This window comes from Nonomuraea sp. NPDC049607 (assembly GCF_040675375.1).
Taxonomy (GTDB): Bacteria; Actinomycetota; Actinomycetes; order Streptosporangiales; family Streptosporangiaceae; genus Nonomuraea.
This window is the reverse complement of the sequence record NZ_JBFAOV010000015.1, coordinates 115,343-227,275: the sequence shown is the minus strand read 5'-3', so window position 1 is coordinate 227,275 and position 111,933 is coordinate 115,343. Positions and strand designations below refer to the sequence as shown.

At 71.8% G+C, this 111,933-nt stretch carries 108 protein-coding genes, 1 tRNA gene and 1 riboswitch (2 of these 110 only partly in view); of the genes, 44 read left to right on the top strand and 65 right to left on the bottom strand.

What is annotated here, in order from left to right; genetic code table 11:
* The 6 genes from AB0J97_RS28245 to AB0J97_RS28220 form a co-directional block, all read right to left on the bottom strand.
* Positions 1–330 carry the start of an iron ABC transporter permease gene (locus AB0J97_RS28245; protein WP_357700861.1) on the bottom strand. Its footprint begins 717 nt before the window's first position, so 330 of the gene's 1,047 nt are visible here — the first part of the coding sequence; it begins with the start codon at positions 328–330; the stop codon falls past the left edge of the window.
* Positions 331–332: 2 nt separating this feature from the next.
* A complete protein-coding gene (locus tag AB0J97_RS28240; protein ID WP_364093718.1) occupies positions 333–1,310 on the bottom strand; it encodes an ABC transporter substrate-binding protein in 978 nt (325 codons plus the stop codon).
* A gap of 71 nt (positions 1,311–1,381) precedes the next feature.
* A riboswitch (cobalamin riboswitch) is annotated at positions 1,382–1,489 on the bottom strand.
* Between the two features lie 36 nt (positions 1,490–1,525).
* Positions 1,526–2,383, bottom strand: coding sequence for a Gfo/Idh/MocA family oxidoreductase (locus AB0J97_RS28235; protein WP_364093714.1), 858 nt, complete (start codon positions 2,381–2,383; stop codon positions 1,526–1,528).
* Positions 2,384–2,466: 83 nt separating this feature from the next.
* Positions 2,467–3,660: a cytochrome P450 gene (locus AB0J97_RS28230; protein ID WP_364093711.1), complete on the bottom strand. Its 1,194-nt coding sequence runs from the start codon at positions 3,658–3,660 to the stop codon at positions 2,467–2,469.
* Positions 3,657–4,613: a phosphotriesterase-related protein gene (locus tag AB0J97_RS28225; protein ID WP_364093708.1), complete on the bottom strand. Its 957-nt coding sequence runs from the start codon at positions 4,611–4,613 to the stop codon at positions 3,657–3,659. Before AB0J97_RS28225 ends, AB0J97_RS28230 begins: the two co-directional genes overlap by 4 nt.
* Entirely contained in the window at positions 4,598–5,365 is a 768-nt protein-coding gene (locus AB0J97_RS28220) for a phytanoyl-CoA dioxygenase family protein (RefSeq protein WP_357700871.1), read from the bottom strand. Before AB0J97_RS28220 ends, AB0J97_RS28225 begins: the two co-directional genes overlap by 16 nt.
* A gap of 59 nt (positions 5,366–5,424) precedes the next feature.
* Between AB0J97_RS28220 and AB0J97_RS28215 the strand changes: the two genes are divergently transcribed.
* Both AB0J97_RS28215 and AB0J97_RS28210 read left to right on the top strand, forming a co-directional pair.
* Complete coding sequence (locus AB0J97_RS28215; RefSeq protein WP_364093704.1) at positions 5,425–6,351, top strand: TIGR03621 family F420-dependent LLM class oxidoreductase; 927 nt, start codon at positions 5,425–5,427, stop codon at positions 6,349–6,351.
* Complete coding sequence (locus tag AB0J97_RS28210; protein WP_357700875.1) at positions 6,344–6,928, top strand: histidine phosphatase family protein; 585 nt, start codon at positions 6,344–6,346, stop codon at positions 6,926–6,928. The genes AB0J97_RS28215 and AB0J97_RS28210 overlap by 8 nt, the downstream gene beginning before the upstream one ends.
* Before the next feature lie 96 nt (positions 6,929–7,024).
* Here AB0J97_RS28210 and AB0J97_RS28205 read toward each other — a convergent pair whose 3' ends face one another.
* The 5 genes from AB0J97_RS28205 to AB0J97_RS28185 form a co-directional block, all read right to left on the bottom strand.
* A complete protein-coding gene (locus AB0J97_RS28205) occupies positions 7,025–7,780 on the bottom strand; it encodes a maleylpyruvate isomerase family mycothiol-dependent enzyme (RefSeq protein WP_364093699.1) in 756 nt (251 codons plus the stop codon).
* Between the two features lie 20 nt (positions 7,781–7,800).
* A complete protein-coding gene (locus AB0J97_RS28200; RefSeq protein WP_364093697.1) occupies positions 7,801–8,559 on the bottom strand; it encodes a hypothetical protein in 759 nt (252 codons plus the stop codon).
* A 43-nt stretch (positions 8,560–8,602) separates the two neighbouring features.
* Positions 8,603–8,854 carry a hypothetical protein gene (locus AB0J97_RS28195; RefSeq protein WP_357700881.1) on the bottom strand — a complete coding sequence of 84 codons (252 nt, stop codon included), beginning with the start codon at positions 8,852–8,854 and terminating at the stop codon, positions 8,603–8,605.
* A gap of 88 nt (positions 8,855–8,942) precedes the next feature.
* The gene (locus tag AB0J97_RS28190; protein WP_352323675.1) at positions 8,943–9,179 is read right to left on the bottom strand and encodes a DUF397 domain-containing protein; all 237 of its coding nucleotides are present in this window, start codon (positions 9,177–9,179) and stop codon (positions 8,943–8,945) included.
* Complete coding sequence (locus AB0J97_RS28185) at positions 9,180–10,001, bottom strand: helix-turn-helix transcriptional regulator (protein WP_352323686.1); 822 nt, start codon at positions 9,999–10,001, stop codon at positions 9,180–9,182.
* Between the two features lie 232 nt (positions 10,002–10,233).
* Between AB0J97_RS28185 and AB0J97_RS28180 the strand changes: the two genes are divergently transcribed.
* Both AB0J97_RS28180 and AB0J97_RS28175 read left to right on the top strand, forming a co-directional pair.
* The gene (locus AB0J97_RS28180) at positions 10,234–10,728 is read left to right on the top strand and encodes an ATP-binding protein (protein WP_357700883.1); all 495 of its coding nucleotides are present in this window, start codon (positions 10,234–10,236) and stop codon (positions 10,726–10,728) included.
* A gap of 77 nt (positions 10,729–10,805) precedes the next feature.
* Complete coding sequence (locus tag AB0J97_RS28175; protein WP_364093690.1) at positions 10,806–13,223, top strand: helicase-associated domain-containing protein; 2,418 nt, start codon at positions 10,806–10,808, stop codon at positions 13,221–13,223.
* On the opposite strand, the gene AB0J97_RS28170 is transcribed toward AB0J97_RS28175, so the two are convergent.
* The gene (locus tag AB0J97_RS28170; protein WP_364093686.1) at positions 13,217–14,236 is read right to left on the bottom strand and encodes an ABC transporter substrate-binding protein; all 1,020 of its coding nucleotides are present in this window, start codon (positions 14,234–14,236) and stop codon (positions 13,217–13,219) included. The genes AB0J97_RS28175 and AB0J97_RS28170 overlap by 7 nt on opposite strands.
* 85 nt (positions 14,237–14,321) lie before the next feature.
* Here AB0J97_RS28170 and AB0J97_RS28165 point away from each other — a divergent pair, with 85 nt between their 5' ends.
* From AB0J97_RS28165 to AB0J97_RS28155, 3 genes are read left to right on the top strand one after another with little or no spacing between them, the layout of a single operon-like run.
* A complete protein-coding gene (locus tag AB0J97_RS28165) occupies positions 14,322–15,395 on the top strand; it encodes an iron chelate uptake ABC transporter family permease subunit (RefSeq protein ID WP_364093683.1) in 1,074 nt (357 codons plus the stop codon).
* Complete coding sequence (locus tag AB0J97_RS28160) at positions 15,392–16,399, top strand: iron chelate uptake ABC transporter family permease subunit (protein ID WP_364093680.1); 1,008 nt, start codon at positions 15,392–15,394, stop codon at positions 16,397–16,399. The genes AB0J97_RS28165 and AB0J97_RS28160 overlap by 4 nt, the downstream gene beginning before the upstream one ends.
* Positions 16,399–17,208: an ABC transporter ATP-binding protein gene (locus AB0J97_RS28155; RefSeq protein WP_357700892.1), complete on the top strand. Its 810-nt coding sequence runs from the start codon at positions 16,399–16,401 to the stop codon at positions 17,206–17,208. The genes AB0J97_RS28160 and AB0J97_RS28155 overlap by 1 nt, the downstream gene beginning before the upstream one ends.
* Here AB0J97_RS28155 and AB0J97_RS28150 read toward each other — a convergent pair.
* Positions 17,205–17,843, bottom strand: coding sequence for a helix-turn-helix domain-containing protein (locus AB0J97_RS28150; RefSeq protein ID WP_364093676.1), 639 nt, complete (start codon positions 17,841–17,843; stop codon positions 17,205–17,207). The genes AB0J97_RS28155 and AB0J97_RS28150 overlap by 4 nt on opposite strands.
* A gap of 37 nt (positions 17,844–17,880) precedes the next feature.
* On the opposite strand from AB0J97_RS28150, the gene AB0J97_RS28145 reads away from it, so the two are divergent.
* Positions 17,881–18,198 carry a rhodanese-like domain-containing protein gene (locus tag AB0J97_RS28145; RefSeq protein ID WP_364093673.1) on the top strand — a complete coding sequence of 106 codons (318 nt, stop codon included), beginning with the start codon at positions 17,881–17,883 and terminating at the stop codon, positions 18,196–18,198.
* Positions 18,199–18,217: 19 nt separating this feature from the next.
* On the opposite strand, the gene AB0J97_RS28140 is transcribed toward AB0J97_RS28145, so the two are convergent.
* Positions 18,218–19,471: an ArgE/DapE family deacylase gene (locus AB0J97_RS28140; RefSeq protein WP_364093670.1), complete on the bottom strand. Its 1,254-nt coding sequence runs from the start codon at positions 19,469–19,471 to the stop codon at positions 18,218–18,220.
* A gap of 55 nt (positions 19,472–19,526) precedes the next feature.
* Between AB0J97_RS28140 and AB0J97_RS28135 the strand changes: the two genes are divergently transcribed.
* Positions 19,527–20,453, top strand: coding sequence for an endonuclease/exonuclease/phosphatase family protein (locus AB0J97_RS28135; RefSeq protein WP_364093667.1), 927 nt, complete (start codon positions 19,527–19,529; stop codon positions 20,451–20,453).
* Between the two features lie 86 nt (positions 20,454–20,539).
* The gene (locus tag AB0J97_RS28130) at positions 20,540–20,860 is read left to right on the top strand and encodes a co-chaperone GroES (protein WP_357700902.1); all 321 of its coding nucleotides are present in this window, start codon (positions 20,540–20,542) and stop codon (positions 20,858–20,860) included.
* Here the strand turns inward: AB0J97_RS28130 and AB0J97_RS28125 are convergent.
* Both AB0J97_RS28125 and AB0J97_RS28120 read right to left on the bottom strand, forming a co-directional pair.
* Positions 20,855–21,784, bottom strand: a complete 930-nt coding sequence (locus tag AB0J97_RS28125) for a hypothetical protein (RefSeq protein ID WP_364093664.1) — start codon at positions 21,782–21,784, stop codon at positions 20,855–20,857. The genes AB0J97_RS28130 and AB0J97_RS28125 overlap by 6 nt on opposite strands.
* Positions 21,785–21,857: 73 nt before the next feature.
* Entirely contained in the window at positions 21,858–22,313 is a 456-nt protein-coding gene (locus AB0J97_RS28120; protein WP_364093661.1) for a TIGR02611 family protein, read from the bottom strand.
* 148 nt (positions 22,314–22,461) lie between these two features.
* Here AB0J97_RS28120 and AB0J97_RS28115 point away from each other — a divergent pair, with 148 nt between their 5' ends.
* The 3 genes from AB0J97_RS28115 (at position 22,462) to AB0J97_RS28105 (ending at position 25,399) form a co-directional block, all read left to right on the top strand.
* A complete protein-coding gene (locus tag AB0J97_RS28115) occupies positions 22,462–23,367 on the top strand; it encodes an aryldialkylphosphatase (RefSeq protein ID WP_364093657.1) in 906 nt (301 codons plus the stop codon).
* A 107-nt stretch (positions 23,368–23,474) separates the two neighbouring features.
* On the top strand, positions 23,475–24,611 hold the full coding sequence (locus AB0J97_RS28110) for a histidine kinase (protein ID WP_364093654.1): 1,137 nt from the start codon (positions 23,475–23,477) through the stop codon (positions 24,609–24,611).
* Positions 24,612–24,709: 98 nt separating this feature from the next.
* Entirely contained in the window at positions 24,710–25,399 is a 690-nt protein-coding gene (locus AB0J97_RS28105; RefSeq protein ID WP_364093651.1) for a response regulator transcription factor, read from the top strand.
* 23 nt (positions 25,400–25,422) lie between these two features.
* Here AB0J97_RS28105 and secY read toward each other — a convergent pair whose 3' ends face one another.
* Positions 25,423–26,712 (bottom strand): preprotein translocase subunit SecY, encoded by a 1,290-nt coding sequence (secY, locus tag AB0J97_RS28100; protein ID WP_357700914.1) that lies wholly within the window; start codon positions 26,710–26,712, stop codon positions 25,423–25,425.
* Positions 26,713–26,797: 85 nt separating this feature from the next.
* Here secY and AB0J97_RS28095 point away from each other — a divergent pair, with 85 nt between their 5' ends.
* Positions 26,798–27,394, top strand: coding sequence for an AAA family ATPase (locus tag AB0J97_RS28095; RefSeq protein ID WP_364093648.1), 597 nt, complete (start codon positions 26,798–26,800; stop codon positions 27,392–27,394).
* Here AB0J97_RS28095 and AB0J97_RS28090 read toward each other — a convergent pair.
* Complete coding sequence (locus tag AB0J97_RS28090) at positions 27,336–27,956, bottom strand: TetR/AcrR family transcriptional regulator (RefSeq protein ID WP_364093645.1); 621 nt, start codon at positions 27,954–27,956, stop codon at positions 27,336–27,338. The two genes, AB0J97_RS28095 and AB0J97_RS28090, sit on opposite strands and share 59 nt — an antisense overlap.
* A 52-nt stretch (positions 27,957–28,008) precedes the next feature.
* On the opposite strand from AB0J97_RS28090, the gene AB0J97_RS28085 reads away from it, so the two are divergent.
* Positions 28,009–30,282, top strand: a complete 2,274-nt coding sequence (locus AB0J97_RS28085) for an excinuclease ABC subunit UvrA (RefSeq protein ID WP_364093642.1) — start codon at positions 28,009–28,011, stop codon at positions 30,280–30,282.
* On the opposite strand, the gene AB0J97_RS28080 is transcribed toward AB0J97_RS28085, so the two are convergent.
* Positions 30,191–30,970 (bottom strand): putative hydro-lyase, encoded by a 780-nt coding sequence (locus AB0J97_RS28080; protein ID WP_357700922.1) that lies wholly within the window; start codon positions 30,968–30,970, stop codon positions 30,191–30,193. The genes AB0J97_RS28085 and AB0J97_RS28080 overlap by 92 nt on opposite strands.
* A gap of 76 nt (positions 30,971–31,046) precedes the next feature.
* Here AB0J97_RS28080 and AB0J97_RS28075 point away from each other — a divergent pair, with 76 nt between their 5' ends.
* Both AB0J97_RS28075 and AB0J97_RS28070 read left to right on the top strand, forming a co-directional pair.
* Positions 31,047–32,678, top strand: coding sequence for a sodium:solute symporter family protein (locus AB0J97_RS28075; RefSeq protein WP_364093639.1), 1,632 nt, complete (start codon positions 31,047–31,049; stop codon positions 32,676–32,678).
* Positions 32,675–32,836: a hypothetical protein gene (locus AB0J97_RS28070; RefSeq protein ID WP_357700926.1), complete on the top strand. Its 162-nt coding sequence runs from the start codon at positions 32,675–32,677 to the stop codon at positions 32,834–32,836. Before AB0J97_RS28075 ends, AB0J97_RS28070 begins: the two co-directional genes overlap by 4 nt.
* A 225-nt stretch (positions 32,837–33,061) precedes the next feature.
* On the opposite strand, the gene AB0J97_RS28065 is transcribed toward AB0J97_RS28070, so the two are convergent.
* Both AB0J97_RS28065 and AB0J97_RS28060 read right to left on the bottom strand, forming a co-directional pair.
* Positions 33,062–33,301, bottom strand: a complete 240-nt coding sequence (locus AB0J97_RS28065) for a hypothetical protein (protein WP_364093636.1) — start codon at positions 33,299–33,301, stop codon at positions 33,062–33,064.
* Positions 33,301–33,516, bottom strand: a complete 216-nt coding sequence (locus tag AB0J97_RS28060) for a DUF6158 family protein (protein ID WP_260477503.1) — start codon at positions 33,514–33,516, stop codon at positions 33,301–33,303. Before AB0J97_RS28060 ends, AB0J97_RS28065 begins: the two co-directional genes overlap by 1 nt.
* 105 nt (positions 33,517–33,621) lie before the next feature.
* On the opposite strand from AB0J97_RS28060, the gene AB0J97_RS28055 reads away from it, so the two are divergent.
* On the top strand, positions 33,622–34,554 hold the full coding sequence (locus AB0J97_RS28055) for a LysR family transcriptional regulator (RefSeq protein WP_357700930.1): 933 nt from the start codon (positions 33,622–33,624) through the stop codon (positions 34,552–34,554).
* 290 nt (positions 34,555–34,844) lie between these two features.
* On the opposite strand, the gene AB0J97_RS28050 is transcribed toward AB0J97_RS28055, so the two are convergent.
* On the bottom strand, positions 34,845–35,372 hold the full coding sequence (locus AB0J97_RS28050) for a histidine phosphatase family protein (protein WP_357700932.1): 528 nt from the start codon (positions 35,370–35,372) through the stop codon (positions 34,845–34,847).
* A gap of 237 nt (positions 35,373–35,609) precedes the next feature.
* Between AB0J97_RS28050 and AB0J97_RS28045 the strand changes: the two genes are divergently transcribed.
* Positions 35,610–35,686 (top strand) — tRNA-Ile (locus tag AB0J97_RS28045).
* A gap of 72 nt (positions 35,687–35,758) precedes the next feature.
* On the opposite strand, the gene AB0J97_RS28040 is transcribed toward AB0J97_RS28045, so the two are convergent.
* Positions 35,759–36,364 (bottom strand): hypothetical protein, encoded by a 606-nt coding sequence (locus tag AB0J97_RS28040; RefSeq protein ID WP_364093631.1) that lies wholly within the window; start codon positions 36,362–36,364, stop codon positions 35,759–35,761.
* A gap of 930 nt (positions 36,365–37,294) precedes the next feature.
* Between AB0J97_RS28040 and AB0J97_RS28035 the strand changes: the two genes are divergently transcribed.
* The gene (locus AB0J97_RS28035) at positions 37,295–37,561 is read left to right on the top strand and encodes a MerR family transcriptional regulator (protein ID WP_357703728.1); all 267 of its coding nucleotides are present in this window, start codon (positions 37,295–37,297) and stop codon (positions 37,559–37,561) included.
* Here the strand turns inward: AB0J97_RS28035 and AB0J97_RS28030 are convergent.
* The gene (locus AB0J97_RS28030) at positions 37,521–38,114 is read right to left on the bottom strand and encodes a transposase (RefSeq protein WP_364093628.1); all 594 of its coding nucleotides are present in this window, start codon (positions 38,112–38,114) and stop codon (positions 37,521–37,523) included. The genes AB0J97_RS28035 and AB0J97_RS28030 overlap by 41 nt on opposite strands.
* A gap of 378 nt (positions 38,115–38,492) precedes the next feature.
* On the opposite strand from AB0J97_RS28030, the gene AB0J97_RS28025 reads away from it, so the two are divergent.
* On the top strand, positions 38,493–38,957 hold the full coding sequence (locus AB0J97_RS28025) for a GNAT family N-acetyltransferase (RefSeq protein WP_364093625.1): 465 nt from the start codon (positions 38,493–38,495) through the stop codon (positions 38,955–38,957).
* Positions 38,958–39,608: 651 nt separating this feature from the next.
* Here the strand turns inward: AB0J97_RS28025 and AB0J97_RS28020 are convergent.
* Positions 39,609–40,283 (bottom strand): helix-turn-helix domain-containing protein, encoded by a 675-nt coding sequence (locus AB0J97_RS28020; protein ID WP_364093621.1) that lies wholly within the window; start codon positions 40,281–40,283, stop codon positions 39,609–39,611.
* A gap of 184 nt (positions 40,284–40,467) precedes the next feature.
* Between AB0J97_RS28020 and AB0J97_RS28015 the strand changes: the two genes are divergently transcribed.
* The 3 genes from AB0J97_RS28015 to AB0J97_RS28005 all read left to right on the top strand — a co-directional run bounded on the left by AB0J97_RS28015 (position 40,468) and on the right by AB0J97_RS28005 (position 44,100).
* Complete coding sequence (locus tag AB0J97_RS28015; RefSeq protein ID WP_364093618.1) at positions 40,468–41,748, top strand: serine hydrolase domain-containing protein; 1,281 nt, start codon at positions 40,468–40,470, stop codon at positions 41,746–41,748.
* A 731-nt stretch (positions 41,749–42,479) separates the two neighbouring features.
* Positions 42,480–43,079 (top strand): PadR family transcriptional regulator, encoded by a 600-nt coding sequence (locus AB0J97_RS28010; protein ID WP_364093613.1) that lies wholly within the window; start codon positions 42,480–42,482, stop codon positions 43,077–43,079.
* 142 nt (positions 43,080–43,221) lie between these two features.
* Positions 43,222–44,100 carry an alpha/beta hydrolase gene (locus AB0J97_RS28005; RefSeq protein ID WP_364093610.1) on the top strand — a complete coding sequence of 293 codons (879 nt, stop codon included), beginning with the start codon at positions 43,222–43,224 and terminating at the stop codon, positions 44,098–44,100.
* A 222-nt stretch (positions 44,101–44,322) separates the two neighbouring features.
* Here AB0J97_RS28005 and AB0J97_RS28000 read toward each other — a convergent pair whose 3' ends face one another.
* The 7 genes from AB0J97_RS28000 to AB0J97_RS27970 all read right to left on the bottom strand — a co-directional run bounded on the left by AB0J97_RS28000 (position 44,323) and on the right by AB0J97_RS27970 (position 54,534).
* Positions 44,323–45,576 (bottom strand): hypothetical protein, encoded by a 1,254-nt coding sequence (locus AB0J97_RS28000; protein ID WP_364093608.1) that lies wholly within the window; start codon positions 45,574–45,576, stop codon positions 44,323–44,325.
* Positions 45,577–45,753: 177 nt separating this feature from the next.
* A complete protein-coding gene (locus AB0J97_RS27995) occupies positions 45,754–49,071 on the bottom strand; it encodes a GH116 family glycosyl-hydrolase (RefSeq protein ID WP_364093605.1) in 3,318 nt (1,105 codons plus the stop codon).
* A gap of 30 nt (positions 49,072–49,101) precedes the next feature.
* Positions 49,102–50,073, bottom strand: coding sequence for an ABC transporter substrate-binding protein (locus AB0J97_RS27990; RefSeq protein WP_364093602.1), 972 nt, complete (start codon positions 50,071–50,073; stop codon positions 49,102–49,104).
* Between the two features lie 53 nt (positions 50,074–50,126).
* Positions 50,127–51,140: an ABC transporter permease gene (locus AB0J97_RS27985; RefSeq protein ID WP_364093599.1), complete on the bottom strand. Its 1,014-nt coding sequence runs from the start codon at positions 51,138–51,140 to the stop codon at positions 50,127–50,129.
* Positions 51,137–51,913, bottom strand: coding sequence for an ATP-binding cassette domain-containing protein (locus AB0J97_RS27980; protein ID WP_364093596.1), 777 nt, complete (start codon positions 51,911–51,913; stop codon positions 51,137–51,139). Before AB0J97_RS27980 ends, AB0J97_RS27985 begins: the two co-directional genes overlap by 4 nt.
* A 113-nt stretch (positions 51,914–52,026) precedes the next feature.
* Positions 52,027–52,692 carry an FCD domain-containing protein gene (locus tag AB0J97_RS27975; RefSeq protein WP_364093593.1) on the bottom strand — a complete coding sequence of 222 codons (666 nt, stop codon included), beginning with the start codon at positions 52,690–52,692 and terminating at the stop codon, positions 52,027–52,029.
* 282 nt (positions 52,693–52,974) lie between these two features.
* Positions 52,975–54,534 (bottom strand): hypothetical protein, encoded by a 1,560-nt coding sequence (locus tag AB0J97_RS27970; RefSeq protein WP_364093590.1) that lies wholly within the window; start codon positions 54,532–54,534, stop codon positions 52,975–52,977.
* A gap of 139 nt (positions 54,535–54,673) precedes the next feature.
* Here AB0J97_RS27970 and AB0J97_RS27965 point away from each other — a divergent pair, with 139 nt between their 5' ends.
* Both AB0J97_RS27965 and AB0J97_RS27960 read left to right on the top strand, forming a co-directional pair.
* The gene (locus AB0J97_RS27965) at positions 54,674–55,336 is read left to right on the top strand and encodes a response regulator transcription factor (RefSeq protein WP_364093587.1); all 663 of its coding nucleotides are present in this window, start codon (positions 54,674–54,676) and stop codon (positions 55,334–55,336) included.
* The gene (locus AB0J97_RS27960; protein ID WP_364093584.1) at positions 55,333–56,427 is read left to right on the top strand and encodes a HAMP domain-containing sensor histidine kinase; all 1,095 of its coding nucleotides are present in this window, start codon (positions 55,333–55,335) and stop codon (positions 56,425–56,427) included. Before AB0J97_RS27965 ends, AB0J97_RS27960 begins: the two co-directional genes overlap by 4 nt.
* 84 nt (positions 56,428–56,511) lie before the next feature.
* On the opposite strand, the gene AB0J97_RS27955 is transcribed toward AB0J97_RS27960, so the two are convergent.
* The 7 genes from AB0J97_RS27955 to AB0J97_RS27925 all read right to left on the bottom strand — a co-directional run bounded on the left by AB0J97_RS27955 (position 56,512) and on the right by AB0J97_RS27925 (position 63,347).
* Complete coding sequence (locus AB0J97_RS27955) at positions 56,512–58,149, bottom strand: hypothetical protein (protein ID WP_364093581.1); 1,638 nt, start codon at positions 58,147–58,149, stop codon at positions 56,512–56,514.
* A gap of 2 nt (positions 58,150–58,151) precedes the next feature.
* Positions 58,152–59,054 carry a hypothetical protein gene (locus AB0J97_RS27950; protein ID WP_364093578.1) on the bottom strand — a complete coding sequence of 301 codons (903 nt, stop codon included), beginning with the start codon at positions 59,052–59,054 and terminating at the stop codon, positions 58,152–58,154.
* 45 nt (positions 59,055–59,099) lie between these two features.
* The gene (locus AB0J97_RS27945; RefSeq protein ID WP_364093575.1) at positions 59,100–60,017 is read right to left on the bottom strand and encodes a hypothetical protein; all 918 of its coding nucleotides are present in this window, start codon (positions 60,015–60,017) and stop codon (positions 59,100–59,102) included.
* A 131-nt stretch (positions 60,018–60,148) separates the two neighbouring features.
* A complete protein-coding gene (locus tag AB0J97_RS27940; RefSeq protein ID WP_364093571.1) occupies positions 60,149–60,481 on the bottom strand; it encodes a hypothetical protein in 333 nt (110 codons plus the stop codon).
* A 60-nt stretch (positions 60,482–60,541) separates the two neighbouring features.
* Positions 60,542–61,672: an ATP-binding protein gene (locus AB0J97_RS27935; protein WP_364093568.1), complete on the bottom strand. Its 1,131-nt coding sequence runs from the start codon at positions 61,670–61,672 to the stop codon at positions 60,542–60,544.
* A complete protein-coding gene (locus AB0J97_RS27930) occupies positions 61,669–62,727 on the bottom strand; it encodes a hypothetical protein (RefSeq protein WP_364093565.1) in 1,059 nt (352 codons plus the stop codon). Before AB0J97_RS27930 ends, AB0J97_RS27935 begins: the two co-directional genes overlap by 4 nt.
* Positions 62,724–63,347 (bottom strand): response regulator transcription factor, encoded by a 624-nt coding sequence (locus AB0J97_RS27925; protein ID WP_357703505.1) that lies wholly within the window; start codon positions 63,345–63,347, stop codon positions 62,724–62,726. Before AB0J97_RS27925 ends, AB0J97_RS27930 begins: the two co-directional genes overlap by 4 nt.
* Positions 63,348–63,772: 425 nt before the next feature.
* Here AB0J97_RS27925 and AB0J97_RS27920 point away from each other — a divergent pair, with 425 nt between their 5' ends.
* The gene (locus AB0J97_RS27920; RefSeq protein WP_357703507.1) at positions 63,773–64,258 is read left to right on the top strand and encodes a hypothetical protein; all 486 of its coding nucleotides are present in this window, start codon (positions 63,773–63,775) and stop codon (positions 64,256–64,258) included.
* A 79-nt stretch (positions 64,259–64,337) separates the two neighbouring features.
* On the opposite strand, the gene AB0J97_RS27915 is transcribed toward AB0J97_RS27920, so the two are convergent.
* The 4 genes from AB0J97_RS27915 to AB0J97_RS27900 form a co-directional block, all read right to left on the bottom strand.
* Entirely contained in the window at positions 64,338–64,781 is a 444-nt protein-coding gene (locus AB0J97_RS27915) for a hypothetical protein (RefSeq protein WP_364093561.1), read from the bottom strand.
* Between the two features lie 24 nt (positions 64,782–64,805).
* The gene (locus AB0J97_RS27910) at positions 64,806–65,438 is read right to left on the bottom strand and encodes an NUDIX domain-containing protein (protein ID WP_364093558.1); all 633 of its coding nucleotides are present in this window, start codon (positions 65,436–65,438) and stop codon (positions 64,806–64,808) included.
* 8 nt (positions 65,439–65,446) lie between these two features.
* Positions 65,447–66,067 carry a 3'-5' exonuclease gene (locus AB0J97_RS27905; RefSeq protein WP_364093556.1) on the bottom strand — a complete coding sequence of 207 codons (621 nt, stop codon included), beginning with the start codon at positions 66,065–66,067 and terminating at the stop codon, positions 65,447–65,449.
* Between the two features lie 61 nt (positions 66,068–66,128).
* Positions 66,129–66,755 (bottom strand): helix-turn-helix domain-containing protein, encoded by a 627-nt coding sequence (locus AB0J97_RS27900; protein WP_364093552.1) that lies wholly within the window; start codon positions 66,753–66,755, stop codon positions 66,129–66,131.
* A gap of 55 nt (positions 66,756–66,810) precedes the next feature.
* On the opposite strand from AB0J97_RS27900, the gene AB0J97_RS27895 reads away from it, so the two are divergent.
* Positions 66,811–67,830, top strand: a complete 1,020-nt coding sequence (locus AB0J97_RS27895) for an aldo/keto reductase (protein WP_364093549.1) — start codon at positions 66,811–66,813, stop codon at positions 67,828–67,830.
* 306 nt (positions 67,831–68,136) lie between these two features.
* On the top strand, positions 68,137–69,066 hold the full coding sequence (locus tag AB0J97_RS27890; RefSeq protein ID WP_364093546.1) for a hypothetical protein: 930 nt from the start codon (positions 68,137–68,139) through the stop codon (positions 69,064–69,066).
* Positions 69,067–69,167: 101 nt separating this feature from the next.
* Here AB0J97_RS27890 and AB0J97_RS27885 read toward each other — a convergent pair whose 3' ends face one another.
* The 4 genes from AB0J97_RS27885 to AB0J97_RS27870 are packed head-to-tail and all read right to left on the bottom strand — an operon-like array spanning position 69,168 to position 72,604.
* Entirely contained in the window at positions 69,168–70,064 is an 897-nt protein-coding gene (locus tag AB0J97_RS27885) for a hypothetical protein (RefSeq protein ID WP_364093543.1), read from the bottom strand.
* A complete protein-coding gene (locus tag AB0J97_RS27880; RefSeq protein WP_364093540.1) occupies positions 70,061–71,095 on the bottom strand; it encodes a hypothetical protein in 1,035 nt (344 codons plus the stop codon). The genes AB0J97_RS27885 and AB0J97_RS27880 overlap by 4 nt, the downstream gene beginning before the upstream one ends.
* Positions 71,088–71,705, bottom strand: coding sequence for an RNA polymerase sigma factor (locus tag AB0J97_RS27875; protein ID WP_357703531.1), 618 nt, complete (start codon positions 71,703–71,705; stop codon positions 71,088–71,090). Before AB0J97_RS27875 ends, AB0J97_RS27880 begins: the two co-directional genes overlap by 8 nt.
* A gap of 59 nt (positions 71,706–71,764) precedes the next feature.
* Positions 71,765–72,604: an alpha/beta hydrolase gene (locus AB0J97_RS27870; RefSeq protein WP_364093537.1), complete on the bottom strand. Its 840-nt coding sequence runs from the start codon at positions 72,602–72,604 to the stop codon at positions 71,765–71,767.
* A gap of 69 nt (positions 72,605–72,673) precedes the next feature.
* On the opposite strand from AB0J97_RS27870, the gene AB0J97_RS27865 reads away from it, so the two are divergent.
* Positions 72,674–73,648 (top strand): DUF5937 family protein, encoded by a 975-nt coding sequence (locus AB0J97_RS27865; RefSeq protein WP_364093533.1) that lies wholly within the window; start codon positions 72,674–72,676, stop codon positions 73,646–73,648.
* A 93-nt stretch (positions 73,649–73,741) separates the two neighbouring features.
* Here the strand turns inward: AB0J97_RS27865 and AB0J97_RS27860 are convergent, their stop codons facing one another.
* Positions 73,742–74,269 carry an EF-hand domain-containing protein gene (locus AB0J97_RS27860; RefSeq protein ID WP_364093530.1) on the bottom strand — a complete coding sequence of 176 codons (528 nt, stop codon included), beginning with the start codon at positions 74,267–74,269 and terminating at the stop codon, positions 73,742–73,744.
* A 281-nt stretch (positions 74,270–74,550) separates the two neighbouring features.
* Between AB0J97_RS27860 and AB0J97_RS27855 the strand changes: the two genes are divergently transcribed.
* Genes AB0J97_RS27855 through AB0J97_RS27830 form a run of 6 tightly spaced genes read left to right on the top strand, consistent with a single transcriptional unit; the run spans position 74,551 to position 81,607 of the window.
* Positions 74,551–76,191, top strand: coding sequence for an extracellular solute-binding protein (locus AB0J97_RS27855; RefSeq protein WP_364093526.1), 1,641 nt, complete (start codon positions 74,551–74,553; stop codon positions 76,189–76,191).
* Positions 76,191–77,375 (top strand): putative glycoside hydrolase, encoded by a 1,185-nt coding sequence (locus tag AB0J97_RS27850; RefSeq protein WP_364093523.1) that lies wholly within the window; start codon positions 76,191–76,193, stop codon positions 77,373–77,375. Before AB0J97_RS27855 ends, AB0J97_RS27850 begins: the two co-directional genes overlap by 1 nt.
* A gap of 10 nt (positions 77,376–77,385) precedes the next feature.
* Positions 77,386–79,158 carry a family 20 glycosylhydrolase gene (locus AB0J97_RS27845; protein ID WP_364093521.1) on the top strand — a complete coding sequence of 591 codons (1,773 nt, stop codon included), beginning with the start codon at positions 77,386–77,388 and terminating at the stop codon, positions 79,156–79,158.
* A gap of 12 nt (positions 79,159–79,170) precedes the next feature.
* A complete protein-coding gene (locus tag AB0J97_RS27840; protein ID WP_364093518.1) occupies positions 79,171–80,103 on the top strand; it encodes an ABC transporter permease subunit in 933 nt (310 codons plus the stop codon).
* Positions 80,100–81,038: a carbohydrate ABC transporter permease gene (locus AB0J97_RS27835; protein WP_364093515.1), complete on the top strand. Its 939-nt coding sequence runs from the start codon at positions 80,100–80,102 to the stop codon at positions 81,036–81,038. The genes AB0J97_RS27840 and AB0J97_RS27835 overlap by 4 nt, the downstream gene beginning before the upstream one ends.
* Positions 81,035–81,607, top strand: a complete 573-nt coding sequence (locus AB0J97_RS27830; RefSeq protein WP_364093512.1) for an SGNH/GDSL hydrolase family protein — start codon at positions 81,035–81,037, stop codon at positions 81,605–81,607. Before AB0J97_RS27835 ends, AB0J97_RS27830 begins: the two co-directional genes overlap by 4 nt.
* On the opposite strand, the gene AB0J97_RS27825 is transcribed toward AB0J97_RS27830, so the two are convergent.
* The 7 genes from AB0J97_RS27825 to AB0J97_RS27795 form a co-directional block, all read right to left on the bottom strand.
* Positions 81,597–83,372: an acetylxylan esterase gene (locus AB0J97_RS27825; protein WP_364093509.1), complete on the bottom strand. Its 1,776-nt coding sequence runs from the start codon at positions 83,370–83,372 to the stop codon at positions 81,597–81,599. The two genes, AB0J97_RS27830 and AB0J97_RS27825, sit on opposite strands and share 11 nt — an antisense overlap.
* Positions 83,369–84,361, bottom strand: coding sequence for a LacI family DNA-binding transcriptional regulator (locus AB0J97_RS27820; protein ID WP_364093506.1), 993 nt, complete (start codon positions 84,359–84,361; stop codon positions 83,369–83,371). The genes AB0J97_RS27825 and AB0J97_RS27820 overlap by 4 nt, the downstream gene beginning before the upstream one ends.
* Before the next feature lie 83 nt (positions 84,362–84,444).
* A complete protein-coding gene (locus AB0J97_RS27815) occupies positions 84,445–85,605 on the bottom strand; it encodes a Gfo/Idh/MocA family oxidoreductase (RefSeq protein ID WP_364093503.1) in 1,161 nt (386 codons plus the stop codon).
* Positions 85,598–86,392: a glucosamine-6-phosphate deaminase gene (locus tag AB0J97_RS27810; RefSeq protein ID WP_364093500.1), complete on the bottom strand. Its 795-nt coding sequence runs from the start codon at positions 86,390–86,392 to the stop codon at positions 85,598–85,600. Before AB0J97_RS27810 ends, AB0J97_RS27815 begins: the two co-directional genes overlap by 8 nt.
* The gene (locus AB0J97_RS27805; RefSeq protein ID WP_364093497.1) at positions 86,389–87,630 is read right to left on the bottom strand and encodes a mannitol dehydrogenase family protein; all 1,242 of its coding nucleotides are present in this window, start codon (positions 87,628–87,630) and stop codon (positions 86,389–86,391) included. Before AB0J97_RS27805 ends, AB0J97_RS27810 begins: the two co-directional genes overlap by 4 nt.
* The gene (locus tag AB0J97_RS27800; protein WP_364093494.1) at positions 87,630–89,090 is read right to left on the bottom strand and encodes an altronate dehydratase family protein; all 1,461 of its coding nucleotides are present in this window, start codon (positions 89,088–89,090) and stop codon (positions 87,630–87,632) included. Before AB0J97_RS27800 ends, AB0J97_RS27805 begins: the two co-directional genes overlap by 1 nt.
* An 81-nt stretch (positions 89,091–89,171) precedes the next feature.
* Positions 89,172–90,365, bottom strand: coding sequence for an amidohydrolase family protein (locus AB0J97_RS27795; protein ID WP_364093491.1), 1,194 nt, complete (start codon positions 90,363–90,365; stop codon positions 89,172–89,174).
* Between the two features lie 202 nt (positions 90,366–90,567).
* Between AB0J97_RS27795 and AB0J97_RS27790 the strand changes: the two genes are divergently transcribed.
* The gene (locus tag AB0J97_RS27790) at positions 90,568–91,770 is read left to right on the top strand and encodes a Gfo/Idh/MocA family oxidoreductase (protein WP_364093488.1); all 1,203 of its coding nucleotides are present in this window, start codon (positions 90,568–90,570) and stop codon (positions 91,768–91,770) included.
* Between the two features lie 72 nt (positions 91,771–91,842).
* A complete protein-coding gene (locus AB0J97_RS27785; RefSeq protein ID WP_364093485.1) occupies positions 91,843–92,094 on the top strand; it encodes a hypothetical protein in 252 nt (83 codons plus the stop codon).
* A gap of 56 nt (positions 92,095–92,150) precedes the next feature.
* Here the strand turns inward: AB0J97_RS27785 and AB0J97_RS27780 are convergent, their stop codons facing one another.
* The 6 genes from AB0J97_RS27780 to AB0J97_RS27755 are packed head-to-tail and all read right to left on the bottom strand — an operon-like array spanning position 92,151 to position 98,657.
* Positions 92,151–93,503, bottom strand: a complete 1,353-nt coding sequence (locus tag AB0J97_RS27780; RefSeq protein WP_364093482.1) for a carboxylesterase family protein — start codon at positions 93,501–93,503, stop codon at positions 92,151–92,153.
* Entirely contained in the window at positions 93,500–94,822 is a 1,323-nt protein-coding gene (locus AB0J97_RS27775; RefSeq protein WP_364093479.1) for a M28 family peptidase, read from the bottom strand. Before AB0J97_RS27775 ends, AB0J97_RS27780 begins: the two co-directional genes overlap by 4 nt.
* Positions 94,819–95,619: a carbohydrate ABC transporter permease gene (locus AB0J97_RS27770; RefSeq protein WP_357703550.1), complete on the bottom strand. Its 801-nt coding sequence runs from the start codon at positions 95,617–95,619 to the stop codon at positions 94,819–94,821. The genes AB0J97_RS27775 and AB0J97_RS27770 overlap by 4 nt, the downstream gene beginning before the upstream one ends.
* Complete coding sequence (locus AB0J97_RS27765; RefSeq protein ID WP_364093475.1) at positions 95,616–96,533, bottom strand: sugar ABC transporter permease; 918 nt, start codon at positions 96,531–96,533, stop codon at positions 95,616–95,618. The genes AB0J97_RS27770 and AB0J97_RS27765 overlap by 4 nt, the downstream gene beginning before the upstream one ends.
* 2 nt (positions 96,534–96,535) lie before the next feature.
* Positions 96,536–97,789, bottom strand: a complete 1,254-nt coding sequence (locus tag AB0J97_RS27760; protein ID WP_364093472.1) for an extracellular solute-binding protein — start codon at positions 97,787–97,789, stop codon at positions 96,536–96,538.
* Between the two features lie 10 nt (positions 97,790–97,799).
* Positions 97,800–98,657, bottom strand: a complete 858-nt coding sequence (locus AB0J97_RS27755) for an alpha/beta hydrolase (protein WP_364093469.1) — start codon at positions 98,655–98,657, stop codon at positions 97,800–97,802.
* 66 nt (positions 98,658–98,723) lie between these two features.
* Here AB0J97_RS27755 and AB0J97_RS27750 point away from each other — a divergent pair, with 66 nt between their 5' ends.
* A complete protein-coding gene (locus tag AB0J97_RS27750) occupies positions 98,724–99,410 on the top strand; it encodes a TetR/AcrR family transcriptional regulator (RefSeq protein ID WP_357703558.1) in 687 nt (228 codons plus the stop codon).
* Here the strand turns inward: AB0J97_RS27750 and AB0J97_RS27745 are convergent.
* The 3 genes from AB0J97_RS27745 to AB0J97_RS27735 all read right to left on the bottom strand — a co-directional run bounded on the left by AB0J97_RS27745 (position 99,380) and on the right by AB0J97_RS27735 (position 103,937).
* Positions 99,380–101,254 (bottom strand): hypothetical protein, encoded by a 1,875-nt coding sequence (locus AB0J97_RS27745; protein ID WP_364093466.1) that lies wholly within the window; start codon positions 101,252–101,254, stop codon positions 99,380–99,382. The genes AB0J97_RS27750 and AB0J97_RS27745 overlap by 31 nt on opposite strands.
* A 20-nt stretch (positions 101,255–101,274) precedes the next feature.
* Positions 101,275–102,858, bottom strand: a complete 1,584-nt coding sequence (locus AB0J97_RS27740) for a hypothetical protein (RefSeq protein ID WP_357703563.1) — start codon at positions 102,856–102,858, stop codon at positions 101,275–101,277.
* Positions 102,859–102,926: 68 nt separating this feature from the next.
* On the bottom strand, positions 102,927–103,937 hold the full coding sequence (locus AB0J97_RS27735) for a LacI family DNA-binding transcriptional regulator (RefSeq protein WP_357703565.1): 1,011 nt from the start codon (positions 103,935–103,937) through the stop codon (positions 102,927–102,929).
* Positions 103,938–104,095: 158 nt separating this feature from the next.
* Between AB0J97_RS27735 and AB0J97_RS27730 the strand changes: the two genes are divergently transcribed.
* Genes AB0J97_RS27730 through AB0J97_RS27710 form a run of 5 tightly spaced genes read left to right on the top strand, consistent with a single transcriptional unit; the run spans position 104,096 to position 110,643 of the window.
* Positions 104,096–105,385 (top strand): ABC transporter substrate-binding protein, encoded by a 1,290-nt coding sequence (locus tag AB0J97_RS27730; protein ID WP_357703567.1) that lies wholly within the window; start codon positions 104,096–104,098, stop codon positions 105,383–105,385.
* Entirely contained in the window at positions 105,379–106,233 is an 855-nt protein-coding gene (locus AB0J97_RS27725; protein WP_357703570.1) for a sugar ABC transporter permease, read from the top strand. The genes AB0J97_RS27730 and AB0J97_RS27725 overlap by 7 nt, the downstream gene beginning before the upstream one ends.
* Positions 106,230–107,048 (top strand): carbohydrate ABC transporter permease, encoded by an 819-nt coding sequence (locus tag AB0J97_RS27720; RefSeq protein WP_357703572.1) that lies wholly within the window; start codon positions 106,230–106,232, stop codon positions 107,046–107,048. Before AB0J97_RS27725 ends, AB0J97_RS27720 begins: the two co-directional genes overlap by 4 nt.
* Positions 107,045–108,034, top strand: coding sequence for a serine hydrolase domain-containing protein (locus tag AB0J97_RS27715; protein WP_357703575.1), 990 nt, complete (start codon positions 107,045–107,047; stop codon positions 108,032–108,034). Before AB0J97_RS27720 ends, AB0J97_RS27715 begins: the two co-directional genes overlap by 4 nt.
* Positions 108,031–110,643 carry a family 78 glycoside hydrolase catalytic domain gene (locus tag AB0J97_RS27710; RefSeq protein WP_364093458.1) on the top strand — a complete coding sequence of 871 codons (2,613 nt, stop codon included), beginning with the start codon at positions 108,031–108,033 and terminating at the stop codon, positions 110,641–110,643. The genes AB0J97_RS27715 and AB0J97_RS27710 overlap by 4 nt, the downstream gene beginning before the upstream one ends.
* Before the next feature lie 29 nt (positions 110,644–110,672).
* Here the strand turns inward: AB0J97_RS27710 and AB0J97_RS27705 are convergent, their stop codons facing one another.
* Positions 110,673–111,933, bottom strand: partial view of a Dyp-type peroxidase gene (locus tag AB0J97_RS27705; protein WP_364093456.1) — the 3' portion only. Its footprint extends 74 nt past the window's final position; only the last 1,261 of its 1,335 coding nucleotides appear in the window; the start codon falls outside the window, past its right edge; the stop codon is at positions 110,673–110,675.

Genomic DNA, 111,933 nt, shown 5'->3' with positions numbered 1-111,933 from the left:
GGAGGCGGCCCCCAGCAGGTACGGGTCGGCCAGCGGGTTGCGGAACACGCCCTGGTACCCGGCGCCGGCCATGGCCAGCAGGCCGCCCACGACCGCGGCGACGAGCACCCTGGGCAGGCGCAGCTCGTACAGCAGGCCCTGCTCGACCGGCGCGAGGCCCGAGTCGGCCGAGACGAACGGCAGCCAGTCCACCACCTGGAGGACCACCTGCCACGGCGAGATGTCCGCCGCGCCGCCGAGCAGCCCGGCGACCATCGTGAGGGCCAGCACGACCAGGGCGCCCGCCACCCACACAGGCCGCGCCCTGGACGGCTGCGCCTTGCCTGTCACCGTCAGCCCGTGCCGCCGGCCTTGGCCACGGCCGCGCCGATCGCCTCGGCCAGGTCCACGACGCGCGGGCCCCAGCGGGAGGCGAGGTCGTCGTCGAGCTGGATCACCTGGTCGTTCTTGACGGCCGACAGGTTCTTCCAGCCGGGCCGCTTGGCCAGCGTCTCCTTGCTCTGCTGGCAGCACTTGACGTCGGCCAGGAAGATCAGCGCGGGATCGGCCTGGGCGACGAACTCGGCCGACAGCTTGGGGTAGCCGCCCGCCGCGTCCGGGGCCTGGTCGGCGATGTTGGTCAGGCCGAACATGGCGTAGACCTGGCCGATGAACGTCCCGGACGTGGCGGCGTACGGCGTCTGGTCGAGCTCGTGGTAGTAGGTGAGCTTCTTGTCCTTGGGGGCGTCGGCGGCCAGTTTGTCCATGGCGGTCTTCATGCCGGTGACGACCTCGTCGGCCTTGGCCTTGTTGCCGGTGGCCGCGCCGATCTCGGCGATCTCCTCGTACGCCTCCTCCAGCTTGGTCGCGGCCGGTTCGAGCAGGACGGGGACGTTCACCTTGGCCAGCTCGGCGACGATCTTGTCCTGGTCGTTGGACAGGATCACCAGGTCGGGCTTCTTGGCGATGATGGCCTCGACGTTCGGCTTGAAGCCGGACAGGTCGCTCTTGGGGGCCTCGGGCGGGTAGTTCGACTGGTCGTCCACCGCGACGACCTGGGGGCCGGCGCCGACCGCGAACAGCGTCTCGGTGTGGGTGGCCGAGAGCGAGACGATGCGTTCGGGCTTCTTGGCGAGGGTGACCTTGCCGTTGCCGGCCTCGACGGTGACCGGGAAGTCCCCGGTGCTCGCCGCCGCGGTCGCGGCAGGGGGGGCGGTGGGGGAATCGGTGGGGGAATTCGAGGGGGCGACATTGGCGCCGGTCTGGCCACATCCGGCCAGGACGAGCGTTCCCAGCAGCGCGCCCGCGAAGGCCGTGCGTACGGGCCTCACGAGTAGTCCTTTCACACTGTCGGAACCGAGAGACCCGCGATGAGCGACGGATCACCCTTTTCCACGAGGGTTGATGACGTCGGCGCAGAGGCAGGCGACCTGGCTATGACAGTTGCGGGACAGCGCCGGATTCGCACCGGACTTCGCTGCAGCACTGCGCGTCGGACAAACGTTATCAATGCCGCAGATGTCCTCGGCGTCAAGGGTGCGCGGACTCAGCGGGCGAGCTGCTCCTCCGCCGCGGCGATGATCTCCTGGAGCCGCAGGCCGTGCGCCGCGTCGAGCGGGTGGCCGCCGCCGCGCCGGACGGTCTGGGCGAACTCCTCCGCCACGGCCTCGAAGGGGTCCTCGTCGCCGGGCAGCAGGACGGCGTTGCCGGTCCTGCCGTACACCTCGACGGTCGAGGGCGGCAGGTCGCCGACGGCCGCCATGCACAGGGACGCCTCGCTGACCGCGCCGCCCTCGTGCTCCAGCAGCAGGCCGGTCCAGCCGAGCGGGTTGCCGTGCGCGCGCACGCCGACGACCCGGCCGAGCGCGGCGTCGAGCAGGTCGATCACGTGCGGGCCCACGTCCAGCAGGGCGCCGCGCTCCAGCCGCCACGGGGTGGCGAACGGGTTGTCGCCGAGCAGCGCGCCGGAGATGTTGGCGGCGTGCCCGCCGAACGGCCGGATCTCGGCGCAGCGGGCCAGGAACGTGCGCGTCGGGGTCGCGTAACGCATGGTGAGCATCATCTGCGAGGGCACGCCCGTCTCCGCCACGGCCTCGGCCACGCGCATGGCGCCCTCGACCGAGTCGGCCAGCGGCTTCTCCAGCAGCAGCGCCTTGCCCGCGTGGGCGGCGCGGACGGCCAGCTCGGCCTGCACGCCGGGCGGCACGCAGAACGCCACGGCCTCGCAGGCGTCGAACAGCTCCTCGACGCGCTCGAACACGGGGGCGCCGAGCCTGGCGGCCTGGTCGGGGCGGCGGGCCCAGACGCCGGCGAGCCGGGTGTGCGGGCCTCTGGCCAGCATCGGCGCGTGTGCCATCTCCGCCCAGGGCCCCGCCCCGATCAACCCGACCGCGACCGGCTCCATCCATCCCCCTAAGTCCGCTTTCTCCCGACCTTAGATCCCTTTCCTCGTTCCCCTCCCACCGGCCCCCTGCGGCCGGGCCCGGGTCACCACTCCACCTCCAGCGCGCTCAGCCCGCGGCCCACCAGCGACCTGCGGTGGACGACGGGCGCGTCCGGGGCGAGCCGCAGGCCGGGCAGGCGGCGCCCGAGGACGTCGAGCGCGGTGCGCAGCTGGAGGCGGCCGAGCGCCGCCCCGACGCAGAAGTGGATGCCGTACCCGAAGACCAGGTGGTCGGCGGCGTTGGGGCGGTCGATCACGAACCGTTCGGGGTCGGGGAAGACGGTCTCGTCGTGCCCGGCGGAGTCGGTGGACAGCAGGACCAGCGAGCCCGCCGGGATCGTCACACCGTGCAGCGCGACGTCCTGGACGGTGTGGCGGAACGAGCCCAGCGAGGCGCCGTCGATCCGCATGCACTCCTCGACCGCCCCCGGGATCAGCGCCGGGGGCACCGGCCAGGCGTCCTCGCGCAGCAGCCGCAGGACGCTGTTGCCGAGCTGGTTCGGGACGGTGTCGTTGCCGCCGAGCAGGATCGTGGAGATCAGCTCGACGACCTCCCGGTGGGACAGCTCGTCGCCGATCAGCGAGGTCATCAGGGACGTGAAGTCGTCCCGGGGGTCCTTGGCGCGGGCGGCCACCAGGCGGTCGACGTAGTCGAGGTAGGCCAGGAAGCTGTCGGCCAGCTCCAGCTGGCGGGCGGGCGGCTGCGGCGACAGGAACAGCATGAACCAGTCCTTGACGTGCGCCTGCACGAACGCCTCGTCGGCCTCGGGCACGCCGATGAACCGGGCGGTCAGCTTGATCGACGGCTCGTGGCCGATCTCGCCGACGAAGTCGGCCCGGCCCCGGGGGGCGACCCGGTCGAGGACGTCCTCGTTCAGCCGCCGGAAGCGCTCCTCCATGGCGGCGACGGCGCGCGGCGTGAAGGCCCGGGAGACCGAGCGGCGCAGGCGGGTGTGGTCGGGCGGGTCCACGTTGGCCACGAAGCTGGACAGGAACGAGCCGTGCTCGCCCAGCTTGGCGCGGGTCCGCGGGGTGAGGCTGCGGGAGATCGTCAGCGACCCCTCGGAGGAGAAGCGGGCCGGGTCGCCGTACGCGGCGCGCACGTCGGCGTGGCGGGTCAGCACGTACGCGCCCAGGTGCTCGCTGCGGAACACCGGCTGTCCGGCGCGCAGGCGGCGCAGGAAGTCGTACGGCGCGGCGACGTGCCAGTCGGAGGCGACGTCGAAGTCCTCGGTCATCGCAGGATCCTCCGGGGGTTGTCGACGAGCATCTGGTGGAGCTGGTCGCCGGTGACGCCGCGTGTGCGCAGTTCGGGCACGACGTCGCGGGAGATGTGCAGGAGGTGGTAGTTCGGGTGGCGCCGCCGTACGACGTCGGGGTCGAACCGGTCGTTGAAACAGTACGAGTCATGACCCAGCACCATCCGTCCGGCGTGGCCGCGTTCGCACATCGCCGCCACCACCGCCACCCGGTCCTCGAACGGACTGATCGTCTCGATGCCGAACCGGTCCATGCCCAGGTAGGAGCCGCCCGCCACCAGTTCCTCCAGGTACGCCAGGTCCGTCGAGTCGCCCGCGTGCCCGATCACCACCCGTTCCAGGTCCACGCCGAGCGAGCCGAGCAGCCGCTGCTGTTCCAGCCCGCCCCTGGAGGCGCTGTGCGAGTGCGTGGTGATCGGCGCGCCGGTGGCCAGGTGGGCCTCGGCCACGGCCCGGAACACCCGCTCGCAGCCCTTGGTCATCCCGAGGTGGTCGGAGGCGCACTTGAGCATGGCCGCCTTGACCCCGGTCCGCCCGATCCCCTCCTCGATGTCGCGGACGAAGAACTCGGCCAGCCGGTCCGGGCCGCCGAACAACGACCCGGGCCCCCGGTTCCCGAAGTACGGGGGCAGCGCGTCGTAGGTGTAGAGCCCGGTGGCGGCCACGATGTTGACCTCGGTCAGCTCGGCCACCCGCTGGACGGCCGGGACGTACCGGCCGAGCCCGACGACGGTCAGGTCGACGATCGTGTCGACGCCCTCGGCCTTGAGCGCGTCGAGCTTGGCCGCCGCCTCACGGGCGCGTTTCTCCAGGTCCCAGCCCTCGGGGACGTCCGGCCAGTTCCACAGGATCTCCGGGCTGAGCCCGAACACGTGCTCGTGCATGAGCGTCGCCCCGAGGTCGGCGACCGGCCCTCTCACGGTCTCAGGCACGGGAACCTCTCGTGCTCGAAGGGCCGGTTGACCTCCAGGCCGAGCCCGTCGGTCTGCCGGTACGGCAGCCCGGTGTAGAGGGCGTCGGCGTCGAAGTAGGTGACGGTGAACGACAGGCGGGCGGCGTCGCGGCGGTTGGCGGGCGCGCCGTGCACGGTGAGCGCGTGGTGCACGGTGGCGTCCCCGGCCCTGAGGTCGAGCGGCGGCGACAGCTCCAGCTCGCCGATCCAGGGATGCTGGCTGAGCTGGTCGTCCCCGGCGCGGGTGAAGCTGCGCCCGAGCAGGCCGCAGCGGTGTGAGCCGCTGTAGAAGCGCAGCGATCCCATGTCGGCGGGCACGTCGGCCAGCGCCAGCCACACGGTCAGCATGGCCGAGCGGTCCATGGGCATCCACGGGAAGTCCTGGTGGAACTCGGTGGCGCCGTGCTCGCCCGGCTCCTTGACCAGCAGGTTGGTGACCTGGACGCGCACGGCCCGCACGCCGCCGAGCAGCCGTACGGCGTTGCGTCCCATGGCGGGGCTGGTGCTCAGCGCGCCGAACAGCTCGTCCTCGGCGGCGACGTCGCGCGACTGGCCGAAGGCCCGGTCGACCGGGGTGTCCCCGGCCCTGCTGCGGCCCCGCAGGCGTTCGCGGGCCCGTTCGCGCAGGTCGGCGACCGTGCCGGGGTCGACCAGCCGGTCCAGGCGGACCCAGCCGTGCGCGCCGAAGAACGCCACCTCGTCGTCCGTCGCCTGGCGTACCGGGATCTCCATGGCCACCAGTGTGCCATTCCAAGCAAGCGCTTGTTAAGATCCGGCGCGAGGAGGTTGCCGTGCGACGGTTCAGGTTCGGCGCGGTGCTGCGCGAGGCGCGGTCCGGCAAGGCGTGGGCAGAGAAGGCCAGGCGGCTGGAGGCGTCCGGCTTCGACGTGCTGCTGGTCCCCGACCATCTGGTCGGCCCCCGGTTCGCGCCCGTCGCGGCGCTGACGGCGGCGGCCTGCGCCACCACCCGGCTGCGCGTCGGCACGCTGGTGTTCGCCAACGACTTCCGGCACCCGGCCGTGCTGGCCAAGGAGGCCGCCACCCTCGACGTGCTCTCCGGCGGACGGCTGGAGCTGGGCCTCGGCACCGGCTGGATGGCCGGCGAGTACGCGGGCGCCGGGCTGCGGCTGGACCCGCCCGGCGTCCGCCTCGACCGGCTGCGCGAGGCCCTGGAGGTGATCAAGGGGCTGTGGGCCGGCGGTCCGCTGACCTACGAGGGCGAGCACTACCGGCTGACCGGGCTGGAGCAGGCGCCCACGCCGATGCAGCGCCCCCACCCGCCGATCCTGCTGGGCGGCGGCGGCCCCCGCATGCTGCGCCTGGCCGCCGAGCACGCCGACATCGTCAACCTCGGCACCCGCGTCAAGCCGGACGGCACCGGCCCCGACCCGCGCGACGCGGGCCTGGAGGCGTTCCTCGCCAAGCTGGCGCTGCTGCGCCGCGGCCCCCGTCACCACCTGCTGGAGGTCGGCACCAGCGTGATGCAGGTGGGCGAGCGCAAGCCGGAGGAGTCGTGGAGCGCCGCCGACAGCTCCGGGCTCGGCGAGACGCCGCAGGTGCTGCTCGGCACCCGCCGCGACATCGTGGACAAGCTCCGCCACTGGCGCGACGAGCACGGCGTGTCCTACTTCGTGCTGCACCACGAGCGCGACCTGCCCGCCTTCACCCCCATCGTCGAGGAGCTGGCGGGCCTGCCGGATGATGGACCACATGGATGAGATGTTGTTGCTGAGGCACGGAGCCACCGAATGGAGCACGGTCGGCAAGCACACCGGCCGTACCGACCTGCCCTTGACGCCTGACGGGGAGGCCCAGGCCAGGGCGCTGGCGCCGCTGGTCAAGGAGGGCACGTTCGGGCTGGCGCTGGTCTCCCCCGCGCAGCGGGCCCGCCGTACGGCGGAGCTGGCCGGTTTGACGGACTACGAGGTCGACCCCGACCTGTGGGAGTGGGACTACGGCGGCTACGAGGGCATCACCTCGGTGGAGATCAGGAAGACCCGGCCGGGTTGGTACCTGTGGCGTGACGGTGTGATCCCCGGCGACGCCGAGCATCCGGGCGAGAGCGCCGCCGAGGTGGCCGCGCGCGCCGACCGGGTGATCGAGCGGGCCCGGCGGGCCGAGGGGCGGGTCGTGCTGGTGGCGCACGGCCATTTCCTGCGCGTGCTGGCCGCCCGCTGGCTCGGCCTCGACGCGGCGGACGGCCGGCTGCTGAGGCTCGACACCGGCACCTACTCCCGGCTCGGCTTCGAGCACTCCGAGCCGGTGCTGCTGAGCTGGAACTCCCCGGCCGCCTGACGGCCCGCCCCATCGGTCGCGGCTCGAAGTCGCCTGTCGCCTGACGGCCCGTCCCGTCGGTCGCGGCTCGAAGTCGCCGGTCGTCCGGCGGACCCGTCAGTCGCAGCCGAGGGTGGCGGCGGCGTGGATCAGCGCGCGGGCGAGGCCGGGGTCGCCCTCCACCGCGCAGGTGAAGGCGTCCGGGGGCCGGCGGCCGGCCACGAGCCGGCAGAAGTCCACCGCGTCCGCCGACACGAGCGCCGCGACCCGGCCGGGGGCGCGCGAGAGCGGGACGGTCCACGTGCCGCCCCCGGGGCCGGTCAGCACGACGGTGACCCGGACGTCGCGGCGCGGCCCCTTCAGCGCCCGCGGCAGCAGCGCCAGGCCGAACCCGGCGGCCAGGCGCACGTGCCCGTCGTGCGGCGGCACGGGCGGGCGGCCGGTCGCGGCCCTGATGTCGTCGGCGTGCGTCCAGGTCTCGAACGTGCGCTGGATCAGGGCCTGGCGCAGCGGCGCGCGGGCCGGACGCACCCCCGCCAGCCCCACCTCGACCCCGAGCAGCACCTCCCCCGCCACCGAGAGGCGTTCGACCAGCGACCCGGCCTGCTCCCGCCAGCGCCGGTGGTCCCCGGACGCGCCCGGCAGGCCCATGACGAACGCCACGGCGCCGTCGTTGGCGGCCAGATGGCCGACCAGGTCGCGGACCGTCCCGTGCCGGGCGATCGGCGCGTCCCACTGGGCCGGGCTCAGCCCGGCGAGCAGGTCGCCCATGAGCGCCACCTGCTCGGCGTACGGCACCGCCACGGACGCGACGGCCGGGCACGCGGCGAGGTGGTCCCCCTCGCCCGCGCCGTAGAGGTACGGGTCCGTCATGGCTGCCTCCGCGGCCGACGTTAACCCGGCCGCGGCCCCCGCGCCAGGCGGCTGCCGGGAAACGGCGCGAGCAGGGTCTCGCGCCAGGGGCCTTCGAGGTAGCCGCGGGCCCGCCTGCCCCAGTCGAGCAGCCGGGGATCGGGCCGGACCTCGTCGTCGAGCCCGAGGGCCGCGTCGCGGGCCCGCTGGGCGGCCAGGTGATCGTCCAGGGAGACGGCCCACATGGTGACGGCCTCGGTGTCGCAGAACAGCACCTCGTACAGGCCGGTCAGGGTGTGGCCGTGCTCGGCCAGCAGCGGGGCGCGCTCGGTGCGGACGGCCTCCAGGTAGTCCAGCGCGGCGCCGGGGCGTACCCGGGCGCTCTCGAACAGGTAGAACTCGGCGGCGGGGGCCTCGCCGAGCGGCGGGCAGCCGGGGGCGGCGCCGAGCGGCCTGGAGAAGGCGGAGAAGCGCAGGTCGTCGATGTCGGACAGGAACAGGCGCTCGTCCACGCCCTGGTAGATGTTCATCATCTGGCGCCAGCCGCCGTCCCACCCGCCGTGGCAGTCCCACAGCGTGACGGCCTTGAACTGGGGGTGCCCGGTGATGCCCACGGCGTAGAAGGCGCCGACGAGGTCGATCTCGCGCGACCTGATGGACATGCCGGAGGTCAGGGCGGGCTCGGCGCGGCTCTCGTCCTCGCGCTTGTAGCGGGTCAGCCAGGTCAGGTACTCCAGCGGACGCCGGGAGTTCATCGGCCGGAAGTCGACCTCTTCGAGCAGGTGGATCGCGCGCCGCACCACGCCTCCTCTACCAAGCATTTGCTTGGCACGAGAATAGCGATCAGGTCAGCGCCTGGGAAGGCTGCGGCCCCCTGCCGGTCAGCCACTCCAGCACCCGGCGGTGCCCGGAGGCGGCGTCCTCGAAGTGCCCCCAGTGCCAGTAGCGCGGCTGGTCGCGCAGCCCGGTCACCCAGGTGCGGTAGGAGATGGAGGCGCCCGCGGGCGCCACGCCGTACGTGCGGACCACGACCTTGCCGCCCGGCGCGAACAGCACGTCGTCGGCGATCGGGTAGAGATTCATCCGGTCGAGCATGTCCGCCATCCTGACCGGCGGAAGGTCCGGGCCGGTTACGCCACCGGCGCGCCCCCGTTACGGGAGCGCGCCGGAGGTGAACAGGCTGTTACACGAGGAGGCCGTCGAACTCGCCGTCCTTCGCGCCGAGCACCAGGGCCCGGATCTCGTCGCGGGTATAGATGAGAGCAGGACCGTCGGGGAAGCGCGAGTTGCGGACCGCGATCCCTCCGTCGGGAAGCTCCGCGAGCTCCACGCAGTTGCCCTGCGAGTTGCTGTAGCGGCTCTTGCGCCAGGCGACCTGGGTGAGGTCGGCCGCGGGCATGCCGTTGTAGGTGTGGTTCATCTACATCTTTCTGAGAAGACCGCCGATGAGCTCGACGGTGCCCCCTGGCGTGGTGCTTTCCACGCACAGTTGCTCCATGGCGGTGAGGTACGGGTCGATGTCCTCACGTTTGTCCAGGTACAGGGCACCCCAGAGCTGCTCGACGTAGACAACGTCCGACAGGTCGGACTCGGGAAACCGCAAGATGCTGAACGCGCCCCCCTCGGCGGCGTGCTTGCCGAACCTGAAGGGCATCACCTGGAGGGTGATGTTGGGAAGGGCGGCGACTTCCAGCAGATGCTGGAGCTGCTCGGACATGACCTCTCGCCCGCCGATGGTCCGTTTGAGCGCCGCCTCGTCGATGACGGCCCACAGCTTGGGGCCGTCCTTCTGGGTGAAGCGCTCCTGGCGCTGCATGCGCATGTGCACGCGGCGCTCGATCTTGTCCGGACTGGCATCGGGGTTGCCGAGCTGGAAGACCGATCGCGCGTACGAGGCCGTCTGCAGCAGGCCGGGCACGAACTGCACCTCATAGGTGCGGATCACGCTCGCGGCCTCCTCCAGGCCCACGTACGTCGTGAACCACGAGGGCAGCTCGGCGGAGTACTTGTGCCACCACCCGGGGGTGTTGGCCTCGCGGACCATCTCCAGCAGGGCACGGCGTTCGGCATCGTCGACGACGCCGTACAGGGTGAGCAGGTCTTCCACGTCACGTGTCTTGAACCCGACACGCCCGAGCTCCATGCGGCTGATCTTGGACTCGGACGCCCGGATGTGGAATCCGGCCTGGCCGCGGTCGAGCCCAGAGGCCTCGCGCAGGCGCCTGAGGCTCGCACCCAGCATGATGCGCCGAACGGTCGAACCGGAGCCGGGCGGATCAATGGACACGTGCTGCTCCTTGTGTCGTTTCCTTGAAGACACAGTCTGTCACTTAGCGGCCGAAAGATCATGGGCCGCGGACAAGATCCCCTTTCCCCCATATTGACCACTTGGGGAGAACCGTAGCGCCTGCACGAGTTGTCTGCACGTGCATTCGCTCTTGCACCTGCACGAGAGATTGGCGCAGAATGATCACGTGCAATCCACCACGGCGCCCGGCCAGTGGACCACGTTCGACTGGTGGCCGCCCGTCGGCTGGTGGCCGGAGGCGGCTCGCGATCTCCTGGTGACCGGCCCGTCCGCGAGCGCCACGTACGTGCTCCCCCCCACCGCCTCCTCGGTCCATTCCGCGCGCAGCTTCACCATGGGGACGTTGTCCGGCTGGGGGCTCGGCGAGCTGGTCGAGAACATGGAGCTGGTGGTCTCCGAACTCGCGACCAACGCCCTGCGTCACGGCCTGCGCCTCGACGAGCCCCGCTGCCAGCGCCCGGTCCACATGTCCCTGGTGCGCCGCGGCGGACTCGTCACCAGCGCGTTCACCGATCCCGGCACCTCGGTGCCCGTGCTGCGATACCCTGGCCCCCTTGACACCGGCGGCCTGGGTCTCCACATCGTCGAATCGCTCAGCCTCCGCTGGGGGTGGTCGGCACTCGCGCCCCACGGCAAGATCGTCTGGGCAGTCCTCTCCTGACGGAGGGGTGCTCTGCACTACCGTGGATGGTCATGGCTCACGGTGAGTCCCACGCGACCCCATGAGAGTGCTGACAGATGGAAGATCACCTGCTCGGCTGGCTGCGAACACTAGACGAAAACAGGCTTGCCCGCATCCTGGCCAACAGGCCCGACGCCATCGCGCCGCCCTGGCCCCGCCGGCTCGACACGCTGGCCCAGCGCCTGGGCAACGGCTTCGCCGTCATGGAGGCCATGCGGGGGCTGCCGCTGCCCGCCCTGCAACTGGCCGAGGCGGGCCTGACCATGAGCCGCCCGACGCCCGAGGGGCTGGCCGCCTTCCTCGGCGTCCCGGGTGAGACCGTGACCCCCTGGCTCGACCATCTGCATGACCACGCGCTGGCCTGGCCCGACCCCGACGGCGTGATCCATCTGGCCGAGGGCGTCGCGCGCTGGTGGGCGGCGCCGCTCGGCCTGGGCGAGCCGCTGGAGCACTACCTCAACTCCTGGACGATCAGCAACGACGCCCTGCGCGCCCTGGCCCGCGTGCTCGGCCTGCCCGCCCAAGGCAACAAGCGGCGCACGATCGCCCGCGTCATCGAGCTGCTGTCCGACCCCGGCCGCCTCGACCGGCTGGCGGCCACCGCCCCCGACGGCACGCTCGCCCTGCTCGGCCGCCTGGCCTGGGACGGCCCCGCCCGCGACGTCGACGGCGGCCGGTTCGTCGTCCCCGGCACGCCGGAGAAGTGGTGCGCCGACCACGGCCTGCTGTTCCGCCCGAGCTGGCACGTCGCCGAGATCCCCCGCGAGGTGGCGCTGTGCGTGCGCGGCCCCGGCTACCACCCGCCGTTCCAGCCCGAGGCGCCCGAGGTGGCCTCGATCCCGGTCGACCCCGAGGAGGTCGACCACCTGATGACGCTGGCCGCGCCGCACGTGGTGGAGCGGTGCGCGGCCCTGCTGGACAACACCTCCAAGAACCCGCTGCCGCTGCTCAAGACCGGCGGCGTGGGCGTGCGCGAGGTGCGCAGGGTGGCCAAGGAGACCGGCTGCGACGAGGACGAGACCCGCCTGCTGCTGGAGGTCTGCGCGGTGGCCAGGCTGCTGGCCTGGGACGAGCAGTCGGGCGGCATGATCCCCACCGACCGGTTCGACCGCTGGCGCCTCGACGAGGGCTCGGCCCGGCTGCGCGTGCTGCTGTCGGCGTGGTGGCGGATGGAACGGTCGTCCCTGCGCAAGGTCGACGGCAAGTACGCCACCGTGCTCGGCGACGACCCCTCGGGCAGCGCGGTGGCCAGGGTGCGCCGGGCCGTGCTGGCGGCGCTGGCCCACCTGCCCGCCGGCACCGCCTTCGCCGACCGCGACAGCCTCGTGCGCAACGTCCACTGGCACGCCCCGCTGCTCGACCAGGCGCTGCTGGCCGAGTGCGCGCCGGCCGTCCTCGACGAGGCCACGCTGCTCGGCCTGCTGGCCAACGGCGCGCTCACCGACCTCGGCCGCGCCCTGGCCGGGCTGACCGCGGACCCCGGCGACGAGAACGACGACGCCGTCCCGCAGGTCGAGCACGATCCCGTGCTGGCCGAGGCGTCCACCAGGGCGCTGGCCAGCGTGCGCAGGAGCGCGTTGTTCGGCCCCGACCTCACCGCGGTGGTGACCGGGCCGCCGTCGGCCGAGCTGGCGGCGCTGCTCGACCGGGTGGCCGAGCGCGAGTCGCGCGGCGCGGCCTCGGTGTGGCGCTTCACCACCGAGAGCGTGCGCGGCGCGCTCGACCACGGCTACGACGCCGACGAGCTGCTCGACGAGCTGGCCGCGGTCGGCACGATCCCGCAGCCCCTTGAGTACCTGGTGCGCGACACCGCGCGCCGGCACGGCGAGGTGACGGTCTCCACGGTCGGCTGCGTCGTGCAGGCCGGCGACACCGGGCTGCTCGCCGAGATCGCCGGGCACCGGCGGCTGGCCCGGCTGGGCCTGCGGCTGCTGGCCCCCACGGTGCTGATCAGCGCCGCCCCGGCCGACCGCACGCTGTCCGCCCTGCGCGAGAACGGCTACTCCCCCGTCCCCGTCTCCGACACCGGCGAGATCACCATCCACCGGGCCAGGGCCGAGGAGCCGCACAACGGCAAGCTGATCCTGCTGCCCGGCGGGCAGGTGGCCGAGCTGTCGGAGTTCGCGGCCGGCTCCGGCACGCAGCCGACGTACGTGATCGCCGAGCCGGCCCCCGACCCGCACGAGCACGCCCGCCGCCTGGTCGCGGCCGGCCGGGAGGACTCCGACAAGCACGGCCGCACCTGGGCGGTCATCGGCCGGATGGCCAACAGGCTGCCGACCGCCCAGCAGTCGCTGCTCGGCTTCGTCGTCGACCGCGGGGTCCGGGCGGGCATCACGCTGACCGACGGCCTGACGGCCACCATCAGCCACGGCGAGCTGCGCGCGGGGACGCTCGACGCCTGGTGCGAAGAGGCGGGCGACTACCTGGAGTTCCCCCTCGCCGAGATCGTCGAGGTGCGCGGAGCCTACTGAAGCTTCTCGGCCTTCTTCAGGTTCGACACCAGCTCCTCCAGGAACGCCGCGTAGCCCTGGTAGCTGAAGGGCGCCTCGGCGCGCCACGGGTAGTACTGGCCGGCCTTGACCGCCGGGAGCTTGGCGAAGGTGGGCTTCTTCAGCATCTCCTCGGGCTTGAGCGACTGGGTGCGGGTGTCGTAGAGGATCACGTCGGCGTCGTAGGTGTCGGCGTTCTCCCAGCTCAGGGTCTGGAAGAAGCCGCCGTCGTCGACCTTCGAGGGCTTGACGACGTTCAGGCCGTTCTCGGTGAGATGCACGATGTCGGGGTACTCGGGCGGGTTGACCACCCACATGGCGTCGGCGCCGCCGGACATCATGAGGATCTTGAGGTCCTTGAAGGCGGCCAGTTCCCTGGTCGCGGCCTCCATGCGGGCCTTGGCCTCGGGCACGCCCTGGAGGTCGGCGCCCAGCGACCTGGCCAGCTCCTCGTACTTGCCGATCACCTGGGTGGCGCTGCGGCCGGTGAGCATGACGCCGGCGGTGGGGGCGACCTGCTCGATGGTCTCCTTCGACTTCTCCGGCACGTACCAGAGGGTGCCCTTGACGTACATGCTGCTGACCAGCAGGTCGGGCTGGAGGGAGATGTACTTCTCGACGTTGAACTCGTCCCAGACGTTGCCCAGGCCCTCGACCTTGGTGACGTCGACATTGCCGACCTGCGGGTCGCTCGATCCGTCGGCCAGCTTGTGCGGGCCGAAGACGGCGACCGGGCGCACGCCGAAGTCCCACAGCGCGGCGGCCGCGCCCACCTGGGCCACCACCCGGGAGGGGCGCTTGGGCAGGTCCAGCTTCTTGTCGCGGTCGTCGGTGAACGTCCAGCTCCGCGCGGCCGTGCCGGAGGGCGCGGCCGACGCGGACGCGCTGCCGCCCGCCGCCTCGGTGCCGCCGCCGCAGGCCGACAGTGTCAGGGCCGCCGCGAGCCCTGCCGTGGCGGCCAGGAAGCCCCTGCGCGCGAGTACCGGTCCCGACATGTCCATCTCCTAAGGTTAGGCTTGCCTTCATGCCGAGGCATTAGATTAGCCTTACCTAAGTTTGACCGCGACGAGAGGGGGTCGGGTGCGCCCGGCAGAGGACACCGCTGAGCCCGCCACCGGGCGACCGGCCGTGACCGAGGGAGGCCCGCGACTCCACCGGCCCGCCACCGTGCTGGTGACCGGCCTGGTCGTGACCGCGGGGGTGCTGGCACTGGTGGCCGCGGCGAGCGTGGCGCTCGGGGCACGGTCGATGCCGCTCTCAACGGTGATCGACGCGCTGTTCGCCCCGGACGGCTCCAGCGACCACGTCGTCATCCGCGAGCTGCGCATCCCCCGAACGCTCCTTGGCATCGGCGTCGGCGCGACGCTGGGCCTGGCGGGGGCGCTCATCCAGAGCCTGACCCGCAACCCGCTGGCCGACCCCGGGCTGCTCGGCATCAACGAGGGTGCCGCGCTCGGCGTCACGCTCGCGCTCGGCCTGTTCGGCCTGTCCGACCCCGCCGTCTACGTCTGGTTCGCCTTCGGCGGCGCCGCGGTGGCCTCCGTCGTCGTCTACGCGCTGGCCTCGGCCGGCCGCTCCGGCGCCGGCCCGGTACGCCTGGCGCTGGCCGGCGTCGCGCTCGGCATGGTGTTCACGGCGGTGGCCTCGGCGATCCTGCGCATGGACGCGCAGACCTTCGACCGCATGCGGTTCTGGCTGACCGGCTCGCTGGCCGGGCAGAGCGCGGACACGCTGGTGCGGCTGGCGCCGTTCATGGTCGCGGGGCTGGCGCTCGGGCTGACGCTGGCCAGGCCGCTCAACATGCTCTCGCTCGGCGACGACGCCGGGCGCTCGCTGGGCGTCGCCGTCGGCAGGACGCGGGTGCTCACCGGCGTGGCCGTCACGCTGCTGTGCGGGGCCGCGACCGCCGCCGCCGGGCCGCTGTGGTTCGTCGGGCTGGTCGTGCCGCACGCCGTGCGCGCGCTGGTGGGCGGCGACCAGCGGTGGGTGCTGCCGTACTCGGCGCTGGCCGCGCCGGTGCTGCTGCTGGGCGCCGACGTCGTCGGACGGCTGATCGCGCGTCCGGGAGAGGTGCAGGTGGGCATCGTGTGGGCGGTGATCGGCGCGCCGATCTTCATCCTGCTGGCCAGGCGCAGGCGGGTGGCGGCGCTGTGACCGTACGAGTCGGCCCCTGGTCCGTACGGCTCGCGCCCCGGTCCCTGCTCGTCTGCGCCGCCCTCGTGGCGATCGGCTGCGGGGTGGCCGTGGCGGCGATCGCGACCGGCGAGTTCACCGTCTCCGTGCCCGATGTCCTGGACGCCCTGTTCGGCCAGGGCACGCCGGTCGCCGAGCTGATCGTGAGCAAGCTGCGGGCCCCGCGCGTGGTCACCGGGCTGCTGGTCGGGGCGGCGTTCGGGGCGGGCGGCGCGATCTTCCAGAGCCTGACCAAGAACCCGCTGGGCAGCCCCGACTTCATCGGTTTCAGCGCCGGCGCCTCGACGGGCGGCATCGTCGCCGTCATCGCGGGCGGGTCGGCCATGACGATCGCGGGCGGCGCGCTGGCCGGGTGCGTGGTCACCGCCGTCCTGGTCTACGCGCTGGCGTTCCGGCGCGGCGTGCAGGGCTACCGGCTGGTGCTGGTCGGCATCGGCGCCAACACGCTGCTGCTGGCGGTCAACAACTACCTGCTGACCAGGGCCGACATCAACGACGCGGCCACCGCGGGCGCGTGGCTGACCGGCAGCCTCAGCGGGCGCGGCTGGGAGCACGCGATCCCGGTCGCGGTGGCGCTGGCCGTCCTGCTACCGGTGTGCGCGCTGGTGGCGCGGCCGATGCGGATGATCGAGATGGGCGACGACGCGGCCAAGGCCATGGGCGTCAAGGTCGAGGCCGTACGGGCCGTGGCCGTCACCGCCGGGGTGCTGCTGACCGGCGTGGCCACCGCGGCGGCCGGGCCCGTCGTCTTCGTCGCGCTGGCCGCGCCGCAGATCGCCCGCCGCCTGACCCGCTCCCCCGGGGTCACCATGGGCGCGTCGGCGCTCATGGGGGCCGTGCTGCTGACCGCCTCCGACCTGGTCGCCCAGCGGCTGCTCGCCCCGACCCAGCTTCCGGTCGGGGTGGTCACCGCCGCGGTCGGCGGCACGTACCTCGCCCTGCTCCTGCGGAAGGACCGCCACTGATGGACGCCCCTCGCCTCTCGGGCACCGACCTCACCCTCGCCTACGACCAGCGCGTCGTGGCCACCGACCTCAGCGTGGCGATCCCGGACGAGTCCTTCACGGTGATCATCGGCCCGAACGCGTGCGGCAAGTCCACCCTGCTGCGCGCGCTGGCCAGGATGCTCAGGCCCAGGAAGGGCGCCGTGCACCTCGACGGCAGCGTGATCACCTCGCTGCCGTCGAAGGAGGTGGCGCGGCGGCTGGGCCTGCTGCCGCAGAGCTCGATCGTGCCCGACGGGATCAGCGTGGCCGACCTGGTGGCCCGCGGGCGGTACCCGCACCAGCGGCTCATGCGGCAGTGGTCGCGGGCCGACGAGGCGGCCGTGACCGAGGCCATGCGCGCGACCGACGTCGCCGAGCTGGCCGACCGGATCGTGGACGAGCTGTCCGGCGGGCAGCGGCAGCGGGTGTGGCTGGCCATGGCACTGGCCCAGGAGACGCCGATCCTGCTGCTGGACGAGCCCACCACGTTCCTGGACATCTCCCACCAGATCGAGGTGCTCGACCTCTGCGCCGACCTGCACGAGGCCGGCCGGACCATGGTGGCCGTGCTGCACGACCTCAACCAGGCGTGCCGGTACGCCACCCACCTGATCGTCATGCGGGCCGGCGAGGTCGTGGCCGAGGGCGTGCCGGCCGAGATCGTCACGTCCGAGCTGGTCCGCCGGGTGTTCGACCTGCGGTGCGAGATCATCCAGGACCCGCAGACGGGGACGCCGATGATCGTCCCCGAGGCGCGGCGGCGCGTGACCGCCCCCGCGCTGGGCTAGACCGGCCGCGCGAGGGCGTCGGCCAGGGCGGTGACGCCCGCGACGGCGCGCTCGCGGCCGTACTCCTCGCGCAGCACCCCGGCCGCCTCCGCGCCCATCGCGGCCAGCAGGGTGTGGGCGAGCACGTCGGCGTCGGCGCCCGGACGGGCCTCGGCCAGCAGGATCGCACAATGACGATGCCAGAAGCGGTAGGCGCCGATGCGGTAGCGGGCGCCGGGGCTGGCCGTCTCGGACATGCGTACCAGGTCGAGGTGGGCGTAGAGGTAGTCGAGGTAGGCGGCTGTGAAGGCGGTCAGGCGCTCGGCGGCGGGCGCGCCGGGGCCGACGGGCGGCGGCCCGGACAGCACGCGCTGCTGCAGGTCGCGTTCGCGGGCGTCCAGCAGCGCCACCGCCAGCCCCGACTTGTCGCCGAACCTGCGGAACAGCGTGCCCTTGCCGACGCCCGCCTCGGCGGCGACCGCGTCCATCGACACGGCCTCCACGCCCTTCTCGGCGAACAGCCGCGCGGCGGCGGCCAGCACCTTCTCCCTGTTGCGCGCCGCGTCCGCGCGTTCCCTGACCGGTTTGCCGGTCAGCAGCTCCAGCGGCTCGCTTGACGAACCGGACTGCGGTCCGTTAACTTTCTGGCCATCCACACATCCGGACTTTAGTCCATTTCTCTTGGAGGCCACAATGACCATCACCCGCGAGGAACTGCACGCCCGTCTGGGCAGCGTGACCGTGCTCGACACGCTCGGCGGCTCCTACTACGCCCAGCAGCACCTGCCGGGGGCCGTCGCGCTGGTCGAGAGCGAGGTCGCCGAGCGCGCCGCCGAGCTGCTGCCCGACAAGGACGCCCCCATCGTCACCTACTGCTCCAACCCGGCCTGCGGCAACAGCAAGGCCGTGGCCAACCGGCTGGCCGCGCTCGGCTACACCGACGTCCGCCGGTACGTCGAGGGCATCGAGGACTGGGTCGGGGCCGGCCTGCCGGTCGAGTCGTCCCTGTGACCGTCGTACCGGGAACTGCTCACAGGACGCCGCAGCGGCGGACCGCGAGCAGCGCCAGCGCGCGGGTGACCTCGCGCAGCTCGGCCAGTTCGACCTGCTCCCTGGGCGCGTGCGCGAACCGGACGTCGCCGGGGCCGTAGTGCAGGGTCGGGACGCCGCCGGCCGCGTACAGGCGCAGATCGCTCCCGTACGGCGCGGCGGCCTCGGCCGGACGGCGGCCCGCGACGTCGGAGACGGCCCGGTTTACCTCGCCGAGCAGCTCGTGCCCGGCGGGCAGCCGGCCGCTGGCGAACTGGCCGCCCGGCCAGGTCACCGCGGGCGGGTTGTCCCGCAGCCACGGGTGGGCGGCCGAGGCGACGGCCTCCTCGAAGGCCGCCCGCGCCGCGGCCGGGTCCTCCTCCAGCCGCACGCCGAGACGTCCCTCGGCGACCAGCAGGTCGGGCACGGTGCTCGCCCAGTCGCCCGCCCGCACGGTGCCGACCTCGATCGGGTACGGCATCGGGTTGCCGCCGAAGATCTCCGGGACGTCCCGGTTGCGCTCGGCCTCCAGGCGCCTGATCGCCTCGAACACCGGCCAGAAGACCTCGATCGCGTTGACGCCCTCGTACCTGGTGGCGCCGTGCGCGGCCCGGCCGGCGAGCTCCAGGCGGAAGGTCAGCGCGCCGGCGTTGGCGGTGATGACCGCGCCGCTGGTGGGCTCGGTGATCACCGCGGCCTCCGCCGTGTGCCCCCGGGCCAGGGTGGCGAAGGCCCCGAGGCCGCCGTCCTCCTCGCTGATCACGCAGTGCACGGCGAGCGGCCTGGCCAGGCGCACGCCCGCCCGCTTCAGCGCCCGTACGATGGCCAGGTTGGCCACCAGGCCGGCCTTCATGTCGCAGGCGCCCCTGCCGTGCAGCACGTCGCCGGTGATCCGGGCGGCGAACGGGTCGCTGCCCTCCCACTTGGCCAGGTCGCCCGTGGGGACGACGTCCACATGGCCCTGGAGGGCGAGCGCGGGCAAACCCTCCCCCTCGGTCACGGCGGCGACGCCGTAGCCCTCCTGCCTGGGGGCCTCGGTGCCGGGGAAGCCCGCTTGGGCGGCGAGACCGGCGAGGTCGAGTTTCCAGACGTCCACGTCCAGGCCGGCCTCGGTGAGCAGGCGGGCGAAGCGGTGCTGGAGGTCGGACTCGGCGTCGGTGCCCGTCACGCTGGGGACCCGCACGGTCTCGGCCAGCAGGCCGACCGTCTCCGTCTCGTCGATGGCGTTGAGGATCCTGGCTTCCACGTCGCGCATGGAGCACACTTTCTCACGCCGTGAACTCCTTGCAGGACATGTGGTGATACAGGGCGTGCGTACCTGGATGAGCTGGATCGCGGTGACGCCGTTCGCCGTGTGGGCGGCGGTGCGGGTGAGCGGGTTCGAGCCGGACTGGCCGTGGGTGCCGATGGTCGCGTTCACGCCGCACGCGGCGGCGGGCGCGGTGCTGAGCCTGGCACTCGCCGGGCTGCTGCGACGGTGGGCCGCGGGGGCGGTCGCGCTGGTCACGGTGCTGGCGCTCGGCGTCGCGGTGCTGCCGCGCGCCCTCCCTGAGCCCGCTGGGGTCGCCGCGGGCGGCGCGACGCTGCGCGTGCTGGCCGCCAACCTGCTGGTGGGCACGGCCGACGCGGCCGAGCTGGCCCGGCTGGTCAGATCGCTGCGCCCGGACGTGCTCACGTTGCAGGAGTTCACGCCTGCGGCCGAGCGGCGGCTGGAGGCGGCGGGAGTGCGCGAGCTGCTGCCGTACGCGGTACCGCGGGCCACCGAGGGCGTGGGCGGCTCGGCCGTGTACGCCCGCCATCCCCTCGCGGCCGGCGAGCTGATCAAGCTGGGCGGGTTCGGGCAGGCCACGGCCGTGCTGACGCACCCCGGCGGGGCCCGGCTGGAGATCGTCTCGGTGCATCCCTGCGCGCCCAAACGGATGGGCCGGCAGCCGTGCTGGCTGGCGGGGCTGGAACGGCTGCCGCGCGGCGGCGGACGGCTGCGCGTGCTGGCCGGCGACTTCAACGCCACGCTCGACCACCGCCCGGTCCGCGAACTGCTGGCCGCGGGCTACCGGGACGCGGCCGCCGCCATGGGCCGAGGCCTGTCGCCGACGTGGGGCGGATGGGGTCCGGTGCCCGGCGTGGCGATCGACCACGTGCTGGCCGACGGCCGCATGGCGGTGCGGGACTTCCGGGTGCTCGGGCCGATCGGCAGCGACCACCGCCCGGTGTACGCCGAGCTCCGGCTGCCCTGACCCACCACCGGGCCCTGACCGGCGTCCGGCGGGACCTGGGACGATCGCGGACCGGCGGGGGCGCGGCGGCTCGTAAACTGTGACCCGTGGAAGCGCCCAAATTCGAGATTCAGATGCTGCACGACCGCGTGATGATCCGGCTGGAGCAGGAGGCCGAGGAGCGGCGCAGCGGCTCCGGCATCGTCATCCCCGCGACGGTCAAGATGGCCAACCGGCTGTCGTGGGGCGAGGTCTGCGGCGTCGGCACGAACGTGCGCGCGGTCAAGGTGGGCGACAAGGTGCTGTTCAACCCGGAGGACCAGTTCGAGGTCGAGGTGCACGCGCGGGTCTACCTGGTCATGCGCGAGCGCGACCTGCACGCGGTGGCCACCCAGGAGACCGACCACGGCACGGGCCTCTACCTATGACACGCGGGTCCTGGCGAAGCTGACCCACAGCTCGGCGGCCCAGGTGGCGGCGGGCACGTCCGCGAGCACGCGCGTCGTGCGGCCGGTCAGGTCGAGCACCGACAGGCGGCGGCCGTTCCCGGCCTTCGTGACGGCGATCAGGTGGCTGTCGTCCCACCAGCCGAACAGGGCCTCCGGCTTGACGGCCACGCGCTGGGCGATCGTGCCGGTGGCGAGGTCGACCAGGCAGACCTGCTCCTTGAAGCGCGACGGGCACCAGGTCGTCAGGCGCTTGCCCGAGGGCGCGTAGGAGTCCTCGGGGCCGGTCGGCAGGCCCACGTCCGCGTACGTGCGCAGCACCGTGCCGTCGGCGGGGCGGTAGACGCGCAGGCCGGTGCCGTACATGCTGACGAGGTTGCCGTCGGGGCTCCACCAGAAGCCGGCCCGCCGGGCGAGCCCGGCGACCCGGACGGTGCTCGCGGTGCCCGCGCGCACGTCCACGACCGTGAAGCCGAGCACCCGCCACGTCCCGCTCACCTTCTGCTCGACGGTGAGCGCGACCTTCCTGCCGTCCCTGGACCAGGAGGCGTAGGAGGCCGTCATGGGCTTCCTGACGGTACGGATCGTGGCGGTCTTGCCGGTGGTCCGGTCGGTGACGACCACGGAGTCGAAGCCCGCCCGGTACGACGACGGCACCCCGGCCGTCAGGCGTCCGTCGGGCGAGACCGACACCTCCGACAGGCTCTTCTGCCGGGTGAAGGCGTCGCCGGTGGCGGCGCGGAGGTAAGTGCCGGCGGTGCCGAGGCCGTACGCGCTGAGCCGTACGGGATCGCCCGACTTTTCCTGATATTTCATTCCACCGGTCCCCGGCAATGCCAGGTCGGCCCCGGCGGCGGCCGGAGCGAGGAACGTCAGCGACAAGGCGACGGCGAGGTGAGCGATCACGCCCGCAGAATAGGCAGGGAAAGGCCGCGATTCCGGGAACGATAACGACCCGGTCTGAAAGCCCTTCGCCGGATCAGACGAAGCGCTGGGCGATTTCCAGCAGGTCGATGCCGAGCGTCAGCATGCCGAAGTAGACGATCACCCCGGCGGCGGCCACGGTCACCAGCAGCACGAGGATGCGCACCGTCCAGCCCTGCCGCTTGTACCACTGCGTCCAGGCGTGCAGGGTCTGCTTGCCGAACTCCAGCACCCGGTGGGCCCAGTGGAACTCGGTGGCCAGCACCGCCAGCCCGGCGAACACCACGAGCCAGCCCGGCCCGGGGAACGGCACCATGATCAGGCCGCCGACCACCATCACCGCGCCGATGGCGCCCACCACGATCTTCAACGTGAGCGCGCCCGCGCGGGTGGACCTGACGCCGTCGAGCCAGCCCTTCAGGCCGGTACGGCGGCCGGGCATGGCGGAACGTTCGGCGGCCTCGTCCTTCATCACGTCGGCGTCGCCCGTCTCGGAGTTCTGGATCGGCACGTCTCCCCCGTGTCGTCGGCTTCCCCTCAGGATAAGGCCCACACCGGCAGGAACACTTGCAGACCACTAGCAGCTCACCAAACGGGACTAAGGGTAAAATTTCCGGACGTGGGGCACAGGATTCGGTAACTATCGGTTAATGTCTGCTATGCCCGAGGTCATCCTTCGCACCGTCACCGGCCCCATTCGCGCGGCCGCCGTGAACGGAGCCGTACTCCCCCACGAGCATCTGCGCAATGACATGCGCTGGGCGGTCGGCATCGACTCCGACCCGCACCGCTGGCTCGACGAGGAGACCACTGTCACCGCGGAGCTCCGTGAGCTCCGCCAGTCCGACGAGCTCAACCTGGTCGTCGACCTGACCTGTCTCGGCATGGGCCGCGACGCCGCCGCCCTGGCCCGCATCGCGGCGGGCAGCCGGGTGCCGGTGATCGCCTCGACCGGCTTCTTCGCCCAGCCGTTCACCGGCGTCGGCGACGAGGACGTCGAGCAGCTCACCCGGCGCCTGATGACCGAGATCTCCAGCGGCGTGGACGGCACAGGCGTCTTCCCCGGCGTGATCGGCGAGGTCGGCAGCTGGGGCGCCGAACCCACCGCGTGGGAGGAGCGCTGCCTGCGCGCCGCCGCCCGCGCCTCCCGGCAGTCGCGCCTGCCCGTCGCCACCCACGGCCAGAACGCCCTGGCGCTGCTGGAGATCCTGCTCGGCGAGAACCTGCCCGGCTCCCGCGTGGCCGTCGGCTACTCCGGCGACCTGGGCGGCGCCCGCAAGATCGCCGAGGCGGGCGCGTACGTCAGCCTCAGCGCCGTGGCGCTCGGCCCCGACCAGGCGGCCAGGATCGCGCTCGGCCTCATCGAGGACGGCCACGCCGACCGCCTGCTGCTCAGCACCGGACTGAGCCGCGTGGCCCAGGTCCAGCGCTACGGCGGCTGCGGCTACGCCCACCTGTTCCACAGTGTGCTCCCCCGCCTGCGCGAGGCCGGCACCGCCGAGGACGTCATCCGCCTGATCACCCGCGACAACCCCCTGCGCTGGCTGACCGACGGGATGCGCTGACGCCCTCCCGGCAAGATCGTCCCGGGGCGGCCGGACGGGCCCGCGATCGAACCGTGCCGCTAGGAACTCGCTAGGATCGGGACGACACGAGCCTGGCCGGGTGGGGGATGGTGAGCGAGCACACGCAACGCGGCGGGCGCCTGCGCGGGTCGTTCGCCGCGCTGTCGCGCCTGAACCGGGTGGGTGACATCCCGGTCGTGGTCATGCTGGCCTGGGCCGGGTGGCTGGCCGTCCCGTGGTCGTTCAGCGGTCTCGCCCAGGCCAGAGCGGCCGCGGCGGCCGCCGCGGCCGACACCGAACCCCCGCCCTCGGCCCACACCGCCGACACCGCCCCACCACCGCACACCCTCGCCTTCGAGGCCGCGGCACCGCCATACGCCCTCGACACCGCGCCGCCATACGCCCTCGACACCGCGCCGCCGTACACGCTCACCCCGGAGGACGGGCCGCCGCCGGACGCGGTGGCCGGTGGTGCGGCTCCGGTTCGTGGGCCCCGGCCGGGTGCGGCGTGGGGGATTCCGGCGCCTGCCGTACCCCATTCCGCGGCCACCGTCCGTCCCGGCCAGGCCGCCGCGGACGGCGACGCCTTCGTGGCGGGCGCGTGCCTGCTTCCGGGCCGCACGACCGCCGGCCCCGGCGCGTCCGACGCCGTGCCCGGTGGGGTGGGGGTCGTGGCGGCCGAGCGGGCGCGGATCGCCGGGGAGGTGCACGACGCCGCCGGTCACGGGCTGGCCGCCATCGCCATGCAGGCCGGGCTCGCGCTCGTCGCCCTCGACGACGACCCCGAGCAGGCGCGGGCCTCGCTCCGGGCGATCAGGGAGACCAGCACCACCGCCCTCGCCCACCTGCGCGCCGCGCTCGACGGCATCGACCCGCCGGCCGCCGACCTGCCCGGCCTCATCGCGGGCGTACGGGCCGCCGGGCTGCCCGTCGACGTCGAGCCGGCCGACCCCGCCGTGCCCGCCCACCTCAAGGGCGCCGTCTACCGGGTGGTCCGCGAGTCCCTCACCAACGTGCTCCGGCACGCCGGGCCGACCAGGGCGTCGGTGCGTCTGGCGCACGACCCCCGCGCGTTCGTGCTGGAGGTCGCCGACCGCGGCGCGGGCTGGAACGGCTCGGGCGAGGGCCGCGGGCTGGCCGGGATGCGCGCCCACGTCACCGAGGCGGGCGGCCGGTTCACCGCCGGGCCCCGCGAGGGCGGCGGCTTCCAGGTGACCGCCCGCTTCCCCCGGCCCACGGCATGACCACCCACACCCCCCACGGCCCGGCCCCGGACACCCCCGACCCCACCGCCGGGCAGCCACTGATCACGAACGCCCCACGACCCGCTTCCGGAGAGCCCGTGATCAGGGACGCACACCACCCCGCTTCCGGGGAGCCGGTGATCAGGGTGGCGGTCGCGGATGATCAGGCCGTGGTGCGGATGGGGTTGCGGGCGCTGCTGGAGCGGGAGCCCGGCATGGAGTGCGTGGGCGAGGCGGCCGACGGCGCGGCGGCACTCGACCTGATCCGCCGCGCCCGTCCCGACGTGCTGCTGCTCGACATCCGCATGCCCGGCACCGACGGCCTGGCCACGCTGCGCGCCGTGGCCGCCGACCCCACGCTGGGCGGCACCCGGATCGTGGTGGTGACCACGTTCGCCGTCGACGAGTACGTCTTCGCCGCCCTCCAGGCCGGGGCGAGCGGTTTCCTGCTCAAGGACAGCGCGCCCGACGAGCTGGTCAACGCCGTGCGGGTGGTGGCCGCGGGCGAGGCGCTGCTGTCGCCGTCCATCACCAGGAAGGTCATCGGCCTGTTCGGCCGCAGCGGCGCCGAGCCCGTCGAGGGCCTGGACACGCTCACCCCGCGCGAGCGCGAGCTGGTGGCGTGGGTGGCGACGGGCCGGTCCAACGACGAGATCGCCGGGGAGCTGGTGATCAGCCCCGACACCGTGCGCACCCACGTCAGCCGGGCCATGGTCAAGCTGCGCGCCCGCGACCGGGCCCAGCTCGTGGTGTTCGCCATGCGGGCCGGCCTCGCACTGCCGACCTGAGCGGCATCGGGCAGGGCCGGGGGCTACCTGAGGAAGCCCTCGTAGTTGCGCTGCTGGAGCTGGGCCTCGATCTGCTTGACCGTGTCCAGCCCCACGCCGACCATGATGAGCACGCTCGTCCCGCCGAACGGGAAGTTCTGCTGGGTGCCGGGGTCGCGCAGGATCGCGAACGCCACCAGCGGCAGCAGCGCCAGCACGCCGAGGTAGACGGCTCCGGGCGCGGTCAGCCGCGACAACACGTACGCCAGGTAGCGGGCCGTCGGCACGCCCGGCCGGATCCCCGGTACGAACCCCCCGAACCGCCGCATGTTGTCGGCCACCTCGACGGGATTGAAGGTGATCGAGACGTAGAAGTAGGCGAAGGAGACGATCAGCAGCACGTACACGGTCATGTAGAGCGGATGGGTGCCGGCGGTCAGGTTGCGCGAGACCCACGCGCCCGCCTCCGCGCCGAGCAGCGGCGCGGCCAGCGTCGGCACGTAGAGCAGCGACGAGGTGAAGATCACCGGTACGATCCCCGCCTGGTTGACCTTGAGCGGGATGTACGTGCTGCTCCCCCCGTACATGCGCCGCCCCACCATGCGCTTGGCGTACTGGACGGGCACCCGCCGCTGTGCCTGCTCGACGAACACCACCGCCGCCACCAGGCACAGCCCGGCCGCCAGCATCACCCCGAACCCGAACGGCGTGAGCACGAAGATCTTCGCCATGTACCCCGGGAACACCGCCACGACCTGCGTGAACATCAGGATCGACATGCCGTTCCCGATCCCCCGGTCGGTGATCAGCTCGCCCATCCACATCACCACGCAGGTGCCCGCGACCATCGTCGTCACGATCACCGACACCGCGAAGAGCCCCTGGTCGCGCAGCAGCGGACGGGCGCAGCCGGGCAGCAGGTTCCCCGAGCGGGCCATGGCGACGATGGTGGTGGCGTTCAGCACGGCGAGGCCGACGGTCATGTATCGGGTGTACTGGGTGATCCGGGCCTGCCCGTTGGAGCCCTCCTTCCTGAGCGCGTCCAGGCGCGGCACCACGACGGCGAACAGCTGCATGATGATGCTGGCCGTGATGTAGGGCATGACGCCCAGCGCGAACACCGAGAGCTGAAGCATCGCGCCGCCGCTGAGCATCTGCATCATGTCGAAGACGCCGCCGCTCGCCGAGCCCACGCACTGCCGTACGGCCACGACGTCCACGCCGGGGGCGGGCATGATCTGGCCGAGGCGGAACAGCACGATCAGTCCCAGGGTGAACAGCAGTTTCCTGCGCAGTTCCGGCACCCGGAAGGCTCTGGCGAAGACGGTCAGCATGAGCAGGAAGTCTGTCGGCGGGCGCGCCGGACGTCGTCCGTCCAGGCGAGGCACCCGTGTACGCAGATCCGCGTAGGTTGATCGCATGACGACCGTGTGGGTGATCAGCGGGCCGCCGGGGGCGGGCAAGTCCACGGTGGCGGCCGAGCTGCTGGCCCGCCTGTCGCCCGTGCCCGCGCTGCTCGACAAGGACACCGTCTACGGCGGGCTCGTCGCGGAGGTCCTGCGGGCGCACGGCCGCGACCAGGGCGAGCGCGAGGGCCCCTGGTACGACCGGCACGTCAAACGCCATGAGTACGAGGGCCTGACCAGGCTCGCCGCGCAGATCCGCGGCCACGGCTGCCCGGTGCTGCTCGACGGCCCGTTCACCGCGCAGGTGCACGACACGGCGCGCTGGACGCGGTGGGCCGGGGAGCTGGGCGGGCCGCCCGTACGCCTGCTGTGGGTGCGTTCGGACGGGCCGACGCTGCGTGCCCGGCTGGAGGCGCGCGGCCTGGGCAGGGACGCCGGCAAACTGGCTGCCTTCGCCGACTACCTGCGGAACATCCGCGTGGACGAGCCGCCCGTCGTGCCGCACCTGGAGATCGACAACCGGCCGGGCGCGCCATCGGTCGGCGACCAGCTCACGGCGGCGGGTATACCGCCGCGAACACCGCCGGCAGCCGGGGGACGAGCCGGGTGAACCGCCCCTCCTCGTAGGAGGCGCCGGGCTCGTTGCTGAGCTGCTGGGAGACGAGCCCGGCGATCAGGCTCGCGGCCAGGGCGAGCCCGTCCTCGCCCGCGGCGTCGGGACGCAGCTCACCGCGCTCGACGGCGGCCCTGATCAGGACGGCGAAGTGCTCGTGGACGGCCAGCGCGGGCGCGTACGCCTCGGGCGAGGGCGCGAACCCCGGCACCGGCCGCCAGAACATCAGCTGGGCCAGCACCTGGTTCTCCATGATCCACCGCGCCCCGGCCTCCAGGGACGGGCCCATGGCCGCCAGCCCCGGCTCGTGCGGCTCGGCCCCCCGCCGCACGGCCTCCAGGTAGCCCTCCTGCCCGCGCCTGAACAGGGCGTCGTAGACCGCGTGCCGGGACGGGAAGTACTTGTACAGCGAGGGCGGCTGGATGCCGAGCCGCCTGGCCACGGTCGCCAGGCTCAGCCCGGCGACGCCCTCCTCCGCCATCACGTCGAGCGCGATGGCGAGGATCTCGGCCTGTGTCTCGGCTCGCCGTCGCGCTCGCCGGTCGGGAATGTTCGCCATGTGTATTAGCTTAAGCTATAGGTAGTAGCCAAAGCTATGGGAGGTGTGGCACGTGTCGCGCGACATCGAGCTGATCGGCCTGCGGCAGAACAACCTGAAGGACGTCACGCTGCGGCTGCCCAAGGAGCGGCTGACCGTGTTCACCGGTGTGTCGGGGTCGGGCAAGTCCTCGATCGTGTTCGGCACCGTCGCCACGGAGTCGCAGCGGCAGCTCAACGAGACCTTCAGCGCGTTCGTCAGGAACCGGCTGCCCAAGCACGAGCGCCCGCGCGCCGAGCGCATGTCCGGCCTTACCGCGGCCGTGATCGTGGACCAGCGGCCGGTCGGCGGCGGCGCGCGCTCGACCGTGGGCACGATGACCGAGGTGCACGCGATCCTGCGGGTGCTGTTCTCGCGGCGCGGCGAGCCGTCGGCCGGGCCCGCGACGGCGTACTCGTTCAACGACCCGCAGGGCATGTGCCCGGTCTGCGACGGCCTGGGGAAGAAGGTGGAGGCCGACCTCGGCAGGCTGCTCGACGAGGAGCTGACGCTGAACGAGGGCGCGATCCGGATGGCCCCGCCCGGGTCGTACGTGTGGCAGCTCTACGCCAGGTCCGGGCTGTTCGACCCCGACAAGCCTGTGCGCGCCTTCACGCCCGAGGAGCGCGACCTGCTGCTGTACGGCGGCGGCTTCAAGGTCAACCGGGGCGAGTACACCAACACCTACGAGGGCCTGGTCACCCGGTTCGAGCGCGTCCACCTCAAGCGCGACCTCGACCGGCTCGACAAGGCCGCGGCGCCGTACGTGCGCCAGGGCACGTGCCCGGAGTGCGGCGGCCGGCGGCTCAACGCGGCCGCGTTGGCCTCGCTCATCGGCGGGCTGTCCATCGCCGACCACTGCGCGATGGAGGTCACCGACCTCATCGGCCTGCTGGAGGGCCTGGACGACCCGGTGGCGGAGGCGGCGGTGGAGTCGTTGCGCAGGATCGACGCCATCGGGCTCGGCTACCTCAGCCTCGACCGGGAGACGCCGACGTTGTCGGGCGGCGAGGCGCAGCGGCTCAAGACCGTGCGGAACCTGGGCAGCAGCCTCACCGGCATGACGTACATCTTCGACGAGCCCAGTGTGGGGCTGCACCCGCGTGACGTCCACCTGCTCGGCGACCTGCTGGTGGAGCTGCGCGACAAGGGCAACACGGTGCTGGTCGTCGAGCACGACCGCGACCTGATCGAGCTGGCCGACCACGTGGTGGACATGGGGCCGGGCGCGGGCACGCGGGGCGGCCGGGTCGTGTTCGAGGGCACGGTGGCCGGGCTGGCGTCCGGTGACACGCTGACCGGCCGCATGATGCGGCGCGTCACGGGGCTCAAGGACGCCGTCCGCGCGCCGTCCGGCTGGCTGACCGTCGAGGGCGCGAACGCCCACAACCTCAAGGACGTCACCGTACGCGTGCCGCTCGGCGTGCTCACCGCGGTCACCGGCGTGGCGGGGTCGGGCAAGAGCACGCTGATGCGCCGGGAGCTGGTCGCCCGCCATCCGCACGTGGTGCTCATCGACCAGTCGGCCATCGGCGGGTCTCCGCGCTCGACGCCGGCGACGTACCTGGAGGCCATGGACCCGTTGCGCAAGCTGTTCGCCGACGCCAACGGGGTGCGGCCGGGGCTGTTCAGCTTCAACTCGGCCGGCGCGTGCCCGGTGTGCAAGGGCCGCGGCGAGATCCGGACGGACCTGGCGTTCATGGACCCGGTGACCCGCGTGTGCGACGCCTGCGGCGGCAGCCGGTACAGCGAGGAGGCGCTGTCGTACACGGTGGCGGGCCGCACGATCGCGGAGGTGCTGGCGATGACGGCCGAGGAGGCCACGGGGCTGTTCGACCTGCCCGGCATCGGCGGGCTCGGCGCGCTGGGGCTCGGCTACCTGACGCTCGGGCAGCCGCTCAGCACGCTGTCCGGCGGGGAGCGGCAGCGGCTGAAGCTGGCGCACCGGATGCGCGAGCGCGGCCAGGTGTACGTCTTCGACGAGCCGACGACCGGGCTGCACATGGCCGACGTCGACACGCTGCTGGCCCTGCTCGACCGGCTGGTGGACGAGGGCGACACGGTCGTCGTCGTCGAGCACGACCTCGACGTGGTCAAGCACGCCGACTGGGTCATCGACCTCGGCCCCGAGGCGGGCCGGCACGGCGGCGAGGTGATCTTCGAGGGCACTCCGGCCGAACTGACCGAAGCATCCACCTATACCGCGAAATATCTGATCAAGTCACTCGATAGTCGTCATCCCGGGCGTCCAGCACGGCCATATGGCCCGGCAGGTGGCCGATCGCGTACTCCACGCCGCTCGCCATGACCGCCGCCTGCGGCGTCACCCCGCAGGCCCAGAACAGCGGCACCTCGCCGGGCCGCACCTCCACCGGGTCCCCGAAGTCGGGCCGGTCCAGGTCGAGGACGCCGATCGCGGCCGGGTCGCCGACGTGCACCGGCGAGCCGTGCACCCGCGGATACCTGCCGGTCACCTCGACAGCGGTCTCCACCAGCTCCTCCGGGACCGGCCGCATCGAGACGACGAGCGGGCCCGACAGCGTGGCGGTGGACTCGCACGGCACGTTCGTGCGGTACATCGGCACGTTCCGGCCCTGTTCCAGGTGCCGTACCGGGACCCCGGCGGCCAGCAGCGCCCCCTCGAAGGTGAAGCTGCAGCCGATGAGGAACGGCACGAGGTCGGCCCGCCACCGGCCGGTCACCTCGTCCAGGTCGGCCACCGGCTCGCCGCCCAGGTAGAGGCGGTAGCCGGGCAGGTCGGTCCGCAGGTCGCCGCGGAACAGGGTGGTCGACCAGGCGCCCGGCTCGCCCACGTCCAGGACGGGGCAGGCCTTGGGGTTGCGGTGGGCGAACAGCAGCAGCTCGTACCGCAGCCGGGCGGGCACGGCGATCAGGTTGGCCTGCGTCCAGCCGCGGCACCAGCCCGCCGTGGGCACCCGTTCACCGGCGCGGAAGCGCGCCCGCGCCTGCGCGGGGCTCAAGGTGGCGACGTCCACCCTTCGACACTATGGCGGCCGGTGCACGCGGTCCACAACGCGGCTATCGCGGTGTTTTCCGGGTAGCGGGCCGGTTGTGCGATTAGACGTCAACCTCCTCGACTACCTCCTCATCGCGGTCTACTTCGCCACCGTGCTCGCGATCGGGTTCGCCGCCCGCCGCCGGATCAGCTCCAGCCTCGACTTCTTCCTCGCGGGCCGGGGGCTGCCCGCCTGGATCACCGGGCTGGCGTTCGTGTCGGCCAACCTGGGCGCGATCGAGATCCTCGGCATGGCGGCCAACGGTGCCCAGTACGGCGCGATGACCGTGCACTACTACTGGATCGGCGCCGTCCCCGCGATGGTGTTCCTCGGCATCGTGATGATGCCCTTCTACTACCGCTCGAAGGTGCGCAGCGTCCCGGAGTTCCTGCGCAGGCGCTTCAACGGCGCCACCCAGCTGCTGAACGCCCTCATGTTCGCGGTCGCGCAGATCCTCATCGCCGGCGTGAACCTGTACGCGCTCGCCCTGGTCATGGAGGCCCTGCTCGGCTGGCCGCTACCGGTGTCGGTGGTCGTCTCGGCGCTGATCGTGCTCTCCTACATCACGCTCGGCGGCCTGTCCTCGGCGATCTACAACGAGGTGCTGCAGTTCTTCGTGATCCTCGCCGGGCTGATCCCGCTGACCGTGCTCGGCCTGATCAAGGTCGGCGGCGTGTCCGGCCTGTTCGACAAGGTGCGCCGGAGCGCGCTCGGCGAGGGCGGCCTGCACACCTGGGCCGGGACCGCGGGTTCCAACCCGATGCAGGCCCACTGGATCGGGATCGTCTTCGGCCTGGGCTTCGTGCTCTCCTTCGGCTACTGGACGACGAACTTCGCCGAGGTGCAGCGCGCCCTGTCGGCCAGGAACACCAACGCGGCCCGGATGACGCCGATCATCGCGGCCTTCCCCAAGCTGTTCATCCCGCTGGTCACGGTGCTGCCGGGGATGATCGCGCTGGTGCACTTCGGCGACCTGGGCAAGGGCCAGGACTACAACGACGCGATCCCGCTGCTCATGCGCGACCTGCTGCCGAACGGCGTGCTCGGCGTCGCGGTGACCGGGCTGCTGGCCTCGTTCATGGCGGGGATGGCGGCCAACATCAGCGGGTTCAACACGGTGTTCACCAACGACATCTGGCAGGCGCACGTACGGCCCGACCGCCCGGACGTCCACTACCTGAAGGTGGGACGCGTGGCGACCGTCGCCGGGGTGGCGCTCGGCGTGGGCACGGCGTTCATCGCGGCCGGCTACTCCAACATCATGAACTACCTGCAGGCGTTGTTCAGCTTCTTCAACGCGCCGCTGTTCGCGACGTTCGTCGTCGGGCTGTTCTGGCGGCGGATGACGCCGTGGGCCGGGTTCTGGGGGCTGCTGGCGGGGACGGCGAGCGCCTTCGCATCGTACTTCGCGTACAAGGCCGGGGTGGTGAACTTCGGCACCGAGCTGAACGCCAGCTTCTGGGGCGCGGGCGTGGCCTTCGTGGTGGACGTGCTGGTGTCGGTGATCGTCACGCTGGTCACCACGCCCAAGCCGGAGGCGGAACTGCGCGGCCTGGTGTACGGCCTGAGCGCCGTGGACCTGGAGGACGACGCCCTCGCCGGCGACCGGCGCTGGTACCGCTCGCCGGTGCTGCTCGGCACCGGCGCCGTCATTCTGGCCGCCCTCTTGTACGGAGTGATCCTGTGAGTGACATCCGGATGGTGATCGGCGGGCTGTTCCTGCTGTACGGGGTGATCCTGATCGTGGCGGGGGTGCTCGGGGACGTGGTCAATTTGTGGACGGGGCTTCCGATGGCCGTCTTCGGCGCCGCCTTCGTCGCCTGGGCCCGCATCCGCCCGATCTGACCCTCCCAACCCCTCCCCTGCCCGAGGCCCCTCTGAGCCCACTCCGGGCCCGTGCGGGGGCCGTCGGGGGCCGATGGTCCGGTTTTGTTCCGGGGGCTCGGCGCCGGCGCCGCTGTGGCACCGGCGCCGGAGCCGCCCGCGCCCGTTCTTGTGCTCGGCCCTCGCCCTCCGAACCCGGATCCGGTACGCGCCCCCGCCTCGGAACCTCGGCGTCCGACCTCAGCGTCAGTACTCGACCTCGAAAGTGTGGGGACCGAGGCCGTACCCGTCGCCACGCGGGACGACGTACCCCTGGCCCGCGAGGGTGGCCAGGCTTTCGCGCACCTCGTCCCCCTCCAGGCCGGTCGCCCGGATCACCGCCTCCAGGCCGGCCACGCCGTCGGACTCGATCGCCTGCGAGGCCACCGCCTCGTAGACGTGGATGTCGACGTCCGACAGTTCCTGCACGTCATGCCCCTCGGACATCAACGTTGCCTCGCCCCCTCCCGCAGCCGGGCCGGATCGACCTCGCGGTCGGGGAACCTGCGAAGGTATTCTGCCTCTAGCTCATTGGTACGGGAAGTGTGACGTGCCAGAGCATCGTCTGATCCATGGAAGAATGTGTCACTACGAGTGGCATGGAGTTGCCGCAGCTCGCGTACCACATCCTCGTCGCTGAGCTGGGCCGGATCTATTCCCATCGTCGTCATGGGTTCCCTCTACCCCAGACACCCCCGACAATATCTGTCACAATTCCTGACATATAGCCATTGTTTGGGAGCGATTCGTCGCCTTACCTTCCCGTTATGGACCTCGAGCTCAGGCACCTCAGGATCGTCCGCGCGGTAGCGGACGCGGGAAGTGTGAGCAAGGCCGCGTCCCTGCTCGGGCTGGCGCAGCCGGCCCTCACCGCCCAGCTCAAACGTATCGAGAGGGTGCTCGGCGGCGCCCTGTTCGAACGTGACCGTCACGGGGCCCGGCCCACGCGACTCGGCGAGCTGGTTCTCGCCCGGGCGCGCGTGCTGCTCCCCGCGGCAAAGGAACTGCAGGACGAAGCCGTACGATTCGCCCACACCCCCTCCCCCGGCTTCCGCATCGGCGCCACCAACGGCCCGATACTCGGCGGCCTGGTCGACCGGCTGGCCGCGGAGCGCACGGTCACCACGTTCACGTCCTGGTCAACGCACGAGCTGATCAACATGGTCGAGCTCGGCCGCCTCGACTACGTGCTGACCGGCGCCTGCGGCGACTCCGGCACCCCCACGGGAACGCTCCTGTGGGAGACGATCAGCCTCGACCCGGTCTTCTGCCTCGTCGGCGAGGACCATCCGCTCGCCAAGGAGAAGGAGGTGGAGCTGGCCGACCTGGCCGGCGAACAATGGGCGGTCACGCCCGGCGACGGCTGCTTCGCCGACTGCTTCGCCATGGCGTGCGCACGGGCCGGATTCACCCCCGAGACGATCTACGAGACGGACGTGCCGACCTGCACCCACCTCGCCCAGGTGGGCCGCGCCGTGGTGCTCTGCCAGGCGACCCACCAGGCCCTGCCCGGGCTGGCCATGGTCCCGCTCTCCGGCGCGCCGCTGCGCTGGCGGCAGCTCCTCGGCCGCCACCCCACCGCCCCCGACGCCACCTGGGTCGTCGCCCAGGCCAAACAGGCGCACACCGAGGCCGTACGTCGCAGTCCGGTCTACTCCGATTGGCTCGTACGCAACCCGGCGTACGGCACCGCTCCATAACACCCTGATAGGAGGGAAGTAGTACTCCTCGTCTCCCGGGCCCGCCGTTAACGTGGCGTGGCGACACCCCCGGCGGCAAGGAGACAACCAGCTCGACCCGCCGGCGCTGATCGCGAACGCGATCGGCGCATCAGCCATGTCCACCGAACGCCGCCGACGTACGCCCAGAAGAGCCCCGGCGCCCTGGCGACCCCGCCGACACCCACGTCCACCTCATCGACGAGCCCACCTCCGATCGGGCCCCCGCACCCCGCACCCCGGCCCCCGGGGACCCACCTCCAGGCGAGGCACTACTCCACCTGGTACTCCCACCCCTCCTGCCACGCGAACGGCGCATCCACCAGATCCTCCAGCGGAGTCCCCTCCAGCAGGTTCTGCAACGCCCACCGATTGGCCGAATGGGACACCACCAGCACCGTGGCCCCCTGCCACTCCTCCCGCAGCTCCCCCAGGAATGCGGCCGTCTCCGCCACGACCTGCCGATAACTTTGCCCACCAGGCCAAGGCGTGTCGATGTGCCCCCTGCGCAGGGCCGCGACCTCGCTCACGGGCCGCCCGTTGTAACTGCCGTAGTCGCACTCCCGGAGCCGCGCGTCGAGCCGGACCTCCTTCCCGCCCCCGAACGCCACCTCCACCGTCTCGACCGCCCTGCGCAGATCGGAGCAGTAGACGACGTCCACTCCCCGCCTCCGCATCCCGAGCTCGGCGGCCAGCTCCCGCCCCCGCTCGGACAACTCCCCGGGAAGCCACCCGGTGGCAACCCCGATCTCGTTGTCCACAGTGATGGAATGGGTCTCGTACACCACTTTGACCGCCATGACGGCACCGTACCTCCGCCCTCAAGCCCCCTCATTCCGCCCACAGCAAACACGACCCGTAACCGAGACCCGAATATGATCGACACGACTCCACCAACCTTGCCGGGCATGGAATGATGTCCGCGGGACACCGTCCCCGTCCGGCCGTGCGACACCCGGATCCGATGCTCTAGCCTTGACATGCGCGAGCCTCACCAAGATCCACCCGCCGCACACCGCACGCCACAACTGAATCCAGGGGCGGTAGCTCAGCCGGTCAGAGCATCGGACTCATAATCCGTGGGTCGTGGGTTCAAGTCCCACCCGCCCTACCACGCCCACCTGCGGCTTCACGCGGATCCGTAGTCGCGTCAGCCGATCGTGAGTCACGGTGAGCCACATGTGAGTCACGTCGCCTCCCTAGGCTTGCCGATCTTCCGGCCAACGTAGTCCGGCCACTTCCCCGCGCCGCCAGGCCGTCTCCAACGAGCCGTCCACACCACCGGATGCGTCCGCACCGGCGCGGGCAACCGGACGCCCTGCGCCGGATCGACGGCGATCAGGTCCTCACGTACCGCGCGCGGTTCAGCGCCGCCCGCAACGTCGCCCGGATCCGCTCCGGCGCCTTCGACAGCCTGGGCCATCACCGCCAGGCCCTCGTGGCGGTGCATGAGCAGGCCGTCGACGCGGTCGTCGACCTCAGGCGCAACGAGGCCCACGGCCAGGACTCGCTGTTCGGCGAGCGCGGCCGGAGCAGCGCGTTCTCGACCGCGATCCCGCAGGGCGAATGGGACCACGCCACCATGCTCGCCCTCGAACGCGAAATGCTCGGCCTGTACGTCAGCAGCCATCCGCTCGACGGAGCCGAACACGTCCTGGACGCCAACCGCGACACCACCATCGCCGAGCTGCAGTCCTCCGGGGCGGCAGGACGCGACCGTCCGCGTCAGCGGCATCGTCTCCGGTCTGCAGCGCAAGATCACCAAGCAGGGCAGCCCCTGGGCGATCGTCACCCTCGAAGACCACGACGCCGCCGTCGAGTGCCTCATCCTTCCCAAGACCTACACCCTGTACGGCGAAGCGCTCCACCCCTTGCCCGGATCGACGAACGCCACATCAGCCGACGCCTGCGCGCGTAAGCCGCCGTGCCGTCGTCGAACACCGTCGGATGCGCCTCGCGGAGCGGCCGCTTCTTGTCCGGCCCTGGCCGCCTGTCGTGTATGGCCGGCGAGGACGACGCGTCCAATGCCGCCCAGCTGGAGACCCATCCCAGCCACGCTCGCCGCCGGCCCGGCAGCCGCCCGGTCGGAAGGCTGTCACGCCCGGAGACGAAAATCTGTAGTGGTGGTGGTAGACATTCGCGAGTGCGGGCATTATGGTTTCTGACATCGCAAGAAACGGATCCACCGGGCAGCGAAGTAGTTCCTTGGCATCACGACGAACTGCCCGCAGCAAGACGAAGTCAGAGGTTGACGGCAGAAGGTCGGACGTGACGGGCCAGCGCAGTGGATAGGGGCCCTGATCGTGGACGCGCTGCCGAAGGTGAAGTTGGCAAGTGATCCGGAAGAGAAGAAGAAGGGAGTGTTGACGCCATCGGGATCGCCCGTTGCCGGCCGAAGTTCCGCCGCTCGGGTACCGCAGTTCCACGGGATTGGAAGGTGGTCTACGGTCACGCATCCGCGATCCGCGCATCACCGCCGCTGTCTGCGGCGGATGCGCACAACAGTAAGCCGGCCGGATGGCCGGTAGATGGTGTTGAACTCTTTCGGGGCCCCGGCGCAACAGGCGCCGGGGCCCCTGTACGCGTGACGAGAAGGGAATATATGGATCAACGTCGCTCGGCTGCCGAGGGTGACACACTGGCTCGCGGCAGGATTACGAAAACAACGGCCGAACGCACGGCCGAAGACCGCTTCGACGATGAGGATTACCCCGCCTACAGCATGGGCGCTGCCGCCGAAATGCTCGGCGTCACCCCCACGTTCCTGCGGGCCCTGGGCGCCGCCCACCTGATCGAGCCGAAACGCTCCGGCGGCGGCCACCGCCGCTACTCCCGTTACCAACTGCGCCTGGCCACGCGTGCCCGAGAACTCGTCGATCAGGGCACTCCCGTGGAAGCAGCCTGCCGGATCATCATCCTGGAAGACCAGCTCGCCGAGGCGCTGCGGATCAACGCCGAATACGAACGCGAGCGCGCCGCCGGAACCTAGCGGCCGACGCCGCCCCCTGCGGCCTGGTCTCCGACTGCGCTGACCAGGCCAACTGCCGGTCGGCGACGAGCGTCGGATGCCGATGCTCGGCCAGTACCCGGGGAGCGGTGGCCTGCATGCCCAACAGCACCTCGCGCTCATCAGCCTTGGCACCGCTCAGCGCGAACAGCACCGGCAACCCGCCCAGGGTGCACACCAGGTGCAGGCGAAGCCCCCAGAAGTAGCGGGAATGGGAGGCACAGTAGCCGTACTCGGCCCACCCGGCCAGGACGCTGCGCCGCGCGGTCTCCGCCGAGCGGCCGCACTCCACCGGAGTGGAGTCGGCCACCCCCACCTCATCACTCCACAGCGAGGTGTCGCAGGCCAGGAACCGGATCACCGCCGCCACCAGGGGGATCGACGTGCGCAGCCGCTTGCCGTAACCCGACTGCTGAGGCAGGCAGGGGAACATGCCACGCAGTTCGGCGTGCGCGTACCGCAGCCGGCGGCGCTCACAGTGGTAGCCCAGCAAGGCCGACAGCACCGCCAATGTCACCAGCTCGGCGTCACTCAACCTCGGCACGTTGCCCACTCGGGGCCGCCATGGGGCCAGTTCCGGCGCACTCTTCAGCAGATCGTCGACCCTCACATGGAGTGCGGTTGCGAGGGTGTCCAGCCCGGACATGCGGCGACGGGGCCCGGTTTGCGCTGCTGGCGAGGGCATGGAACATGCCGTCCTGGCCGTCGGATCAGCGATCACGCTGTGGTGGGGGCCGGGGATGTCTTGGATGTGCACGGTGGGCCGGCGGTGAAGGCCTCGCAGCGCGAACACCGACAGTACGCCCCAGTACACCCGTTGGCGGGGCCGGCGCTGTAGACCATCGCCACGGTGGCGGCGCCGTATGCATCCCTGCACCAGGAGGGATCTTGTCAGTAGAGGAAGATCGCTCCTATGAACACCGACAACTTCCGTGCGCTGTCTGTTCGAGCCGGCGGAGCGGTCGATGCCGAGGCCCTCGTCATCCTTGATTCGGTCGCGAGATCCGATGGAGGCGAGCGGCGCGGCAGCATCGAACGTTGGTGTCGCGACGGGTCCGTCCTTGTGGCCGGCACTCCGGCCGGCCTGGTCGGCTACTGCGTCGTCGAGTACACCTTCTTCGAGCAGGGTTTCGTGACGATGCTTATGGTGGCTGAGCCCGCCCGGGGGCATGGCGCCGGCGAGAGGCTACTGCGCGCCGCAGCAGCTTCATGCCGGACCGCGAAGCTGTTCACCTCAACGAACCTGTCCAACCATCCCATGCAGAGGCTGCTCCAGCGGGTCGGCTGGCGGCCGGTAGGGATGGTGCACGGCCTCGATGAAGGTGATCCTGAGGTCTTCTACCTCCGTACGCTTCCGAGCACCGAAAGTGCGGAGTAATTCCGACAGTGCACGGATGTCCTGGGCGTTGGCGGGCGCACACCTTGGAGCGGGGCGTCCTGACGGCCCCGGATGAGAGATGGGACGTGGCGGTACGCCCCCTGACCTGCTTGCCCACTGTCATTGATCAACGCGCCAACCTTGTACGGCGACCAGGATCCGGTCTATCCGCTCGGCCACGGCGAGACCCTGGCTGCCGCGATTCCAGGAGCGGTACTGCACGTCGTGCCAGGATGGAGCATGTCCTGACTTCACCCGGCCTGCCCGGGGAGGTCGCCGACCTGATCCGACCGTGATCGCCTTGCGGAGGCGGGCTGTGCCTATGGGCAGGGGTGCGGTGAGCCGTCTTTCGATGGTGGCGCCCCTGAGGACCGAGTGGCGTCAGTACCGGGCCCCCTCCACCGCCACATCCTCGACGTGCTTGTGCTTCGCCCAGCCGGTCAGACACGCGATCTCTGTCGCACTCGATACCACCGACGACGTCCGGCCAGGCGGTAGTACGGGCCCGCGCTGGACGCCGCCTGACGGATCCGGGCGCGGTGGATTCTGGACGCAGACGACGACCTTCCATGGCCGTGTCCGGCGCCTTGATCCAAGAGGGTGTCGCCGAACTTTGATCTTGCTCTCGCCAGGTGGTTCGGCTGAGACCCGTCACGTCAGGAGGTGGCGCCAGCGGCCGGCTGACTCCATGATGTCCAGGCTGACGTGCTCCAGGTACGCCGCCGTCTTGGCCAGCCGTCGCCCCACGGGGCTGTCGAGCCCGTACGTCTCCGCCGCCGCCGTCGCGGCCCGCACTGTCTCGAGCGTCCGCCGCTCGCTGATCATGATCGCGTGGTACCAGGCCTCGTCGTCGATCACGTAGATGTCGCGACGCCGCCGCGGATCGCGCTCGCGACGGACGAATCCCTGCTGGGCCAGGAAGTTCACGGCCACGGAGACGGAGGCCGGGCTGACCTTCAGCCGGTGGGCCAGTTCGGCGGCGGTGCGCCTGCCGTCCTCGGCCAGCATCAGGTCGTGGTGCACGCGCGCGGCCGTCCTCGGCATCCCCGCTCTGACCACCATTTCGATGATCTCCTGTTCCATCGTGGCGACCGGCGGTGTGGCCTCGAGCGGAGGGGCCGGTGTGCCGCGCCGGGCCCGCTGGATCGTCGCTTGGTGTGCCTGCTGGGGCCGATAGCCGGCGGGGCCGCCGTTGCGTGCGAGCTCCCGGGTGATCGTCGAGGTCGGCCGGTCGAGCCGCCTGGCGATCTCGCGGTAGGAGAGTCCGTCAGCGAGTCCGGCCGCGATGCGCTGGCGGTCCTGCTGGGTCAATCGTCGTCCTGGCATGCCGCCAGTGTTGCCTTAGCCGCCATTCATTGCAACATGGTGTTGCTTTCGAGCGCAGGGTCATTGCGTCTAATTTGTGGCCATTTACCTGGGAAAACGTTGTTCCTCGGATTGACCCATCTCTGAATGCAACGTAGCTTTCAAGCTGCGCAAGACACGTACTATCGCGTAGCGAGGAGTGGTCATGGATCAATCTCTCCATACCGTCAAGAGCACCAGGGTGCGGAGGCCGCGGGTCTCCCCGCGAGTGGCGGTCACGGCGCTGGCGGCCGCGCTGCTGGCCGGGGCGGCCGCCCCGGCCGTGGCCGCCGCGGACAGCAAGGCCGTGCCGAAGGCCGCTGCCGGACAAGACCGCCCGGAACTGCAGAAGGCCATCCAGGCGTTCGTCGATGCCGGCTTCCTCGGGATGCAGGCGCGCGTGAACGATGAGCGGGGCGAGTGGGTCGGCAGCGCCGGGCAGCGCAAACTGGGCGCGAGCGCCAAGCCGCCGACGAACGGGCACTTCCGGATCGGCAGCGCCACCAAGCCCTTCATCGCGACCGTGGTACTGCAACTGGTGGCCGACGGCAAGATCGGACTGGATGCGCCGGTGGCGGACTACCTGCCCGAGTTCGAGCTGGACCGGCGGATCACGGTGCGGATGCTGCTGCGGCACACCAGCGGGTTGTACGCCTACACCGGCGAGTTCCGCCCTGACGGTTCGGTCGAGCCGGGGATCCCCGCGGCGGGCAAGGAGTGGGTGGACAAGCGGTTCAAGACCTACCAGCCGGAGGAGCTGGTGCGCTTCGCGATGTCCAGGCCGGCGCGGTTCGACCCGGGAAAGGGCTGGAGCTACTCCAACACCAACTACACACTGGCCCAGCTGCTGATCGAGAAGGTCACCGGCCACTCGATCGCCGAGGAGATGAAGCGACGGATCCTGCGGCCGCTCAAGCTGCGAGGCACCGTGGTGCCGGGCACCACGGATCTCCCCGCCCCGCACGCCCACGGCTACTACCGCTACCAGGACGAGGGCGGCCAGTGGAAGGTGGTCGACGTCACCCGCCAGAACCCCTCCCTGCAGGCCGGCAACGGTGACATGATCTCGACCACCAAGGATCTCCACACGTTCTTCTCCGCGCTGAACGGCGGCAAGCTCCTGCCGGCCCGGCTGCTGGCCGAGATGCGCGAGCCGCACCCGAAGAGCGCCGGCATCTTCGGCAGTTACGGCCTCGGGATGTACGTGCAGGACCTGGGTCCGGGCTGCGGCATCGTCCTCAACCACAACGGCAGCGCCACGGGGGGCTACTCGACGGCGATGCTCAGCACGCCCGATGGAAAGAAGACCTTGACCGCTTCGATCACCTTCGGGGACGTCGCACCCGACCTGGCACAGGCGTTCTCGAAGGCGCTGCCGAACCTTCTCAGGCAAGTGTTCTGCGGCGGGCAGGCCGGGTTGGCCGACGAGGCCACACCGGCTCCGTAGACGGGGCCGAGCACCCTGGACCCGTACACCTCGAAGGCGGGACCCGTTTCGGGAGGCAGAGAGATTGGTAACGGAATCCGGCGTTCGCGGCGTTCCCGCTGGTCAACGAGCCGAGCGTCTCCCTGTCGCCGAACGCGGCTCACGCCGGATTCCGTTCGGTTGCACAGCGCGACATCGATCTCCCTACAGTCACGTCAGATGGCGCTGATCCGCTGGAGGTTCGGCCGAGGCCGAGCTGGCGGGCAAGGTGCGGGCATGCTGCTGCTTCACGATCTCGCGTGCCGGCGCAGGATGGTGTCCGGGCGGACGACAAGCCGCAGCCGACGCAGGACCGCTCGGGGCGGTGAGGTCAGGAGCGCGGCCAACGATCACATATCGGCAGTAGCCGCAGTGCGGCGAACGCGTTCGTGACGGTGAAACACGCCGGGCGAAGAAGCACGAACGATCATCATGCCGCTCGGAGTTTCCTGCCTGGAGGGGTGGAGACCGCCTCTGCCAGTCCGGGCTTCGCAAGGCCATGACCTGGCCGGACGCGATTGTCGGCAGGCGCAGAACCGCCTGTGGCGCTTCAGGGCGACCCGCCCCCCCGGTCCCCCGCCGCTACCGGCCGCTCACCGACCTTCGATGAACGCACGGCTACGGCCGCGCCTTGCGGATGCCTCTTGCGGCTCGATGCTCGCATACGTATATTCGTCTACGAGTAATCGTGTGCGAGTGAGGAGGTGATGAGGATGGCCGAGCGGCGACCGGTGAGGAATCTGCTGGCGCTGGCCGTGCTCACCATCGCCGTCCAGCGGCCCATGCATCCCTACGAGATGGCCTCCGTACTGCGGGCCCGGGGCAAGGACCAGGACATGCCCATCAAGTGGGGCTCGCTCTACACCGTCGTACGGAACCTCGCCAAACACGGACTGCTGGAAGCGGTGGAGAGCGGCCGGCAGGGCGCCCGCCCCGAACGGACCGTCTACCGCGTCACCGAAGCCGGACGCCGCGAGGCCGAGGACTGGACCCGCGAACTGCTGTCCACCCCCCGACGGGAGCCGTCGTCGTTCGAGGCCGGGCTGTCGGTGATGGGCGGGCTCCGTCCCGACGAGGTCGCAACGCTGCTACGGCGGCGGTCGCGGCTGCTTGCGGAACGCATCGAGGACACCCGCCGGACCCTGGCGGAGGAGCGGGGCGAAGTGCCCAGGCTCTTCCTCATCGAGTCGGAGTACGCGCTGGCGATGCTGGAGGCACAGGCCGCCTGGGTGCGCTCGCTGCTGACGGAACTGTCCGAGGGCACGTTCCCCGACCTGGACGCCTGGCGCGCCTTCCACACGACCGAAGAGTGAAAGATCCCGGCGGCGGTGCTGCAACACCACCGCCGGGAGACCTCGGGAACCGAAGAAACCGCGAAGCGGAGCCCCGGCCACGAGATACCACGAACAACGATAGCCGGGCTCCCTTCCCGTACCGCAACGAAGGGAAGCCATCATGACCACGACCACCATCGGCTCGGTGACGTCGGCCGACGGCACCACGATCGGCTACCGCGAGATCGGGCATGGCCCCGGCCTGGTGATCCTGCACGGCGCCATGCAGACGGGAGACAGCCAGCTCGAACTGGCCGAGGCCCTGTCGCAGGACTTCACCTGCTACCTGCCCGACCGTCGCGGCCGCGGCCGCAGCGGTCCCGTCGGCCCCGGCTACGGCCTGCACCGGGAGGTGGAGGACCTGGAGGCGCTGATCGACGCCACCGGCGCACGCCGCGTCGCGGGCGTGAGCTCAGGCGCGATCATCACGCTGCGCACCCTGCTCGTCCGCCCCGATCTGGACAGCGCCGTCGTCTTCGAGCCGCCGCTCTTGACCGACGGGTCGGCCCCGGCCGCCTGCCTGCCCCGCCTCGACCGGGAGATCGCCGAAGGCCGGACCGCGGCGGCGCTCGTCACCGGCATGAAGGCCGCCCGGCTCGGGCCGCCGATCTTCCAGGTCCTGCCGCGCCGGGTGCTCGAACTGCTGACCGGCCTGATGCTGAGGAGCGAGGGCAAGGACGCCGTGCCCGGCGGGCCACCGACGTTCGAACAGCTCGCTCCGACACTGCGCCAGGACATCCGGCTGGCCGCGGACGCGTCGGGCGACCTGACCGAGTACGGGACGGTACGGCCCGAGGTGCTGCTGCTCGGCGGCAGCAAGAGTCCCGCCTACCTGCGTGCCGCCCTGGAGCGGCTGGAACGGGTCCTGCCGCACGCCCGGCGCACGCTCCTGGAAGGGCTCGACCACAGCGCCACCGCGAACGCCGCCCAGCGCGGTCGCCCCGAGCGCGTGGCCGCGGTGATCCGCCACTTCTTCGGCCCCGGACGCGACGGTTCATGAACCACTGCCCGCACCCCACCGCCTGAGACCGTCCGGACCAGCCACTCGCGGGTCCGGTCCGACCCCCCTCGACGTTGAGGAAAGGGCATGGCCAGGCGTGCCTGAGCCGCGTGGGTGTCCGACGGCCGACCCTGGAGCAGTGCGATGCGCGACGCAGAGCCGCCGGCCGGATCCCGGGCGACCCGTCCGGCTCCAAGGAGCCGGACGGGAAGCTGGGAGAGGTCAGGAGATGGTGAGGGTGCCGTTCGTGTTGCGGGCGCAGGTGACGATCGTGCGGGGCGCCGCGGCCAGGGCGCCGGTCAGGCACTGGCCGAGGACCGTGTGGCCCGCGGCGTTGGGGTGCCACGACTCCTGGCAGGTCTGGAAGTAGGTGACGCAGGTGTTCGCCGCCCGCTGGATGCCGATCTTGTCCCAGCCGGACAGGCTCGTGATGAACGTGCCGGACGGCCCGTCCTGCACCCGGACCGGCGTCGCCAGCGCGCCCGCCGGGCTGTCGGGGTTCTCGCAGAGCCTGGCCCCGTCGAAGGCCTTCTGGACGTCCAGCACGCGCAGGTCGGCCGCCGGGCGTTCGGCCGCCAGCGTGGCGTACGCGTTCTTGACCAGGGAGCCGAGGTTCTGGGAGAACACGTGTCCAGGGGCGAGGCTCGCACGGTGGATCGGGCACCCGGCGGCGTAGCGCTCGGCGCCGAGGGCGCGGAACTTGTCGCGGGTGTCGGTGCGGCCGTCCTCGTCGTAGTACTGCGGGGCGACGTCGGGCGGCAGCGGGTTGGTGTAGGTCTGCAGAATCACCTGGTGGGTGCCGTCGGCGTCGATCTGGTCGAGGGTGTCGAGGATCTGGCGCAGGGCCGCGGCCGTCTCGGTGGTGGCGGCGGCGACCTCGGTGTCGGTGGCCAGGTCCGAGGCGGTGCAGGGTTTCTGCGGCACCTCGCCCTTCAGATAGGCCCAGAACTCCCACCAACCCGTCCAGGCGTCGGCGATGAAGCGGTTGGCGCACAGCGTGGCCACGTCGCCGAAGGTGAACTGGGTGTTGTTGGAGCCGAGTCCGACGAGGACGACGTCGATGTCGTGCGTCTGCGCGAGGGTGCGCAGCTGATCGAGTTGCGAGGCGACGGTGCGGCCCTCGTCCCGGGCGCTGGCGGGGTTGGCGATGTCGGCGGGCTGGGCGCCGGAGCACGCGAGGTTGAACCGTTGCTGGATGCCCGGGAGCGACGCCTTGAACACCGAGGCGTTCGCCGACCGGTGACAGAAGTAGGCGTTGCTGTTGGCCGCCGACCAGCCGGGGAAGGCCTGCGCCGTACCGGAGGCGTCGACGACGGGCTGGTAGTCCCCCGCGCCCTCCCCGCTGATGAAGCTGTCGCCGAGCGCTACGGCGGTGGTGGGCAGGGCCGCCTGCGCCGGTCCACTCTGCACGGCCTGGATGCCCGCCGCGCTCACCAGGAGCATGACAACCGCGGCGGCACGCTGGAGGAACCCCACAAGCGCCTCATTTCCTACTAAATAAGTACGAAATTCGCATATGTGGATCACAACATGCCGGACCAAGGGCGTCAACATGCCCGCCCCGGCAGGAGCATCCTCACCGCCGATCCGGGCCGCTCTCCCGGCATTTGCCATGGTGTGAGGCCCTGTGCGCGCACAGGGCCTCACCGGCGCTCATCGCACGACGTGGACCCGCAGGGTCGAACCGGCCTTGAGGGTGGCGGGCTGGGAGAGGTTCACGGTCAGGCGCTGCCCCTCGGCGGTGGCGGTGGCGGTCACGGGCCTGCCGTCGAGGTACGCCTTGACGTGCTTGGGCGTCCCGGCCGCCGCCAGCTCCAGGTCGACCGTCCGCACCGTCGCGGTGCCGTACTTCAGGGTGAGGACGTCGTTTTGGGTGACACCGGCCCGCTTCTGGGCGAACGTGCCCCAGGCGGCCCCGGTGCTGAAGAAGGAGCGGTGGTCCTCCGGCTTCCAGGTCGGGGCGAAGGTCACCTTCTGGGCGGGCCCGTCGAAGGTGAAACCCTGCATCGCGGTCAGCAACGACCAGGACGAGAGGGTCCTGCCATACCATTTGCCGCATTCGTCGTCACCGAACGGGCTGCCGGTGCCGTCACCCGTCGAGCACGGGTCCGCGCTGATGTGCTCGGTCCTGGCCCGGCCGTCGTAACGGTCGGAGACCGCCTTGACCACGCGCAGGCCCTCGTCGAGCAGGCCGCGCTGGAGCATCAGCGCCGCCGCCGAGTACTCGAATCCGGACATGACCTCGTCGAAGTAGAGCGGGCTGTTGCCCGGCTTGGGGTTCTTCGGCCAGGTCATCATCTGCAGGCCGGCGTCGGTCTCCTCCACGTACTGCCGGAACTGGTGGCTGTCGTCGTAACCGAGGAAGTGCTCCTTGAAGTTGTAGCGGAACAGGTTCCTGGCGGCCGTGGTGATGTCCGCGGACGGGTAGATGTCGCCGAGGCCGAGCTGGGTGGACCACCACTGGCCGAGCAGCATGTCGATCTCGACGCCGTCGCCGTAGGAGTGTCCCTGGGTCGAGTAGACCTCGTGGAAGTACTCGCCGTTGAAGAACCGCTCGCTCTGCTTCGTCCGGCCGGAGGCGTAGATCGCGTCGTAGCCGGCCCTGGCCGTGCCGTCGCCGGCGAGTTCGGCCATCTTGGCCGAGGCGTTGACGGCGGCCAGGTAGAGCGAGCCGAGCCAGGATCCGTCGCCGGTCTCGCCGCCGTCGAGCGTGGTGTTGTGGATGCCGGTCAGCACGCCGTCCCGGTCGGGGTCGGCCTGGGCGACCACGTACTCCATCGCCGACTTGATCTTCGGCCAGTTCGCCGTCAGCCAGGCCCGGTCCGTGGTCTGGTAGGTCCGGTACGCCGAGAGGATCACGCCGGTCTGCCCGTCGAGGGTGAAGGTGGCGTCACTGTCGAACCGCATGGGGATCTTGCCCGCCGCGTCCATGTTGTCCAGCCACTGCTGGGTCCAGCGCTGCCCGACCTCGGGCCACAGCCACGCCTGGCTCTGGGCGTAGTGGAAGACGTGGGTGGGCATGCCCGGACAGCAGCCCCAGCCTTCACGGGCGCCGAAGAAGCCGTTCTTGGCCCACCACACGGTCGGGGTGTGCAGCAGCGCGGTGGCCGAGGTGACCCGGTCGAGCAGGTACTGCGGCAGGTTCGAGTCGTAGACGGTGTCGTGGTAGAGCCTCGTCCGGCCGACCAGCCGGTCGAGATTGTCCTTCACGTAACCGGCGACGGCGTCGGCGCCGGTCCACCAGTTCTCGTACTGCCGGCCCGGGCCGCCGTTGAAGTTCTGGGCGTCGGGGAAGTGCCAGCTCAGCACGACGGGGATGGTCTTGGACGCACCGGGCTGGAGCGTCACCGTGGCCGCCAGCGCGCCGTCCACGGTGGTGTTCGCCGCCGGGCTGCCGGCGTCGGCGGGGCCGGTGAGCGTGCCGTCGTCGGTGAGGTCGTCGTGCAGGGCGTCGAGCGTGGTCCAGGCGGCGGTGCCGGTGACGCCGCCGGTCAGCGCGGCGAGGTTCATGCCGCCCGCGCCCTGCTTGCCGGTCATGCGCAGGTTCCTGCCGTCGACCACGGTGCGGTTGTCCCCGTAGCCCGCCACGACCCGGTGGTTCGCGCCGCCGATCGTGTCGTAGCCGTTGAAACCGACCGCGTTCTGCTGCGCGGCCAGCACCGACACCTCGGCGGGCCGAGTGCCCGAGTTCTTGACGGTGATGTTGTAGATCGCCGTGGGGATGGCCGAGTCCTTGACGTCGCCCGGGATCATCGGGTTGAGGACCTCGGTGGAGACCTCGACCGGCAGCGACTCGTCCTTGTACTGATAGTTCAGGATCGGATACTCGCCCTGCTGGGTGAGCGACTTCATCGGCTCGAACGCGCCCACCCCGGTCGTCTGCAGCGCCCGCACCACCGGCCGTCCGCCCGCGGCCTTGGCGCGTACCGCGAAGAAGCTGTTGGGCAGCTTGCCCTTCTGGTAGGTGTCGGACTCAAGATGCCAGCCGCCGCGGCCGAGGTTGTTGAAGATCCACCAGGTCGGCCGGGCGCCTGTGCCGTCGTGCACGATGCCGGCCGAGCCGAGCGGGCCCACGGGGAAGCGGGTGTCGGTGAGGTTCCGTCCCGCGTAGGTGACCGTCTCCCCTCGCGCCCGCAGGTCGGCGTACGGCCGGGCGTAGGCGTACACCTTGCCGGACTCGGCGCCCGACGAGAGCGAGGACACGGCGTAGTAGTAGGCCGTGTCCGGGCCGGTCGTCCCGTCGGTGAAGCTCGTCCCCGAGACTTCGCCGAGCCTGGTGAAACCGGAGTCGCGCTCGGTGGAGCGGTAGACCGCGTAGACGGCTCCGCCGATGGCGGGGTCCCAGGTCAGCGTCGTCCGGCCGGCCGTGCGGGCCACCCGTACCTCGCCGGGGGTGGCGGGCAGGTCGTTGCGGATGTCGTCGACCGTGATGTGGCCCCAGCCGCCGGTGGAGTCGTCCACCACCTTGATGATCGCGCGTCGGCCGATGTGCGCGGACACGTCGAGCAGGCGCCGGGCCATGACTTCGGCGCTGTTGCCCCGGGCGGCGGCGAGCTCCTGTCCGCAGCCGTCGGGCCTGGTCTCGTCGTAGGCGCAGACCGCGACGTAGGTGTTCGCGCCGCTGCCGCCGCCGACCAGCATGGAGACGACCGGCTGGGCGATGGTGAACGCCCCGGAGACGACCACGCCGCGGTAGCCGTCGTCCGGCGTCTGGGTGGGGCTCTCCAGGGTGGACAGGTGGTAGGCGCCCTCCCTGTTGTACGGCCTGCTGTCGTTGTGGTTGACGGCCCGGCCGGTGACGAGCTGACCGAAGGAGCCCGAGACGATCCGCCAGCCCGCGGGCAGCGTGCCGCTCTCGAAGTTCTCGGTGAAGGCGTCGGCGGCCTGGGCGGGGATCTCGACGACGACGGCGGGCAGGGCCAGCAGGCCGCCGACGGCCAACGTGATGAGTCGTCCGGATGGTGAGCGCATGGGTGTTCTCCTGAGGGGGTCGCCCGTCGATCAGTCGCAGGTGGTCTTGTAGATGAACTTCGCGACGTCGGGCTGGGTCATGTTGTCCTTGGTCAGCACGACGAACGGCGTGGAGATCTTGGGGGTGGTCGTCTCGCCCTTCAGCGCGGCGACGGCCTGGGTGACGGCGTCCACGCCCATCTGCAGCGGCTGCTGGACGATCAGCGACTCGACCACGCCGTTCCTGACGTCGTCCAGGATGGGGTCGGAGGTGTCGAAGCCGACGATGTGCACCGCCCCCGACTTGGACGCGTTCTGCACGCCGGTGGCGACCCCTTCGACCTCCTGCGTGCTGACCGCGAACACCCCGGCCAGGTCGGAGTTGGCGGCGAACACGGCGGCGAACTTGGACGTGGCCGTCGCCGGCTGGCTCTCGCTGTACTGCGGGCCCAGGTAGGTGATCCCCGCGTGCTTGCCGATCTCGTCCTCGAAGCCCTTCTGCCGGGCGTCGGTCGTGGAGATGCCGGGCTTGGCGCCCATCACCATGACCTTGCCCTTCTCGCCGACCTGCTTGGCGAGAGTCTGCGCGGCCAGCACGCCGCCCGCGTAGTTGTCGGAGGCGATCTGCGAGACCGCGAGGGTCGCGTCGTCGGCGACCGAGTCGGCGAAGACCAGCTTGATGCCGGCCGCCTTGGCCTTGCTCAGCGCCGGGACCATGGCCTCCCCCGCCATCGGCGAGATGACGATCGCGTCGGGCTTCTGCGCGATGACGCCGTTGAGGATCGGGGTCTGGCTCTGCGGGCTGTAGTCCTTGCCGCCCTGCGCGTCGAACTGCACGCCGAGCTCTTTGGCGCGCTCCTGCGCGCCGCAGGTCAGCGAGGTGAAGAACGGGTTCCCCGCCATCCCCTGGACATATGTGATCTTGTACGGCTCGGCGCCGCCGGCCGCCGGTCCGCCGGTGTCGGAGCAGCCGGCGACCAGGGCGAGGACCGCGGCCGACAGTGACAGGACGCTTGTGCGCATGCTGACATGACCTCTTCTCGAAAGGGGGGTGTCTCTCGTCCGGGACGAGGGGGTTACGACTTCTCGCGCGACTTGCGCTTGAGCTGGTCGATGTAGACGGCGAGGACGAGGACCACGCCGATCGCGACCTCCTGCCAGAAGGTCTGCACCTTGAGGATGACGAAGCCGTTCTGCAGCACCGCGGGGATGAAGACGCCGATCACGGTTCCGGGGATGGTGGCCACGCCCCCGAACAGGCTGGTCCCGCCGAGCACCACGGCGGCCACGGCCTGGAGGTTGTCGGTGGAGTGGCCGGCGATGTTGGCGCTGGCGAACAGCGCGAGGTCGAGGAAGCCGGCCACCCCGGCGAGCAGCCCGGCCAGGCCGTACACCTTGATCAGGTGCAGGTCGACGTTGATGCCCGACCGGCGGGCCGCCTCGGCGCCCGAGCCGACGAACAGCGTGTACCGGCCGAACCTGGTCTGGTTCAGCACCACCGCCCCGGCGACGGTCACCACGAGCGCGATCACGACCAGCCAGGGCACGACGCCGAAGAGCTTGCCGAGGCCGACCGTCTCGTACAGCGCCTTGGGCACGCCGGACAGGTCGTTGCCGCCGGTGACGAGCTGCGCGATGCCCAGGGCCGCGCCCATCGTGCCGAGCGTCGAGATCAGCGCGGGCACCTTCGCCTTGGCGACGAGCAGGCCGTTCAGCGTGCCCCAGACGACGCCGGACACCACGGCGACGGCGAACCCGGCCAGCACGACGCCGAATCCGGAGCCGCCCAGCGCGGTCATCGTCCGCAGCGACATCACCGCCGAGAAGACCAGCACCGAGCCCACCGACAGGTCGATGCCCGCGGTGGCGATCACGAACGTCATGCCGACCGACAACACCAGCAACACGGAGGTGACCGTCAGCATCGTCTGGATGTTGTAGGCGGACAGGAACGCCTCGGGCGCCGCGACCGAGAAGACCGCGATCATCGCCGCCAGCGAGGCGGACAGGTAGGTGAGCGGGGACGCGGTGAGCCTGCGGCGCAGCCCCGCCGACGGCCTGGGGGCCTCCTCGATCGATACCGACGTCATGCCGTCTCCTCCAGAGTCACGCCGTGAGTGAGCAGGCCGGTCATGGCGGCGACGAGGTCCTCGGCCTTGGCCTCACCCGTGGTGAACCGGGCGACCCTGGCGCCGAGCCTGAGCACCTCGATCCGGTCGGACACCTCAAGGACCTGCGGCATGCTGTGACTGATCAGGACCACCGCGATGCCGCGGTCGCGCACCTGGCGGATCAGGTCCAGCACGCGCCTGGTCTGGACGACGCCGAGCGCGGCCGTGGGCTCGTCCATGAAGATCACCCGTTTGGCCCAGGTGACCGCCCGGACGATCGCCACGCTCTGCCGCTGCCCGCCGGACAGGGTCGAGATCGGGCCGTCCACATCGGCCAGGCGCACGCCGAGGGAGGCCAGCTCCTTGATCGTGCTGTCGCGCATGCTCGCCTTGTCGAGGAAGCCGAGCCTGCCCAGCGGGCCGCGGCGGGTCACCTCACGGCCCATGAAGAGGTTGGCCGCCGGGCCGAGCGCGGGCGCCAGGGCGAGATCCTGGTACACGGTCTCGATCCCGGCCGTCTGGGCGTCGGTCGGCGAGGAGAAGGCGACGGGCTCTCCGTCCAGGAGGATCCGGCCGCTGTCCGGCCGTACCGCGCCTGACAGCACCTTCACCAGCGTGCTCTTGCCGGCGCCGTTGTCGCCGATGAGCGAGACGATCTCGCCCGCGTAGGCGGTGAAGTCGGCTCCTCTCAGCGCGTCGACGTGGTCGAACCGCTTGCGGATGCCGCGGGCCTCCAGCAGCGGTTCAGCCATCACGGCCTCCGAGGGACAGGGCAGGCATGACGCATCGTCCTTTCGACGGGGGGTGTTTTCGGGCAGGCTTCCGCCACGGCGTGGCAGGGAAAGGGAGGACGGAGGGAGGACGGTCAGTGAGCGGTGAGAATGGCGTCCTCGATGCCGGCGATGTGCGCGGCCGCCCTGATGCGGGCACGGTAGCTGTCACCGGCGGTCAGGGCCTCGTAGATCGCCTGATGTTCGGTGAGGGTCAGGTGCAGGTCGGACTCGCCGGTCATCCCGCACCAGGCGTGGGGCCGGAGGGTCTTGCCCGACATGGTCTCGACGATGGTGGCCAGGACGGGGTTGCCCGACGCGCGGGCGATGACCCCGTGGAAGGACTGGCCGTTCTCGCGCAGTCGCGCGCGGTCGGCCGGATGGGCGGCGACGAGTTCGGTGGCCTCGGCCTGGAGCGCGGCCAGCTCGCCGAGCGCGTCCCTGTCGATGTGCAGGGCCGCCATGGCGGTGACCTCCGGCTCCAGCAGCCGGCGCACCTCCAGGAAGTGCCGGATCGTACTGTCCTGGTGCAGGTCGACGACCATGCTCATGGTGCCGAGCAGCAGCTCAGGGTCCAGGCTGGTCACGTACGTGCCGTCGCCGCGGCGGGTGTGCAGCACGCGCATCATGGTGAGCGCGCGAACCGCCTCCCGCAGCGAGTTCCTCGACAGGCCGAGCCGGGCGGCCAGCTCCTTCTCAGCCGGCAGACGGTCACCAGGCTGCAGCTCGCCGGTGATGATCATCTGACGGATCCTGTCCACGGCATCGTCCGTGAGCGTCACTGGGCTCCTCTCCTGCGCGCCTCCCATCTTGGCGGATCGTCGGGGACGTCGCCGCGAGTGATCATCGAGTTGTTACCTACGTCGCGAGATCTTCGTCAAATTGACCCGATGTTTGCGGGTAGCAGCACCGTATGCTCAGCAGCGAGACGGTGTCAATAAGCCCATCTTTAACGGGTTCGCAACGAGAGTCGCGCCGTCCCGCGGGCGCTTTTGTCCGCATTTAGGCGGATCCCTCAGTGTGGGACGTACGCAAACATCGGGTTAATCGGCACGGGCGGTGGGTTCACCCGTGCGGGAGGCGGCCATCGCCGACCCGAGGATGAAGGCGGCGTATCCGCAGGCCACGGCCAAGCCCGCCCAGGGTGGGAGCGGGTAATAGCCGGCCAGCAGTGACGGGCCCACGTCCACATGCGCGAACGTAGGGACGCTCTGCGTGATCGCGAAGCCGGCGGCAGGGGTGATCATCAGGAGCCACGGCGCCAGACCCGCGGTCGCCAGCAGGTACGGCACGACGACCGGCACGACGGCCAGCCCGACGGCGACGACGGCCCGCTTGACCAGCGCGGCCAGGCCCAGAGCCAGCACGGCGGCGGCCGCCGTCAGCGCCGCGTAGCCGACGATCATCCGCAGTTCGGTGCCCGGCGTGATCGGCTGGACCGGGTTCCGATTCGCACGCAACATCGCCAGACCGGCCGGGACCACGACCCCCGAGCTCACCAGCCCCGCCACGAACGCGACCACGCCGACCACCGCGGCCCTGGCCGCCAGCAGCCGCGCCGGATGCGGCTCACCCCGACGCGGCTCACCCTGATGCGGCTCGGCCGGTGGGCCGGGCCTGGTCGGTCGGCGACGGTGTTCCGCCGTGACGAACGTGACCGCCGCCACGAGCAGCGGGATCAGTCCCACGGCCCCGCCGATCAGCATGAGGTCGGCGCGCAGACCGCCCTCGACCGTGGCGGGCCCGATGTCACCGCTCCCGGTCACGATGAGCTTGTCGCCGGACTCGACGACCCCGCCCGGGTGATGGGGGGTCCTGCCGTCGGACTCCAGGACGACGCCGACGTCGTCGTGGCGCCACGAACCGTTCGCGCCCCGCAGCTCGATCCGGTCGAAGGTCGCGGTGGTCTGGGCGAAGGCCTGCGCCATGTCCCACAAGGCGCCTGGCGAGGTGGCGAACGGCCCGATCTCGACCGTCTCCGGCAACCCGGTCAACTCGGCCGCGCCGATCTCCGTCCACGTCTTGCCGTCGTCCGACTCGTAGCCGGTGATGGTGTCGCCCGACCTGGTCAGCCGCAGCCACTGCGGACCGTTGTGCGGACCGCCGGGCACGTCGTGGACGTAGTCGTACTGCATCCGCACGCCGTGCTCCCCGGTGAGCATGACGGCGGCATACGGTGACCCCTGCTTGAGGCTCTGCCTGACCAGGAGGCCGGCCTTGGCCCACGGCACCACCCCCTCCTTGACGTTGCGCACCCCGGGTACCGCGTCCGGCAGCCGGATCTGCCCGGTCATGTCCGACACGCGGGCGGTGATGGTGCCGTTCCCCTTGAGCGGCTGGTGCACGTAGTAGTACTTGTCCCTCACCGCCGTGCCGTCGGGTCCCACCAAGGGCGGGGGGCAGGGGCCCTCGCCCGTCCCGGTCACGCAGGCACTGTGGGCGCCCCCGGCGATCAGCAGTCCGAGCGACACGGTGACCAGCACGAAGGCCGCCACGGCGAGCACCCTGCCCCGGGCGGAGCGGAACCTGACCCACTCCGCGCGCGACATCTGGAGGAAGCGCCCGGACGGCGGGCCGGATCGGTGAGGCGAGAACGAACTCATGCCGACGGTTGTACGCGGCCCCCGGTTCCAGCCGGGTCGCGGCCGCCGCGACCCGGCTGCGACCGGGCGTCTGGCATCGTTGGCCCATGGCACCCCGACCCGGCGGCCCCGCCCGCACGACGACCTGCGGTGAGCGCCGATGAGGGTCCTCGTCGTCGAGGACTTCGAGGTCCTCGCCCGCTCCCTCGGAACCGGGCTGCGCCGCGAGGGCATGGCCGTCGACGTCGTCCTGGACGGAACCGCCGCCCTCGACCGCCTGGCCGCCACCCGCTACGACGTGGTGATCCTCGACCGCGACCTGCCCGGCGTCCACGGCGACGAGATCTGCCGGCGACTCGCCCACAGCCGCGGCACGACCCGCGTGCTGATGCTCACCGCCTCCGGCACGATCGAGGACCGCGTCGACGGGCTCAGCCTCGGCGCCGATGACTATCTGCCCAAGCCGTTCGCGTTCGCCGAACTGGTCGCCCGCGTCCGTGCCCTGGCCCGCCGCGCCACCCCGCCGCTGCCGCCGACCCTGTCGTGCGGGGACATCACCCTGGATCCGGCCCGCCGTGTCGCGTCACGGGCCGGGCGGCGCCTTGAGCTGAGCCCCAGGGAGTTCGCCCTGCTCGAATGCCTGCTCGCCGTGCCCGGCCTGGTCATCTCGGCCGAGGAGCTGCTCGAACGCGTCTGGGACGAGGCCGCCGACCCCTTCACCAGCGCCGTCAAGCACACCATGCACCGGCTGCGCGCCAAACTCGGCGATCCGCCCGTGATCGAGACCGTCCGTGCAGGCGGCTACCGCATCGGGCCGTCATGACCTCGCAGCGGCGCGCCAGAAGATCCCTTCAGACGCGGCTGGCACTCGCCTACGCGGCGGGCTTCTACGCCGCCGGGGTCTTCGTGCTCGTCCTCGTCGCCGTCCCGCTCGCCGGCATCGATGCGGCGACACCCGTAGGGCGCCCCTCATCGAGTGCGATCACCGGGACCGGGCCCGGGATCAGCCTGACCCAGCTCCTCACGGGATCCGCCGTCGCTCTGGTCCTTCTGGTTCCCGTCGCCCTGGCGCTCGGCTGGTTCGTGTCCGGCCGGTTCCTGCGCCCGCTGCGCGCCATCACCGCGACCGCCGAGATCATCTCGACCGGAAGCCTCGACCGGCGCCTCGACCTCGGCGAGCCCATCGACGAGCTGACCGAACTCGGCCACACCCTCGACGACCTGTTCGCCCGCCTTCAGTCCTCCTTCGACGCCCAACGCCACTTCGTCGCCAACGCCTCCCACGAGCTGCGCACCCCTCTCGCCGGCCTGCGCACCCTGCTCGAAGTCGTCCTCGCCGACCCCGATGCCGACACCGGCACCCTGCGCTCGGCCTGCCAGGAGGCCCTCGCTCTCGGCGAGCACCAGGAGCGGCTCGTGCAGGCACTGCTCGCCCTGGCCACCAGCGAGCGCGGCGTCGCCCGCCGGGTCACCCTCGACCTGGCCCACATCGTCGAGGGAGTGCTCGCCTCCCGCCGCCGTCAAGCCACGGAACAAGGCATCGACCTCGCCGAACACCTGACGCCCGCGGTGACGGCCGGGGACCCGGGACTGGTCGAGAGCCTCGTCGCCAACCTCATCGACAACGCCATCCGTCACAACCACCCGGACGGGCAGATACAGATCACCACCCAGACCTCCGGCACGCAGGTGGCCCTGACGGTCACCAACAGCGGGCCGGTCATCCCCGAAGGCGACCTCCAGCGCCTCTTCCAGCCCTTCCAGAAGCTGGCGCCCGATCGTCGCGGCCTCAGCGACGGCTACGGCCTCGGCCTCGCCATCGTGAACGCCGTCACGCAGGCCCACCGCGCCCGCCTTGCCGTTCGCGCACGCCCCGAAGGCGGCTTGTCCATCACCGTGCACTTCACGCAGTGAAGACCTCTCGCCGACTGCTGCACCGGCTCATGAGGGTTCGGGACGATGCAAGGACCTGTGCTCGGGCGCGATCAGACGCCGGCCTCATTCGTTGCGCAGGCGCGCGGCCAGGATCTTCGCGTACTTCATGGTCGCCTGCTCGTCGTCCTCGACCCGCAGGACGACGACGAGCCCGCCCGCCGCCACGAGGGCCTGATCCCGCTGGTTGTGCACGTTCACGTCGGGCCGCAGGTACGCGCCCTTCCCGAGGTCCGGCGGGCGGCGCATGAGGGGACCGTACTGCTCGTCGGACGCGCGCACGGCGGCCAGGATCCGGTCGGCGAACGAAGGCGTGGACGACAGCCAGGCGACGCCGATCCGGACGACATGCTCGTGTTCGTCGTGCGGGATCAGCGTGCAGGTGGCGTGTGGGGCGGAGAACCGGGCCGCCGGCCGGCGGTCGTACGGCCTGCCGCCACCGGGCAGCGTGTTCTCCGGGAGCAGCGTGCACGGGTCCGGCCAGGCGTCGAAGCGCGTTCCGTACACCTGGACCGCCTTCTCCTCGCGGTCCGCCCCCTCCAGGCGGTGAACGGTCACCGCGGGCCCGTCCGCGCCGACCGCTCTGACGACCACGGAGTCGCCCGAGACGCCGAGAATCGTGGCACCCTGTCGATGGACCGGGAGTGGAAAGATCGCGCGTCGCCCGTCCGCCAGCGAGCGGACGTCGAGGAACGTCACGACGTCGTCGGTGTTCGGGTTCAGGAGCGAATAGGCGAATCGGTGATCCGGGCTCACCACGGAGTCCTCGTCGTCGATGTCGAATCCCGCCACGCCGGGTTGCCTCCAGAGCGGCTTCGCCGTTCCGTCATAGGCCGTCAGCGACCGGCCGTCCTCGGCCGCCACGATGACCAGGCCGCCCTCCGGACGCCAGATCACCTGATCCACCGTGAGGCCGGGGCCGGGGACGCGGTGCCGAACGACGCCACCGGCTCCGACGAGTTCCAGCCCGCCGGAGGACTCCCGTACGACCAGCTCCCCCAGCGCCCCGCGCAACGCGGTCGTCTTCCCCTCACCGACGCGTTCCTCCAGCACCTGCGTGCCGTCGCGCGCGTCGAGGACCAGACGCCTGTAGCCGGGCTCGACCCCGCATTGCTCGTCCAGGACGGCGTACCGTCCCCATGACTCAAGACCGGTGGGGGCGCAGTCCAGTGGCTTCTCCCATGCCGTCCGCCCGCTGTCCGGCAGCAGCGCCTGAATGGTCGAACCCCACGTCAGGACCGCCTTGCCGCCGGCGACCACCAGGGCGTCCGCGTGCACCGGCAGCACCCGTGTCCACAGGTTCCGGTCCCGGCCCACGCCGAATCCGGTCACGACGCCGGGGCCCGACCGGTTCCCCGCCTGGACGAGGACGGAGCCGGCCATCACCGACAGGTCGTCGTCGAGGGGAAAGTCCTGACGCCAGAACCGGGTCCGCCCGGTGGCCACATCGTGCGCCTCCAGGTCTCCGGACAGCGACGGGGTCGGCCCGCTCGGCAGGATCACCTCGGTGCCCACGACCGCCGCGAGACGCGCGGGCAGGCCACCGGCGAGCCTGGGCGAGGCGAACGACCACGTCTGGCTGATCCGGGTGGGCAGGGGCGGCGTCGGCGGCGTCGCCCACCAGGCGGAAAGCGGTGACAAGTTCGCCGCGACGGCGATGGCCGCCGCCGCGACCAGCGCCATCACCGGCAGGAGACGCCGCACGCTCAGCATCCCGGCCCCCTGGCGCCCCGCGCGAACCGGGCTGCGACCTCAGGCGCGCGCAGGGCGCGGTAGCCTCGCGAGCCTCCTGCCGGGACGTACACCGTGCCGTACGTCCCGGGCGTGACGGCGCTCGTCACCCGGAACGGCCTGCCGTCGGCGTCGAAGACCTCCCTGGTCTCCGTCCTGCCGTCGTACGCGTAGTCGATCAGGATGGTGAAGTCGTAGACGCCGCGTCCTGGGATCACCGTCATGTCGAGCGTCTGCTGTTCGTCCCGCTTCAGCGAGATGGTCCTGGTCTCGAAGTACGGGCGGCTGCTCGGCGGCGCGCCCAGGAAGGCCGGTGACAACGGATCGAGACGCGCCACCATCTCGACCGTGTCCTCCTCCCCTTGCGTCTCGCAGGCGAGGAGGACGGCAGTCAGCGGCTTGCCGACGCGCTTGACGATCGGGCGGGCGCCGACGATTCGTACCGCCTTGCGCCCGCCGGTCAGCTCCACCCGCACCACGGCCTTGCCCACCACGGCGCCCTCGTGCCGCCGCACCAGGCCGAGCAGTTGTCCCTCCTCGGTCTGTCCGCCGAGGAGGACGCTCCTGTCGGCCCCGCGCGGGCTCGTCCCGAGCGCCATGGTGGGCAGCTGCCCGCGCAACTCGATGACGGTCACGCCGAGGGCCGGGCGTCCGAGGGCGTCGTTCACGTGGTCGCCGGCCGCACCCGCGTCGGCAACCACGCCGAACAGCGTCGTGGACCAGCCTCCGCTCACCGCGAGCGCGATCGCGGTGCACCCCGTCGCCAGCCATGCGAACTTCTTGCCCCATTTCGGGCCGGCCGGCGTTCCGGCGTCAGCCTCTCGTGCCGCGTTCGCCTGGTCGTCATGACGCTCTGGACGATCATCACGGGATTTCATCCGACATCCTGTCCGTGGCCGGAATCGGGGGGAGGGCACCCAGGGTCACAAGGACTTCTGGTCCCAGGGAATCGAGGCGAACCAGAGCCGGGGGATCCAGCTCGGCACGTTCGCGTCATGGACCAGGTTGGTATAGGTCCGCTTCTCCCTCGGGCCCGGGTTGGGAAGGGCGGCGCCGTAGGCCGTGAGGATCTTGTAGGTGTGGTCCATGCAGTTGTTGGCGAGGATGAGATAACCGCCGTTCTCCGCGGCGGAGACGGCCGCTCTGGCGGCTGACTCCTTCCACGCGGATACCTCGGCGCATTTGTACTGGCTGTATCCCTCGGCCTTGCGGAACGCCTCCCGCATCGTGGTGAGGTTGCCCGAGCCCCGCCAGGCTCCGTTGTCCTTGCCCGGGTCGATCTTCCACTGGGCCGTGGGGTTCTCCGTGGCGCCGTAGACGTACTCGTCCCGGCCGACCTGGAATCCCCAGCCGACATGGCCCAGCGTCACCGGGCCGACCGCCGGGCGCTTCGGCGCGAGGAAGACGCAGGCCTGCCCCGTCTTGAGCGGCTCCTCGGCGTCGGGCGTGCCCTTCCTGCCCTCGCGGGCGTCGTCCGGTTCCCTGGTACGCCGGCTGCCGCACTCGGGCACCTGGGTGGTGATGTCGCCGCCGGTGTCGAGCCAGACGTCGGGAATGTACCCGGTCCTGCCGTCGATCTCGGTGTAGTTCCAGTACGGGTTGGTACCGCCCCACCCGCTGATGCTCTGGCTGCCGCGCACGTAGCAACTGACCGTGCCCCGGTGACCGGTCGGGATCCGTGCGGGCACCTTCGAATCGACGCGCGGTTCCGACCGCAGGCCCACGTCGGGCACGGCGCGGACGACGCCGGTCACGACGGCGGCGTCGGCCGCGGACTGGCCGGCCAGGGCGGTGGCGAGCGGGAGGAGCGCCAGCAGAACGGTGCTTCGTTTCCAGAACATGTTCTCTCCCGGAGGGGGGTGGGTGGTCGTCGTGGACCATTTATCGCACCCGGCCACCTGGCCCGACAGTCGTGAAATACAGGGACAGAGGGGGACACGATCCGCCGCACGTGTGGTGCCGCCGAGCCGGTCTAGCGAACGTCGTCCATGGCCCGGTGGCAGGCGGCCAGGGTGGCCGCGCAGGCCAGACGGAGCTGCTCCGCGCCGACGGAGGCGGCCAGCTCGACCGCCTCGCGGGCCAGGGGCAGGGCCTCGGCCGCCCGGTCCAGGGCCAGCAGGTAGCGGGCGGCCCCGTGCAGCGCGCGGGCCAGCAGGCGTGGTTGCTCCGGCGTCAGGCCGCGGAGCAGCACGATCGCCTCGGTCGTCGTGTCCAGGGCGAGCCTGAGGTGTCCGCCGGCGAACTCGTGCTCCGATCGCGTGTACAGCTCCAGCGCCCGTTCGAAGGTCTCTTCCATCCGGTTCACGAGGCGCCTCCCGACGTCCAGCAGGCCCCTGCTTCCCGTGGTGCCGTACTCACATCCAGATCATGGACGTACGGCACCACTCGCGTCTGTCCCGGCCCCTGTCCCCATTTCGGGGGACAGAGGAAGGACGATCTCCACAGTGACGCCCCGCCCCGGTGCGGAGTCGATGATCACCGTTCCGCCCGCGCTCTCGATCCGGCCCTCGATCGACTGCCCGAGACCGAAACCTGGCCCCTGCCCGCGGGTGAAGCCACACCCGTCGTCGGCCACCCGTACCACGAGCCGTCCACCCAACAGTCGCGCGGTCACCTGGGCGTGCCTGGTGCCGGCGTGCTTGACCACGTTGGCCAGGGCCTCCTGAACAGCTCCAGCCATCGCGGCGACGCTGCCGGCAGGCAACGGCGGGCTGTCAGCGAGGTCGGAGACCACCTCCAGGCCGAGTGCCCGCGCACGCGTGATCACCGCCGTCAGGGATTCGCGCACGGTCGAGGGACCGTCTTCCCCCTCCAGGTATCGACGCAGCCAAACGGCCTGGTCGGCGACGTGTCCACGCAGTTGCGGATCGGCGACCTGATGCTCCCCCGTCAGCCGGTCGAACAGCCGCAGCACCCGTTCGCTGATCAGCTCGGCGTGGGCGGCGCGCTCTTGCTGCGCGGCCAGGTCCGCCGCCGCCTCGACCGCCTTCTCCCGGGCGGCGTCCACCTCGTCGGAGTAGTTCCGCAGGGTCCTGGCCACGTACCACGACATCACGGCGATGACGGGCAGGCCGACCGCCACGGCGGGGCGCTCGGGCTGCGGCACGCCTGCCGAGACCGCCACCGTCAGCGGCGTGATCGAGCCAACGAGGAGCGGAGCGGAAGCCAGGGCGAGACCCGCGCCGACGACGACCACATAGGCGTAGGGGTAGGTCCACCACTGACCGGTGGCGGGACTGCAGAACACGGCCGTGACCGCGACGAAGACCGCGTCCGCGACGAAGATCCACCCCGGTGAGAGGGCACGACGGCGGGCGACCCACACCACGAGCGCCGTCGCCTCCACAACGGCGGCGGCGAGGAAGAGAGGGAACCCGTCGAGACGGCCGCTGACGGCCGCCGCCACCAGTTGCACGCCGTACCCCGCCCGCAGGGCGACGAGGGCCAGCATCAGCGAGTGCTCGGTGCCCTTCCTGCCGAGCGCGTACGGCCTCATGGCCGGGCCACCCGGAACTCGATGTCGCTGCCCTCGCCCGGTGTGAAGATCACCTCGGTTTCGACCCCGGGATGTGCCCCCTCCTGGGCGGGCGGCCCCGGGTGGGTGATCGTGACCAGCGGGCCTGCGTCCACGACCTCAGCGAAGATCACGACTTTGCCCGGGACCCGCTCCGCCGCGGCCAGCCTGGTGACGTATTCGCGGACCGCGGTGGCGATCTCCTCCGGCACCGCCGGCCCGTCCGGCGATGTCAGCTCGGCAGTGAGACCGAGGCGGCGGGCATGGTCCGCGACCGCGCCCATTCCACCGTCCCCAGCCGTACCTCGCCCGCCTGAGCCGATGAGCGTTCTGAGCCGCCCCGCCTCGGCCCTGACCTGATCCCGCAACTCCGGCCCCGCGACCCGTCCCTGGTGACCGAGCAGTTCCAAGGTCTGGAGCACCTGGTCATGGATGACGCGGGCGTGCGCGGCCCGCTCCCTCACGATCGCGGCCGCGGCCTCCGCGGTCATCGCCTCCTGGCGCGCCGCGTCCACCTCCGCTCCCCTTCTGCGTACGGCTCGCGCCACGAGAACCCCCACCATCGTGTTGACGGTGAGCGTGGCCAGGTCGAAGGAGGCGTCCGGAAGAGGATTGCCGGTCATCGGCGCGGCCGCGGTGACCGCGGCCAGCATCGGCGCCAGCGCGGGCAGGGAGACGCGCCATCCGCCGCCGCCCAATCCGATCCCGATGACGTACGGCACCGCGTAGTCGAACGGCCAGTTGTCCCACGCGTGCGGCCGGGCGCTGCCTGTCAGCACGGCCAGCGTCATCGCGGCGAGGAACAGCCCGTCGGCCAGCACGGCCCAGCCCGGCGGCAGCCTGCCCGCCCGCCACGACAGCCCGGTCACCACCGCGCTCTCGGCCAGCGCGACCGCCATCAGCCAGTGGCGGGACTCGCCGCTCAACGCCATGGCCACGACGATGACCGCCGACGTGGTCCTGACGACCGTGAACGCCACGAGCAGCCAGCGTTCGGCGGCCGCCACGCCACCGGCGAGGCCGGCCGCGCCGCTCATTCCCCCGGAGGACGCAGGCCGAGTTCGTCCGCCGCGCGAACGAGGTCCGCCATCGCCCCCAGCCCCAGCTTGACCCTGATGCGCTTGATCAACGTGTCGACGGTCGACTCCGCCACGCCCATTCTGCTGGCGGTCTGCCTGCGGGTCCGCCCCTTGGCCAGATGAGCCAGCACTTCGGCTTCCCGCGGCGACAACGCCGGCCTGCCCGCCAGCAGCGAGGAGGGAGTGGCGAGCTGGCCGTGCAGGATGCCGGCCAGCCCGCTGCCGAGCACGAACCCCCCTGAGGCCACCGACACCACGGCGGCGTGGAACTCGGCGGGTTCGGAACTCTTGGTCAGATAGCCGCTGGCCCCCGCTTGGATGGCCGCCACCACGTCGGCCTGCTCGCCCGAGACCGACATCACCAGAACTCTGGACCTGGCCGACCAGTCGGCGATGACCGGTACCGATGGCCTGCCGTTCTGCAGATAGAGATCCAGCAGCAGGACATCCGCCTCATGGGGCACCTTGGCCGGGTCCGCGGTGCTCGCCACGACGGTGACCTGCGACGACTGCTCGAAGAAGCGGGTGATGCCTTCAAGCATGAATGGGTGATCGTCCACGACAGCGAGCTTGATCACTGCCCTGCCTTCATAGGGGTGGTCATATCAATTCATTCTTTACCCACCGGACATCGCGATCAAGAAATCGGCACCTCCTCATCTCCGTTTTCGTGGCACTTCATTCTCGACGCCGGCAGGGCGGGGGACGTTGTCATCTGCGGGACCTCCCATCCTGGTCAGGCGGCCGAAGAGCCCGTGCTGCTCGAAGATTGTGCGGCCGTTGAACCGGCCCCGGGAGGCACGGGACTGCCGCCATGCGCTGGATTTGCGGGCGGCCGCGGGAAGAAGAACTCGGACTTCGCCTGGCACGGGACCCGAGCCCCCGACCTGTGTGGAACCTGTCTTCGCCGTTCCTCACAGATCCTCAACAGGACGTCAACAGCCGCCGTCCTACCTTCCTCTCACCAGCTCGAACGGAAGATCTCGACCGGAGGAAGCAGGACATGAAACCGATCATGAAGCTCACCACCGCCGTAGCCGTGACAGCGCTCTCCATGGGCATGGTGAGCACGACCGCGCAGGCGTCGGAGCGGGTCGGAACCGCGCGCGTCTCCAGCGTCACCGCGAGCGCCGCGGCCTCCCTGGCCGGCGGCTGCCAGGCCGCGAAGAGCAACTGGGGGAACATCAAGGCCTACTACTACACCCAGGGCAAGTACGACTACTTCAACCGGATCAACTGGTTCCTCGGCGGTCCCGGCCTGCGGAACAAGAACAACGTCCGGCTGCGGATCCGGCTGGAGCGGCGTGGACTGCCGGACAAGACGATCTGGTCGTACACGTCCGGGGACAACGTGTCGCCCGGCAGCGGCGGGAGGTCGGTCCCCAACCTCAGGGTCAAGCGGAGCGACAAGGTGCACGTCGACTTCAACTTCGTCTTCGACCGCAGCGGCAAGGACCCGCACTGCGGCGACCGTACCAACAGCCTCTGACCTCCTGAGACCGTCGCCGAGGGCGCGACGCTGAGGCCCTCCGCTCCCCGAACGTGGCTCGTGGGGGGGCGGAGGCCGGTCAGCCTCGTTTGGTGCGCCAGCGGGAGGTGCGGAACCCGTCGGAGCGCTCCAGGAGGAAGGTCAGCCGGGCGGCCGTCTGGCGTACGCCGTCGTCGTGCCGGTGCCGCTTGTCGGGGGCGAGGCGGGAGCGCAGGTCGAGAATGTGGGCCAGCTCCCCGGCCACCTCCGAGACCACCCGGTAGCGGATGCCGAAGGAGTGCAGGTCGCCGTGCACGTCGTCGACCAGGTCCTCGTCCACGTGCCGGAGCAGGGGCTTGAGCTTGCCGAGCAGTTGGGCGTCCATTCCGGCCACGGGCGCCCTGCGGCGGGTGTCGTCGGCCGGCATGGCGACCAGGGCGCGGACCCGCGTGAACGCCAGCGCCCGTTCGGCGTCCGGGGTGGAAGGGTGTTCGGCGAGGTCCAGCAGGCGCCGCAGGGTCTCCTGCGTTTTGTCGTCGAACATGACGACAAGTCTATTCACTCCAGCTCAGGCGCTCTTCACGGCGACCTTGAGGCGGCGCCGCGGGGAGAGGACGGCTACCGGGCCAGGGCAGCCATGAGTTTGCCGGTGAACCGGTGCATGTGGGGGTCGAGGGTGTCGCCTGGCTCGGCGAGGACCTGTCGCAGCGGCAGCCACTTGATCGCCCTCGTCGAAGGAGGTGACGGCCCCTGCCGTGGACCGCAGGACGTACCACAACGACACGTCGGTGTGCTGTTCGTACCTGCGGGTTCGGGTGACGGTCAGGAAGAACGGCCTGTTTCCGGAGACCGCCGACGGGAGGGCCTCGGTGTGCAGTTCCTCTCTGCACTCGCGCAGAACCGTGTCCCACGGGTCCTCCATCGGCTCGACGTGGCCGCCGCCGGGAAGCCAGAGGCCGGCCTTGCGGTGGGCGACGAGCAGCAGCTCCGCGCGGGCCTCGTCGGGGGCCACGAAGTAGCTGACCAGGTGCATCGGCGGGACATCGGGCTTCCGCAGCCGGTACAGCGGAGCGCCGCTGGCGATCCACTCCGCCGCCGTGGTGAGGTGCGCGCGCTCCTGCTCGTCCCAGGGGACGACGCCCTCCAGCAACTCGGTCAGCCGACTCCGAAGAGGAACGTCCGGGCCGTCGATGGCAGTCACGTCTCTCATCATGCCAAGGCCGGGCGCACCGCTAGAAGCCGCTGGATGACCGTGGCCGCGAGGGGCCATGCCCCGCGGTCCAGCAGGTCGAGGACGAGTGCCGCGATGTTCCACGCGTCGTCCTCGCCGCGGTGATGGCGTCCTTCGAGGGGCAGTCCGGCGATCTGCAGGGCGTGATCCATGCCGGGCTTCCTGGGCAGCCCGTACGCCGCCGCGAACACGGCCTTGGCGTTGGTGTGGGTGCGTTCCGTCGGATGGCCGAACGGGTAGGCCACCCCCTCGGCCTTGCTCTGCCGGGCGAACTGCCGGCGGTCGTACTCGCCCCAGCTCGCCCAGGGGCGCTGCCCGGCCTCGTACTCCTCGACGAGGATCCGGCACGCCTCGGCGAAGGTGACGCCCTGGTCCACCTCGGATCGCGTCAGGCCGGTCAGCTCGGTGCAGAAGTCACTCACGGCCGACCGGGCAGGACGGACCAGGATGCGGTGCCGGGAGACGCGGCGCCGGGCCGGCACGTCGACGACGGTGAGGCCGATCTCGATGATCTCGTTCACGGAGCCGGGCGGAGGTTGCCCGTCCCAGCAGGTGGCTTCCACATCGATGACGTTCAGCAGGGCGGATTCGTGACGCATGGGGTGAGCGTAGGGATGCGCGCCCGGCTCCGGCACCCCGATTTCCGCGTGCCCGGACCGTCTACCGGGCCGACTCGCCGTAGAGGGAGGTCATCCAGATGTGGGTGAGGACCTCGACGAGGGTGTCCTCGTCGGCGAAGGGGGCCACGTCGAGGGCGGCGAGGTAGTAGAGGCGTTCGCCGAGCCAGGTCAGCGCCGCGCCCAGGGCGGCCGGATCGACGCCGGGGGCGGTGGCGTCGTCAGTGGTGATGCGTTCGGTGGTGGCGGCCGTGAAGCCCGCCATCTGGTCGCGCCACAGCGCGGTGAGCTCGGGGTCGGTGCGCCAGTTCTCCACGATGGCTCGCAGCACGGGCGCCTCCTCGCGCCACAGGCGGGCGCCGTGGCTGATGCCGTGCCGTACGGAGGCCCGCCGCTGGTCGGGTTCGTCGTGCGTGAGCCAGGGCTGCGCGACCTCGTGACCACGGGCGATGGCACGACGGACGAGCTCGGCCAGGACCTCGTGCTTGCTCGCGAAGTAGAAGTAGAAGCTGCCGCGCGCCACCTGGGCGGCGGCCAGGATGTCGGCCACGCTCAGCTCGTCGAAGCGCCGCTCGTCGAGGAGCCCGCGCGTGGCGGCCAGGATCACCTCGCGCAGGTCGCGGCCGTCGTCCTTCGGCTGTGGGGCGCGCCGGCCCGCTCTCGCCTCCATTCTCGGAATCCTAGCGTCTAGACAGTATGTCTAGACGCTATGTACAGTCCTCGCCATGAGACACACGACGTTCGGAACGAGCGGGTTGCGGGTCTCCGAGATGATCCTCGGGACGATGGGCTTCGGCGAGGACTGGGGCTGGGGCGCTCCCCTTGAGGAGTGCCGCAGGATGTTCACCGCGTACGCCGAGGCCGGCGGGAACATGATCGACACGGCCAACAGCTACACCGAGGGCTCCAGCGAACGCATCGTCGGCGAGCTGATCGGCAAGGAACGCGACCGGTACGTGCTCAGCACCAAGTACACGCTGTCGATGGACCGCGACGACCCCAACGCCTCGGGCAACCACCGCAAGAGCCTCAGGCGATCGGTGGAGGAGAGCCTGCGGCGCCTCGGCACCGACTACCTGGACCTGCTGTGGGTGCACATCTGGGACCCCGCCACCCCGATCGAGGAGACGTTACGCGCCCTCGACGACCTGGTACGCGCGGGCAAGGTGCTCTACCTGGGCTTCTCCGACGTGCCCGCCTGGGTGATCGCGCGCGCCGACACCATCGCCGAGCTGCGCGGCTGGACGTCGTTCATCGGACTGCAGCTGTCCTACAGCCTGCTGGAGCGCGACATCGAGCGCGAGTTGCTGCCGATGGCCGAGACGCTGGGCCTGTCGGTGGCCGCGTGGGCGCCGCTGGCCCGCGGGGTGCTGTCCGGGAAGTTCACCCGCACCGACGCCACCGCCGGGTCCAGGATCAGCCGCGACGCCGTACCCGACCGCCATCTGGCGATCGCCGTCGAGGTCGACGCCGTCGCCGACGAGCTCGGCGTCTCCTCCTCCCAGGTCGCCCTCGCCTGGACCCGGGCGCACCGCCGCTGGATCCACCCGATCTCCGGCGCCAGGACGCTCGACCAGCTCACCGACAACCTCGCCGCCTGTGAGCTGCGGTTGCCACCGGAGGTGGTGGAGCGGCTCGACGAGGCCAGCGCCTTCCCGCTCGGGTTCCCGCAGAACTTCATCGAGATGTCGCGCGAGTTCGTCTACGGCCCCTCGATCGGCCGCTTCGACCGCCGAGTGCCGTGAGGCGGCCGGCCGGCTCAGCCTTGACCGATGTCACTTGAGGGCACGGCAGGGTACGCCGATCCCGCACGGTTGCCGCCTTTGGTGCAGCGGGCGGTCGAGGTCGCGCGGCGGGCGGGCTTCGTGACGTCCTGCCGTCCCGAGCAAGGCCGGTTGCTGCCGGCGCGGGCCCGTGCCCGGGCGGTTCGGACGTCTCCGCGACCCGTCTGCCCGATTCATGACGATGTCATGTGCAGCCGATGATCACGTCTCTGGTTCGTGTCGTCCCTGGCCAGCAGGGTTGTCTTCAGTCGATCTGAAGGAGACGTCATGACTTCCCTGCGCTGGAGAACCTGGCACGGCCCGCTCGTCGCCTGTGCCCTCGCGATGGCGGCGCTCGCGTTGGTGAGCGGCGTCGGCCTGGTGGTCGACGGACGGACGGTCATGGGCGAAGGGGTGTGGCTCAAGCCGTTCAAGTTCGCCGCCTCCTTCGCCCTGTACGCGCTCACCCTCGCCTGGATGATCAGCCAGGTGGAACGGTGGCGGCGGACCCTGTGGTGGCTGGGCACGGTCACGGTGGCGCTGTTCGTACTGCCGGAGATCTCCGCGATCACCTTCCAGGCCGTGCGCGGGGTGCGCAGCCACTTCAACTTCGCCACCACGCTCGACAAGTCGGTGTTCATGCTGATGGGAGGGGCCGCCTACCTGGGCTGGGCGCTCACGCTGGCGCTGGGGATCTTCCTGGTCATGCAGCGCCGGGTGAACCGGGCGATGGCCTGGGCGATCCCGCTGGGGGTGGCGATCTCGCTGGCGGGCATGTCGGTCGGCTACCTGATGACCGCGCCGACGCCGGAGCAGGCGCAGGCGCTGGCCGGCGGCCTCAAGCTGATCACGATCGGCGCGCACACGGTCGGCGCGGCGGACGGCGGCGCGGGGATGCCGCTGCTCGGCTGGGCGACCGGCGGCGGCGACCTGCGGGCGGCCCACTTCGTCGGGCTGCACGCGCTGCAGGTGCTGCCGCTGATCGCGCTGTGGGTGCGCCGGGTCCCGCTGGTGATCGTGGCCGCGTTCGGTTACGCCGGTCTCACCGGGCTGCTGATCTGGCAGGCACAGCGCGGCCAGGCGCTCATCCACCCCGACGGGACCACTCTGCTCGCCGCCGGCGCGCTCCTGGCGGTGGTGCTGGCGGCTGCGGCGGCCGTCCAGGTCCGCTTCACGCTGCGCCCGCGCCTGACGCAGGCGCAGGCCGCCCGTTCCTGACCGCACAGCCCCTGACAGCACAGGTCCCCGACAGCACAGCCCCTGATGTGACGCGCCGCGTGCCGCGACGCGTCACGTCGACGTCTTCGGCCGTGGACCGGTCAGCTCGCGGCCGGAACGGCGGGCTTGTCGTCCGTCCAGCCGGCCTTGTACGTCGTCACGCCGGACTTGCCGAGCACCGCCTTGCCGCCGTCCTTGAGGTCGGTGTACTCGGCCAGCAGCGTCATGGCCGAGGTGTCCACAAGGAGCTGCTGCTTGAGCACCGTCCCCTTCCTTGACGAGACGGGCAGGGCGAGCTTCTGGCCCGAGCGGCCCAGCGGGTCCTTGTCCCGGCCGAGATCGCCGACGCCCTTGGTGGTCTTCAGCACCTGGTAGGCGGCGGCCCGGACCTTGTCGGGCACCGGGTTCACGTACAGGAGCTCGACCGCCCGCTCGGCGACATACCGGTCGAGGTTGACCAGCCAGTCGTTCCTCGTGGCCTTCGGGTCGGTGCTCTTCGCCTCTTCGGCGGCCTCGTCGATCCAGGCGTCGACCTCGGCGGTCAGCTGCTTCCTGAGCGCCTCGGCGTCCGTCGGCAGCTCCTGGAGCTGCTGGTAGGAAACGTACTTCTCGCCCAGCCGGAACCCGTCGGGCCGGTCCTCCTGCGCTTTGACGGATCCCTTGCCCGGCCGGGTGGACAGGTGGATCTTCATGCCTTCCGTGCGGTAGTCCCAGGTGGTCGGAGATCCGTCGGCGCGCCAGGCGGCCTCGTCCTTCTTGGTCGCGGGCCTGGCTCCCAGCTCACGCATGCCGGTCCAGGCCTTGCCGTTCGGCGACAGCCACTCGGTGGTGACGTTGCGCTGGGTCAGGTGGTAGCCGCTGCCGACCGGGCGGGGGTGGGTGGTGGTGTAGATCGTCTCGACCCGCCAGTACGCCCCCTTCGGCGCGTCGGCGGACGCCGGGACAGCGGCCACACCGGCGAACAGCAGCCCGGCGGCGACGGCAAGGGTGATTCTCATGCGTTCTCCTTCAACGGGTTGGCATCCGCCCAGCGGCTGTCCTGGATCGCGGTGTACGTCAGGAGCAGGCCGTCCGCGGCGGATCGGACTTCGAGGGAAAGGGGTCTGCCGGAGGCGGGGTCGATCACCAGCCGGGTCCTGGTCGCCCCTCGGTGGTCCGGCGGCGCGAACTCGCCGGACTCGTACTCGACCGCCTGCCCGGCCCGGCCCAGCACGTCGGTCGCCTGCCCGACGGCGGCGACCCCGGGCAGGGAGGCGAGCAGCCGGTACGCGGCGGCCCTGGTCGCGTTCGTCACCGGCGCGAAGAACAGCAGCCGCGCCGCGGTGTCGATGGTCGTACGGTCGTCGGCGGCGAAGAACGCCTTCAGCCCTTCAGGGGTGTCGGGGACCTCGCTCATCTTGGTCAGGGGCTTGCCCGCCGTGAGGATGCGGAAGTCCCAGTCCTCGGTCGACCAGGTCCGCCGCTCGCCGGGTCCGGACCGTACGACACCGGAGCGCCCGGTTTCCGAGGGCTTGTCGTACGTCCAGGACGTCGGCGAGCCGTCGGCGGCCCACGCCGCCTCGTCCTGGGGCGTCGCGGGCCTGATCCCCTGGGGGGTCGAGCGGTACCAGGTGAGCCCTTCGGGGTCCGCGGGCATCCAGGTCTCGACCGACTCGCTCTCCCGCAGGACGTACCGTCCGCCCGGCTCGTGGAACTGCCGGCCGCGGACCTCCGTGCTGCCCCACCACCCGCCTTCGTCGGGCACGGCAGCCACTGAGGCGGCCGCGACCAGCAGGAACCGCTTGCCGTCGGCCTGGACGGCCACGCCATGAGAGGCGGGCACGACGTTCACCGCGACGTTCACCGCGACGATCGCGGCCGCCGCGGCGGCCCCGGCCAGGCCGAGCGCCAGCGCACTCCACCTGGGGCGGCCACGCCGTGGACGCTCCCGGGCGAAGGCGGCTGCCAGCCGTTCGCGCCCGGCCCGCTCGACCTCGGGCGACAACGGCGGCGGGGGCAGCAGGTCCCGCACCGCCCGGTAATCATCCATCAGACCCTCCAAGCAGCGGATTGACACCGCCCAGGGCGGCACGAAGCTTCCTGCGGACCCGCGACAGGCGGGATCCGACGGTCCCGTACGGGATGTCGAGCGCCTGGGCCACCTCCTGGTGGCTCAACTCGGCCAGCGCGCTCAGCAGCAGCACGTCCCGGTCGCCGTCGGACAGCGCCCGCAGCCCGGCCGCGAGCCGCCCCTGTGCGTTCGCGGCGTCCATGCGGGTGACCACGCGGTCCTCGTGGCCGTGCTCCCGATCGTCGTCCACGCCGGCGCCGCGTTGCAGCGCGGCCAGCCGCCGGGCCTCGGCCCGCCGGTGCAGCCCGATCACGACGCCGGCGAAGCCGTACAACCAGGGACGGACCGTGCCACGCCGGGGATCGAACGTCCCACGCTTCTTGAACGCGGCCAGGAACACCTCGGCCGTGAGATCGTCAGCGGCCTGCCCGTCGAGCCGTCTGCCCAGGTAGGCGTGGATCTCGCGTACGTACCGGTCGTAGATCTCGCCGAAGCGGTCGGGTGACCGGCGTGACAGCTCCACCAGAGCCTCGTCGCTGATCGTCTCCCGCGGATCGGCGAGATCCGGAGCCGTCGAATTGGCAGTCACATCCCCTACTCATCCGATGCGGTGTTCTGCTTTCACGCCCTCCGCGACACCTGCCGGCCCTACCGCAGGAACGCCGACGTGGTGGCCACGAACCGGTCGGCGTCGTCGAGCCACGGGAAGTGCCCGGCCCGCGCCTGGACGACGAGCTCCGCGTGCGGGAACAGCCCGGCGAGCTCGGTCACCGCGACGGGAGGGGAGTTCAGGTCCACCTCCCCCGCGACCACCTGCACCGGCGAGGTGAAGCGGGCGAGGGCGGCGCGGGTGGCGTCGGGGTCGAAGGCGCCCTCGGAGCCGAAGACCGCCGCCGCCTCGTCGTTGCGCTGCTCGTCCTCGGCGGCCCTGTGCGCCTGGGCCGTCTCGTCCCAGCGGCCGTACCAGAACGGCGCGATGGCCCGGAAGGCGTCGCCGGTGGCCTGTCCGGCCATGACGCTCTCCAGCGCCGCGGACGCCGCCGGGAACCAGGGCTCGCCCTCGCGCAGCCGGGCGATCTCCTTCCGGACGTCTGCGCTGATCGGGATGCCGACGGCGGCGACGCTCGGGGCTATCAGGGCGAGCCTGCCGACGCGTTCCGGGAAGCGGGTCGCGTACAGCAGGGCCAGGTTCGTGCCCGCGGAATGGGCGAGCAGGTCCATCCGGTCGAGTCCGAGGTGCTCGCGCAGGGCTTCGACGTCCTCGACCAGGCGGTCGCAACGGTAGGAGGCGGTGTCGTCCGGCACGGCGGACCGTCCGGTGCCCCGCAGGTCCGTCATGACGAGCTGCCGGTGCGCCGGGAGACCTCCGAGGTCGCCGAGATAGGCGGAAGCCTGCATCGGCCCGCCGGGCAGGCAGATCACGGGGGCGCCGCCGCCGAACGTGTGAAAGGCGAGCTCGGTGCCGTCGTAGGAGGTGAAGAAGTGCATGCTCCGTAGCCTGCGGGAGACCGGCACGGCTCGGCTATCGTTTAGCCACAGCTACATGATGAGGGTCGGATGGCGGTCGAGATCAGGTTCACCGCGGCGTCGGTCGCCAAGGTGCGATTCGCCGTCTCACCGCTGGGCGAGACGGTGCTGGCGCTGCGGATCCTGCTGGGCACGGGCGGCCACGCCGTCCATCGGCCCTGGGTGCGCCAGGCGCGTCCGCCGCTGGCGGGCGAACGCGAGCTGCCGCTGTTGCGGGCGCTGATCTCCGGACCGCTGCCGTCGTTCCTGTTCCCCGCGCCGAGGGAGCGCCTGCCCTCGATGGCGTCCGAACTGGACCTGGTACGGGCCACGCCGGAGGACTTCTTCCGGCAGGAGTACGGCGCGGTCCTGGGCATGCCGGCCGAGAGCGCCCCCGAGCCCGCGACCGTGCTGCCGCGGCTGGCCGAGGCGCTGCGTCGCTGCCACGAGCTGCTGATCGCGCCACAGTGGGGCCGGATGTGCGCCGTTCTGGAGGCCGACATCGGGCGGCGCGCGCTGACCCTGGTGGAGGGCGGGGTGCAGGCGCTGTTCACCGAGCTGCACCGGGACATCGCCTGGGACGACGGCCAGCTCGTGGTGCACGGCCGGCGCGCCCCGCACTCCGTGCACACGGTCGACACCGGCGGGCACGGCCTGGTCCTGCAGCCCAGCGTCTTCAACTGGCCCGACGTGGGCGTCGACAAGGCCCCGGTCACCGCCGCGTCGATCCGCTACCCGGCGACGGGCGTCGGCCTGCTCTGGGAGTCGCCCCCACCGGCGCTGACGGGCCTGGCCCCCGTGCTCGGCCACACCAGGACGCAGATTCTCGCCGCCCTGGCCGAACCCCTGGCGACCGCGGCGCTGGCCACCCGCCTGGGCATCACGCCGAGCGCGGTCTCCCAACACCTGGGCGCGTTGCGCGGGGCCGGTCTGGTGTCCACGCAACGCAAGGGCCGCACCGCCCTCCACCTGCGCACGGACCGCGCGACCCACCTGCTGGGCGGCCCACCCCCGAACGCTCACTGACGGAGACCGGGCGACGGGGGTGAGCTGACAGCGCGCCCCGGCCCCGAGAAGGGGGCCGGGGCGTTTCCCTGCCGTCCGGCAGCCGAGGGCGCGTTACTCCGCCAGGGCGCCGAAGACGTAGGAGCCGGGGGCGTCCGGGTCGTCGCCGGCCCAGAACTCCGTCCAGTGGACGCGGAACTCGTCGCGGGTGAGGTGGCCGTCGCCGTCCAGGTCGAGGCGCGGGAAGATCTCGTCGGTCGCCGAGGGCGCGCCGTTCCACGTCTCGATGAGCGCGCCGTACTCCGAACGGGAGATCAGGCCGTCGCCGTTGAGGTCGATGGCCTCGAACATGGCGTCGGCGGTGCCGGTGACGGCGTCGGCCAGGTCGCCGAGCCCGTCCACGACGTGGAGCACCTGGTCGAGCGAGACGGCCTCGTCGCCGTCGGGGCCGGAGGCGGCCCGCAGCACCGGCCACCAGCCCGTCATGACGGAGACCAGCCGCTCCGGCGGCACGGACCCCGCGACGGCCGTCCAGCGGTGGGCGAGCGCCTGGAAGTCGGCCTGGGTCAGCCGGCCGTCGCCGTCCAGGTCCATCGCCCGGAAGACTCCGCCGACCTTCTTGCGCTGGAACTCACTGGCCACTTCTGCCTCCACTCTTGGGAAGACTCAATGCTGTCGAGGCCTCACCAACCGTGACCATAGTCATTCGAGTGACGAATACGTTACGGATCGTGGCTGCCGGGCGCTCGGAGCGGCGAAGCGCCGACGTCCCAGAGGATGCGCAACAGTGGCAAGCGATTGCCACGCAACCATGTGCCCCAACCTGCATCATTCACATCATCTATTGACAATGTAGGCAAGCGCTTGCAATCTTGTGCCCACTCCCCGACGAACGGGCGATCACGAAAGGACGTGGCGACCGTATGGACGCAAACCGACTGGGCAGACGGCAGCTCCTGCAGGGCGCGCTCGGGCTCGCCGCGCTGGGCGCGTTGGGCGCGTGCGGCTCGGGCGGCAGTGCCACCGGCGGCGCCGGGAGCGGCAGCGCACAGGCCAACGCGCGGGTGACGTTGCCGGGTCACGTGCCTTTCACCGGGCTCAAGGCGGACCTGCCGGGCACGGCCGACGGCGCCCTGCCGGCGTTCTTCGCCTATCCGGCCGACCCGGTGAAGTTCACCGCCGAGGTCCCGGCACGCGGCGGCGCCGTGCACGCCCTCTGCACCATGAACACCCCACCCACCCCGCTGGCCGGCAACCGCTACTGGCAGGCGCTCAACCAGGCGCTCGGCGCCGAGCTGAAGATCACCGGCGCGCCCACCGCCGACTACGTCAACAAGTTCCAGACCATGATGGCCGGCGGCGACCTGCCGGACACCATGGAGGTGCGGGCCAACACGCCGCAGCTCCCCGGCCTCCTTGAGGCGAAATTTCAGGAACTGTCCGAGTTCCTCTCCGGCGACAAGATCAAGGACTATCCCGGTCTCGCCAACATCCCGACCACGAGCTGGCAGTCCACGGTCTACAACGGCGGCATCTACGGCATCCCCATCCACCTGCCCGCGATCCGCCTGGCCGCCTCCGCCCGCGCCGACATCGTCGCCGCCAAGGGCCTGAGCCTGGACGTGCGGTCGGGCGCCGAGTTCGTCGCCCTGCTCAAGGGCCTGACCGAGCCCTCGGCCAACAAGTGGGCCATCGACGAGCCGCTCAGCACCCTGGAGTTCGTCGGCGCCATGCTCGGCGTCGCCAACAACTGGAAGGTCGAGGGCGGCCGCTTCACCAAGAACTACGAGCAGCCCGAGATGAAGAAGGCCCTGGAGGTCGTCGCGATACTGTGGAAGGACCAGGTCTTCCACCCCGACGCCTTCACCGCCACCGGCGCGCAGAAGGTCGCCTGGATGTCCAGCGGCGCCACCAAGATCCACGTGGGCGCGTCCACCTGGTCCAACATCGCGATCGCCGCCCGCGCCGCCGACCCGAAGGCCGAGCTCAAGGCCCTGCAACCGCCGAAGTTCGACGGCGGCGGCCCCGCGCCCACCTACCTCGGCCCGGCCGTCTTCTCCATCACCGGGCTGAAGAAGGCGCCCAAGGACCGCATCGAAGAGGTGCTGCGGGTGCTCAACTGGCTGGTCTCGCCCTTCGGCACCGCCGAGCACCGCCAGCGCGTCTACGGGGTCAAGGACTGGGACTTCACGCTCAAGGGCACCGACCCGATCCACACCGACGCGGGCAAGTCGGAGACCACCGTGCCCACCCTCTACATCGCGGCCTCGCCGGTCGTGCACTACGCGCCCGGCCACCCCGACATCACCAGGAACGAGTACGAGGCCGAGAAGGCCGCCCTCGTCGACGCCGAGCCCTGGCCGATCGGGGGCCTGTACTCGGCCACCGACCAGAGCCAGGGCGCGACGCTCGACAAGCGGATGCGTGACCTGCAGGCCGACATCATCCAGGGCCGCAAGCCCGTCTCCGCGTGGGACGAGGGCGTGGCCGCCTGGAAGTCGGGCGGCGGGGACAAGACGCGCGCCGAATACCAGGACGCGCTACAGCAATCAGGGAGGAACTGATGATCCGATTAGTGCTGGCCGCCCTCGCCGTCACGCTCGTGCTCCCGGGCACCGCGCACGCCGCCCGCGGGACCGCCCTCGTGCTGCCGGACCCGCCCGCGCACGGCATCGCCCGCGCCCAGGTGTTCGACAGCCAGGTGCCGGACAAGTCGGTCTACCAGGGGAAGGTCTCCTTCACCTGGGGCGCCTACCCCATCACCGGACAGCCCGCCGGGCTGGTCCCCAGCCGCTACATGCCGGTCATCCGCGACAACAGCCCCGACCGTCCGCTGGCGTGGTACCAGACCAACCACCCCGACTGGATCATGTACAAGGAGGACCGGGTCACGCCGGTCCTCCAGTCGGGCAGCTCCCAGGCCGTCACCCTCGACGTGGCCAACCCGGCGGCCCGGCAGTTCATGCTGGACAACCTGGTCAAGCCGGCCGCCGCGCTCGGCTACCAGGTGATCGCCATGGACAACGTCGTGCCGTGGAACTGGACCGCCGCCTCCGGCCACTACGACCAGGCCGGCACCTGGGTGCAGCAGTACGCGTCCGGCACCGACGACCCCGCCTACGCCGCGGCCTTCCTCGACTACCTGTGCTGGATGAAGAAGGAGATGCACAAGCTGGGCCTGGCCCTGGCGGGCAACATCAGCCCTCTGGGCGTCAACGCCTGGCAGCGCCAGCAGTCGGCGCAGGCCGTGCAGATCGTCGACCTGTGGCTGCACGAGGGCGGGTTCACCCGCGCCCGCGACGCGAACATCACCGACGACGAGTGGGCGCAGACGTTCGCCCTCTACCGCTCGGTCGTGGGCGTCAAGCCGGTCGTGACGGTGAACCAGACGACCACCACCGCGCTCGCCGACGCCGGTCAGCAGCAGGTCGACTGGATCATCGCCAACTACCTGCTGGTACGCGAGCAGCGGACGATGCTCACGCTCTGCGGGCGCAACCAGTACGGCGTCTGGCTGGACCGGCCCGAGCTGGACGTCGACCTCGGCACCCCCACGGGCGCGCCCGTCCAGGACGCCTCGGGCGCCTGGCGGCGTGACTACCAGCTCGGCAAGGCGCTGGTGAACCCGTCCTCCACCCAGAGCGCGACCGTCACCCTGCCCCCGGGCACCTGGACCGACTCGCACGGCGTGGCCCACACCGGCCAGGTCACCCTGATCCCCAATTCCGGCCTGATCCTGACCAGCTGAGGAAGACCACGTGCGCCTCCACCTCACCTCCCCCGGCGAGCCGCTGCCCGGCCTGGCCGAGATCGCCGCCGAGTACCCGGAGCGCTTCGGCGACGGGCCGGACGCCGTCCGCGTCCGGATGGTCCCCGGCGACGCGCCCGGCTACGCGATCGAGCGGGAGGACGGCGGCTGGCGCCTGACCTACGACCGCCCGCGCGACGCCTACCGGGCCCTGGGCGTCGCGATGGGCGATCTGTCCCCGCGTGCGGCGTCCAGTCCGTTCCGATCGCTGGCCCTCATGCTGGACGTGTCGCGCAACGCCGTCATGCGTCCCGCGTCGATCGCCTCCTACCTGCGCAAATGCGCGCTCATGGGCATCGACACGCTCTGGCTGTACATGGAGGACGTCTACGAACTGCCCGGCGAGCCCCTGTTCGGCTACGCCCGCGGCGCCTACACCGCCGACGAGCTGCGCGCGATCGACGACCAGGCGCACCGGCTGGGCATCGAGGTGATCCCGTGCGTGCAGACGCTCGGGCACCTGGAGCAGATCCTGCAGTGGCCGCGCTTCTGGCCGCTGCGCGACACCGAGCGCGTGCTGCTGGCCGGGGACGACGACGCCTACGCGCTGATCGGCCGGATGATCGAAACGGTCGCCTCCTGCTTCCGCAGCCGCCGCGTGCACATCGGCATGGACGAGGCCCACGGCATCGGCTCGGGCCGGTACCGCCGCCGCTTCGGCGAGCGGCCGCCGTTCGAGATCCTGTCCGCGCATCTGGAACGCGTGGTGGCGATCTGCGCGGAGCGCGGGCTGCGGCCGATGATCTGGAGCGACATGTACTTCCGGCTCGGCTCGGCGATCGACCACTACTACGACCCCGGCTCCGTGATCCCGTCCTGGGTGGCGGGCGGCATCCCCGCGCCGGTCGAGCTCGTCTACTGGGACTACGAGCACGGCGAGCGCGCCTTCTACGACGAGTGGATCCGCAGGCACCGGGAGGGCCTGGGCAAGGACCCGGTCTTCGCGGCGAGCGGCTGGACGCATCACCGCATGTGGGCCGCGCTGCCGAAGGCCCTGGCGACGCTGTCGGCCGGGATGGCCGCCGCCCGCGACGCGGGCCTGGCCGAGGCGGCCGTCACCCTGTGGGGCAACGACGGCACCGAGTGCGACCTGTTCTCCGCCCTTCCCGCCGTCCAGCGCTTCGCCGACCTGGCGTACGGCGGTCCGGACGAGGACCTGGCGGCCACCTTCGCCGGGTCGTGCGACGCCACGCTGGACGGCTGGCTGGCCGCGGCCGAACTGGACCTGCTGCCCGGCTCCGGCGACCCGGTGGCCTGGCGCGGCAACCCGGCCAAGTGGCTGCTCTGGCACGACCCGGTGCTCGGCTTCCTCACCTCCGGCCTGCCGCCCTGGCTGGCCGGTCACTACGACGACCTGGCCGCCCGCCTGCGGGAGGCCGCGCGGGTCAGGCCCGGCGACGTCCGGCTGGCCTTTCCCGCCCTGCTCGCCGAGGTGCTGGCCGCCAAGGTGCGGCTGCACACCGGCGACGACGCCGACCTGTCCGCCCTGACCGACGGGGTGCGCCGCCTGCGCGAGCTGCACCGCCGGGTCTGGTGCGGCGACAACAAGCCGTTCGGCTGGGACGTGATCGACCGCCGCTACGGCGGCCTGCTCGCCCGCCTGGACCACCTGGCCGAGCACGGCCGTCCCGACTTCGAGCGCCACGATCCCTATCCGGACGGCGGCGCGATCGCCCAGTGCCTGCCGTACGCCAGGGTCGCGTCGGCGGGTTTCATCAGCTGAGAAAGGGTGCGCATGCTGCTCAGAAGGCCGCCTGCCGTACGTCAGGAGAGCCGCTGGCGGCGCGACAGGTTCCTGTTGCTGCTGGCCGTGCCCGGCATGACGATCGTGATCCTGTTCCACTACGTGCCGCTGCTGGGGAACGTGGTGGCCTTCCAGGACTACCAGCCCTACATCGGGATCTTCGAGGCGCCCTGGGTGGGCCTGCGGAACTTCGAGGGCATCTTCACCTTCGACCCCGCGTTCGTCAACGCCCTGGTGAACACGCTGGTCATCTCGTTCCTCCAGGTCGTGTTCGTCTTCCCGGTGCCGATCGCGCTGGCGCTGCTGCTGAACTCGCTGCTTTCGGAGCGCGTCAAGCGGGTCGTGCAGTCGGTGTTGTACCTGCCGCACTTCATGTCCTGGGTGATCGTGGTCGCGATCTTCCAGCACATGCTGGGCAACGGCGGGCTGCTCAACGCCTGGATGCGCAGCAAGGGCATGGAGGGGTTCGACCTGATCGGCGACCCCGGCCTGTTCAAGGTGGTGATCACGTCCCAGGTGATCTGGAAGGACACCGGCTGGGGCACGATCCTGTTCCTGGCCGCGCTGTCCCGGGTCGACCTGGCGCTCTACGAGGCGGCGGCGGTCGACGGGGCGAGCCGGATGCGGCAGATGTGGCACGTCACGCTGCCCGCGATCCGCGGCGTCATCGTGCTGCTGCTCATCCTCAAGCTGGGCGACGTGCTGACCGTCGGGTTCGAGCAGATCCAGCTCCAGCAGCGGGCGGTGGGCGTGGACGCCTCCGAGGTGCTGGACACCTACGTCTACAACAACGGCGTGACCGGCGGGAACTGGGGCGTGTCGGCCGCGGTCGGGCTGGTCAAGGGCGTGATCGGGGTGGCGCTGGTGCTGGCCGCCAACAAGATCGCGCACATCTTCGGCGAGAGGGGCGTGTACTCGCGATGACGAGCGCGCACATCACCAGGGCGGCCGGCCGCCGCGACGCGCGCCCCAGGGAGCTGCGCAACGGCCTGGAACCGGCGGGCCGGCCGATCAGGGCGCTCAAGGGCGTCGTGCTGCTGGCCGCCTGCCTGGTGGTGATCCTGCCGTTCGTCGCGGTGATCGCCACCAGCCTGGCCGACCAGGTGCAGATCAACCTGGCCGGCGGCTACGTCCTGTGGCCCGAGCACCCCACGCTCGACGCCTACCGGGCGATCTTCGCCGGCGGCGTGGTGTCGCGGGCGCTGTTCGTGTCGCTGGGCGTCACGGTCGTCGGCACCCTGCTGAGCCTGACCTGCACGACGCTGCTGGCCTACTCGCTGTCGCGGCCGGGCAGCTTCGCCTCCCGGCCGTTGCTGCTGCTCGTGCTGTTCACGCTGCTGTTCTCGCCCGGCATGATCCCGAGCTACCTGATCGTCAAGCAGCTCGGCCTGCTGGAGTCGTACTGGTCGCTGATCCTGCCGGTGCTGGTCAACGGGTTCAACGTGATCGTCGTCCGCTCGTTCTTCCTCGACCTGCCCAGGGACCTGCTCGACTCGGCGCGCATCGACGGGGCCGGCGAGTTCCAGGTGCTGCGCCGGGTGGTGCTGCCGCTGTCGAAGGCGGTGCTGGCCGTCGTGGGCCTGTTCTACGCGGTCTCGTACTGGAACAGCTTCTTCTCGGCCATGCTCTACCTCAACGACTCGGCCAGGTGGCCGCTGCAGCTCGTGCTGCGCACGTACGTGGTCGACAACGCCACGATGGGCGTGGACAACACCGCGCTGACCGGCGAGCTGCCGCCGCCGCAGCAGGCCCTGCAGATGGCCGTGCTGGTCATCTCGCTGGTGCCGATCCTGATCGTCTACCCTTTCCTGCAACGTCATTTCGCCAAGGGCATTCTGATCGGGGCGGTCAAGGGATGAGCACGGTCTGGCTGTTCACGGGCGACAGCGTGACCCAGGGGGCGTTGCACACCTTCGGCTGGCGCGACTACACCCAGCTGTTCGCCGAGCGGGTGCGCTTCGAGCTCAACCGGCCGGCCGACGCGGTCATCAACACCGGCGTCAGCGGCCAGAAGGTCTCCCAGCTCGACGTCGAGGGCGCGGTGCTGCGCCACCGGCCCGACGTGGTCGCGCTGATGTTCGGGCTCAACGACTGCGCGGCCGGGCCCGCGGGCCTGCCCGGTTTCGTCCGCGACTACGCCGCGGTGATCTCCCGCGTACGGGAGGCCGGCGCGACGGTCGTGCTCCAGACGCCCAACCGGGCCCCGGAGTCCGGCTGGGCCGACCTGCCCGCCTACGCCGAGGCGGTGCGCTCGCTCGACGCCGACGTGCTGGTCGACCACCACGCCACCTGGGACGGCGGCGAGCACTGGATGGGGTCGGGCTGCCACCCCAACGAGTACGGCCACCGGGCGCTGGCCAGGAACCTGCTGCGGGCGCTCGACCTGTGGGAGCCGGTCGGGGTGAGCGGGTCGCTGTTCATCCCGTGACACCGGGGATGACCGACTCCCAGCCGTCCTGCGGGTCGCGCAGCTCGACGGCCGCCACCGCGTCGTCGAGCCTGGCGGCCCATCGCGCGTAGACGGCCTGGCCCGCCTCGCCGTACAGCTCGACGGTGGCGCCGAGGCGCTCGTGGCGGGCGAAGGCCAGGGCGCGCAGGACGTCGTGCACGCGGGCCGCGCCGAGGCTGTCGCCGAGCCAGAGCAGGTCGGTCATGAGCTTGTAGGTGGTGCCGAAGTAGGCGCCGTCGGGGCGGGCGGTGACGGGGGCCGGGGCGAGCGCGCCCACGCCGCGGACGTCGAGGGCCAGGACGGCCCGGCCCGTGCCGATTCTCTCCCTGATCCAGTCCTGGCGGCCGGGCAGGGACGCGGTGCCGTGCTCGAACAGGGCGACGACCAGGGTGCCCGCCGGGTCCGGCGCTCCGGCCAGGACGCCCGCGTTCCACACGTCACGCTCGGAGCGCCAGAACACGTGCCGGACGGGCACCAGCGCCTCGGGACGGTCGAACCAGCGCGGGAAGAACTCGGCGGGCGGCTCACGATGGGCGCGGACGAGCGCCGCGACCTGCTCGATCGAGGCCGGCCGCGCCGGCGGATCGGGCACGTGCGGCGTGCCGGGACGGTCGCGGAAGACGCCGTCGCGGGTGCAGGCCAGGGCCTCTGCGGGCAGGGTCTCCGGTTCGGCCTCGGAACGCACGACGCCGCCCAGGTGGCGGGCCAGGAAGGCGGTCGCCGCGCGGGCCAGCTCCGGGTGGTAGCCGTGGGCCACGGGGGCGCGGGCGACCGACAGCGCGCCGGGGGCGTCCAGCAGGGCGTAGGCGCGGGCGGCGCGGGACACCGTCTCCAGCGTGCCGTCCAGCGGGAAGAAGTCGTAGTCGGCCGCCAGCACCAGGGCCGGGCGCGGGGCCATGGCCATCAGCAGGTCCTCGTGGCCGACGCCCAGCAGGGTGCCGCCGGGCAGGATCTGCTCGGCGTCCTGGGCCTGTCCGGCCCACAGGTAGGCGCGTCTGCTGGTGACGAACGTGCCGGGCGCGGCGGCGGCCAGCCGGGGTTCGAGCGCCATCATGAGCGTGGTGAGCACGCCGCCGCCGCTGTTGCCGGTGATGCCGACGCGCGCCGGGTCGACGTCGGGGCGGGCGCACAGGTGGTCGAGGCCGCGCCGGGCGTCGTGCACGAAGTGGGCGGCCAGGGAGTGGCCGGCCCGCCAGCAGGTCACCCCGGCGTCGGTGTGCTCGGAGACGCCGCCGTCGCCCCGGTCGGCGAGGGCGCGTTCGCCCTGGCCGACGGGGTCCATGACGAGGACGACCAGCCCCGCCCCGGCCAGGCGGGCGCAGACGGCCTGGTACGTGGGGTGCGCCTTGGCCTGACCGCCGTGCCCGCAGACGAACAGCACGGCCCCCGCGGGCTCGGGCAGGTGGGCGGGCCGCCAGAGGTTGGCCGGCACCGGGACGCCGGGCGCGGTGTGCAGCAGCAGGCGTTCGACGACGAGGTCACCGGTGCGCACGCTGCCCAGGTGCTCGACCTCCGGCGGGGCCGTGCCCTCCGCGAAGGGCGGGAGCGTCTCGCCGTACAGGCTCGTGGTGAGGGCGGCGCGCACGGCCGCCTGCCGGGCGCGGACCTCGGCCGGAGTGGACAGCGCGTCGTTGACCGCCTCCCACCGCGACAGCAGCCGCTCGGTGCGCCGGTAGACGTGGGCCTGGAGGTCGTGCGTGACGTCGAAGCGGCCGTCGAGGAACGGCCCGAACCCGGGGATCACCGGCTCGGGGCCGGTCCGGTCGAGCTGCGCACCACCAGGTAGGTCTCCAGCTCCACCAACGGCGGCGGGGGCTCGCCGTGCAGCCCGTCGAGGACGTCGAGCAGCAGGTCGACGGCGGTGGCGCCGGCCTCGGCGCCGGGCACGTGGATCGAGGTGAGCGTCGGGTAGGCCATGCCGGACAGCGGGCTGTCGTCGATGCCCATGACGCTCAGGTCGCGCCCGACGCTGAGGCCGCGCTCGGACATGCGGGCCATCACGCCCAGCGCGATGAGGTCGTCGTAGGCGATGACGGCGGTGGCCGGGCTGCCCTGCAGCAGGTCGGCCGCCTGCACCCCGGCCTGCACCTGCGGCTCGAACGGGCCGAACGTCACCAGCTCGGCCCCGAGCTGCGCGCACGCCTCGGTGATCGCGGCCTGGCGCTGCTGGTTGGACCACGAGCGCCGGGGGCCGGCCAGGTAGCCGATCCGCCGGTGGCCGAGCGCCACCAGGTGCTCGACCGCCTGGCGCATGCCGTCGGCGTTGTCGATCAGCACGGACGGGTGCTCGGGCACGCGCCGGTTGACGAACACGGTGGGCCCGAGCCGCCCGATCTCGGCGATGCGCGGCTCCGGCGAGCGGGGCGAGACCATGATCAGGCCGTCGACCTGCTTGCTCAGCACCCGTGCCCGGTCGAGCTCGTCTGCGGCCCGCTCGTCGGTGTCGGCCAGCACCACGACGAGGTCCTTGCGCGCCGCGCGGGCCTGCACCGCCTTGATGATCGGTGGGAAGAACGGGTTGGCCACGTCGGGCACGATGAGGCCGATCGTGCCGGTGCGCCCCATCGACAGCGACCTGGCGACCCGGTTGGGCGTGTAGCCCATCTCACGGGCGACCCGGGCCACCTTGTCGCGGGTCTGCGCGCTGACCCTGCCCGGATCGGACAGGGCGCGCGAGACCGTGGACGGCGACAGGCCGCACGCCTGGGCGACATCGGCCAGGGTGACGGTCATGGGCATCTTTCCTTCATGGGTGCGACGCTAGCGCAAGCGGTTGCGCATGGTTTCCGGTTGTGCAGCTTTCTCTGCCGCTTCCATCATAGGCAACCGCTTGCGAGAAGGGCTTCGACATCCACGGGCTGACCGGTCTGCGACGACCGCCGGACGGCCTCGCCGACCGCCACGGCCCTGGCGCCGTCCAGGCTGCCGGCGCGCAGGCCCAGCGGGTCGGCGCCGTCCCCGGCGAACAGGTCGCGCACGAGGAGCTCGTCGGCGCCGAGATGCCCCCCGGCCTCCCCCTCGACGACGATCTCCCGCCGGTCGCCGAACATCGGGTGGACGACGATCGGCTCGGGCGGGCCTACGGCCTGCCTGCCGTATTCGAGGCCGGCCTCGATGCGGCCGTGCGTGCCGTTGATGCCCAGCCGGTAGCCCTCCCACGGCGCGGAGAACTGGATGCTGTACGACAGATGAGCGCCGCCACGGTAGCGCACGAGGGCCGCGTAGTTGTCCTCGATGTCGATCTCCGTGTCGTAGATGTGACCGAGAGGGCTGTCGGGCAGCGACACGCCTTCCTCGGCCCAGCGCCGCCGGTAGGGGTCGTCGGCCGCGTGCGGGCTGCCGGCGCCGTAGTAGGCGCGCGAGCCGTAGCCGAAGACCTGCGCGGGCACGTCGGCCAGCCACCAGCCGACCAGGTCGAAGTGGTGGCAGCTCTTGTGCACCTGGAGGCCACCGGACAGCTCGGCCCGGCGGTTCCAGCGCTGGAAGTAGCTGGCGCCGTGCAGGGTCTCGACGTTCCAGACGAGTTCGACGCCGACCACCCGGCCGATCTCGCCCGCCATGAGCAGCCGTTTGATCGCCTGGTGGCGGGGGGCGTAGCGCAGGTTGTGAGTGACGCGGACCCGGCCGCCTGGGTCGGCCTCGACGATCCTGGCGGCGTCGCGGGCGGTGGTGACCATGGGCTTCTCCGACACCACGGTCAGGCCGCGGGCCAGGCCGGTGAGGATGGCCTCGGCGTGCGTGAAGTCGGGCCCGGCGACCAGCAGGGTGTCGGGGCGGGTCTCGGTGATCAGGTCGTCCAGCCGGTCCGGCGGGTACCAGGGCAGAACGGGGTCGAGGTCGCGTACCCGGGCCTCGTCGGGGTCGCACACCGCGACGATCTCCCCGTCCCCGGCGTGGGCGCCGAGCAGCGGGCGGACGAACACCGACATCGCCCGCCTGCTCAGCCCGGACAGCGCGTAGCGCCGGCGCTCAGCCACCGTTCACCGCCGGCTCGTCGGTGACCAGCGCGGCCGAGTCGCGGTCGAGGAAGAGCCGCGCTCCGGCCTGCCCGCGCAGCCACGTGGCCGGGCAGTGCGCCCCGACCGGCCCGCGCAACGCCTGCCGCACGGCGTGCGCCTTGCGTGCCTCCGGCACCACGGCCTGCACGTGCCGCGCCCCGAGCAGGGCGGGGACGGTCAGCGTGATGGCCGTGGCCGGAACCGCGCCGAACCCGGCGAAGTGCCCCTCCCCCACCTGCTGGTGCCGGGAGGCGGAGGTGAGGGTGATCACCCGGGCCCATCGGGGGTCGTCGCGGTCGGCGTCGTGCGGCTCGTTGAAGGCCAGGTGCCCGTTCTCCCCGATGCCCAGGCAGACCAGGTCGAGCGGGGCCTCCCGGAGCAACGCCTCGTAGCGGGCGCACTCGGCCTCGGGGTCGGCCGCGTCGCCGTCGATGTAGCACACCCGGGCCGGGGCGAAGGGCTCCTCGACGTGCTCCCTGATCCAGCGGCGGAAGGAGGCGGGGTGCCGGTCGTCGATGCCCACGTACTCGTCCATGTGGAACACGGTCACCTGCTCCCACGGCACCTGCTCCTCGCGCAGGGCGGCGACGAAGGCGAGCTGGGAGTTGCCGGTGGCGATCACGACCCGGGCGGCGCCGGCGGCCGACACGCGCGAGCGCAGGACGTCCGCCGTGTGGCCGGCCGCCGCGACGGCCATGGCCCGCTGGTCGTCGTACACGGCGACCGGCAGCGCTTCGGCGTCGAATCGGGCGAGGGGCTCGTTCACGTGGTGGTTTCCCTTCTGATGACGGCCGCGGCGCCGTGCCGGGCCAGGTCGCGCAGGTCGGCGAGGACCTGCCCGGTGAAGGCGGGCTCGTCCGGCAGGTCCGCGCCGAACACCTCGGGCACGCGCAGCGCCTCTTCGGGCGGCAGCGAGCGCAGCCGGTCGGCGAGCGGGTCGGAGACCTCCAGGGGCCGCCCGCGGTCGTCCACGCCGCCGCGGACGTGCCGCAGCCAGGCGGCGACGGCCAGGCAGGCCCAGCGCGGGTGCGCCCCGGCCGCCAGCCGGTCCCTGACGGTGCCGAGCAGCCGGATGGGCACCTTGAGCGAGCCGTCGATCGCCACCTGGGCGCACCGGTGGCGCAGCGCGGTGTTGCGCATCCTGGCCAGGATCGCGGCGGTGTAGACCGCCAGGTCGAGGCCGTCCGGCGGGGTCAGCGAGGGCAGGACGTCCTCGGCGGTCAGCCGGTGGGCGAGCGCCTCCAGCGCGGGGTCGGCGAGCGCCGTGGCGATGTGCTCGTGCCCGATGAGCGCGCCGGTGTAGGCGAGCGTGCTGTGGGTGCCGTTCAGGATGCGGATCTTGGCCTGCTCGTGCGGGGTGACGTCGGCGGTGAACAGCGCGCCGCCGCGCTCCCACTCCGGCCGCGCGGCCGGGAAGCCGTCCTCCAGCACCCAGTGCGTGTACGGCTCCGCCACGACGACGGCTGGGTCGCCGGTGAGCTCCCGGTCCTCCCTGGTGGCGGCGGGGACGATGCGATCGACGACCGTGCCGGGGAAGGTGACCTCGGCCCCGATCCCGGCGTACTCCTGGAAGAGCTCCCGGAGGCGGCGGCCGTTGCCCGGCACGTTGTCGCACGACACCACGGCCAGCGGCCCGGCGTCCTTCCGCGCCCGCGCGGCCAGCCCCTCGGCGAGCAGGGCGACGACGGCGCCGCCCGGCCGGTACGCCTTCTCGGTGACGGTCAGCGTGACGACCGTGGTCTCCGGGTCGGCGAGGACCGCGACGACCCGGTCGCGTTCGGTGGGGGCGTGCAGGGTGGCGCGGATCGAGGAGATCGTGCGGGCGGTGGCGCGTTCGCCGTCGCGCACGAGCAGCGTGTAGCGGTGCCCGCGCTCGCGCAGGGCGCGCACGACCTCGGCCGAGCGGGGCGCGACCGCGCACACCTCCCATCCGGCGTCCTCGGTGTAGACCGCCTGGTGGGCCCGGTGGAAGGCGCCCAGGCCGACGTGGACCACGCGCGGCATCACATCACCGCGCCGAGCTGCCAGGGCACGAACTCCTCGGCGCCGAAGCCCAGCTCCTCGCTGCGCGTCGGCTCACCCGAGGCGACCCGCAGCACCAGGTCGAAGATCTGCCTGCCGACGGTCTCCAGATCGGCGCGGCCGTCGGCGACGGGACCGCAGTCGAGGTCCATGTCCCCGGCCATGCGGCGGAACAGCTCGCTGCTGGTGGCCAGCTTGGCGCTGGGGACCGGGCGGCAGCCGTAGACCGAGCCGCGGCCGGTGGTGAAGCAGATGACGTTGGCGCCCCCGGCGACCATGCCGGTGGCCGACACGGGGTCGTAGCCGGGCGTGTCCATGAAGACCAGGCCCTTGGCCTCGACGCGTTCGGCGTATTCGTAGACGGCGGTCAAAGGCGTGGAACCGCCCTTCGTGACCGCTCCGAGGGACTTCTCCAGGATTGTGGTGATCCCGCCCTCCCGGTTGCCCGGTGAGGGATTGTGGTCCATGCTGCCGCCGTGCGCGGCGACGTACTCGCGCCACCAGGCGACGCGTTCCATCAGCCGGGCGGCGACGCGCGGGTCGGCGGCCCGTTCGGCGAGCAGGTGCTCGGCGCCGTAGATCTCCGGGGTCTCCCCCAGCACGGCGGTGCCGCCCTGGGCGACCAGCAGGTCGGCGGCGACCCCCAGGGCGGGGTTGGCGGTCAGGCCGGAGTAGCCGTCGGAGCCGCCGCACTGCAGGCCGAGGATCAGCTCCGAGGCGGGGACGCGGGTGCGCCGGGCCCTGGCGACGTCGGGGAGCAGCTCCTCGACGGCCCTGGTGGCGGCGTCGACCGTCTTCCTCGTGCCGCCGAGCTCCTGGATGGTCATCGTGGGGATGTCGGTCGTGGGCTGGTTGACCTCGCAGCCGAGGCCGAGCATGAGGATCGCGCCGAAGTTGGGGTGGGCGGCGTAGCCGTCGAGGGTGCGGCGCAGGATCGCCAGGCCCTCGCCGTCGTCGGCCAGGCCGCAGCCGGTGTTGTGGGTCAGGGCGACGACGCCGTCGATGCCCTCGTGGTCCTGGAAGCGCTGGGCCACGAGTCTGGCGACCGTGGCCGAGCAGTTGACCGAGGTGAGGATGCCGATGTGGTTGCGGGTTCCGACCCTGCCGTTGGGCCGTACATAGCCATTGAAGTACGACATTTCGTGAGGTGTGGCGGTCGGTGGTGGTGGGGCGGGGGCCGTCCGGCGGGGGGCGGTGTCGTCGTAGCGCAGGTTGTGCGTGTGCACGTGCGCGCCCGCCGCGACCGGGGCCGACGCCACGCCGATGTGCTGGCCGTACTTGAGCACCGGCTCGTCGGCCCGCAACGCCCGCAACGCGACCTTGTGTCCCCTCGGCACGTCCTCGGCGAGCACCAGCCCGCCGTGCCGCTCACCCGCGCGCAGGTCGCGTAAGGCGACCGCGACGTCATCCCCCTCGCGCAGCCGCAGCAGATCCTCGCCCATCAGGCAGTCCCCTCGTCCAGCCGCAGCAGATCCTCGCCCATCAGGCAGTCCCCTCGTCCAGCCGCAGCAGATCCTCGCCCATCACGCAGTCCCTTCCCGGAGCCCGTCCTCGTCCAGCAGCCAGCGCCCGCCCACGATCGTGGCCCGCACGCCGAAGTCGTCGTCGAACAGCGCCAGGTCGGCCAGGCGGCCCGCCCGCAGCGCCCCCAGGTCGCGCCGCCCGAGCACCCGCGCGGGTGTGGCCGTGGCCATCGCGACCACCTCCGGCACGCTCAGCCCCAGCTCGCGCCGCAGGTGGCCGAGCATCGGGCCGAGCCCGGTCGTGCTTCCGGCGAACGCCGCGCCGCCCGGCAGCATCCCCACCCCGTCGCGCACGACGCAGTCGAGCGCGCCCAGCCGGTACGGCGAGCCGTCCGGCAACCCGGCGCCCGGGGTGGCGTCCGACACCACGCACAACCGCCCCGGCAGGCAGCGCGCGGCGATCCGCAGGAGTTGCGGCGGCAGATGCCGGCCGTCGGCGATCACCTCGGCGGTCAGCCCGTCGCTGGCCAGCGACTCCTCCAGCAGCCCCGGCACCCGCCACGGCCCCTGCCGGATCAGCGCCGACTGCCCGCTCCACAGGTGGGTGAGGTGCGTGACCCCGGCCGCGACGGCGGCGGCGAAGACGTCCCCGGCGGCCTGGCTGTGCCCGGCGGCCACGACGCTCCCGGCGGCGGCGAAGCGCCGCACGGCCTCGATGCCGCCGGGCAGCTCGGGAGCGAGGGTGACCATGCCGGGCGTGCCGGCGGCCAGCAGCGCGCCGACCGCCTCGCCCGACGGGTGCAGGAGCAGCCCCGGGTCGTGCGCCCCGGCCTGCTCGGGGGCCAGGAACGGCCCTTCCAGATGGACGCCGAGCAGCCGCGCGCCGTCCCGCCGGTGCTCGTCCTGCTCGGTGAACGTCCGGGCCAGCGCGAGGCGGTCGGCCATGTCGGCCAAGGGAGCCGTGGCCAGCGACGCCTGGACCGCGGTCACGCCGAAGCGCGTCTGGGCGGCCAGCACCGCCGCCCAGTCGGCGGCCTCCCCCTGGTCGAACCCGTGCCCGGCGGCTCCGTGCGTATGCAGGTCGATCAGGCCCGGCGTCAGGTACAGGCCGCCGGCGTCCACGCGCGGCACGCCGTCCAGCGATCCGGCGGGCAGCACCGCCTCGATCCGGTCGCCGGAGACGATGACGGCCAAGTCCTCCCGGACCTCCTCCGGCAGGACCGTCCGGACGCCGGTCAAGGCGTATCTCGCCATGCACTCCCCCATCGCGGCAAGCGGTTGCGCAACCTGTTTATCCCATTGAAGACGCCGCCATCAAGAGCTTGTCGGCAATTGCCGCAAACGCTTGCCTTACGTATGATCGGCGCCACGCGAAGCAGAGAGGAGCGCCCGTGTCCCCCGCACGACGCTTCGAGGGCCGCGACGCCCTCGACCCGCACCCCGAGGACCACCCGTCATGAGCGACCTCCGCATCGCCGTCGTCGGCGCGGGCCAGCGGGTCAGCATCGCCCAGGAGGCGCACCGCCCCGGCCGGGGCGCCCGGATCACGACCGTCTGCGATCTCGACCCGGCCCGCCTCGCCCGTGCCAGGACCCTGTTCGGCGACGACGTGCGCACCACGACCCGCCTGGAGGAGGCCCTCGACGCGGACGCCATCATCGTGGCCACCCCCGACCACCTGCACGCCGGGCACGCGATCGCCGCCCTGAGCGCGGGCCTGCCCACGTTCGTGGAGAAACCGCTGGCCACCACCGTGGACGACGCCGACCGCGTCCTGGAGGCGGCCCGCGCCCACGGCGCCCGCCTGTACGTCGGCCACAACATGCGTCACATGCCGGTCGTCCGCGAGATGCGCTCGCTGATCGGGCAGGGCGCGATCGGCGAGGTGACGGCCGTCTGGTGCCGCCACTTCGTCGGCCACGGCGGCGACTACTACTTCAAGGACTGGCACGCCGACCGCCGCAACACCACCGGCCTGCTGCTGCAGAAGGGCGCCCACGACCTCGACGTCATCCACTGGCTGGCCGGTTCGCGCACCGGCCTGGTGACGGCCATGGGCTCCCTGGGCGTCTACGGCCGCGTCGAGGACCGCTCACCCGGCCTGGACGAGCACTGGTTCGACCCCGGGCGCAACTGGCCGCCGCTCAGCCAGCGCGGCCTCAACCCGGTCATCGACGTGGAGGACCTGTCGATGGTCCTGATGCGGCTGGACAACGGGGTGCAGGCCAGCTACCAGCAGTGCCACTACACGCCCGACTACTGGCGCAACTACACGGTGATCGGCACCGAGGGCAGGCTGGAGAACTTCGGCGACCATCGGGGCACCGGCGTCGTACGGGTGTGGAACAGGCGCCGGCGCGACTACGACGCCGACGGCGACCTGGTCGTCACCGTGCCCGAGGCCGAAGGCGGGCACGGCGGGGCCGACCGGGCGCTGATGACGGAGTTCCTCCGCTTCGCCAGGGACGGCCGGGCCACCGACACCTCGCCCGTGGCCGCCCGGGACGCCGTGGCGGCGGCGTACCACGCGACCCTGTCGCTCCGCTCGGGGTCCACGCCGTGCGCGGTGCCGCCGGTCTCCCCTGAGGTATCGGCCCATTTCGCGATCCAGGACGCTGGAATCACCGGGGGCGGCGTCGGGCGAGTGCCGGGCGCATGATTATGATCAAGGTCGCGGCGGAAATGATCTACCGTTCCGCCGCGATGGCCGCCCCACCCCCGAAGGGATGCTATGCCCAAGCTCACCCGTGCCGCCGCGACCACGTTCGCGGCGGTCGCCCTGGCCGCGACCTGCTCCGCGCTGACCGCGCCCGCCAGCTCCGCAACCACCTCGGTCGCGGCGTCCACCTGGATCAAGTACGGCGACTACTCCAGCGAGGCGAAGTGCGTCGCCAAGGGCAAGCAGCTCAAGGCCAGCGGCGCCTACCTGTCGTACTTCTGCGAGTACACCGGTTTCTTCACGCTGATGGTCCTGACCAGGTAGTCGCCTGATCGCCGCCGGCCCGGAGGTCATCTCCTCCGGGCCGGCGGGCTCGAACCTCACCCGCCGGCGGGCTCACCGAAGATCATGGTGTGCCCGAGCGGCCAGCCGGGGTCGCCGGTGCGGGCGAAACGCACCCAGGCGGCGTGCATCGCGTCGGCCACCGCCTGCGGCGCGTCCGGCCCCGCGGTGCGTGCGACGCCGGGCGCGTCCAGCACGTCGAAGACGAACGGCAGGTCGAGGTTGTGCACCGCGCCCACGCGTCCGCCGCCGACCGGGCTCTCGACGGGCGACTCCCACCGGAACTCGTAGCCGTGGGCGGGCCTGGCCTCGCGGATCCAGCGGGTCTCGCGGGTGAACAGGTGCTCGGTGACGGCGCGTCCGACGCGTTCGGCGGGCGTGCGGCCGGGTTCGTCCACCTGGACGCCGAGATGGTCCAGCAGGGCCTGCGCACCGGCCTCGTCGACACCGGCGGCCATCCGGCGGACGAACACGTCGGCCTCCTGGGACGTGCAGCCGACCAGCAGGGGCAGATCCCCGCTCGCGCCCGCGCGCAGGGCGGCCAGCGGGACGTCCGGGATCAGATCGCCGTCCACGACCGGCTTGACCGGCACCGACTCGTTCAGCCCGCCGGAGTCGCCGGTCAGCGGCGGCGGCTGTTCGGCGACGAGCGCCTCGGGGGACAGCGCGGCGAAGGCCGACCTGGTCGGGGCGATGCCCAGCCGGGCGGCGAGCGCCTTGGCATGGTCGCGGGCCTCCTGCTCGCCGGCGACCAGGGTGGCCGAGCCGCTCATCACGATCGCGCGATGGAACAGCCCTGCGGCGCGGGGCATCGTCAGCAGGGTGGCGACGGCGGCGGCGCCCGCCGACTGCCCGGCGACCGTCACGTTGCCGGGGTCGCCGCCGAAGGCCGCGATGTTGTCGCGCACCCACTCCAGCGCGGCCAGCCAGTCGAGGACGCCCCGGTTGAGCGGGGCGTCCTCCAGGGCCAGGAAGCCCTCGAAGCCGAGCCGGTAGTTGACGGCCACGCAGACCACGCCGTCGCGGGCGAAGCGGTGGCCCTGGTGCCAGGCCGCCCCGTTGCCGCCGATGGAGAACGCGCCGCCGTGGATCCAGACCAGGACGGGCAGCCCCGCCGGGCCGGTCCGCGGGGTGCGCACGTCGAGGTTGAGGCAGTCCTCGCCGGCCTGGAAGACGTCGGGCGCATACAGGCCGATGTCCTCACCGGCCGCCTGCGGGGCGGCGGGGCCGCGCGTGACGGCGGGCCGCACGCCGTCCCACGCCGGTGGCGGGACGGGCGCGCCGAAGCGGTGCTCGCCGAAGGGCGGGGCGGCGTACGGCACCCCGAGAAAGGCGAGCACCCCCTCCTCGACCATGCCCTCGACCAGCCCCGACGCGGTACGCACGATCATGCCCGGCGCCATCCGGCCGTCCCTTCGACGATTCTGACGGCCGCCCGGGTGAGCGGCTCAAGCCCGGCCTCGTCCACCTTGTCCAGGGTGTCGGCCGAGTCGAACAGGTACATGGGAGCCGACAGGAAGTGCACGAGCGGCACCCCTTCGGGATGGAAGAAGGCCCCGTCGGTGGGCGGCATCGGCGAGAACACGTCCGGCGGCAGCACGAACGAGCGTCTCAGGTCCTCCGCGACGAGGGCCGCCGCCACCAGGCTCTCCAGCTCCGGCTTCCTGCTGGTGAACCACCAGCGGGTCTCGGGGTCGCCGGTGGGCGTGAGCTCGCCGTCCTCGACCACGCACCGCCGGGCGGCGTGCTCCAGGTGGAGCTGGAGGACGACGTCGTCCAGCAGGCCGCGGTTGTCCTCGATGAAGGCCCGGGTGCCGGCGGCGTGCGCCATGTGGCCCGCGGTCAGCAGGAAGAGCAGGTTGTGCGGCCGGTCGCGCTCGGGCACCGCGGCCCAGTACTGGGCGGCGGCCAGCACCAGCGCGATCCCGGAGGCGTCCTCGACGGCCGAGGCCCAGGGCGCGTCGTGGTGCGAGCCGATGATCATCCACTGGTCGGAGCGGCCGGGGAGCGTGCCGATCACGTTGTGCGAGACGGCCGGGCCCGTCTCCGACTCGACGGTGAGCGTGCCCGTACAGGGCCCCTCGTCGACCAGGTCGAGCACCCGGCGCGAGTCGCCGCCCGACAGCCAGACGGCCGGCAGGTCGCGGTGGACGGCGTCGTAGGGCACGTAGTAGTCGCGGGTCTCCCACGGCACCCCGGTCAGCGCGCCCGCGAAGGCGGCGGCGCCGCCGTCGATGACGCCCTGGAGGACGTCGAGGTAGTCGAGCTGGAACGGCAGCGTCTGGACCAGCTCACCGAAGACGTCCTCGGGGTCGTGCACGGCCGTCGCCAGGTCCCTGACATAGGACTGCGGCAGCTCGGTGAAGGCGTACTCGGGCACGACGATCGCCCCCGGCACGACCTCGCGGCTGACCGGCGCGCGCACGACCGCCTTCGGCGTGGTGTAGGGCAGGGCGGAGGCCGCCACCCGGACGCCCCTGGACGGGTCGGCGTCCAGGCGCACCTCCAGGGCCGCCGTCACCGGCCGCCAGACGGGCAGCTCGACCGGCGTCAGCCGCACGTCGCGCAGCCCGAACCCGGTGAAGCGCTCGGCCGCCCACGCGGCGGTCCAGTCGTCGGCCGGGTAGCCGGGACGCCTGACGCCCCGCGCGGTGACCGTCTCGATCCACGCCATCATCCGCGCGGCGCCGGGGACCAGGTCCGGGATCATCGTTTCAGCCCTCCGAAGGTGAGCCCCGCCACGTAGTAGCGCTGCAGCGCGACCATGAGGACGAACGGCGGCACGGCGGTGACCAGCGCCGCGGTGGTGGTCAGGTGGTAGGTGACGCCGACCTCGCTCTGGAAGTTGGCCAGCCCCACCGGCAACGGCCACAGCTCCTGCTCGTTGGCCACGATCAGCGGCCACAGCAGGTTGTCCCACTGCGCCAGGAAATGCACCAGGAACAGGGTGATGAGCGCCGGCTTGAGCAGCGGCACGGCGATGCGCGCGAAGATGCGGAACTCCCCCGCGCCGTCGACCCGCGCGGCCAGCAGTAGCTCCTTGGGGATGCCGAGGGCGAACTGCCGCACCAGGAAGACGCCGAACGCGCTGATCATGCCCGGCACCATCATGCCCTGGAACGTGTTGACCCAGCCGAGCTCCTTCACGATGAGGAAGACCGGGATGACCAGGACCATCGGCGTGAGCGCCAGCGTGCCGACGACCAGCGCGAACAGCAGGCGGCGGCCGGGGAAGGACAGCTGGGCCATCGCGTGCCCGGCGGCGGCCGAGAAGATCACGTCCAGGACGGCGGTGCCGACGCACAGGATGAGGCTGTTGCGCAGGTACGTGGGCAGGTTGCCGTCGCCGAACAGCACCCCGATGTTCTCGGGCAGGTGGAAGCCGTTGAAGACCAGCCCGCGCAGGTCGGTGTCGTCGGGCGCCGAGGCGACCACGATCATGGCGTAGACCGGCAGCAGCATGAACCCGACCGCGACGATCAGCCAGGCGGTACGCAGGACCCTCATTCGTCGCCGCCCTTCAGGAACGTGAACTGCAGCGCCGAGACGATCACCATCGCGGCCAGCAGCACCATGCCCATCGCGGCGGCATAGCCCATGTGCTCGTAGGGGAAGGCGTTGGCCCAGATGTAGTAGGGCAGCACCTGGGTGGCGTCGGCGGGCCCGCCGCCGGTGAGCAGGAAGGCGGGCACGAACGCCTGCATCGATCCGGCCACCGAGATGACCAGGACGAACAGCAGGGTCCTGCGCAGCAGCGGGAGCGTGATCCGGGTGAACGTGGTCACCGGCCCCGAGCCGTCGATGGCGGCGGCCTCGTACACCTCGCCGGGCAGCGCCTGGAGGCCGGCGGTCAGGATGATCACGAACAGTCCCATGCTCTTCCAGACGACCATCACGACCAGCGCCCAGATGGCCAGGCCGGAGCTGGTCAGCCAGGACTGCGGCGCGATCCCGACCAGGCCGAGCAGCGTGTTGGCCAGGCCGCGGTCGGAGTAGATGATCACCCAGACCATCGACGTCGCGGCGAGCGGCATCACGGCCGGGATCATGACGAGCGCCCTGAGCCAGCGGTTGAGCCGTCCCGGCCTGCTCAGCGGCACGGCCACCAGCAGGGCCAGCACGATCGTCGGGACGACCGTGCAGACCGTGTAGACGACGGTGATCCACGCCGAGTTGAGGAAGCCGGGATCGGCGAACATGCGCTCGTAGTTGGCCAGCCCGATCCAGTTGGGCGTCCCGGCCATCTCGTAGTCGGTGAAGCTGAGATAGATCGCCGACAGGAACGGGACGAGCCAGAACACCACGAAGAAGACGGCCACCGGCAGGGTCAGCGCCACGCCCGCCGTGGCCTCGGGACGGGCCCTGACCCTGCCGAGCACGCCCACCGGCCCACTCGGACGGGCTCCGACCTCGCCGAGCACGCTCACAGGGCCGGCCGCACGGCGGCGTCGAAGGTCGCCGCGGCCTCGGCGGGGGTCGCCTTGCCGTGCGCGACGGAGTCCACGGCGCCGGCCGCGGCCTTCGCCAGTTCGAGGGTGCCGGGGATGATCGGGCCGAAGTCGACGTGCGGGAGGCTGTCGGCGACGATCGTCATGATCTCGGACTTGCCGCGCGGCCCGGCGTCGCGCCAGCCCTTGGTGGGGATGATGATGCCGTTGTCCAGGTTGGCCGTGACCGACGGGCCGCCCTGGAGGTAGTTGACGAGGTGCCAGGCGGTGAACTGGTTGGGCGAGTCCTTGGCCACGCCCCAGCCCCAGGTGTAGGCGGGCACGACGGACGGGCCGCCGGCCCACGTGGGCATGGGCGCGACGCCGTACTGCTTGCCGAAGGTGAGCTTGTCCTTGCCGAGCTTCTCCAGCGCCGGGCCGAGGAAGGCGCCGCTGACGACCATGGCGGCCTGGCCGGAGTAGAACAGGCCGAGCGCGCCCAGCGGGTTGGAGAGCTTGGGGTTGCCGATCCCCGACATGTACGTCAGGGCGCCGATGCCCTGCTCGGTGGCGAGCGACGCCTTCGTGCCGCCCGCCGTGACGAGTTCGCCGCCCTTGCCGCGGATGAGGGCGGTCAGCGCCATGAGGGCCCACTGCGGGTCGCCGTAGAGCCATTGGAGGCCGACCCGCGCGCGGTCCTTCGAGGTGAGCTTGGCGCTGTACTCGGCGATCTCCTCCCAGGTCGCCGGAGGCTTGTCGGGGTCGAGCCCGGCCTGCTCGAACCGGTCCTTGCGGTAGTAGAGCATGCAGGGGTTGAAGTCGATGGGCACGCCGTAGGGAACGTCCTGGTAGGTGAGCGGGGTGGTCGTGCCCGGCTCGTAGTTCTGCAGCGGCAGCGCCTTGGTGTCGACGGGCGCGAGCCGCTGCTTCCTGGCGTGGGCGGGGAAGCTCCAGTGGCCGATCTTGAAGACGTCGGGCGGGGCGCCGCCGCTGAAGGCGGTCAGCAGTTTGGCGTCGAGCTGGCCCACGGGCAGGTAGAGCAGCTTCACGTCGACCTTGAACTCGGCGATGTAGCGGTGCACGAGATCCTGGAACTGCTGGCCGGTGTCCTGCGAGCCGTGCAGCCAGACGGTGACCTCGCCGCGCGGCCCGCCGCCCGCGGCCTGCTGCCGGGGCTGGTCCTTGCCGCATCCGGCGAGCAGGGTGAGCGCGCCGGCGGCGAGGAGCCCACGCCGCGTCAGATCCGCCATGGTGGTTCTCCTAGGTGAGGTTCTTGAGCGCCTGGTTCTGCCAGGCGGTGTTGGTGGGGAGCTCGGCGGCGCCGCCGGTGAACGCCGCGCGGGCCTGGGCGTCGGCCTGGAGGCGGTACCTCAGCCAGGCGGTCACGTAGCCGAGGAAGCCGCCGCCGGTGTTCTGGATGTCGTTGTGCCCGGCGCCCTTGAGCAGCGCCCGTCCCGCTCCGGCGGTGGCCTGGTCGTAGTAGCCCTGGACGGTCCCGGCCGAGGAGATCAGCCAGTCGTCCGCGCCGCTGAGGAAGAGCACCGGGCAGGTCAGGGCGGCCACCGAGAACTCGTCTCCGGGGCTGGCCATCCACTGCGCGGGCACGGCGATCGGCACGACGGTCTTGATCAGCCCGGCGGAGTGGTTGGCCGCGTTGACGACCCCGCCCGCGCCCTGGGAATGGCCGACGGCGCCGACCTGGGCGGTGTTCAGCTTGCCGTGGAAGACGCTGGCGGGGTCGCCGCCGAGGCCGACGAGGTGCTGGGCGGCGGCGAGGATCTCGGCGCCGGTGCCCGTGGTGGTGTCGGTGGAGGCGACCACCGCGAAGCCCCAGGAGGCCAGGTGGTTGAGCAGCCCCGGATAGTTGTCGGGGGTGGCCCACGAGCCGTTGCCCCAGGTCACGATCGGGTGGGTGACGCCGCCCGCTCCCAGGTCGGCCGGGTAGTAGAGCCGGTGGCCGCCCGAGGTGCCGGTGGCGACCTGCCACGGACCCGTCGCCTTGTAGGTCGTCTCGATGGTGGAGGCGGCGCCGGCCTCGGTGGTCCACGACAGGAATCCGGCCGACATGAGGCCGAGTGCCCCTGCCCGCAACGCCTGCCGACGGGTGAAGTTCTCCATGGTCACCTCGTGGGATATTTGGAGACGTGAACGTCTCCTAAGAGAGGGAAGTACGATCGGTGAGCGATGTCAAGAGATGAACAGAAGGAAGTTCCGGCGGTCCGGCCACTTCCCAGAGGGCGGCACGGGCTCTCCCCCGACACGGTTCGCGAGTCCCAGCGCGACCGCCTCGTGGAGGCCATGCTGCGGCTCGTCGCGCGGCGCGGCTACGCCGCCACGAGCGTCCCGGACGTGATCGCCGCCGCGCGGGTCTCGCGCAACGCCTTCTACGCCCAGTTCGCCGACAAGGAGGCGTGCTTCCTCGCCGGGTGCGAGCGCGACCTGCCCGACATGATCGACGCGATCCACACGGCCGCGTCGGGCACGGGCGGCCGCTGGCGCGAGGCGTTGCGGCTGGGCATGGTCGCCTATCTGAGCTGGTGGCAGGAGCGCCCGGAGTACGCGCAGGCGTACTTCGTGGAGCTGCCCAGGGCGGGCGAGCGGGCCGTCGAGCAGCGTGACGCCGCCTACCGGCCCTTCCTGGACATGCTCGGGGCGCTGGCCGCGCGGGCCAGGGCGGAGGATCCCGCGCTGCCGCCGCTGCGCGCCCCGATCCCCCGCCTGATCGTCTACGGGACCACCGAGTACGTCGCCTCGGAGGTGCGCGCGGGCCGCGCCGCCACCCTGACGTCGTCGGCCGGCGACCTCTACCACTACACGGTCGCCCTGCTCGCGGGCCCCGATCACGGCATGGCGACCACCCCTTCCGCCTGAACCTGCCAGCCTTCGGGGAAACACCCCTCCGCCGCCATGTGGGCGACGGCGGCCAGCAGACCGCCGTTGCCCGGCAGGTAGAGCGGCAGCAGGCCGGCCCACTGGTGGTTGTGGCCGCCGGCCAGGTAGGTGTTCTTCGGGGCGTCCATCAGCAGCGCGTCCACGGCCGTGGCGGGCTCGCCGAGCCGGGCCGCGCACATGGCGAGCATCGGGAAGTCCCAGCCCCAGGCGCTCTCCCAGTCCCAGTCGGCGAGCACGTCGTGCAGGGTGGCCCGCATGGTCTCGGGGTCGATCAGCGGGGTGGGCGGCACGAACCCGAGCGCGCCGGTCATCGAGGGATGGTCGGTCCTGACCGTGTACGGCTCCACGCCGACGGCCGCGTAGACGCCGTCGCGCACCAGCGGCCGGGCCAGGCCGTCCAGGACCCGCGCCCACTCCGGGTCCGGGTCGAGGCCGAGCAGGCCCCGCCACCGCTGGGCCGTCTCCAGCCCCCACCACCAGTAGGCCAGCTCGAACGCGGGATCGCGCACCGTCCGCCTGGACTCGTGGTAGGACTCCTGCGCCGGGACCAGCGGCGGCCCCAGATGCCCGCCGCCGGCGAAGGAGGCCATGAACTCGGCCGTCTCGAACACCAGGTCCCGGTAGTCCTCCAGCGCCCCCGGGCGGGCCCGGCGGAGCAGCTCGGCGAAGTAGATCAGGTGCGGCTGCTGCCAGACGATGAACGCGCCGATCTCGCTCGGGCTCTCCCGGCCCTCCGGCCCCACCTGCTTGGGCCAGCGGGCGCCGCGGAACCCCTGCCGCGCGGCCGTGGCCCTGGCCCGCGGCAGGATCGAGCGGTACCACGGCAGGCTCCGCTCCAGCAGCTCCGGCCTGCCCCACAGGACGAAATGGGCGGCGTGCCACCAGTGCATCTCCAGGTGGAACTTGCCGCTCCAGGAGTTGACGACCAGCCCGGTCTCCTGCGGCGGGGTGGAGCCCGCGCAGTTGACCGCGGTGAGGTACTGCGAGAGCACGACCCGGCGTTCGAGCTCGGGCGCCCGCGGGTCGGTGCTGCCCTCGAAGCTCACCGCTCCGCCGCTCGTCCAGAACCGCTCCCAGTGGGCGGCGGCGGCCGTACGGACCTGGGAGAAGGACGGCAGGGCGGCGCCGACGGGCTCGCGGGCGAACTCGACGACGAGCTCCAGCTCGTCGCCCTGGATCAGGTACACGTGCGGACCGGGCGAGGTGAGCCGCGCCGGTCCGGTCCACTCGGCCGCCACGTGGTAGCGGTCCTGGTCCAGGACGCGGGTGAAGTCGCAGCGCGAGCCGCGCTGGGTGCACGTGGTGCTGTGCCGGTCGGGTCTGTCCCAGTCGGCGGTGGTGTGCCAGCCGTCGCTGGCGTAGGGGAAGGCGATCCTGATCCCCGTGCCGCCCACCACGCGTACGGCCAGCAGGTCCCGCTCGGGATGGCAGACCGTCTCCACCTCGTACGGCAGGCCGCCCAGCTCGAACGAGCTGGACAGCGTGCCGGTCCACAGGTCGAGGGTCTGCGCCGACCGGCCGAGCGCGGCGCTCTCGTCGGCGTCCAGGCCGATCCGCCCGAGATGCAGGCGGTGCGGGTTCACGTGCAGCCAGCCGCCCGCCTCGGTGGCCGGGTACAGGTCCGGATAGCCGACGCCGTCGTAGTCGGTGAGCGCGTCCTCCAGCACGTGGCCCTTGGGGTTGGGCATCGTGTGCCAGCCCCACTGCGCCTGCGTGCCCAGCGGCGCGAAGGTCTGCAGCCCGGTGGCGTCGGCGGTGAAGGCGAACTCCCCGTTTCCCACGGTGAGCGGGCACCCGGCGTCGGCGACGGTGTGCCGGCGCACGAGTGCCCTCCTGTCCACGCTCACGCACACCCCGGCGTGCCGGAGGCGCGCTGCTGGCGCATGGCGGTCACGTCGCCCGCCACGTCCGACTGGGCCATCGGGCCGAGGTCGAGCACGACGTCGGTGAAGGCGAGCGACGCCTTGCGCATCACCGGCAGGTCGATCGCCTCGACGCCGAACTGCGGCGAGAACAGCGTCTTGGGCGCGGCGATGGGCGCGATGACGGGCAGCAGGTGCTGGTTGTACGGCGTGCCCTCGCCGCCGAAGCTGCAGTGGCGCGGGACCGTGGCGAGGTCGGCGGCCGACAGGCCCTTCAGGATCGCGGTGCGCCGCACGTCCCAGTACTCGATGTGGCCCTTGACGAGCTCGCGCAGCGGCGTGCTCTCGCTGACGGGGACCCACAGCAGCTCGGTGAGGTTGGGGCTGGCGACGAGCTGCTTGCCCGGCAAGCCGTTCGGCCTGGCGACCGCGTCGTAACGCTTGGCGCCGAGGTGTTCGAGCACGACGACGGAGGAGACCTTGCCCTGGTCGTACTCGGCGTCGAGCTGGGCGGCGAGCTGGCCCGCGCCGCCCTCCCGGACGTCGGGACCGGTCAGGTGCTGGTAGAGGTGGCCGGTCACGAACGCGAACTGCACGGTCCGCGGACGGCACGCCACCGGCAGCGACGACAGGTAGCGGGCCATCTCGATCATGGTGAGCGGGCCGTTGTCCCACACCGGGCTCATGCCGTCGGTGTGGCTCTCCACGACGATCTTCTGGGCGCTCCCGCCGGGCAGCGTGGCGAGCAGGGTCCGGGTGGTCGTCGGCGTCCAGGCGGCGTTCACGGTCAGCGCGGCCTGCACCGGCTGCCCGGCGGCCAGCGCGTCCTTGATCTGCTTGCCCTGGTCGGCGCCGACGTACGCGCCGGGCACGCCGTACGGCAGGCCCTCGTAGGGTGCGTACATGTCCTTGATCTGGGCGTGCGGGAGCTGGCTGATCTCGATCACGCCCAGCGCGCCCGCGGCGGCGGCCGCCTTGAGGTCGGCGTCGGCGGCGGCCGGGGCCTCCATCGACTCCGAGCCGAGCAGGTTGATCGTCATGCCCGGGTCGTACATGGAGTAGCCGAGCGTGGGCGGATAGAACAGCAGGTTGGGCACGTTGGTCCAGGGCAGGTCCCGGACGACGATCTTCCCGGCGGCGTTGGCCGCGGTGATGTTCGTCCCCGCGGCCAGGTGGACGAGCGGCGCCGAGACGCCACCCGCACCGGTCGAGGACGAGAACGGCACGGGCGCCGCGACCTGCACGGACGTGCCGCCGACGGTCAGGCCGGTGCCGAGGTTGTCCCAGCGGTCGATGGCGTAGGGCATGGAGGAGAGCTGGAGGCCGGGGATGGCCGCCATCTCCTGCTCCAGCCAGTCGACGTAGCCGGCGTGCGCGGCGGAACCTGTCGGCCGGGGCCCGAACGCCTTCTGCTGCCCGGCCAGGGTGCCCAGGCGGGCCTCGGAGGCGAACGCGGCGGGGTCGACCCTGGCCGGGCAGGTGGTCGCGGCGGCCGGCCGGGCGAAGGCCGGTTGCGCGGGCGCGACCAGCGGGAGGAGAAGGGCTAGGAGAGCGAGTCGTCTCACGTGGGGGTCCTTCCATCGAATCGTTTTAATGCATGGTCCGCGGCAGTCCCCCGACGTGCGGCCGGCCCTCAGTGGCGAGGTGGTCCTGTGGTCCCGCGGACGATCAGCGTGGGTGACACCGACGACGCCACCGATCGCGTGCGTCCTTCGATGCGCTCGACGAGCAGGCGCGCGGCGGTCGCCCCGATCACCCGTCCGTCCTGGTCGACGCTGGTGAGCGAGATGCGTTTGAGCGAGGCGATGCCGATGTTGTCGTATCCGGCGACGGAGAGGTCCTCCGGCACCGACAGGCCCGCCTCGTCGGCGGCGCGCAGCACGCCGAGCGCCGCGATGTCGGCCCCGGCGAAGATCGCGGTGGGCCGGTCGTCGCGGGCGAGCAGTTCCCGCGCACCCTCGAAGCCGCCCTCCTCGGTGAAGGAGGTGGCCAGCACGTCGTCGGCGAGCCCGTGGGCGCGCATCGCCTGGCGGTAGCCTTCGGCGCGCACCATGTGCGGCAGTCCCTGGGCGCGGGCCCGCTCCAGGTGGGTGATGTGGGCGATCCGGGTGTGCCCGAGCCCGACCAGGTGGTCGACCACGAGCCGGGCCCCCATCACGTCGTCGTCGACGACCGCGTCGTAGGCCGCGGCGCCGCCGTGCCTGCCCACCACGACGACCGGGGCGGCCGCCGCGATGACGGCGAGTTCGGCGTCCGTCATGACCGGCGAGATCAGGATGAGCCCGTCCATGCTCCGGTCGATCATGGCGTCGGTCATCCTGGCCTGCGTCTTGGGCTCGATCCCGCCGGGTCCGAGCAGCACCTGGTACTCGGTGTCGCCCAGCCGGCCGGTGATGCCCTCGATGATGTCGGGGAAGAACGGGTTGCGCGTGTCGGAGAGCATGACGCCGAGGGTGTAGGTGCGTCCGCGCAGGGCGCGGGCCGCGGCGTGCGGGCGGTAGCCCAGCTCGTCGATGGCCTGCGTGACCTTGGCCTGCATCTCCGCGCTCACGCCGTAGGCCCCGCGTACCACCTTGGACACGGCGGCCGTGGAGACCCCGGCCCGCCTGGCCACATCGGCGATCGTCACTCGTCCGCTCGTCACACGCCGTCCTTCATGTGTCCCTGTAGAACGAACTACACATTTGCTGAGAGCAGAGGCTAACGCGCCACCACTCCTCAGGTCCACCCCCTTGACGAGCGTTTCTGGGATGCCGTAGAACGTTCTACACATTTCTCCCCCACACGAACAGGAGAACGAGCGTGAGAGCACCCACTCGTCCGCTCGGCGCGGCGCTCGGCGCCGTCCTCGCCCTGTCCCTCTCCGGCTGCGGGTCCTCCGCCCCCGAGGGGACCGGCCAGGTGAAGCTGACCATCTGGCACAACAGCGCGGACCCGGCGCCGCTGCTGGAGATGTACAAGAAGTTCGAGAAGCAGTCCGGTCACAAGGTCGAGCTGGTGTCCATCCCGTCCGACGGCTTCGAGGACACCACCCAGACCAAGTGGGCCACCGGCGACCGTCCGGACGTCCTGGAGTACCACGCGACGGTGAGCGGCCTGCTCGCCCTCAACCCGGCCGAGAACCTGCGCGACCTGACCGGCGAGGCCTACATCGCCAGGTCCGGCGACCTCTACCAGGCCGCCGGGTCCGTCAACGGCAAGGTCTACGCGGCCATCACCGGCTTCCCCCAGGTCTTCGGCCTCTACTACAACAAGAAGGTCTTCACCAAGGCCGGGCTGACCCCGCCCGCCGACTTCACCGAGCTCGCCGCCGCCTGCCCCAAGCTCAAGGCCGCGGGGGTCACCCCGGTCTTCGAGTCGGGCGGGTCGATCTGGCCGGTGCAGATCCTGCCCATCCTCTACCTGGCCGGCGCCAACCAGGGCAACGCGTACGGCAAGGCCATCGCGGGCCACAGCAGCACGCTGGCCGACCCCGGCTCGCCCTTCGTCGCCGGTCTGACCGCCTACGCCAAGCTCAAGGCCGACGGCTGCTTCAACAAGGACATCGTCACCGCCAAGTTCGAGGACTCCATGAAGGCCCTCGTCACCGGCGAGGCCGCCATGGTCGCCCAGCACTCCGACATGCTCCCGGCCCTGCTCGCGGCCGCCGGCGGCGACCAGAAGACCGTGGACGAGTCCGTCGGCTTCGTCGGCCTGTCCAGCGACAAGCCGCTGGTGACGTACGCGCCCGGCCCGATCGGCACGTTCTACCTGCCCAAGACCGGGGACGCGGCGCGGGAGAAGGCCTCGCTCGACTTCGTGCGCTTCATGACCGGCCCGGCCTACGCCGAGTACATCGCCGCGTCCAAGACCTTCCCCGTGCTCAAGGACGTGCCCGACCCGCAGGGCGTCTCGTCCGTGCTGCAGGACGTCAAGAAGGCCTACGACACCGGCGCGGTCATCGCCTTCAACTCCGACATCCCCGGCATGGGCGGGCTGGCCCAGCTCATGTCCGAGCTGATCGCCGGGCAGAAGGACCCGCAGAAGGCGGCGACCCAGCTCCAGGGCCAGGTCGAGCAGGCGGCCAAGGCGGCAGGGCTGCCCGGATGGTGATGCGGAACAGGGCGGCCTGGCTGCCGTGGGCCCTGCCCGCGATCGTGCTGGTCACGGTCTTCTTCGTCGCCCCGTTCCTGCTCAACGTGCGGTTCGCGTTCTCCTCCTGGACGAGCTTCCGGGCCGAGATCACCTGGAACGGGCTGGAGAACGTCCGCACGCTGATCGACCAGGACCTGCTGGCCAACGCGGTCACCGTGACCGTGCTGTACGCGATCCTGTGCATGGCGATCCAGAACACCGTCAGCCTCTCGCTGGCCCTGGCCCTCCAGCGGACCAGCCGGATCAACACCGTCTTCCGCTCGGCGTTCTTCCTGCCGACGCTCATCTCGCCGCTGGCCGCCGGATACATCTGGCGCGGCCTGCTGGCCCCCGACGGCGCGGTCAACTCCTTCCTCGGCATCGAGTGGGCGTGGCTGGGCGAACCGTCCACCGCGCTGGTGGTGGTCGCGTTCATCGACGCCTGGAAGTGGAGCGGGTTGATCACCCTCGTCTACATCGCGGGCCTCAACTCCATCCCGCAGGCGCTGCTGGAGTCGGCGACCGTGGACGGGGCCGGCCCGTGGACCCGGCTCCGGCGGGTGGTGTTCCCGATGCTCGCCCCGGCACTGACTTTCAACGTGGCGGTCACGCTGGTGGGCGCGCTCAGCGCGTACGACGTGATCGCCGCCACCACCGGCGGCGGGCCCGGCGACCACACGCGGGCGCTGAACGTGGTGATGCGCCAGCAGTGGGGACAGGGCTTCTTCGGCTCGGCCAGCGCGCTGGGGTTCACCGTGACGCTGCTGGTGATCGCCACCGCCGTGCCCCTGGTGTGGTGGCTGCGACGCAGGGAGGTGACGGGATGAGAGCGGCCCTCAAGTACGCGGCGCTGACGCTCTTCGCGATCCCGTGGGTGCTGGTGCCCGTCTGGCTCGTGGTCGTCAACTCCTTCAAGCCCGCGGGCGAGGCCGCCGAGCTCGGCCTCGGCCTGCCCAGGACGTGGGCGATCGCCGAGAACTACGGCATCGTGCTCGACCGCGGCGGCTACCTGACCGGGCTGCTCAACAGCCTCAAGGTGACGGTGCCGATCGTGGTGGCCGTGGTCCTCCTCGGCGCGGCGGCGGCGTGGGCCTTCGGGCGCAGCCGGTCGCGCTGGTTGCAGGCGGCCTACTTCGTGATGGGCCTGTCGATCCTGCTGCCGCCGTCCATCATCCCGACCGTCTACCTGCTGCGCGCCCTGTCGCTGGACGGCGGCTCGCTCGGCTACGTGCTGACGATGACCGGCTGCCGCCTGGGCATCGTGATCTTCCTGGCGACCGGGTTCGTCCGGGCGTTCCCGCCGGACCTGGAGCACGCCGCCGCCATCGACGGCGCCTCGCGCCCGCAGGTGTTCGTCCGCATCCTGCTGCCCCTGCTGCGGCCGGTGCTGTTCGTCGGCGGCGTGATCCTGATCATCAACGTCTGGAACGACTTCTTCTTCGCCCTCTTCCTGCTTCAGGGCAGTGCGAACGCCACGCTGCCGCTGAGCCTGTTCCAGTTCGCCTCCGGCACCTTGCAGAGCCTGAACTGGAACCTCGTCTTCGCCCACGTCCTGCTCACCACACTGCCCCTCGTGGCGGTGTACGTCGTCGCGCAGAAGCGCGTCCTGGCCGGCCTCACGGAAGGTGCACTGAAGGGATGACCACGCACGACATCGCGCTCGACTGGGTCAGGCGCGAGATCAAGGAGGGACGGCTGCCGTGCGCGGTGTTCGGCGCCGCCACCTCCGACGGGATCCAGGTGCTGGAGGCGTTCGGCGAGCACGACGGCCGCGCGACCAGGACCGAGGACCACTTCGCCCTGTTCTCGGTGACCAAGCCGCTGATGGGGCTGCTCGCCCTGCGCCAGGTCGAGCGCGGGCTGCTGTCGCTGCGCCGCCCGCTGCGGGACGCGCTGCCGAACTTCGCGCGGCCCGACGTGACGCTCTGGCACCTGCTCACCCACACCAGCGGCATCGCCGAGCAGACGCTCACGCCCGACGACCTGCTGGAGCACCTCGTCACCGCGCCGGCGATGTTCGAGGCGGGCACCCTCAGCCACTACTCCAACCTGGCCTTCGCCGGGATCGCGGAGATGGTCCGCGACGTCACGGGCCGCGACGTGGCCGACCTGATCGACTCCGACCTGAACACGCTGGTGCCGGGTGGCGGGCGCATCACGTTCGACCCGGCGTGCGAGGCGGCCGAGGTCCACGGCGTCGAGCTGCTCGGCCCCGGCTTCGACTTCGACGCGTTCGTCCGGCTCCGCCATCCGGCGGGGGCGCTGTTCTCCCGTGCCGAGGACCTCCTGGCGCTGGGCGGGGCGCTGCTGCGCGGCGACCGCGCGCTGATCCACCCGACCACGCTGGCCGCCATGACGACCCCGCAGACGACGGGCCTGGTCAAGCTCCAGCCCGACCCGGTCAACGCCGGGCAGGACTGGGGCCTGACCTGGAACCTGCGCCACTCGGCCCCCGGCCTGCTCGAACGCCGGCTGTACGGCCACGGCGGCGCCTCGGGCTGCCAGTGGTGGATGTACCCGGAGCAGGACGCGTGCTTCGTGCTGCTGATCAACGTGATGGCGCCGAGCCTGTACGGCGTCGACGTCGACGGCCTGCACAACGCCTTCACCACCGGGCTAGATGCGTGAACCGGGAATCGGGGGTGCAGGTCTCGGGCGCGCAGACGCCCTACATCCGTTCGGTCCCGTCCGGTACGCGGGCGGGCCTGACGTGTGGTCTGGCGGATCCGGTGGGCGTGGACGAGCCGTCGCCCCGGCTGTCGTGGGACGCCCGGCTGCCCGAGGAGGCCACCGTGGTGCTGTCCGCGGACGGCCGCGAGGTGTGGCGGTCGTCCGTGCCCGCCGGAGCGCACGGCGTGGACGTGCCGGACGAGCGGCTGGCGCCGCTGACGCCGTACACGTGGCGGGTGGACGGGCACGCGACCGGCGCGTTCACCACGGGCCTGCGGGCGCGCGGTGAGTGGGACGCCGCCTGGCTGCCGGGCGACCCCCAGGCGGCGGTGGGCCTGCGCGGGTCGTTCACCTGGCGTCCCGCTCCGGGGCGCGCCTGGCTGGCCGCCACCGCGCTCGGCGTCTACCGGGCCCTGCTCAACGGGACGCGGCTGGGCGAGGAGGAGCTGGCCCCCGGCTGGACCGACTACGGCCACCGGACCCGCTACCGGCTGCTGGAGCTCACCGACCTGCTCGTGCCCGGCGAGAACGAGCTGGAGCTGTGGCTCGCTCCCGGCTGGTACGCCGGTCACGTCGCCGGCGGCGGCCCGCGCCGCTACGGCGACCGGCCCGCCGCCAGCGCCCAGGTGCTCGTACGGGACGACGACGGCCCGCGCCGCGTGTTCGCCACGGACGCCTCCTGGACCCGGCGGGACCTCGGCCGCCCGCGCGCCGACCTGGTGATGGGCGAGACCGTCCAGGCGCCTTCCCCGCAGGCCGGACCGGCCGGGACGGCGGCCGCCCCGGAGATCCTGGTGGAGGCCGACCCCGCTCCCCCGGTACGGGTGATCGGCACGGCACCCGCGGTGTCGGTGACCGAACCCGCGCCGGGCGTGCAGGTGGCCGACTTCGGACGGAACGTCGTCGGGCGCGTCCGGCTGCGCGTCGACGCGCCGGGGCCCGTGCGGATCGTGGTGCGGCACGGGGAGGAGCTGACCGCGACCGGGCGGCTCTACACCGACAACCTGCGCACCGCGGACCAGATCGACGAGTTCGTCCTCGGCCCGGGATCGCACGTCGTGGAGCCCGCGTTCACCCTGCACGGGTTCCGCTACGCGGAGGTCACCGGCTGGCCGGGCGCGCTGAGGCCGGACGACCTGGAGGCGGTGCTGCTGTCGTCCGCGCTCGCCGTCACGGGCTCGCTGACCGTGAGCGACCCCGCCGTACGGCAGCTCGTCGCCAACATCGGCGCGTCGGCGGACGGCAACCTGGTCAGCGTGCCGACCGACTGCCCGCAGCGCGACGAGCGGACCGGCTGGACGGCCGACATCTCGGTGTTCGGCTCGACGCTCAGCTTCCTGCGGCACACGCAGGCGTTCCTGTCCGGCTGGGTGACGACGCTGATCGACGGGCAGCGCGCCGACGGCGCGGTCCCGCACGTCGCGCCGGTCCTGCCCGAGTACGGATACGACTCCCCCGTGTGGTCCGACGCGCTGGTCGAGGTGCCGTGGCTGCTGTGGCGGCGCTACGGCGACGACCGCACGCTGCGCCGCGCGTACGAGCCGATGCGGCGATGGGCCGACTACTGCCTGGCCCAGTCCGAGGACTGCGTCAGACCGGGCAGGGCGCTGGGCGACTGGCTGGCCCCCGGCACGGTCGAGACGCCCAAGAACCTCATCGCCACCGCCGCACTGGCCCGCACCCTCCGCCTGGTCGCGCAGGCGGCCGACGTGCTCGGCGAGCCGCACGCCGCCGAGTACGGCGAGGCGTCCGCCCGCGTCACGGACGCCTTCCGGCGGGCCTTCCTCGACGGGCCGAAGCTGCGCACCGAGACGCAGACGGGCTACGCCGTCGCCCTGGCCTGGGACCTGGTCCCGCCCGAGGACCGGGCCGCGTCGGCGCAGGCGCTGGCCGAGCTGGTCCGCGCCGCCGGACACCGGCTCATGACGGGCTTCGTCGGCACCCCCCTGCTGCTGCCCGTGCTGTCGGAGACCGGCCACCACGACCTGGCGTGCCGGATCTTCAACCAGGAGGGTTACCCGTCCTGGCGCTACCAGCTCCGCGCCGGGGCGACGACCATGTGGGAGCGCTGGGACGCCTGGCACCACCGGTACGGCCTGCAGACCCCCGCCATGAACTCCTTCAACCACTATGCCTATGGCTGCGTGGGCGACTGGCTGTTCCGGCACGTGGCGGGCCTGGGCGACGACCCGCGCGGGACGAACGGCGGCTTCGGCGAGCTGCTGCTGCGTCCGGGGCCCGTCCCGCTGCTGCGGCAGGCGCACGCCCGCTACGACAGCGCGTCGGGGACCGTCGAGTCGGGCTGGCGGGCCGGGCCTGACGGGGTGCAGTTCACGTTCGCCGTCCCGGAGGGCGTGACCGCCCGCGCGGTGCTGCCCGTACGCGGCGCGTGGGACGGGATGGCCGTCAACGGCACCTTCCTCATGGGCCTCGGCGAGCAGCTGCCGACCACCAGGCTGGCCGACGGGGGCTGCGCCCTGGACCTGCCGCCGGGCCGCTGGTCGTTCACCGCCCCCGCCGCGGCCACGTCCCACCTGCTCCAGGACTGGGACGACCTGGGCCGGTGACCCGCACGGGCGCACGGCGTCCACGGACGTCAGCCCGTGAGGTCGCCCAGCCAGCGCAGCGCGGTCAGGCTCGGCATGAAGCCGTACTCGCCGCCACGCGTGACGACGAACCGCGGCAGGGACCGCAGGCGCCGCCGTACGGGACGCCGGGGGATGGTGAAGTCGCCGGAGCCGTCGGCGGAGCCGGTCAGGGGATCCCTGGCCGGGCCCGCGCCGAAGAAGACGCCGTCGTTCATCCATTCGCTCTGGACGAACTCGAACTGCCGCCCGAGATGGGCGCCGACGAAGGCGAACATCAGCCCCCGGTCGGCGCCGTCGTCGTCCAGGACGCCGTCGGGCAGCGGCGGCCCGTAGACGGTGCCGCGCCTGATCATGCGGTGCAACCTCGGGACTCCGGCCACCTCCGCGTCACGAGGGTTGGCCCGGCGGATGTGGCAGCCGCCGGGCGTGGTGAGGCCCGCGGGGTCGTCCCGCCGGTACAGGAAGGCGTTGCGGCGGGCGGCGTCGGCGCCGAGGCCGGGGTCGTCGTGGAGCGGGGAGAGCGCCAGCGGCGCGCCGCTGCGCCAGCGTCCCATGATCTTCGCGGCCAGCAGTTCCTCGTCCTCCGGGCCGGTGGCGTTGTCCTTGAGGTAGCGCCGGAACAACGCGACCCGCTGGTGGAGCTTGCGGAAGGCCACGTAGGTGCCGTTGCGTCCGAGCACGTCGGGTTGCGGGGCCTGGGTGCCGCCGAGCTCGTCGGGGTGGCCGAGCACGAACTCGCCCGCCTTGAGCGGCACCTCCAGGGGGTTGGAGCCGGCGACGCCGCTGCCCTCGACGGCGGGATGGCTGATGCCGTCGCGGTAGCCGAAGGGCTCGGTCTCGGTGGGCAGGGCGTGGCAGTCCTGCCGCCAGATCGCCGTCACGCCGGGCAGGGCCTCGTAGGCCGGGCGGGCGCGCTCGATCGCGGCCCGCAGCTGCGCGCTGTCGGGCGCGACCGCCACCAGCACCACGTGCACGCCGGGGGTGCCGAGCGGCGGCTCCCAATGGACGGGGGCGCTGTCCCCGGTGTCCCCCAGAGCGGCGGCGCGGGCGGCCATGCCCTGCCTGAACTCCCACGCGAACGTGTCCAGCGACCGCCGGGGGACGCCGAGGGCGTCCAGCCCGTGGTAGGTGAGCGCGACGCTGACCCACGTCTCCCCCAGGGGGCTCATGGCGTCGGCGGCGGAGGTCACCACGGCGCTCACCCGCCGCATCAGCTCCCGGCCCTGCGCGCGGTCGTCGATGCGGAACAGGAGGTACGTCGCCGCGTAC

Excerpts from the sequence above, each read along its gene's own strand:
- AB0J97_RS27935 (WP_364093568.1), bottom strand. The coding sequence starts at position 61,672 with ATGAGGCCGTACGCGCTCGGCAGGAAGGGCACCGAGCACTCGCTGATG.
- AB0J97_RS28055 (WP_357700930.1), top strand. The coding sequence starts at position 33,622 with ATGGACCTCGAGCTCAGGCACCTCAGGATCGTCCGCGCGGTAGCGGAC.
- AB0J97_RS27985 (WP_364093599.1), bottom strand. The coding sequence starts at position 51,140 with ATGACGTCGGTATCGATCGAGGAGGCCCCCAGGCCGTCGGCGGGGCTG.
- AB0J97_RS28020 (WP_364093621.1), bottom strand. The coding sequence starts at position 40,283 with ATGCCAGGACGACGATTGACCCAGCAGGACCGCCAGCGCATCGCGGCC.
- AB0J97_RS28190 (WP_352323675.1), bottom strand. The coding sequence starts at position 9,179 with ATGAACCACACCTACAACGGCATGCCCGCGGCCGACCTCACCCAGGTC.
- AB0J97_RS27930 (WP_364093565.1), bottom strand. The coding sequence starts at position 62,727 with ATGAGCGGCGCGGCCGGCCTCGCCGGTGGCGTGGCGGCCGCCGAACGC.
- AB0J97_RS27995 (WP_364093605.1), bottom strand. The coding sequence starts at position 49,071 with ATGCGCTCACCATCCGGACGACTCATCACGTTGGCCGTCGGCGGCCTG.
- AB0J97_RS27800 (WP_364093494.1), bottom strand. The coding sequence starts at position 89,090 with ATGGGCGAGGATCTGCTGCGGCTGCGCGAGGGGGATGACGTCGCGGTC.
- AB0J97_RS27865 (WP_364093533.1), top strand. The coding sequence starts at position 72,674 with ATGGCGGTCGAGATCAGGTTCACCGCGGCGTCGGTCGCCAAGGTGCGA.
- AB0J97_RS28220 (WP_357700871.1), bottom strand. The coding sequence starts at position 5,365 with ATGGAGATCCCGGTACGCCAGGCGACGGACGACGAGGTGGCGTTCTTC.
- secY (WP_357700914.1), bottom strand. The coding sequence starts at position 26,712 with ATGCTGACCGTCTTCGCCAGAGCCTTCCGGGTGCCGGAACTGCGCAGG.
- AB0J97_RS27915 (WP_364093561.1), bottom strand. The coding sequence starts at position 64,781 with ATGTTCGACGACAAAACGCAGGAGACCCTGCGGCGCCTGCTGGACCTC.
- AB0J97_RS28145 (WP_364093673.1), top strand. The coding sequence starts at position 17,881 with ATGACCATCACCCGCGAGGAACTGCACGCCCGTCTGGGCAGCGTGACC.
- AB0J97_RS27980 (WP_364093596.1), bottom strand. The coding sequence starts at position 51,913 with ATGGCTGAACCGCTGCTGGAGGCCCGCGGCATCCGCAAGCGGTTCGAC.
- AB0J97_RS27805 (WP_364093497.1), bottom strand. The coding sequence starts at position 87,630 with ATGCCGCGCGTGGTCCACGTCGGCCTGGGCGCCTTCCACCGGGCCCAC.
- AB0J97_RS28170 (WP_364093686.1), bottom strand. The coding sequence starts at position 14,236 with ATGTCGGGACCGGTACTCGCGCGCAGGGGCTTCCTGGCCGCCACGGCA.
- AB0J97_RS27900 (WP_364093552.1), bottom strand. The coding sequence starts at position 66,755 with ATGGAGGCGAGAGCGGGCCGGCGCGCCCCACAGCCGAAGGACGACGGC.
- AB0J97_RS27790 (WP_364093488.1), top strand. The coding sequence starts at position 90,568 with ATGAGCGACCTCCGCATCGCCGTCGTCGGCGCGGGCCAGCGGGTCAGC.
- AB0J97_RS28090 (WP_364093645.1), bottom strand. The coding sequence starts at position 27,956 with ATGGCGAACATTCCCGACCGGCGAGCGCGACGGCGAGCCGAGACACAG.
- AB0J97_RS27880 (WP_364093540.1), bottom strand. The coding sequence starts at position 71,095 with ATGGATGATTACCGGGCGGTGCGGGACCTGCTGCCCCCGCCGCCGTTG.
- AB0J97_RS27950 (WP_364093578.1), bottom strand. The coding sequence starts at position 59,054 with ATGAAATCCCGTGATGATCGTCCAGAGCGTCATGACGACCAGGCGAAC.
- AB0J97_RS27755 (WP_364093469.1), bottom strand. The coding sequence starts at position 98,657 with ATGGAGAACTTCACCCGTCGGCAGGCGTTGCGGGCAGGGGCACTCGGC.
- AB0J97_RS27870 (WP_364093537.1), bottom strand. The coding sequence starts at position 72,604 with ATGCACTTCTTCACCTCCTACGACGGCACCGAGCTCGCCTTTCACACG.
- AB0J97_RS27795 (WP_364093491.1), bottom strand. The coding sequence starts at position 90,365 with ATGGCGAGATACGCCTTGACCGGCGTCCGGACGGTCCTGCCGGAGGAG.
- AB0J97_RS28035 (WP_357703728.1), top strand. The coding sequence starts at position 37,295 with ATGGGCGCTGCCGCCGAAATGCTCGGCGTCACCCCCACGTTCCTGCGG.
- AB0J97_RS27990 (WP_364093602.1), bottom strand. The coding sequence starts at position 50,073 with ATGCGCACAAGCGTCCTGTCACTGTCGGCCGCGGTCCTCGCCCTGGTC.
- AB0J97_RS28210 (WP_357700875.1), top strand. The coding sequence starts at position 6,344 with ATGGATGAGATGTTGTTGCTGAGGCACGGAGCCACCGAATGGAGCACG.
- AB0J97_RS27760 (WP_364093472.1), bottom strand. The coding sequence starts at position 97,789 with ATGGCGGATCTGACGCGGCGTGGGCTCCTCGCCGCCGGCGCGCTCACC.
- AB0J97_RS27720 (WP_357703572.1), top strand. The coding sequence starts at position 106,230 with ATGAGAGCGGCCCTCAAGTACGCGGCGCTGACGCTCTTCGCGATCCCG.
- AB0J97_RS27715 (WP_357703575.1), top strand. The coding sequence starts at position 107,045 with ATGACCACGCACGACATCGCGCTCGACTGGGTCAGGCGCGAGATCAAG.
- AB0J97_RS28195 (WP_357700881.1), bottom strand. The coding sequence starts at position 8,854 with ATGCTCGACCGGATGAATCTCTACCCGATCGCCGACGACGTGCTGTTC.
- AB0J97_RS27840 (WP_364093518.1), top strand. The coding sequence starts at position 79,171 with ATGCTGCTCAGAAGGCCGCCTGCCGTACGTCAGGAGAGCCGCTGGCGG.
- AB0J97_RS28185 (WP_352323686.1), bottom strand. The coding sequence starts at position 10,001 with ATGCTGGGTGCGAGCCTCAGGCGCCTGCGCGAGGCCTCTGGGCTCGAC.
- AB0J97_RS28065 (WP_364093636.1), bottom strand. The coding sequence starts at position 33,301 with ATGTCCGAGGGGCATGACGTGCAGGAACTGTCGGACGTCGACATCCAC.
- AB0J97_RS28205 (WP_364093699.1), bottom strand. The coding sequence starts at position 7,780 with ATGACGGACCCGTACCTCTACGGCGCGGGCGAGGGGGACCACCTCGCC.
- AB0J97_RS28155 (WP_357700892.1), top strand. The coding sequence starts at position 16,399 with ATGGACGCCCCTCGCCTCTCGGGCACCGACCTCACCCTCGCCTACGAC.
- AB0J97_RS27890 (WP_364093546.1), top strand. The coding sequence starts at position 68,137 with ATGACTTCCCTGCGCTGGAGAACCTGGCACGGCCCGCTCGTCGCCTGT.
- AB0J97_RS28015 (WP_364093618.1), top strand. The coding sequence starts at position 40,468 with ATGGATCAATCTCTCCATACCGTCAAGAGCACCAGGGTGCGGAGGCCG.
- AB0J97_RS27830 (WP_364093512.1), top strand. The coding sequence starts at position 81,035 with ATGAGCACGGTCTGGCTGTTCACGGGCGACAGCGTGACCCAGGGGGCG.
- AB0J97_RS27835 (WP_364093515.1), top strand. The coding sequence starts at position 80,100 with ATGACGAGCGCGCACATCACCAGGGCGGCCGGCCGCCGCGACGCGCGC.
- AB0J97_RS28110 (WP_364093654.1), top strand. The coding sequence starts at position 23,475 with ATGGTGAGCGAGCACACGCAACGCGGCGGGCGCCTGCGCGGGTCGTTC.
- AB0J97_RS27850 (WP_364093523.1), top strand. The coding sequence starts at position 76,191 with ATGATCCGATTAGTGCTGGCCGCCCTCGCCGTCACGCTCGTGCTCCCG.
- AB0J97_RS27945 (WP_364093575.1), bottom strand. The coding sequence starts at position 60,017 with ATGTTCTGGAAACGAAGCACCGTTCTGCTGGCGCTCCTCCCGCTCGCC.
- AB0J97_RS28140 (WP_364093670.1), bottom strand. The coding sequence starts at position 19,471 with ATGCGCGACGTGGAAGCCAGGATCCTCAACGCCATCGACGAGACGGAG.
- AB0J97_RS28010 (WP_364093613.1), top strand. The coding sequence starts at position 42,480 with ATGGCCGAGCGGCGACCGGTGAGGAATCTGCTGGCGCTGGCCGTGCTC.
- AB0J97_RS28235 (WP_364093714.1), bottom strand. The coding sequence starts at position 2,383 with ATGGAGCCGGTCGCGGTCGGGTTGATCGGGGCGGGGCCCTGGGCGGAG.
- AB0J97_RS27920 (WP_357703507.1), top strand. The coding sequence starts at position 63,773 with ATGAAACCGATCATGAAGCTCACCACCGCCGTAGCCGTGACAGCGCTC.
- AB0J97_RS28005 (WP_364093610.1), top strand. The coding sequence starts at position 43,222 with ATGACCACGACCACCATCGGCTCGGTGACGTCGGCCGACGGCACCACG.
- AB0J97_RS27895 (WP_364093549.1), top strand. The coding sequence starts at position 66,811 with ATGAGACACACGACGTTCGGAACGAGCGGGTTGCGGGTCTCCGAGATG.
- AB0J97_RS28050 (WP_357700932.1), bottom strand. The coding sequence starts at position 35,372 with ATGGCGGTCAAAGTGGTGTACGAGACCCATTCCATCACTGTGGACAAC.
- AB0J97_RS27970 (WP_364093590.1), bottom strand. The coding sequence starts at position 54,534 with ATGAGTTCGTTCTCGCCTCACCGATCCGGCCCGCCGTCCGGGCGCTTC.
- AB0J97_RS27820 (WP_364093506.1), bottom strand. The coding sequence starts at position 84,361 with ATGACCGTCACCCTGGCCGATGTCGCCCAGGCGTGCGGCCTGTCGCCG.
- AB0J97_RS27770 (WP_357703550.1), bottom strand. The coding sequence starts at position 95,619 with ATGAGGGTCCTGCGTACCGCCTGGCTGATCGTCGCGGTCGGGTTCATG.
- AB0J97_RS28025 (WP_364093625.1), top strand. The coding sequence starts at position 38,493 with ATGAACACCGACAACTTCCGTGCGCTGTCTGTTCGAGCCGGCGGAGCG.
- AB0J97_RS27750 (WP_357703558.1), top strand. The coding sequence starts at position 98,724 with ATGTCAAGAGATGAACAGAAGGAAGTTCCGGCGGTCCGGCCACTTCCC.
- AB0J97_RS27965 (WP_364093587.1), top strand. The coding sequence starts at position 54,674 with ATGAGGGTCCTCGTCGTCGAGGACTTCGAGGTCCTCGCCCGCTCCCTC.
- AB0J97_RS27905 (WP_364093556.1), bottom strand. The coding sequence starts at position 66,067 with ATGCGTCACGAATCCGCCCTGCTGAACGTCATCGATGTGGAAGCCACC.
- AB0J97_RS28175 (WP_364093690.1), top strand. The coding sequence starts at position 10,806 with ATGGAAGATCACCTGCTCGGCTGGCTGCGAACACTAGACGAAAACAGG.
- AB0J97_RS28060 (WP_260477503.1), bottom strand. The coding sequence starts at position 33,516 with ATGGGAATAGATCCGGCCCAGCTCAGCGACGAGGATGTGGTACGCGAG.
- AB0J97_RS27785 (WP_364093485.1), top strand. The coding sequence starts at position 91,843 with ATGCCCAAGCTCACCCGTGCCGCCGCGACCACGTTCGCGGCGGTCGCC.
- AB0J97_RS27885 (WP_364093543.1), bottom strand. The coding sequence starts at position 70,064 with ATGAGAATCACCCTTGCCGTCGCCGCCGGGCTGCTGTTCGCCGGTGTG.
- AB0J97_RS27960 (WP_364093584.1), top strand. The coding sequence starts at position 55,333 with ATGACCTCGCAGCGGCGCGCCAGAAGATCCCTTCAGACGCGGCTGGCA.
- AB0J97_RS28230 (WP_364093711.1), bottom strand. The coding sequence starts at position 3,660 with ATGACCGAGGACTTCGACGTCGCCTCCGACTGGCACGTCGCCGCGCCG.
- AB0J97_RS27780 (WP_364093482.1), bottom strand. The coding sequence starts at position 93,503 with ATGATCGTGCGTACCGCGTCGGGGCTGGTCGAGGGCATGGTCGAGGAG.
- AB0J97_RS27725 (WP_357703570.1), top strand. The coding sequence starts at position 105,379 with ATGGTGATGCGGAACAGGGCGGCCTGGCTGCCGTGGGCCCTGCCCGCG.
- AB0J97_RS28115 (WP_364093657.1), top strand. The coding sequence starts at position 22,462 with ATGCCCGAGGTCATCCTTCGCACCGTCACCGGCCCCATTCGCGCGGCC.
- AB0J97_RS28095 (WP_364093648.1), top strand. The coding sequence starts at position 26,798 with ATGACGACCGTGTGGGTGATCAGCGGGCCGCCGGGGGCGGGCAAGTCC.
- AB0J97_RS27775 (WP_364093479.1), bottom strand. The coding sequence starts at position 94,822 with ATGATCCCGGACCTGGTCCCCGGCGCCGCGCGGATGATGGCGTGGATC.
- AB0J97_RS27855 (WP_364093526.1), top strand. The coding sequence starts at position 74,551 with ATGGACGCAAACCGACTGGGCAGACGGCAGCTCCTGCAGGGCGCGCTC.